General features: G+C 60.7%; 97 protein-coding genes, 1 other RNA gene and 1 riboswitch (2 of these 99 cut by a window edge). Of the genes, 48 read left to right on the top strand and 50 right to left on the bottom strand.

What is annotated here, in order from left to right; translation table 11 throughout:
- Positions 1-142: the start of an amino acid ABC transporter substrate-binding protein gene (locus tag PspCFBP13528_RS05085; RefSeq protein ID WP_016978213.1), read on the bottom strand. The gene continues 890 nt to the left of window position 1, outside the view; only the first 142 of its 1,032 coding nucleotides appear in the window; its start codon is at positions 140-142; the stop codon falls past the left edge of the window.
- 345 nt (positions 143-487) lie between these two features.
- Between PspCFBP13528_RS05085 and PspCFBP13528_RS05080 the strand changes: the two genes are divergently transcribed.
- Entirely contained in the window at positions 488-1,144 is a 657-nt protein-coding gene (locus PspCFBP13528_RS05080; protein WP_065951700.1) for an alpha/beta hydrolase, read from the top strand.
- A 95-nt stretch (positions 1,145-1,239) separates the two neighbouring features.
- Positions 1,240-2,700: an ATP-dependent RNA helicase RhlB gene (gene rhlB / locus PspCFBP13528_RS05075; protein ID WP_065951699.1), complete on the top strand. Its 1,461-nt coding sequence runs from the start codon at positions 1,240-1,242 to the stop codon at positions 2,698-2,700.
- A 157-nt stretch (positions 2,701-2,857) separates the two neighbouring features.
- Here rhlB and PspCFBP13528_RS05070 read toward each other — a convergent pair whose 3' ends face one another.
- The 8 genes from PspCFBP13528_RS05070 to PspCFBP13528_RS05035 form a co-directional block, all read right to left on the bottom strand.
- Entirely contained in the window at positions 2,858-7,606 is a 4,749-nt protein-coding gene (locus tag PspCFBP13528_RS05070) for an RHS repeat-associated core domain-containing protein (protein WP_137199739.1), read from the bottom strand.
- An 83-nt stretch (positions 7,607-7,689) separates the two neighbouring features.
- Positions 7,690-9,672, bottom strand: a complete 1,983-nt coding sequence (locus PspCFBP13528_RS05065; protein ID WP_137199738.1) for a hypothetical protein — start codon at positions 9,670-9,672, stop codon at positions 7,690-7,692.
- Positions 9,673-9,914: 242 nt separating this feature from the next.
- On the bottom strand, positions 9,915-10,364 hold the full coding sequence (gene moaE / locus PspCFBP13528_RS05060; protein WP_137199737.1) for a molybdopterin synthase catalytic subunit MoaE: 450 nt from the start codon (positions 10,362-10,364) through the stop codon (positions 9,915-9,917).
- Positions 10,365-10,366: 2 nt separating this feature from the next.
- Positions 10,367-10,609, bottom strand: coding sequence for a molybdopterin converting factor subunit 1 (moaD, locus tag PspCFBP13528_RS05055; RefSeq protein WP_038448994.1), 243 nt, complete (start codon positions 10,607-10,609; stop codon positions 10,367-10,369).
- Positions 10,606-11,079 carry a cyclic pyranopterin monophosphate synthase MoaC gene (gene moaC / locus PspCFBP13528_RS05050; protein ID WP_065951695.1) on the bottom strand — a complete coding sequence of 158 codons (474 nt, stop codon included), beginning with the start codon at positions 11,077-11,079 and terminating at the stop codon, positions 10,606-10,608. Before moaC ends, moaD begins: the two co-directional genes overlap by 4 nt.
- Before the next feature lie 115 nt (positions 11,080-11,194).
- Complete coding sequence (locus tag PspCFBP13528_RS05045; protein WP_137199736.1) at positions 11,195-14,923, bottom strand: autotransporter serine protease; 3,729 nt, start codon at positions 14,921-14,923, stop codon at positions 11,195-11,197.
- 310 nt (positions 14,924-15,233) lie between these two features.
- On the bottom strand, positions 15,234-16,628 hold the full coding sequence (locus tag PspCFBP13528_RS05040) for a PhoH family protein (protein ID WP_065885865.1): 1,395 nt from the start codon (positions 16,626-16,628) through the stop codon (positions 15,234-15,236).
- A 340-nt stretch (positions 16,629-16,968) separates the two neighbouring features.
- Positions 16,969-18,093 (bottom strand): polysaccharide deacetylase family protein, encoded by a 1,125-nt coding sequence (locus PspCFBP13528_RS05035; protein ID WP_137199735.1) that lies wholly within the window; start codon positions 18,091-18,093, stop codon positions 16,969-16,971.
- 121 nt (positions 18,094-18,214) lie between these two features.
- Here PspCFBP13528_RS05035 and yaaA point away from each other — a divergent pair, with 121 nt between their 5' ends.
- The 17 genes from yaaA (at position 18,215) to PspCFBP13528_RS04945 (ending at position 39,846) form a co-directional block, all read left to right on the top strand.
- Positions 18,215-18,994, top strand: a complete 780-nt coding sequence (yaaA, locus tag PspCFBP13528_RS05030; protein WP_065951692.1) for a peroxide stress protein YaaA — start codon at positions 18,215-18,217, stop codon at positions 18,992-18,994.
- Between the two features lie 888 nt (positions 18,995-19,882).
- Positions 19,883-21,199, top strand: coding sequence for a nucleotide sugar dehydrogenase (locus PspCFBP13528_RS05025; RefSeq protein WP_101218290.1), 1,317 nt, complete (start codon positions 19,883-19,885; stop codon positions 21,197-21,199).
- 103 nt (positions 21,200-21,302) lie between these two features.
- Positions 21,303-22,772, top strand: a complete 1,470-nt coding sequence (gene alg8, locus PspCFBP13528_RS05020) for a mannuronan synthase (RefSeq protein WP_065951690.1) — start codon at positions 21,303-21,305, stop codon at positions 22,770-22,772.
- A 36-nt stretch (positions 22,773-22,808) separates the two neighbouring features.
- Positions 22,809-23,975, top strand: coding sequence for an alginate biosynthesis protein Alg44 (locus PspCFBP13528_RS05010; protein ID WP_137199734.1), 1,167 nt, complete (start codon positions 22,809-22,811; stop codon positions 23,973-23,975).
- Between the two features lie 8 nt (positions 23,976-23,983).
- Complete coding sequence (algK, locus tag PspCFBP13528_RS05005; RefSeq protein WP_175413289.1) at positions 23,984-25,435, top strand: alginate biosynthesis TPR repeat lipoprotein AlgK; 1,452 nt, start codon at positions 23,984-23,986, stop codon at positions 25,433-25,435.
- Positions 25,432-26,919: an alginate export family protein gene (locus tag PspCFBP13528_RS05000; protein WP_137199733.1), complete on the top strand. Its 1,488-nt coding sequence runs from the start codon at positions 25,432-25,434 to the stop codon at positions 26,917-26,919. Before algK ends, PspCFBP13528_RS05000 begins: the two co-directional genes overlap by 4 nt.
- Positions 26,919-28,487 carry a mannuronan 5-epimerase AlgG gene (gene algG / locus PspCFBP13528_RS04995; RefSeq protein ID WP_137199732.1) on the top strand — a complete coding sequence of 523 codons (1,569 nt, stop codon included), beginning with the start codon at positions 26,919-26,921 and terminating at the stop codon, positions 28,485-28,487. Before PspCFBP13528_RS05000 ends, algG begins: the two co-directional genes overlap by 1 nt.
- Before the next feature lie 11 nt (positions 28,488-28,498).
- Positions 28,499-29,947 carry an alginate O-acetyltransferase gene (locus tag PspCFBP13528_RS04990; RefSeq protein WP_065951986.1) on the top strand — a complete coding sequence of 483 codons (1,449 nt, stop codon included), beginning with the start codon at positions 28,499-28,501 and terminating at the stop codon, positions 29,945-29,947.
- Between the two features lie 8 nt (positions 29,948-29,955).
- The gene (locus tag PspCFBP13528_RS04985; protein WP_101218284.1) at positions 29,956-31,065 is read left to right on the top strand and encodes a mannuronate-specific alginate lyase; all 1,110 of its coding nucleotides are present in this window, start codon (positions 29,956-29,958) and stop codon (positions 31,063-31,065) included.
- Between the two features lie 222 nt (positions 31,066-31,287).
- Positions 31,288-32,820 carry an MBOAT family protein gene (locus PspCFBP13528_RS04980; RefSeq protein WP_065951685.1) on the top strand — a complete coding sequence of 511 codons (1,533 nt, stop codon included), beginning with the start codon at positions 31,288-31,290 and terminating at the stop codon, positions 32,818-32,820.
- A gap of 11 nt (positions 32,821-32,831) precedes the next feature.
- Complete coding sequence (locus PspCFBP13528_RS04975) at positions 32,832-34,004, top strand: alginate O-acetyltransferase (protein ID WP_065951684.1); 1,173 nt, start codon at positions 32,832-32,834, stop codon at positions 34,002-34,004.
- A gap of 16 nt (positions 34,005-34,020) precedes the next feature.
- Complete coding sequence (locus PspCFBP13528_RS04970; RefSeq protein ID WP_065951683.1) at positions 34,021-34,677, top strand: alginate O-acetyltransferase AlgF; 657 nt, start codon at positions 34,021-34,023, stop codon at positions 34,675-34,677.
- Between the two features lie 99 nt (positions 34,678-34,776).
- Positions 34,777-36,228, top strand: a complete 1,452-nt coding sequence (locus tag PspCFBP13528_RS04965; RefSeq protein ID WP_065951682.1) for a mannose-1-phosphate guanylyltransferase/mannose-6-phosphate isomerase — start codon at positions 34,777-34,779, stop codon at positions 36,226-36,228.
- Positions 36,229-36,491: 263 nt separating this feature from the next.
- Entirely contained in the window at positions 36,492-36,956 is a 465-nt protein-coding gene (locus PspCFBP13528_RS04960; protein ID WP_137199731.1) for a multidrug transporter, read from the top strand.
- A gap of 14 nt (positions 36,957-36,970) precedes the next feature.
- Positions 36,971-37,783 carry an SDR family oxidoreductase gene (locus tag PspCFBP13528_RS04955; protein WP_065951680.1) on the top strand — a complete coding sequence of 271 codons (813 nt, stop codon included), beginning with the start codon at positions 36,971-36,973 and terminating at the stop codon, positions 37,781-37,783.
- A gap of 91 nt (positions 37,784-37,874) precedes the next feature.
- Positions 37,875-39,233: an AAA family ATPase gene (locus PspCFBP13528_RS04950; protein ID WP_065951679.1), complete on the top strand. Its 1,359-nt coding sequence runs from the start codon at positions 37,875-37,877 to the stop codon at positions 39,231-39,233.
- Positions 39,226-39,846: a retron system putative HNH endonuclease gene (locus PspCFBP13528_RS04945; protein WP_065951678.1), complete on the top strand. Its 621-nt coding sequence runs from the start codon at positions 39,226-39,228 to the stop codon at positions 39,844-39,846. The genes PspCFBP13528_RS04950 and PspCFBP13528_RS04945 overlap by 8 nt, the downstream gene beginning before the upstream one ends.
- 2 nt (positions 39,847-39,848) lie before the next feature.
- Here the strand turns inward: PspCFBP13528_RS04945 and PspCFBP13528_RS04940 are convergent, their stop codons facing one another.
- On the bottom strand, positions 39,849-40,706 hold the full coding sequence (locus PspCFBP13528_RS04940; protein WP_065951677.1) for a LysR family transcriptional regulator: 858 nt from the start codon (positions 40,704-40,706) through the stop codon (positions 39,849-39,851).
- Between the two features lie 111 nt (positions 40,707-40,817).
- On the opposite strand from PspCFBP13528_RS04940, the gene PspCFBP13528_RS04935 reads away from it, so the two are divergent.
- Together PspCFBP13528_RS04935 and PspCFBP13528_RS04930 are read left to right on the top strand one after the other, a co-directional pair.
- On the top strand, positions 40,818-42,002 hold the full coding sequence (locus PspCFBP13528_RS04935; RefSeq protein WP_137199730.1) for an MFS transporter: 1,185 nt from the start codon (positions 40,818-40,820) through the stop codon (positions 42,000-42,002).
- Positions 41,999-42,400, top strand: a complete 402-nt coding sequence (locus PspCFBP13528_RS04930) for a DUF4440 domain-containing protein (protein WP_065951675.1) — start codon at positions 41,999-42,001, stop codon at positions 42,398-42,400. The genes PspCFBP13528_RS04935 and PspCFBP13528_RS04930 overlap by 4 nt, the downstream gene beginning before the upstream one ends.
- Positions 42,401-42,550: 150 nt before the next feature.
- Here the strand turns inward: PspCFBP13528_RS04930 and PspCFBP13528_RS04925 are convergent, their stop codons facing one another.
- Genes PspCFBP13528_RS04925 through PspCFBP13528_RS04910 form a run of 4 tightly spaced genes read right to left on the bottom strand, consistent with a single transcriptional unit; the run spans position 42,551 to position 47,311 of the window.
- Positions 42,551-43,411: an HlyD family secretion protein gene (locus PspCFBP13528_RS04925; protein WP_137199729.1), complete on the bottom strand. Its 861-nt coding sequence runs from the start codon at positions 43,409-43,411 to the stop codon at positions 42,551-42,553.
- Positions 43,412-43,421: 10 nt separating this feature from the next.
- Complete coding sequence (locus PspCFBP13528_RS04920; RefSeq protein WP_003171907.1) at positions 43,422-43,622, bottom strand: DUF1656 domain-containing protein; 201 nt, start codon at positions 43,620-43,622, stop codon at positions 43,422-43,424.
- On the bottom strand, positions 43,612-45,789 hold the full coding sequence (locus PspCFBP13528_RS04915) for an FUSC family protein (RefSeq protein ID WP_137199728.1): 2,178 nt from the start codon (positions 45,787-45,789) through the stop codon (positions 43,612-43,614). Before PspCFBP13528_RS04915 ends, PspCFBP13528_RS04920 begins: the two co-directional genes overlap by 11 nt.
- 10 nt (positions 45,790-45,799) lie before the next feature.
- Entirely contained in the window at positions 45,800-47,311 is a 1,512-nt protein-coding gene (locus PspCFBP13528_RS04910) for an efflux transporter outer membrane subunit (RefSeq protein ID WP_137199727.1), read from the bottom strand.
- 230 nt (positions 47,312-47,541) lie between these two features.
- Between PspCFBP13528_RS04910 and PspCFBP13528_RS04905 the strand changes: the two genes are divergently transcribed.
- From PspCFBP13528_RS04905 to PspCFBP13528_RS04880, 6 genes are all read left to right on the top strand, one after another.
- Complete coding sequence (locus PspCFBP13528_RS04905; protein ID WP_137199726.1) at positions 47,542-49,737, top strand: hypothetical protein; 2,196 nt, start codon at positions 47,542-47,544, stop codon at positions 49,735-49,737.
- A gap of 74 nt (positions 49,738-49,811) precedes the next feature.
- Positions 49,812-50,780 (top strand): LysR family transcriptional regulator, encoded by a 969-nt coding sequence (locus PspCFBP13528_RS04900; RefSeq protein ID WP_065885842.1) that lies wholly within the window; start codon positions 49,812-49,814, stop codon positions 50,778-50,780.
- A gap of 213 nt (positions 50,781-50,993) precedes the next feature.
- Positions 50,994-51,968 (top strand): D-glycerate dehydrogenase, encoded by a 975-nt coding sequence (locus tag PspCFBP13528_RS04895; RefSeq protein WP_065951670.1) that lies wholly within the window; start codon positions 50,994-50,996, stop codon positions 51,966-51,968.
- Positions 51,969-52,162: 194 nt separating this feature from the next.
- Positions 52,163-53,065, top strand: coding sequence for a chemotaxis protein (locus PspCFBP13528_RS04890; protein ID WP_065951669.1), 903 nt, complete (start codon positions 52,163-52,165; stop codon positions 53,063-53,065).
- 3 nt (positions 53,066-53,068) lie between these two features.
- The gene (locus PspCFBP13528_RS04885) at positions 53,069-53,551 is read left to right on the top strand and encodes a GNAT family N-acetyltransferase (RefSeq protein WP_137199725.1); all 483 of its coding nucleotides are present in this window, start codon (positions 53,069-53,071) and stop codon (positions 53,549-53,551) included.
- Between the two features lie 108 nt (positions 53,552-53,659).
- On the top strand, positions 53,660-54,403 hold the full coding sequence (locus PspCFBP13528_RS04880; RefSeq protein ID WP_101218269.1) for a YkgJ family cysteine cluster protein: 744 nt from the start codon (positions 53,660-53,662) through the stop codon (positions 54,401-54,403).
- On the opposite strand, the gene PspCFBP13528_RS04875 is transcribed toward PspCFBP13528_RS04880, so the two are convergent.
- Together PspCFBP13528_RS04875 and PspCFBP13528_RS04870 are read right to left on the bottom strand one after the other, a co-directional pair.
- Positions 54,381-55,190, bottom strand: coding sequence for a transporter substrate-binding domain-containing protein (locus PspCFBP13528_RS04875; protein WP_137199724.1), 810 nt, complete (start codon positions 55,188-55,190; stop codon positions 54,381-54,383). The two genes, PspCFBP13528_RS04880 and PspCFBP13528_RS04875, sit on opposite strands and share 23 nt — an antisense overlap.
- A gap of 163 nt (positions 55,191-55,353) precedes the next feature.
- Positions 55,354-55,569, bottom strand: coding sequence for a hypothetical protein (locus PspCFBP13528_RS04870; RefSeq protein WP_065951665.1), 216 nt, complete (start codon positions 55,567-55,569; stop codon positions 55,354-55,356).
- A gap of 204 nt (positions 55,570-55,773) precedes the next feature.
- Here PspCFBP13528_RS04870 and PspCFBP13528_RS04865 point away from each other — a divergent pair, with 204 nt between their 5' ends.
- The 6 genes from PspCFBP13528_RS04865 to PspCFBP13528_RS04840 all read left to right on the top strand — a co-directional run bounded on the left by PspCFBP13528_RS04865 (position 55,774) and on the right by PspCFBP13528_RS04840 (position 65,404).
- Positions 55,774-56,940, top strand: coding sequence for an efflux RND transporter periplasmic adaptor subunit (locus PspCFBP13528_RS04865; protein WP_137199723.1), 1,167 nt, complete (start codon positions 55,774-55,776; stop codon positions 56,938-56,940).
- Complete coding sequence (locus PspCFBP13528_RS04860) at positions 56,937-60,032, top strand: multidrug efflux RND transporter permease subunit (RefSeq protein ID WP_137199722.1); 3,096 nt, start codon at positions 56,937-56,939, stop codon at positions 60,030-60,032. The genes PspCFBP13528_RS04865 and PspCFBP13528_RS04860 overlap by 4 nt, the downstream gene beginning before the upstream one ends.
- 31 nt (positions 60,033-60,063) lie before the next feature.
- The gene (locus PspCFBP13528_RS04855) at positions 60,064-60,741 is read left to right on the top strand and encodes a heavy metal response regulator transcription factor (RefSeq protein WP_065885833.1); all 678 of its coding nucleotides are present in this window, start codon (positions 60,064-60,066) and stop codon (positions 60,739-60,741) included.
- On the top strand, positions 60,731-62,095 hold the full coding sequence (locus PspCFBP13528_RS04850; protein WP_137199721.1) for a heavy metal sensor histidine kinase: 1,365 nt from the start codon (positions 60,731-60,733) through the stop codon (positions 62,093-62,095). The genes PspCFBP13528_RS04855 and PspCFBP13528_RS04850 overlap by 11 nt, the downstream gene beginning before the upstream one ends.
- Before the next feature lie 310 nt (positions 62,096-62,405).
- The gene (locus PspCFBP13528_RS04845; RefSeq protein ID WP_137199720.1) at positions 62,406-63,728 is read left to right on the top strand and encodes an OprD family porin; all 1,323 of its coding nucleotides are present in this window, start codon (positions 62,406-62,408) and stop codon (positions 63,726-63,728) included.
- Positions 63,729-63,913: 185 nt separating this feature from the next.
- Complete coding sequence (locus PspCFBP13528_RS04840) at positions 63,914-65,404, top strand: sensor domain-containing diguanylate cyclase (RefSeq protein ID WP_065951660.1); 1,491 nt, start codon at positions 63,914-63,916, stop codon at positions 65,402-65,404.
- A gap of 79 nt (positions 65,405-65,483) precedes the next feature.
- On the opposite strand, the gene PspCFBP13528_RS04835 is transcribed toward PspCFBP13528_RS04840, so the two are convergent.
- The 20 genes from PspCFBP13528_RS04835 to rsmI form a co-directional block, all read right to left on the bottom strand.
- Positions 65,484-66,488, bottom strand: coding sequence for a hypothetical protein (locus PspCFBP13528_RS04835; protein ID WP_137199719.1), 1,005 nt, complete (start codon positions 66,486-66,488; stop codon positions 65,484-65,486).
- Entirely contained in the window at positions 66,481-66,954 is a 474-nt protein-coding gene (locus PspCFBP13528_RS04830) for a CesT family type III secretion system chaperone (protein WP_137199718.1), read from the bottom strand. The genes PspCFBP13528_RS04835 and PspCFBP13528_RS04830 overlap by 8 nt, the downstream gene beginning before the upstream one ends.
- Before the next feature lie 349 nt (positions 66,955-67,303).
- On the bottom strand, positions 67,304-68,215 hold the full coding sequence (lpxC, locus tag PspCFBP13528_RS04825) for a UDP-3-O-acyl-N-acetylglucosamine deacetylase (protein ID WP_003171886.1): 912 nt from the start codon (positions 68,213-68,215) through the stop codon (positions 67,304-67,306).
- A 112-nt stretch (positions 68,216-68,327) separates the two neighbouring features.
- Positions 68,328-69,533 carry a cell division protein FtsZ gene (gene ftsZ, locus PspCFBP13528_RS04820; protein ID WP_065951657.1) on the bottom strand — a complete coding sequence of 402 codons (1,206 nt, stop codon included), beginning with the start codon at positions 69,531-69,533 and terminating at the stop codon, positions 68,328-68,330.
- 166 nt (positions 69,534-69,699) lie between these two features.
- Complete coding sequence (gene ftsA, locus PspCFBP13528_RS04815; protein ID WP_137199717.1) at positions 69,700-70,962, bottom strand: cell division protein FtsA; 1,263 nt, start codon at positions 70,960-70,962, stop codon at positions 69,700-69,702.
- A gap of 15 nt (positions 70,963-70,977) precedes the next feature.
- Positions 70,978-71,847: a cell division protein FtsQ/DivIB gene (locus PspCFBP13528_RS04810; protein ID WP_065951656.1), complete on the bottom strand. Its 870-nt coding sequence runs from the start codon at positions 71,845-71,847 to the stop codon at positions 70,978-70,980.
- 3 nt (positions 71,848-71,850) lie between these two features.
- Positions 71,851-72,807 carry a D-alanine--D-alanine ligase gene (locus PspCFBP13528_RS04805; RefSeq protein ID WP_137199716.1) on the bottom strand — a complete coding sequence of 319 codons (957 nt, stop codon included), beginning with the start codon at positions 72,805-72,807 and terminating at the stop codon, positions 71,851-71,853.
- On the bottom strand, positions 72,804-74,249 hold the full coding sequence (murC, locus tag PspCFBP13528_RS04800) for a UDP-N-acetylmuramate--L-alanine ligase (RefSeq protein ID WP_137199715.1): 1,446 nt from the start codon (positions 74,247-74,249) through the stop codon (positions 72,804-72,806). The genes PspCFBP13528_RS04805 and murC overlap by 4 nt, the downstream gene beginning before the upstream one ends.
- Positions 74,242-75,315: an undecaprenyldiphospho-muramoylpentapeptide beta-N-acetylglucosaminyltransferase gene (gene murG / locus PspCFBP13528_RS04795; protein ID WP_137199714.1), complete on the bottom strand. Its 1,074-nt coding sequence runs from the start codon at positions 75,313-75,315 to the stop codon at positions 74,242-74,244. The genes murC and murG overlap by 8 nt, the downstream gene beginning before the upstream one ends.
- Positions 75,305-76,516 carry a putative lipid II flippase FtsW gene (ftsW, locus tag PspCFBP13528_RS04790; protein WP_163001702.1) on the bottom strand — a complete coding sequence of 404 codons (1,212 nt, stop codon included), beginning with the start codon at positions 76,514-76,516 and terminating at the stop codon, positions 75,305-75,307. Before ftsW ends, murG begins: the two co-directional genes overlap by 11 nt.
- An 8-nt stretch (positions 76,517-76,524) precedes the next feature.
- Positions 76,525-77,871, bottom strand: coding sequence for a UDP-N-acetylmuramoyl-L-alanine--D-glutamate ligase (gene murD, locus PspCFBP13528_RS04785; RefSeq protein ID WP_065951652.1), 1,347 nt, complete (start codon positions 77,869-77,871; stop codon positions 76,525-76,527).
- A gap of 6 nt (positions 77,872-77,877) precedes the next feature.
- On the bottom strand, positions 77,878-78,960 hold the full coding sequence (gene mraY / locus PspCFBP13528_RS04780) for a phospho-N-acetylmuramoyl-pentapeptide-transferase (RefSeq protein WP_101218252.1): 1,083 nt from the start codon (positions 78,958-78,960) through the stop codon (positions 77,878-77,880).
- Positions 78,960-80,330: a UDP-N-acetylmuramoyl-tripeptide--D-alanyl-D-alanine ligase gene (murF, locus tag PspCFBP13528_RS04775; RefSeq protein ID WP_065951651.1), complete on the bottom strand. Its 1,371-nt coding sequence runs from the start codon at positions 80,328-80,330 to the stop codon at positions 78,960-78,962. The genes mraY and murF overlap by 1 nt, the downstream gene beginning before the upstream one ends.
- A complete protein-coding gene (locus PspCFBP13528_RS04770) occupies positions 80,323-81,786 on the bottom strand; it encodes a UDP-N-acetylmuramoyl-L-alanyl-D-glutamate--2,6-diaminopimelate ligase (protein ID WP_137199713.1) in 1,464 nt (487 codons plus the stop codon). Before PspCFBP13528_RS04770 ends, murF begins: the two co-directional genes overlap by 8 nt.
- Positions 81,786-83,528, bottom strand: coding sequence for a penicillin-binding protein 2 (locus PspCFBP13528_RS04765; protein ID WP_163001703.1), 1,743 nt, complete (start codon positions 83,526-83,528; stop codon positions 81,786-81,788). Before PspCFBP13528_RS04765 ends, PspCFBP13528_RS04770 begins: the two co-directional genes overlap by 1 nt.
- Complete coding sequence (gene ftsL / locus PspCFBP13528_RS04760) at positions 83,528-83,821, bottom strand: cell division protein FtsL (RefSeq protein WP_057724615.1); 294 nt, start codon at positions 83,819-83,821, stop codon at positions 83,528-83,530. Before ftsL ends, PspCFBP13528_RS04765 begins: the two co-directional genes overlap by 1 nt.
- The gene (rsmH, locus tag PspCFBP13528_RS04755) at positions 83,818-84,759 is read right to left on the bottom strand and encodes a 16S rRNA (cytosine(1402)-N(4))-methyltransferase RsmH (RefSeq protein ID WP_101218393.1); all 942 of its coding nucleotides are present in this window, start codon (positions 84,757-84,759) and stop codon (positions 83,818-83,820) included. Before rsmH ends, ftsL begins: the two co-directional genes overlap by 4 nt.
- A 2-nt stretch (positions 84,760-84,761) precedes the next feature.
- Positions 84,762-85,217: a division/cell wall cluster transcriptional repressor MraZ gene (gene mraZ / locus PspCFBP13528_RS04750; protein ID WP_004371993.1), complete on the bottom strand. Its 456-nt coding sequence runs from the start codon at positions 85,215-85,217 to the stop codon at positions 84,762-84,764.
- 354 nt (positions 85,218-85,571) lie between these two features.
- An RNA gene (rnpB, locus tag PspCFBP13528_RS04745) (RNase P RNA component class A) lies at positions 85,572-85,925 on the bottom strand.
- Positions 85,926-86,021: 96 nt separating this feature from the next.
- A complete protein-coding gene (rsmI, locus tag PspCFBP13528_RS04740; RefSeq protein WP_162515417.1) occupies positions 86,022-86,927 on the bottom strand; it encodes a 16S rRNA (cytidine(1402)-2'-O)-methyltransferase in 906 nt (301 codons plus the stop codon).
- A gap of 176 nt (positions 86,928-87,103) precedes the next feature.
- Between rsmI and PspCFBP13528_RS04735 the strand changes: the two genes are divergently transcribed.
- The 4 genes from PspCFBP13528_RS04735 to PspCFBP13528_RS04720 all read left to right on the top strand — a co-directional run bounded on the left by PspCFBP13528_RS04735 (position 87,104) and on the right by PspCFBP13528_RS04720 (position 90,550).
- Complete coding sequence (locus tag PspCFBP13528_RS04735; RefSeq protein WP_101218249.1) at positions 87,104-88,915, top strand: penicillin-binding protein activator; 1,812 nt, start codon at positions 87,104-87,106, stop codon at positions 88,913-88,915.
- Positions 88,915-89,286 carry a YraN family protein gene (locus PspCFBP13528_RS04730; RefSeq protein ID WP_065951648.1) on the top strand — a complete coding sequence of 124 codons (372 nt, stop codon included), beginning with the start codon at positions 88,915-88,917 and terminating at the stop codon, positions 89,284-89,286. Before PspCFBP13528_RS04735 ends, PspCFBP13528_RS04730 begins: the two co-directional genes overlap by 1 nt.
- A 92-nt stretch (positions 89,287-89,378) precedes the next feature.
- The gene (locus PspCFBP13528_RS04725) at positions 89,379-89,972 is read left to right on the top strand and encodes a phosphoheptose isomerase (protein WP_003216190.1); all 594 of its coding nucleotides are present in this window, start codon (positions 89,379-89,381) and stop codon (positions 89,970-89,972) included.
- Positions 89,969-90,550, top strand: a complete 582-nt coding sequence (locus PspCFBP13528_RS04720) for a BON domain-containing protein (protein ID WP_057724611.1) — start codon at positions 89,969-89,971, stop codon at positions 90,548-90,550. Before PspCFBP13528_RS04725 ends, PspCFBP13528_RS04720 begins: the two co-directional genes overlap by 4 nt.
- 68 nt (positions 90,551-90,618) lie before the next feature.
- Here the strand turns inward: PspCFBP13528_RS04720 and PspCFBP13528_RS04715 are convergent, their stop codons facing one another.
- The gene (locus PspCFBP13528_RS04715) at positions 90,619-91,392 is read right to left on the bottom strand and encodes an OmpA family protein (protein ID WP_065951647.1); all 774 of its coding nucleotides are present in this window, start codon (positions 91,390-91,392) and stop codon (positions 90,619-90,621) included.
- A gap of 354 nt (positions 91,393-91,746) precedes the next feature.
- Between PspCFBP13528_RS04715 and PspCFBP13528_RS04710 the strand changes: the two genes are divergently transcribed.
- The 4 genes from PspCFBP13528_RS04710 to PspCFBP13528_RS04695 are packed head-to-tail and all read left to right on the top strand — an operon-like array spanning position 91,747 to position 95,183.
- The gene (locus PspCFBP13528_RS04710) at positions 91,747-92,337 is read left to right on the top strand and encodes a paraquat-inducible protein A (protein ID WP_065951646.1); all 591 of its coding nucleotides are present in this window, start codon (positions 91,747-91,749) and stop codon (positions 92,335-92,337) included.
- The gene (locus PspCFBP13528_RS04705; RefSeq protein WP_101218248.1) at positions 92,334-92,978 is read left to right on the top strand and encodes a paraquat-inducible protein A; all 645 of its coding nucleotides are present in this window, start codon (positions 92,334-92,336) and stop codon (positions 92,976-92,978) included. Before PspCFBP13528_RS04710 ends, PspCFBP13528_RS04705 begins: the two co-directional genes overlap by 4 nt.
- Positions 92,959-94,608: an MlaD family protein gene (locus PspCFBP13528_RS04700; protein WP_065951644.1), complete on the top strand. Its 1,650-nt coding sequence runs from the start codon at positions 92,959-92,961 to the stop codon at positions 94,606-94,608. Before PspCFBP13528_RS04705 ends, PspCFBP13528_RS04700 begins: the two co-directional genes overlap by 20 nt.
- A complete protein-coding gene (locus PspCFBP13528_RS04695; protein WP_232790512.1) occupies positions 94,605-95,183 on the top strand; it encodes a PqiC family protein in 579 nt (192 codons plus the stop codon). The genes PspCFBP13528_RS04700 and PspCFBP13528_RS04695 overlap by 4 nt, the downstream gene beginning before the upstream one ends.
- 9 nt (positions 95,184-95,192) lie before the next feature.
- Here PspCFBP13528_RS04695 and PspCFBP13528_RS04690 read toward each other — a convergent pair whose 3' ends face one another.
- The 5 genes from PspCFBP13528_RS04690 to PspCFBP13528_RS04670 all read right to left on the bottom strand — a co-directional run bounded on the left by PspCFBP13528_RS04690 (position 95,193) and on the right by PspCFBP13528_RS04670 (position 104,356).
- A complete protein-coding gene (locus PspCFBP13528_RS04690; protein ID WP_137199712.1) occupies positions 95,193-97,922 on the bottom strand; it encodes a LuxR C-terminal-related transcriptional regulator in 2,730 nt (909 codons plus the stop codon).
- 251 nt (positions 97,923-98,173) lie between these two features.
- Entirely contained in the window at positions 98,174-99,538 is a 1,365-nt protein-coding gene (locus tag PspCFBP13528_RS04685) for a DUF1329 domain-containing protein (RefSeq protein ID WP_065951641.1), read from the bottom strand.
- 42 nt (positions 99,539-99,580) lie between these two features.
- Positions 99,581-101,440 carry a DUF1302 domain-containing protein gene (locus tag PspCFBP13528_RS04680; RefSeq protein ID WP_065951640.1) on the bottom strand — a complete coding sequence of 620 codons (1,860 nt, stop codon included), beginning with the start codon at positions 101,438-101,440 and terminating at the stop codon, positions 99,581-99,583.
- 334 nt (positions 101,441-101,774) lie between these two features.
- Complete coding sequence (locus tag PspCFBP13528_RS04675; RefSeq protein WP_137199711.1) at positions 101,775-103,457, bottom strand: fatty acid--CoA ligase; 1,683 nt, start codon at positions 103,455-103,457, stop codon at positions 101,775-101,777.
- A gap of 266 nt (positions 103,458-103,723) precedes the next feature.
- Positions 103,724-104,356: a LysE family transporter gene (locus tag PspCFBP13528_RS04670; RefSeq protein WP_065951636.1), complete on the bottom strand. Its 633-nt coding sequence runs from the start codon at positions 104,354-104,356 to the stop codon at positions 103,724-103,726.
- An 84-nt stretch (positions 104,357-104,440) separates the two neighbouring features.
- Between PspCFBP13528_RS04670 and PspCFBP13528_RS04665 the strand changes: the two genes are divergently transcribed.
- From PspCFBP13528_RS04665 to PspCFBP13528_RS04655, 3 genes are all read left to right on the top strand, one after another.
- The gene (locus tag PspCFBP13528_RS04665; protein ID WP_065951635.1) at positions 104,441-105,409 is read left to right on the top strand and encodes a 2-hydroxyacid dehydrogenase; all 969 of its coding nucleotides are present in this window, start codon (positions 104,441-104,443) and stop codon (positions 105,407-105,409) included.
- 27 nt (positions 105,410-105,436) lie between these two features.
- Positions 105,437-106,435: a class I SAM-dependent methyltransferase gene (locus PspCFBP13528_RS04660; protein WP_137199710.1), complete on the top strand. Its 999-nt coding sequence runs from the start codon at positions 105,437-105,439 to the stop codon at positions 106,433-106,435.
- A 51-nt stretch (positions 106,436-106,486) separates the two neighbouring features.
- Positions 106,487-106,606, top strand: a riboswitch (yybP-ykoY riboswitch).
- Positions 106,607-106,695: 89 nt separating this feature from the next.
- On the top strand, positions 106,696-107,280 hold the full coding sequence (locus PspCFBP13528_RS04655) for a TMEM165/GDT1 family protein (protein ID WP_016974259.1): 585 nt from the start codon (positions 106,696-106,698) through the stop codon (positions 107,278-107,280).
- 88 nt (positions 107,281-107,368) lie between these two features.
- Here PspCFBP13528_RS04655 and PspCFBP13528_RS04650 read toward each other — a convergent pair whose 3' ends face one another.
- The 4 genes from PspCFBP13528_RS04650 to PspCFBP13528_RS04635 all read right to left on the bottom strand — a co-directional run bounded on the left by PspCFBP13528_RS04650 (position 107,369) and on the right by PspCFBP13528_RS04635 (position 109,422).
- Complete coding sequence (locus tag PspCFBP13528_RS04650) at positions 107,369-108,187, bottom strand: M48 family metallopeptidase (RefSeq protein WP_057724598.1); 819 nt, start codon at positions 108,185-108,187, stop codon at positions 107,369-107,371.
- Positions 108,188-108,309: 122 nt separating this feature from the next.
- Complete coding sequence (locus tag PspCFBP13528_RS04645; RefSeq protein ID WP_065951633.1) at positions 108,310-108,930, bottom strand: SOS response-associated peptidase; 621 nt, start codon at positions 108,928-108,930, stop codon at positions 108,310-108,312.
- A 37-nt stretch (positions 108,931-108,967) separates the two neighbouring features.
- The gene (locus tag PspCFBP13528_RS04640; RefSeq protein ID WP_065951632.1) at positions 108,968-109,228 is read right to left on the bottom strand and encodes a DUF2007 domain-containing protein; all 261 of its coding nucleotides are present in this window, start codon (positions 109,226-109,228) and stop codon (positions 108,968-108,970) included.
- A gap of 11 nt (positions 109,229-109,239) precedes the next feature.
- Positions 109,240-109,422 (bottom strand): CPXCG motif-containing cysteine-rich protein, encoded by a 183-nt coding sequence (locus PspCFBP13528_RS04635; RefSeq protein WP_065951631.1) that lies wholly within the window; start codon positions 109,420-109,422, stop codon positions 109,240-109,242.
- A gap of 132 nt (positions 109,423-109,554) precedes the next feature.
- On the opposite strand from PspCFBP13528_RS04635, the gene PspCFBP13528_RS04630 reads away from it, so the two are divergent.
- Positions 109,555-110,718, top strand: coding sequence for a 1-acyl-sn-glycerol-3-phosphate acyltransferase (locus tag PspCFBP13528_RS04630; RefSeq protein WP_175413287.1), 1,164 nt, complete (start codon positions 109,555-109,557; stop codon positions 110,716-110,718).
- A 120-nt stretch (positions 110,719-110,838) separates the two neighbouring features.
- Here PspCFBP13528_RS04630 and PspCFBP13528_RS04625 read toward each other — a convergent pair whose 3' ends face one another.
- Positions 110,839-111,087 (bottom strand): hypothetical protein, encoded by a 249-nt coding sequence (locus tag PspCFBP13528_RS04625; protein WP_137199709.1) that lies wholly within the window; start codon positions 111,085-111,087, stop codon positions 110,839-110,841.
- Positions 111,088-111,270: 183 nt separating this feature from the next.
- Here PspCFBP13528_RS04625 and PspCFBP13528_RS04620 point away from each other — a divergent pair, with 183 nt between their 5' ends.
- The gene (locus tag PspCFBP13528_RS04620; RefSeq protein WP_065951628.1) at positions 111,271-111,480 is read left to right on the top strand and encodes a hypothetical protein; all 210 of its coding nucleotides are present in this window, start codon (positions 111,271-111,273) and stop codon (positions 111,478-111,480) included.
- Positions 111,481-111,537: 57 nt separating this feature from the next.
- On the opposite strand, the gene PspCFBP13528_RS04615 is transcribed toward PspCFBP13528_RS04620, so the two are convergent.
- Positions 111,538-112,122 carry a YajG family lipoprotein gene (locus tag PspCFBP13528_RS04615; RefSeq protein ID WP_057724591.1) on the bottom strand — a complete coding sequence of 195 codons (585 nt, stop codon included), beginning with the start codon at positions 112,120-112,122 and terminating at the stop codon, positions 111,538-111,540.
- A gap of 182 nt (positions 112,123-112,304) precedes the next feature.
- Here PspCFBP13528_RS04615 and PspCFBP13528_RS04610 point away from each other — a divergent pair, with 182 nt between their 5' ends.
- Positions 112,305-112,538, top strand: coding sequence for a hypothetical protein (locus PspCFBP13528_RS04610; RefSeq protein ID WP_065951627.1), 234 nt, complete (start codon positions 112,305-112,307; stop codon positions 112,536-112,538).
- Between the two features lie 701 nt (positions 112,539-113,239).
- Positions 113,240-114,778 carry a malate dehydrogenase (quinone) gene (mqo, locus tag PspCFBP13528_RS04605; RefSeq protein WP_065951626.1) on the top strand — a complete coding sequence of 513 codons (1,539 nt, stop codon included), beginning with the start codon at positions 113,240-113,242 and terminating at the stop codon, positions 114,776-114,778.
- Between the two features lie 103 nt (positions 114,779-114,881).
- Here the strand turns inward: mqo and PspCFBP13528_RS04600 are convergent, their stop codons facing one another.
- Together PspCFBP13528_RS04600 and PspCFBP13528_RS04595 are read right to left on the bottom strand one after the other, a co-directional pair.
- Entirely contained in the window at positions 114,882-115,169 is a 288-nt protein-coding gene (locus PspCFBP13528_RS04600) for a PA4642 family protein (RefSeq protein WP_065951625.1), read from the bottom strand.
- A 107-nt stretch (positions 115,170-115,276) separates the two neighbouring features.
- On the bottom strand, positions 115,277-115,343 hold the 3' end of the coding sequence (locus PspCFBP13528_RS04595) for a WbuC family cupin fold metalloprotein (RefSeq protein WP_065951624.1). It continues 401 nt past the right edge of the window; 67 of the gene's 468 nt are visible here — the last part of the coding sequence; the start codon falls outside the window, past its right edge; its stop codon occupies positions 115,277-115,279.

Genomic DNA, 115,343 nt, shown 5'->3' with positions numbered 1-115,343 from the left:
CCGGCAGGCCGTCACTCACGCCACACTGTACAAAGCCTTTCTTCTGCACGGCGTCCAGGGTGGCGCCAGCCTGGGCAAAACCACTGACACCCAATACAGCGGCCGCGGTCACGATGGCCAGGGTGGATTTCAATACCTTCATTCAAACCTCCAGTTGCTCTTGTTGTGTCGGAGCTCCAACCTCAGCGCACCCTTATGAGGCGATATCGACCCGTGTTGGCTTTTTTTGGGGTCGAGCAGCATGAGATCTTTGCGGTAATTCCAGGTGCTTTCCTACAAGCGGCAGTCACTGATAGTGTTACCGCCCTAGGAGAGTTCTGACATCGACCTACACATAGCAAGGCTCGTACCAGAGTACTGGCTGAGTCGTTGAGTGCCCTGTTCAATGGCAAAAGATTCAGCCTTGCGACATTCTCTTAACAGATCAACCTGTCGCGCACCGTTGCGACGCACCCAATCGGAGCGCCTGCACATCTATGGAGCAAACATGACCGAACCCTTGATTCTAGAGCCCGCCAAGCCTGCAGATGCCTGCGTTATCTGGCTGCATGGCCTGGGCGCCGATCGCTACGATTTCCTGCCGGTGGCCGAAATGCTGCAGCAAACGTTGCTGACCACCCGCTTCGTTTTGCCCCAGGCGCCCAGCCGCCCGGTGACGATCAACGGTGGCTACGAGATGCCGAGCTGGTACGACATCAAGGCCATGAGCCCGGCCCGTTCGATCAGCCTGGAGGAACTGGAAGCGTCGACCGACAGGGTCACGGATTTGATCGAGGCGCAGAAGAGAACCGGGATAGACGCTTCGCGTGTTTTCCTGGCAGGTTTTTCCCAGGGTGGCGCAGTGGTTTTCCACACAGCGTTTAAAAAGTGGCAAGGCCCGCTGGGTGGCGTGATCGCCCTCTCCACTTACGCGCCGACCTTCGACGATGACCTGGAATTATCCGCCAGCCAGCAACGCATCCCTGCCCTGTGCCTGCACGGCCAGTACGACGAAGTGGTACAGAACGCCATGGGCCGCAGCGCCTATGAGCATTTGCAGACCCGTAGTGTCACCGTGACATGGCAGGAATACCCAATGGGACACGAAGTGTTACCCGAAGAGATACGCGATATCGGCACTTGGCTGGCCGAGCGCCTGCGCTGACCTGCGCGTTTATGTAGTTGTATGACAGACGCACTACGCCGCGCCCGATTCTTGCATTACACTGGCCGGCGTACATTCCTTAACCAATTAATGAGATGACCGTGCTCAAAGCACTCAAGAAGATGTTCGGCAAAAGCGAGGCTGAGCCGCTCGCGCCTGTTCCCAGTGCTCCCGTCCCGCCAACCGGCAGCCGCAACGACGGTAAGCAGCCCGCCCGGACGGCACCTGCTGCCCAGCCGAAAGTGACCGCGCCTGAACAGACAAAACCGGTCGAAGTCGCTGCCGCGCCAGCCGCGCCAAAGCCTCGCCGCGAGCACGCCCCGAAGCCGGTCGTCATCCCGTGGAAACTCGAAGACTTCGTCGTCGAGCCCCAGGAAGGCAAGACCCGCTTCCACGACTTCAACCTGGCCCCGGAACTGATGCACGCCATCCAGGACCTGGGCTTCCCGTACTGCACACCGATCCAGGCGCAAGTGCTGGGCTTCACCCTGGCCGGCAAAGACGCCATTGGCCGCGCCCAGACCGGCACCGGCAAGACCGCCGCGTTCCTGATCTCGATCATCACCCAACTGCTGCAAACGCCGCCGCCCAAAGAACGCTACATGGGCGAACCGCGCGCGCTGATCATCGCCCCCACCCGCGAACTGGTGGTGCAGATCGCCAAGGACGCCGCCGACCTGACCAAGTACACCGGCCTCAACGTGATGACGTTCGTCGGCGGCATGGACTTCGACAAACAGCTCAAGCACCTCGAAGCCCGCCACTGCGACATCCTCGTCGCCACGCCGGGCCGCCTGCTGGACTTCAACCAGCGCGGCGACGTGCACCTGGACATGGTCGAAGTGATGGTGCTGGACGAAGCCGACCGCATGCTCGACATGGGCTTTATCCCGCAGGTGCGCCAGATCATCCGCCAGACCCCACCGAAAAACGAACGCCAGACGCTGCTGTTCTCCGCGACCTTCACCGAAGACGTGATGAACCTCGCCAAGCAATGGACCACCGAGCCGTCCATCGTCGAGATCGAGGCACTGAACGTCGCCAGCGAAAACGTCGAGCAGCACATCTATGCCGTGGCCGGTGCCGACAAGTACAAGCTGCTCTACAACCTGATCAACGACAACGGTTGGGAACGCGTGATGGTCTTCGCCAACCGCAAGGACGAAGTGCGCCGCATCGAAGAACGCCTGGTGCGCGATGGCGTCAACGCCGCGCAACTGTCGGGCGATGTGCCGCAGCACAAGCGCATCAAGACCCTGGAAGGTTTCCGCGAAGGCAAGATCCGCGTGCTGGTGGCCACCGACGTGGCCGGGCGCGGCATTCACATCGACGGCATCAGCCACGTGATCAACTTCACCCTGCCGGAAGTGCCGGACGACTACGTACACCGCATTGGCCGTACCGGGCGTGCCGGGGCTGCGGGCGTGTCGATCAGCTTTGCCGGGGAAGATGACTCGTATCAGTTGCCGTCGATCGAGACGCTGCTGGGGCGCAAGATCAGTTGCGAGACGCCGCCCACGCATCTGCTGCGCGCTGTAGAACGCAAACGCCCTTAAAAGCTGAAACGCGGTCAAACATGTGGGAGGGGGCTTGCTCCCGATAGCGGAGCATCAGTCGATATCTTCATAGACTGACACACTGCAATCGGGAGCAAGCCCCCTCCCACATTGCTAATGTTGTTGGCTGAGCATCAGCCTCTTGCAGCGCCCCCTCCTACCCTCGGTACACCTCACTCAAGATTGACTGACGGACTCGCCTACCTTCCTCCCTGGACGACTGGTAATAATTGCTGGCGCTGGCCGGCATGTCGATGAGTGTCGCCAGCACCGGTTGTGGTTGCGGCTGTTCCTGATGCCGTTTTGGCGACGCGCCGTCATCAGACTCATTCAAGAGTGCGTCCACGGCGTCATAACGTCCCTTTGATGAGCGCACTAAATTAGTCAGCCTGAGAAGACTTCGAGTAGTACCAAATGCCTTGCTGAAAGAGGTTGGAGCTTTAGCGGTACCAAATTTAAAGGTTCTGCCCAAGGCGAGTCTGGTTCCACTTCTAAGGGCCGCACTCATGGCGGGAGTACCATAGTTCATCGGACGCATCGCAAGTTTTCCAGCGGCCGATGCTATTTTTGCCGCTTTATACGCATCGGTCGCCGCCTTCAAAGCGCTGACACCGGTCGTCGCCCAGGAAGCTATCAAGAAGCCGAAAGACGCCCACTGCAGTTTTTTAACAAGGCTGGAGCGGTCCCATCCGTTCGCGTGATCCACCGCCGCCACAGCCAACCCGGCGGTACCAAATGCACCACCAACGATACCCAATGCGGCGGTGGCCGCCGCCGATATTTGCAGTGCGGTGGCCGCAGCCAAACCAACCGCCGCAATGCCCACCACGCTACTCCCTAGCGACACAACCGCCAGGGCTAATGCTGCCCCCGTCAGAACCCATTGCAACCAGTTCGGGAGCAGCCCGCTGGGGTCCATCATATTGACCGGGTTACCCGCACAGTAGGCATAACCGTTGATCCCCCCCTCATCAAAGGGACTCAACGGATCGGCCTGCAGAAAAATCATCAGGTCAGGATCGTAGGCCCGCTGGCCATTGCCCAGGAAATAGAGGTTAACCGCCGCATCCAGCCGCTGACCATTGAACGCCAGTAGTTGCAGGTCGGCCATGGTTCGGGCCTTGCCGTCATTCAGGTTTATATGAGCATCGCCGTAAGGTGTGTAGTGCCGCCGAACATGCACCTGCCCGGGTGCCGACACGCCGCGCACACTGCCGCTGGCATCGGTGACATGCAGTTGCGGCCCATCCACGCCCCCACTGCGCGCAACGACCTGATCTTCAGCGACGTGATAACGGACCTTTCTGTCGCCTTCAACCAGGGTCTCCAGACGCTCGCCGGAATATGCCAGCATCACTGGCCGCTCTTCGGCGCGGCGCGCGAGCACTTGCCGAGCATCCGCATCGTATTGATAGCTGTAGGTAAAAGGACCGGCCTGCACCTCGACCAGTTGCTCCAACGCATTGAACCTGTAGACCTGCCCCGAAGGCCCTGTCAACAGGTTACCCGCCGCATCATAGGCCAGGGTGAAGTCCTGCACCGGATGGGTGTGGGTGACACGGGTAAGCTGGGTCGGATCCGTACCGGTGAAAAAACGCTCGCAGGTATCTTGCGTGCCATCGGCAAAGGACGTCACCACTTGCGTGATGTTGTTCAGGCTGTCAAAGCTGAAATCCTGCCCGACAATGCCGCGCCCCCGGTGATCCTTAGGATGTTCAAGGCCCTCGCAGCGATAGGCGGTCAGCCGCAAGTAGGCGTCGTAGGTAAACGTCTCACCGATCACCAGCTGTGCATTGGCATCACGAAGAAATCGCGTGGCCAGCATGCTGTTGGGGTGATACGTGCTGGTCATTACTTGCAACGATGCGCCGTTTTGCTCGAAACGGCGCTCGGTTTCTCGACCCTGAGAATCATAGGAAACTCGAGTGATCACCTGCATATTTTCATGGGTGGTGGTCAGTGTACGGGGCCGGCCAAACGCATCGTAGTCCTGCTCGATCACCAGGTTACCGGTGGTCATCCGCTGAAAGCGTCCCTGCGCGTCGTAACAGAGCTGGCTGCGCTGGCCATCGGCGCTGGTTTGATGCAGCAAGCGTCCGCCAGGGGAATGGCCGTACACTGAGGTGGCGACCGAACCATTGGCCGTTTGGACTTCCTTCTCCGGATAGCCGTACGCGTCGTGAAACACCTCATGAATCAGGCCACCGGTCTCGGAGCGGGTCAACGCGCCGGAGGTCAAGTCATATTGGTAATTGCGCACGGCAAGCGCTGCCACTTCACTACGGCAGAGCACGTCCAGGTGTTTATCGTAAGTCAGCTCTTGACGCGCGCCCTGCGCAGAAACCATGGCGACCGGTTCCATCCAGTCCGCTTCATACTCCCAAGTGACAGCCTGCCCTGTGCCACGTGCCTGGCTGGTCATCCGGCCCAAGCTGTCGAACGTACGAGCCCCTAACCGCTTGCCATCGACAAGGAGTGCGCTGACCTCCTCGCTGCTTGTGCCAGGCGCATACTCGTTCGTACGCAACCGCTGCGGCGTGCCGTCTGCCGGAGTCTGCAGGGTAGTGAGCAGCCGGTTGTGCGGGTCATAGGTAAATTGGGTGAGGTTTTTATCGATATCCAGTACAGACAGGCAGCGACCCAGGCCATCGTAGGTGCGCGACTCCACTTCAACGCGATTGTCATCAGCGTCGAGGCGCTCCGTCTCTATCGGCTGATTGTGTTCGTTAAAACAGATTTTCAGCCGCTCCCCGCCTTCAACGCCCTCTATTTTCAGATTCAGATACGGATCGTACTCATCGACCTCCACGCTGCCATCGGCACGGACCACACGACTGGCATTGCCCCAACGATTGTAGGTGTGGGTGGTCTTCAAAAACCGCGGCCCGTCGGGCAGATAGTCGATACTCACCACCTCCACCGTCCGCCCCTGCGCGTCATAACGCCAGTTTCGGGTGGGACGCTCCTGGTCATCGCTCATCATCTGGGCTTCGGCAACCTGGCGTCCCAGGCCATCGTAATAAGTGATTACCCGGTTACCCTGCGCATCGGTAGTGATCAGGTGAGCACGCTGACCTTGCGTCGCGAAATGGTAGGCGTAGCGCCGTACCGCTTGTTGCGGCTCGCCGGGCGACGCCGTTTCCGCAATCAATCTGCCACTGACGTCGTATGCCAGCGCCAAGGTGATGCCTGCGTCTCGCGTCATCGACAACAGGCGACGGTTGACCAGAGAGAGGGTGCGCACCGACTCCAGCCATTGCCCCTCCCGTGCCTGTAAACGTCGGGTTTCACTTAACGTATCGCCGTTGATGGTGTAACTGAAATGGCTGGCCAACGACAGCCCGTCAATGATGCTGGGGGTACTCCTCAAACGGCCGGCCAGCTCGACAGGTGCTTCGTAATACGTTTGCTGCAAGCTGACGATGCCGGCCTGGCTAATCGATTGCTGAAGCACAAAATAACGGCCGTCAGTGGACGGCACAGCTGTGTGGGTGTACTCGGTAAGTCGAGCTGTCGGCGTGCCCCCGGCCGGGATGAGGCGCTCTTGTTTCAGGTAGCGCTGGAACAATTCATGTGGGTCGGCGGGGCACTTTCCGGGCTCGCCTTTAATCGGGTAGTAGCTGTATTCGGTGCGTACCCCGGAATTTTCGGTGCGGCTCAGCTCGTTACCGTAGCAGTCTGTCTCGATCTCGACCTTTACCATCCGTTTCGCGCCACCCGCCACCAACGCGTAGCACGTGGTGATAACTTTGGGTAACTGGAGATTGGGAGGCTGCGCCGGAAAGAGCCCTGGGCACACGTTATATTCAATGGTCCTGGTAGTCCGGGTGCCCTCGCGCAGGACCTGTTCCTCGGTCAGCAGGTGGAATTTGTTGTAGGTAGTGCGAGTAACGCTCAGCGGCTTACTGGTTGTGTTATCGAGGTGGGTTTCTTCCGTCCAATAGTCATAGGCACTGCCTATCAGATATAGATTGTCCTCGCCCTCACGAAAACCGCCTGAAAAGGGGTAGCCGGTGAAATTCCTGCCTGGGCTGTAATTATAGGTACGTGACATGCAGGGCTGGCTGGCCGCAGGCGTCTGGACCCAACTGGTGACGCGAGGGATGTGTTGCCCATTGGCATACTGATGGCCGTTTTCAGCATAGTTGATCAACTCATCGCCGCCCATCGGTGGGCGCACTCGTTCGATAGCGATCATGCCGTTGCGAAAAGCAGATGTGTACTCCAGCACATAGCCTGCACTCGCGGGCGGTTTAGTGCTGTCATAAGGCGCCGTGACACCCGTCAGTCGAGCATTGGAGTAGGTGAAGCGCATACGTGCATAGCGACCTCCGTCGACCCGTGTGTCAACCATCGAGAGGCGCCCGTTGGCGTACGTCAGCGATAACAGTACTTGCTGGTTGTGGTCGAGAATTCGCGCAAGCGATCCGCCATCGGGATATTCCCATTTCAGACGCTCACCGTTCTCGAACTGGATGGCTACGATACGATAGGGCACGGTACTGCTGGTACGCTGCAAAACCTCAACCGTGCCGTCCTTGTAAATCACATGAAGCGTCGTGGCATCCGGCCGCTTGACGACCAGGTCTTGAAGCTTGCAGTCCTTGATCACCAGCGTGCCGCCCACAGCAGGCAGGCTCTGGGTGCTGAACTGCTCACCGCTGAGCAATGTTAGCCGCGAACGGGCGATATCAAACTCGGTATTGCTGATGCGCCAACCGGTGCCATAGACGCCCGATTCGAGACTCATCATGGAGAATGACAGCGCGATCTTTCTGCTCACCTCCAGCGGGCCTTGAGGGTAGACGGTTGCCAAGTGAATCTGGAAACCGTATTGGCCCGTACGCGGGTCAACCGAGCCACCGAGATACGAGCTGAAATTGAATGCATTAGAGTAAACATTCATGACATACCTCCGCGCAAAAGACAGTGGCTACGACTTCTCCGGCCTCCACCCTATATTGAGCCAACAAGATTCATACCACCTATTCAATTGTGGTCTTGCAAGAGAAGCCTATGCGTATCTCTTTTTATCAAAAATGCATGTTCGCAGCCAAAATTATCCCATAGTCGCCAAGGCGAGGTCCTATGACCTTGATCGATAGCGTTAGCCGAAGAGACCCTAACTGCACGCATGATTGTATTGACCAAACCAAACCTTACGAAGGGATTATAACCATCCACCACTTCAGGTAACCCTCGATGAATGTCTTTGTGGCGTAGTTGCAAGGCCGGATTATCCTTCGATACGACCACTCCCCCCTTTAAATAATCTTTGCCAGCTAAGTTGCTGAACGAGGTATGAAAATAATCACCTTCCAGGCTGACATTCATAGGGCTGTCAACCCCCCTATTCACCAAAAACCTCAACCCAGCGGGAGGTGTCCAATAATAAACATCAATATCAGTCTTGGTACCAAGATTCGAGTAAGCGTGTTCATCAACAGTCAGATTAAGATCATCTACCTTCAGCACATAGGGTCTTACAGGAGTAATACTCACCCAGGAATCAAACTGATCTTCACCAGACCTATAATTGGTTGTATAAACCTTTCCATTTATAACTATCCGGGCCATAAAACGTTGATATTCTATAGGCGTACTCGAGTCGAAACGCATAAAGCGATCAAAGGTTTCTATATGGGCAGGCAACGCAATAGCCTGGTGCTGCTCCTGAAGCGGTTGCTCCTGAGCTAGTGAAGGCGATCTCGCCCTCAGACCGGTGTCGTATATGTTTTTAATAGCGTCACAGCTCCAACCTCGAGGAAGAGGCTCATTCAGGTTCGCAGAATATCGCGTCACCGTAATGCTAGCTTCCTCCTCAGGTTTCAATGGCACGGGCCTCCATATACCATCAGCCCCTTCCTCATCGGCTATCACTTCAATTATAACTTTACACTGATGACGATTATTAGCATAAAGTTCGCTGGTCGAGTCCTGACCATTAGGCAGCCTGATTCTAAAATGCGCGACCCTTTTACTTGGCTCCGACACCGGCTCCAGCGAAAGGCGATTGCCACCCTCTGTTGGATATAGTTTGAAACAACGCAACGTTCCGAAATTATCTCGCAGCGTCCAAAAAGCAGGTTCAGTAGATTCAGGAAGGACAGACATGAAAGCACGAAGGCGGGCAGCCATCATATCCACGACGAATTGCCAGCGAACGTTGGGATCCGGTGGCGGGGTTGCAGGAAGAAGGTGGTGAATCATTGTGATCAGTAGTGGCTGTACCGAATCAGGAAGGCCCTTGAAAATACCGCCTTTAAAATTTGATTGAACTCCATAAGCTGTTTGGAAGTACTGCCCTTCGCCGCTCACAGGCAGAGGCTTTAAAAGCCCATAGTTCTGGACAAATCTCAACCCATCCTTCCCCTGCCAGCCGTATATATCAACTGAAACATTGTTGTCGCTATAGGCATTATAGTCCACATAGCTGTCCAAGTCGGTTATGCGTAATTGACAAGGCGCAACCGGGGCAATAACAATCGACGAGTCAGCTCCCGCGCTTTTCTCGGAAAAACTCTCAAAAAGAAGCTCTCCCTCCAACACAATCGTGGCCATAAACTCCCGTGGCTCAAGAGATGCGCTTTGCGCAACTCGCATATAACGACTGAAAACCTCTATGCGTGAATCCAGTACATTCGGTATCGACACATTATCACTGTCTTCTTTAGACTGCCGACTCCACAGTCCTAGACTGAATTCATTTTTCTCCGTATCGCATACCCAACCCTCTGAGTTACTTCTATAACCTGGCTTTTGAGCAGGCACAATTCTTATACTCGCCCGTTCCTCATCACTCAAGACCACATGATGCCACGAACCCACTTTACCCATGGCTTCTTTCAGCACCTCAACAACAATCTCACATTGATGATGACCATTAGCATACAGTGCACCGGAGTAGTCAGTTCCGTCGGCAAATCTGACTTTAAAATGTGAAAGCCGTGCCTTTCTTGACGATGCTATCATTTCGTTCTCCAGCGTTACCAAACTACAACAAATAGCGAGCACACAAATTCCATCCAGGACCTTTGCAGCCAGATAAATGCCTGACCTGGAACTATTAGACACAGAAAGAACCTGAGGTTTTAACTGTCAGATTTGACAGTTAGATAGATCTATTCGAAATAAGATGAGGGGGTTGGTGGGGGGTTATTTCAGCAGGAGCATTTAATATAGATTGGCGTGCGAGCGGTACCGATAGCAGACACTTAACCCCAACGGTCAGCCGCCGCATAATCACTACCTCGCCCTTCCACCCAACGCGGCCCCTCTGGTGTATTTTCCTTCTTCCAAAACGGCGCCCGCGTCTTCAAGTAATCCATCACAAACGCACACGCCTCAAACGCCGCTTGGCGATGAGCACTGGCCGCCGCGACAAACACAATCGGCTCACCCGGTTCCAGTGCACCGATGCGATGCAGCACCTCCAGCTTGAGCAACGGCCAGCGCTGTTCAGCCTCCACGGCAATCTTGGCCAGGGCCTTTTCGGTCATGCCGGGATAGTGTTCAAGGAACATTCCAGACACATCACGCCCGTCATTGAAGTCGCGCACATAACCGACAAAACTCACCACCGCGCCCACGCCGACATTGGCCGCGTGCATCGCGTTGACTTCAGCACCGGGATCAAAGGCTTCGACCTGCACACGAATGGCCATGCTCAGCCTCCGGTCACGGGCGGGAAAAATGCGACTTCGTCACCGGCTTGGACCGGCTCGTCGAGATTGCACAGCTCTTCGTTGCGCGCGCACATCAGACTCGCCTCGTTGAGTACTGCGAACTCCGGGTCAGCGGCCAGGGCCAGGCGCACGGCATCAACGGTGGCAAACTCACCTTCCATCTCCAACGAATCAAAGCCCACCGCTTCGGCGTAACGCGCAAAAAACAGTACGTTGATGCTCATTGCTGATCCGCCTTGAAATGCCCGCTTTTACCGCCCAGCTTCTCCAGCAGGCGAATGTTTTCGATGGTCATGCCACGGTCCACCGCCTTGCACATGTCGTAGATCGTCAGTGCCGCGACGCTGGCGGCGGTCAGGGCCTCCATTTCCACGCCGGTCTGGCCGGAGAGTTTGCAGCGCGCCAGGATATGCACGGCATCCACACCGTCGGCACGCAGCTCGACCTTGACGCCGGTGAGCATCAGCGGGTGACACAGGGGGATCAGATCACTGGTTTTTTTCGCCGCCTGGATCCCGGCAATGCGGGCCACGGCAAACACGTCGCCCTTGGGATGGGCGCCGTCGACAATCATTGTCAAGGTGTCGGGCAACATGCGCACCCGCGCTTCGGCCACCGCCTCACGGAACGTCACGGCTTTGTCGGTGACGTCGACCATATGGGCGCGACCTTGGGAATCGAGATGAGTCAGCACAGGGATACTCCTGATCAGGAGCGGCAATTGTAAACCCGTGGGTCAAATTTGCGCAGGGCTGTTTGTCCCATAAATAAAGGGGTGCAATGCACCCCTTTACCCACAACTTCCAGGGTTAGAAACGGAAGGTAAACCCGGCGTTGATGCCGTTGTTGTTACCGCGGTTGGACAGCAAGCCGCTGTAGTTCAACGACACCAGGGTGTCTTTGGTCAAGGCCATTTGCGCACTGGCCTTGATCACCGCCCCGTCCCTCGCCACCGGCACGCTGTTGACGGCGAAGGCCGTGTCGCTGCCGGCAAACTTCAGCGAGGCTTCGCGATCGGTATCACCGAACTGATGCTCCCAACCCAATTCACCGCGCAAGGTCACCGCCGAGGTGGAGCTGATCGGCAATTGCGTATGTGCACGCAGGCCCAACGTAGAAAGCGTCGCGTCCTGGCTTTGCTTGCTGGCGTGCAAGGCCGCAGCGCCGCCTTTCTCCTTGAGCGAGTCGCTTTGATAGTTCAGGTACGTGAGGTTGGCGAAAGGTTCGAACAGGTTCCACTGGGTGTAACCGATCTCGGCGAACACTTGGTCGGTGCGCGCGCTGTAGTCGGCCTTGGCATAGTCCGACTGATTGGCGTAAGCCACCCGTCGCGAAGTGTCCAGGCGGTGCCAGGTGGTAGCGCCCCCCAGGCGCAGGGCAATGGCTTCGAAACGTTTGCCGCCATAGATCGACAGGTGATAGTTGTCGCTGTCCGCCGAAGCCGACCGGCCGTTGAGGTGGCTCTGGGTATAACCGGTCGCCGCCCCCACCCGCCAGCCATCACTCACCTCGGTATCCAGGCCCAGCAGCACGCCGCTGGTGGACGAGGAATAACCACTGGCGTTGTTGTCACCGCTGACGTTATTACGCCCACCCAGCAGTTGCACCCAGCCGCCGTTGTCGCCGGCCTGGATCTGCGCGCTGGAATCCAGCGCCTGGGCCTGTTGCAGGCGACCGTTGACCGCTTCACGCAGGTAGCGGCTGTCGGCCATTTGCGCCGCCGCCACATCCGAGTGCAATTGCCCCGACAGTTGTTTGAACGCGTCCCGTGCCTGGGCGGCGGAATCCGAAGCCAACAGGCTTTCGTAGACCGGGCTGCCGGCGCCCAGTGTCTCGGCCGCCGTCGCCACCGCCCGCTCGTTACGGGTTTGCGCGACGCTGGCGAACGTGGTCTGGTTACGCGCGATCGCCAGCGTCAGTTGGTTCGGTTGGTAGTTGAGTTGCGTGCCGATAAACAGGTAGTTGGGCGCGAACGCCGCAAACTGGCCATTGATGCCCTGGCTGGCGCTGAGGATGCTGAACTGCTGGCCCAGCAAGCTGCGCGCCTCGCTGGCGGACAGCAGGTTGGGGCTGTTCTCCAGGGACACGTTCACCACACCGCCATTAAGGGTCGCCACGCCGCTGCTCTGAATCTGGTCGCTGCGCCCATTGGCGCCGACTTCAACGGCATACACCGAGCCCGGGTTGAAGGTGACATCGCCGGTGTGCAGCGTGCCAATCGAATGCCCCGGCGCTACACGTCCGCCATTGTTGACGGTCAAGGCGCCTACCGTGCCGTTGCCGGCCAGGGTACCGCCCAACGTGGTGACCACGCCGTTGTCCGCATTGCGCGTGCCCGCGGCGCTGCCATCCACCATCACGGCAGAGGTCAACACGCCGTCCACCGACAACTTGCCACCGCGCACCCAGGTGCTGCCTGAATAGCTGTTCTGGCCTTCCAGCACCAGTTCGCCGTCCCCCGACTTGACCAGGCTGCCGACGTAGGTGGCGCCTGTGAGCAAGTCCTGGCCACGGGTAAGCGTCGCCTGCTCCCGGGCATGGCCGATCTCGTATTCAAACTGGTCGTCGGCCGAGGCATTGGCGGGCAGGCCATTGAGCCAGCCCTTTTGCTGCTTGGTGGCAGTCCAGGTCGCCTGCTCGGCAGTATCTTCCACGCGGCGAGCGCGAATGGCCTCATCGGAAATCGGGTTGGCCCAGATATCACGGGTGCCGCTAGGCAAGGCCACCGCCACCGCACCGAGGAACTGCCCCGGCCCTTGCATGGCTTTTTGCAGGTTGGGCAAGCCCCAGCCACTGACCACGCCGGGCACTTGCGGCGTACCCGGCGCGGCATCGTGCACCGGTTGCAGGTTGTCGTAGGTGCGGCCACCCGTCAGCTCGCCGACGGGTGTGTCCGGGCCATCCGGCGCCTGCAAGCTGGAGGTGGTCAGCAACACGTCCCGCGCCTGGCTGGCGGTCATGTAGGGAAAGCGCTGGATTACCAGCGCCAAGGCGCCGGAGACGCTCGGCGCAGCGGCGGAGGTGCCGTTGGCGTTCGGGATGATTTCACCCTCAGGCCCGGTGGACGGGATACCCGACACGCCCATCACGCACCACCACTTCGAGGTACCACAGCGGTTGTAGACCTGGGCGCTGGTCTCGTCGTAGCCGGTGATCGCGAGGAATTTGCCTTCGATGTCCGGCTTGAAAAACGGCAGGTTGGCGTTGGTGTCCGGGTTGGCACCGTGGCTGTCGTTGCCCGCCGAGATGATCTGGATAAAAGTGTTTTGCCGTGCGGCGTCGGCCATGGCGTCCATCCAGGTTTTGCGCCCGGCGTGGGCCTTGTCCCAGAACGGGCGATAGGCCGCGGTCATGTCGCGCAGGTTTTGCGCTGCGCTGTCGCCGACATTGCCGAAGTGGTTCTCCACATCATCGCGTGAACTTTGCCCCCAGCTCTGGTTGACGATCGACACGTTCTTCGCCGCCAGGGCGTTATAGCTGGCCATGAACGCGTTGTAGTCGAGGTCGTTGGAGCCCTGGTACCGATCGTTGTCGCTGCCGCCTGTGTTGGCGACAAAAATATTCGTATCGAAGGCGATTCCGTGCATACCGGTGCCGTTGCGGCTTGCCCCGAGCACACCGGACATTTCCGTACCGTGGCCATCGTTGAACGCCGGGTCATATTCACCGGAGATACTGAAATGTTCACCCTGCTTGAACTCGCCGCTGGGCACTTCAAGACGGTAGCGTGGATGGGTGGCGTAATACTCGCCGGTGGAGGTCACCGCCTGCACACGGTCCTGGCCCTGGGCATTCTTGCCCTGGAACTCGAAGTGTCTGGTGAGAATGCCCGAGTCCAGTACACCGACATTCACGCCTTTGCCGGTGATGCCCAGAGCATAGGCGTAGTACGCGTTGGTGCGGTCCAGGCCGGAGTTGACCTGGGCTTCCGGGGTCTTCCAGGTTTGCGCGTTGGCGCTCCAGTCACGGGTCGCGCCCGCCCACGACTGGCCGGCGTTCAGTTGCCCATTGAGATTGCTGCTCACGCCCGGTTCTACGTAGGTGTAAGGCTTGGCAGCCGGCAGGTTGGCGATGATGGCCTTGGAGAAATCAAGAATATTGGTGGTGTAGCGACCGTTGTTGCTGAACAGCCGGCTGCGGTAGTAATCCAGGCGCGAGGCGTAGTCCAACGGCCGTGTGGTATCGCCGAGCATGGCGCCGATGGTGAGGTTCTCCGGTTGCAGCTCGTAGTTTTGCTTGAGGGCCGAATCGAACTTGCCGGACTGGGCGGCGAAATCCTTGGCCGCCAGGTCGACGATATCCGCGTAGGCAAACCGCAGGTTCTTGTAAACGTCGGTGTTGGGCCCGAATGACGCCACGGCTTTCCTGAACGCCGATTCCAATACGTGTGACGTGTAAGGGTTGTCATCGGCCCAGGCCATGGAGCCCTGCCCCAGCCATAGGGCCAGGCCGAGTGCGATAGGTGTCAGGGGGATCTGCTTGAAACGAGTGGCGCGGGTGCGTTGTGACAAAGTGAAGCCATTACCTGCTACGTCCATTTTCCTTTCCCTTTGGATATGTGCGTCGTCAATGAGCGATGTTTCGGGCTTTTGTAATAGGCAGGGTCACGGAGAAAACCTTAAGGCAGGTGTTCTGAATATTCGTCGAATCAAGGAGGTGGTGTTCCGACGGGGTCACGCAGTGTTCTTATGATGTTGACCGCGGAAAAATGTAACAAAATAATTACAAATACCACAAGCACCCAGGGCGCGTTATCGCAGGCAAATGTCGCACACAACAAAAACCCCGGATTTCGTGAAAAATCCGGGGGGTTTCGTGGCATTTAGCCACTTGTTGGATTACCAGTAGTTAGAGGTGCGACTCGGCGTATTCAGCCAGGATCGAACGAGGCACCCCTTGCAGCGCAATATGTACACCGTTGGGGAAGTCCTTGAAGCGCTCCGTCAGGTAGGTCAGCCCGGAGCTGGTCGCGGACAGGTAAGGGGTGTCGATCTGTGCCAGGTTGCCCAGGCACACCACTTTGGAACCGGCGCCGGCACGGGTGATGATGGTTTTCATCTGGTGCGGGGTGAGGTTCTGGCATTCGTCGATCAGGATCAGGCTCTGCTGGAAGCTGCGGCCTCGGATGTAGTTGAGGGATTTGAACTGCAACGGCACTTTGCTGAGGATGTAGTCGACGCTGCCATGGGTGTTTTCGTCATCCATGTGCAAGGCTTCGAGGTTGTCGGTGATTGCCCCCAGCCACGGCTCCATTTTTTCCGCCTCGGTACCCGGCAGAAAACCGATTTCCTGGTCCAGGCCCTGCACACTGCGGGTGGCGATGATGCGGCGATAGCGCTTGGTCACCATGGTCTGTTCGATGGCGGCGGCCAGGGCGAGGATGGTTTTCCCCGAGCCTGCGGCGCCGGTCAGGTTGACCAGGTGAATGTCCGGATCGAGCAGCGCATACAATGCCAGGCTCTGGTAGATGTCACGCGGTTTCAGGCCCCAGGCTTCCTGGTGCAACAGAGGCTCCTGATGCAGGTCGAGGATCAGCAGCTTGTCGACCTGAATCTCTTTGATCCAGCCTACAAAGCCCTGCTCGTCGACAATGAATTCATTGATATGCACCGCCGGCAGGTTGTCGGTCAGTTGCACCTGATGCCAGGTGCGGCCGTGGTCCTGGCGGGTTTCGACCTTGCTGACACGGTCCCAGAACGAGCCGGTCATCATGTGATAACCACGCGACAACATCGACACGTCGTCGACCAATTGGTCGGTACTGTAGTCCTCGGCAGCGATCCCACACGCTCGTGCCTTGAGGCGCATATTGATGTCTTTGGTCACCAGCACCAGGCGCAGGTCCTTGTCGCGCGCGTGCAGGTCGATCAATTGGTTGATGATTTTGTTGTCGTTGAGGTTTTCCGGCAGCAGGCTGCTGGGCTCGCTGCGTTTGTTCATCAGGATCGACAGCAAGCCCTTGGGCCCGCTCTTGCCACGCTGGATCGGCACACCGACTTCAACGTCCTCGGGCGAAGCTTCGCCCAGGGTCTTGTCGATCAGGCGGATGGCCTGGCGGCATTCGGCAGCGACGCTGTGGTGGCCGCTTTTGAGTTTGTCCAGCTCCTCCAGCACGATCATGGGGATGGCGACGTGGTGCTCTTCAAAGTTAAGCAGTGCGTTTGGATCGTGAATCAATACGTTGGTATCAAGCACATAAAGGATTGGCTGGTCGGAAGAAGGGGTGCGTCCATGATCATCCATACTCGGTCACCTTTGTGGGAGCCAGTCGACGCAATACCTGGGCGGTGCTGCGCCTCGATTCGACCACCGACTGCACCTTGTGTGACGTCAAGTGCAGTGCCCACATGAGGAGTCTTGGAAGACGCCACCTGTGCTGCAGGTTTCGGCGGTCTGACTTCGTAATACCGCAAAACCCATGACAGGAAAAAGCACTTTGACGCTTTTTTGAAGTTTATTTTTCAGGATGACGAATAGCACTAGCCGAGTGCCATGCACCCCGTTAAAGTCGGAAGTCCGCCTGCATCGAAATGTCGCGGCAAATCACCCCAAAAAGCCCCCTCAACCAACAGGGCCGGGCATTTCATCGAAATGCTTCACGACAGTCCTGCCAGCCCAAGCCACTCTGCGCCGTCGACTGCAACACCATTGGCAGTGCCACCCGCGCCTTGTCCTGGGTGTCGTGAAACACAATCACCCCTTTGCGCCACAGCAGCATCAGCGTCAGCACCCGTTGCGCCGACTCTTCGGCCTTGAGCTTGCCCGGCTCGTCCTGGGAATCGATGTCCCATAACGCCACTTGCAGGCCCTGGGCCCGGAAGAATCCCTGGCTGTCCGCGCGCCGTTGCCCGTAAGGCGGCCGGAATAGCGGCACATAGTTTTCCGGCAGCAGGTTTTGCACCAGTGATGCACTGCGGGTGATGGAATCCTGCCAGTCGACCCAATGGCTGTGAGAGCGATACTGCCACCCCTGGATACCCACGCACTGCCCCTGGTACAGCGCCTGCACATCCGCTGCGGAACTGCGCTCCACGCGGGTTTGCAGGCTGCTGCCGAGGGCAAAGAACGTAGCGTCGATCTTTTGCTTGCGCAGGTAATCGGCGAGCCAGTCGGTATTGCCGCCGACCGTTGCCGGGCCGCCGTCGAACGTCAGCAGGAACATGCGATCGTTGAGTTCGTCGCCATTGCGTTCGTGGTCGCCAAAGCGCGCCACTTCGCTGCTGATCTGCGGCAGCAGCGCGGCCTTGCGCAGCAGTTCATCGAGATAGCGTGCATGGAAGTGCCGGCTGGGGGCGGCCCAGCCTATATAGAACGAGTCGTCACTGACGTCGAACTTGCCGGCCTGCTCGCGCAGGTCGTCCATGTTTTCCACCAGATAACAGAACGAAGCGTCTTCTGCGCAGCTTTGCTGGGCGAACGTGTAGTTCTCCAACAGCCGTTGCCAGAGTTGACGGCGCAGGTCGTCGATGGCGGCCAGGTTGATGATCTTCAATCCCAGGCGCTGCTTGAGCGCGGTTTCGTCCAGGGCTTCGCTGGTGATCAAACCATGGGCAAACATCAGGATTTCCGCCCGCGAGGCCACGTCGAACAGCGCCGGGCTGGCGAGTTTTTCCGGCCAGGTGGCGCGGTCGAGGCTGGCGACGTCAACCGGCGCGGCCTGGACATTCAGGCACAGCAGGCAAGCCGACAATAAAAGCGCTAATCGCACACGGGGTCTCCCTCTCCAGAGTTACCGCCCATCATAGCGGATCGCATCTATCGCCATCATAGGTGGAGTCAAAACGCCCCAACCCCTAGAATCTCGCCCACGATTACAGGAGCCAACTCAAATGCTGATGGTGATTTCCCCCGCCAAAACCCTCGACTTCGAGTCAAAGCCGGTGACTGCGCGCTTCACCCAGCCGCAATACCTGGACCATTCCCAGGAACTGATCGAGCAACTGCGCGAACTGAGCCCGGCGCAGATCAGCGAGCTGATGCACGTATCCGACAAGATCGGCGGCCTCAATGCCGCCCGCTTCGGCAGTTGGACGCCGGCCTTCACCCCGGCCAACGCCAAGCAGGCGTTGCTGGCGTTCAAGGGCGACGTGTATACCGGCTTGAATGCCGAGACTTTCAACGATGCCGATTTCAGCTACGCCCAGGACCACTTGCGCATGCTCTCGGGACTCTACGGCCTGTTGCGCCCGCTGGATTTGATGATGCCGTACCGCCTGGAGATGGGCACCAAGCTGGCCAACACCCGTGGCAAGGACCTTTACGCGTTCTGGGGCACGCGCATCAGCGAGTGGTTGAACGAAGCATTGGCTGCACAAGGCGACGATGTGCTGCTCAATCTGGCTTCCAACGAGTACTTCTCGGCAGTCAAGCGCACGGCGCTGAAGGCGCGGATCATCAACACCGAGTTCAAGGACCTGAAGAACGGCCAGTACAAGATCATCAGCTTCTATGCGAAAAAAGCCCGGGGCATGATGAGCCGCTTTGTGATTGAAGAACGCATCGACGATCCGGCGAAGCTCAAGCAGTTCGATGTGCAGGGCTATCGCTTCAATGCGGAGCAGTCCACGCCGGACAACCTGGTGTTTTTGCGCGATCACGCACCGGAATAAGGCCTTGCCCGACTCATCCAGGCAATGAGTTCCAAATGTGGGAGGGGGCTTGCCCCCGATGACGGAGTGTCAGTCAGTGAAGTATTGACTGATCCACCGCTATCGGGGGCAAGCCCCCTCCCACATTTGTTTTGTATTTCAAATCATAGAATCGTCATTTATTTGGCGCCATAAAAAAATCCAGACACAACCCTAACGATTTATTCACTCGACATTCATCGTTTTTTTTCGTAGTGGCACCAGTTTTTTTATTCAGTAGTGGCACAAAACTATCCCCGCGTACCAACTCCCCATAACTACGGGTCTAAATAGCAAGTGCTATCAATATAATACCAGTGCCATCTTCGCTAATATTTCAAGAAATTTCCGGAAACAGGATGAGCGGCCAGGAACTTCGTCCTGAAGCACCGCTCATACCACCGGTAACGAAATTCTCTGCTTCTGTAAGAGATGACTTACATAACGACCAATGGAAGTAGTCGAGTTGTCATAAAACACTTTGACTCTATGGTCACAACATCAACTGATCGAGTTAAGGGTGGCGATAAGTACGCATTGCTATCCCCTACAGGCCAAGGCAGCGCTGACCTAAATGAGCCCGTGCAATGACCCAAGGCATTGATAAAAAAGGCATTTTGCCTGCATCAAGACCTTGCAGCACCGGCGTCGGAGCCTTCCTCCAAGGAAGCCCGGCTGCATTTCAGGGCAAGCCCCAATAATAAGGCCTGATTGCGCACAACTTGAGTGCAATAGTTAGTCACTCGTTATTCAACATGCCTGTACGCGGTAAGTCGGCGTCTATTCGCCTAACTTTCGCGGCATCAGTGACGCTTGCAAACATGAACTCCGGCCATCTAATGGCATGATTTAAATACAGAGGTAATTGCGATGCGCATCAGCATATTCGGTTTGGGTTACGTTGGCGCAGTATGTGCCGGTTGCCTGTCTGCCCGTGGCCACGAAGTGGTCGGCGTAGACATCTCCAAGGAAAAGATCGACCTGATCAATGCGGGTAAATCGCCGATCGTTGAACCGGGTCTGGGCGAGCTGTTGAGCCAGGGTATCCAGACCGGCCGACTGCGTGGCACCACCAACTTCGCCGAAGCCATCCGCGATACCGACCTGTCGATGATTTGCGTGGGCACGCCGAGCAAGAAGAACGGCGACCTGGAACTCAACTACATCGAATCGGTATGCCGCGAGATCGGTTTTGTCCTGCGTGACAAGACCACCCGCCACACCATCGTGGTGCGCAGCACCGTACTGCCGGGCACCGTCGCCAACGTGGTGATCCCGATCCTCGAAGACTGCTCCGGCAAGAAAGCCGGCGTCGACTTCGGCGTTGCGGTCAACCCGGAATTCCTGCGCGAATCCACCGCCATCGCCGACTACGACCTGCCACCGATGACCGTTATCGGCGAGTTCGACACCGCCTCCGGCGATGTCCTGCAGTCGCTCTACGAAGAACTCGACGCGCCGATTATCCGCAAGGACATCGCCGTCGCCGAGATGATCAAGTACACCTGCAACGTATGGCACGCCACCAAAGTCACCTTCGCCAACGAGATCGGCAACATCGCCAAGGCCGTCGGCGTCGATGGTCGGGAAGTGATGGAAGTGGTCTGCCAGGACAAGACGCTCAACCTGTCCCAGTACTACATGCGCCCGGGTTTCGCCTTCGGCGGCTCGTGCCTGCCCAAAGACGTGCGCGCCCTGACCTACCGCGCAGGCTCCCTGGACGTGGAAGCGCCGCTGCTCAACTCGCTGATGCGCAGCAACGAGTCCCAGGTGCAGAACGCCTTCGACATCGTCTCCAGCCACGACAAACGCAAAGTCGCCCTGCTGGGCCTGAGCTTCAAGGCCGGTACCGATGACCTGCGCGAAAGCCCGTTGGTGGAACTGGCGGAAATGCTGATCGGCAAGGGCTACGACCTGAGCATCTACGACAGCAACGTCGAGTACGCCCGCGTGCACGGTGCGAACAAGGACTACATCGAAGGCAAGATCCCGCACGTGTCGTCCCTGCTCAACTCGGACTTCGACGAAGTGATCAACAACTCCGACGTCATCATCCTGGGTAACCGCGACGAGAAATTCCGTGCCCTGGCGCACAACGCGCCGCACGGCAAGCAAGTGGTCGACCTGGTGGGCTTCATGTCCAAGGCCACCAGCGTAAGCGGCCGTACTGAAGGTATTTGCTGGTAAGGAGCAGCGGCTAGTTTCAAGCGGCAAGCTGCAAGTTAGAAGCGCTGGTTTTCGGCTTGTAGCTTGTAGCTTGCCGCCCGACTTCTCTGTGACGGACGCGAATATGCAACGGTTAAACCAAGCGACTGGCTGGCTACTATTTCTGGGGCTTTTAGCGCTTCTAGCGCTGGCTCTGCCAGCCAGCACCTTCGATTCGCAATCGAAGAATTTTATTTTCCTGATTGGCGCCGTCGGTATCTGGCGCTACTCGATGGGTGCAACGCATTTCTTTCGCGGCATGCTGTTCCTCTACGTGGTCTACCCGCACCTGCGCCGCAAAGTGCGCAAGCTGGGCAAGGCCGCCGACCCATCCCATGTGTTCCTGATGGTCACAAGCTTCAGGATCGATGCGCTGACCACCGCGCAGGTCTACAGCTCGGTGATTCGTGAAGCCATCGAATGCGGCTTCCCCACCACCGTGGTCTGCTCGCTGGTGGAAATGTCCGATGAGCTGCTGGTCAAGAGCCTCTGGGAAAAAATGAACCCGCCGGCTCACGTCAAGCTCGACTTCGTGCGCATCGCCGGTACCGGCAAGCGCGACGGCCTGGCCTTCGGTTTCCGTGCCATCTCGCGCCACCTGCCGGATGACCGCGCCGTGGTGGCCGTGATCGATGGCGACACCGTGCTGGCCGAAGGCGTGGTGCGCAAGACCGTGCCGTGGTTCCAGCTGTTCGGCAATGTCGGTGGCCTGACCACCAACGAATTCTGCGAAGTGCGCGGCGGCTACATCATGAGCGAATGGCACAAGCTGCGTTTCGCCCAGCGCCACATCAACATGTGCTCCATGGCCCTGTCCAAGCGCGTGCTGACCATGACCGGGCGTATGTCGGTGTTCCGCGCCAGCGTGGTGACTGACCCGGGCTTTATCGCCGACGTGGAAAGCGACTCGCTGCAACACTGGCGCCTGGGCCGCTTCAAGTTCCTCACCGGTGATGACAAGTCCAGCTGGTTCAGCCTGATGCGCCTGGGCTACGACACTTTCTACGTGCCCGATGCCGCGATCAACACCGTGGAACACCCGCCGGAAAAGAGCTTTATCAAGGCCAGCCGCAAACTGATGTTCCGCTGGTACGGCAACAACCTGCGCCAGAACTCCCGCGCCCTGGGCCTGGGTATGCGCCGCCTCGGTCTGTTCACCAGCGTGGTGCTGTTCGACCAGCGCGTATCGATGTGGACCTCCCTGCTCGGCCTGACCGTGGCAATCATCGCCACCTTCAAATACGGCGGCGCGTTCATCCTCGCGTACCTGCTGTGGATCGGCATCACCCGTCTGATCCTCACGCTGCTGCTGTCGTGCTCCGGCCACAAGATCGGCCCGGCCTATCCGCTGATTCTCTATTACAACCAGATCATGGGCGCGCTGGTGAAGATCTACGTGTTCTTCCGCCTTGATCAACAGTCCTGGACCCGCCAGGACACCAAACTGACCCGCGATTTGGCCAGCTTTCAACGTTGGTTCAACACCTGGTCGTCTCGGACCATGACCTTCTCCGCCGGCAGCATCTTCGTTGCCGTGTTGCTGATGATGGTCTGACCCTGCCAAGCCTGAATTAACTCAAGGAATGCCCTGATGAACAGCCAAGTAAACGCCAACGTAGTCCACGAATCCGAAGCCCAGCGCCAGCACGCCCGGGTCAAAATCCCGGCCAAGCTGCGCTTTTTCAACACCGACCGCACGCAGACCGAAGCACGGGTGATCGACCTGTCCGCCGGCGGCCTGGCGTTCACCGCGACCCAGCCGCTCACCGTCGGCGAAGTGCACAAGGGTCGCCTGCAATTTGTGATCGACAACCTTGGCCTGGCGATGGACGTAGAGCTGCAGATCCGCTCCTACGACCGCCAGACCGGCCGCACCGGTTGCCAGTTCCAGAACCTCGATGCCCAGGATATTTCCACCCTGCGCCACTTGATCACTTCGCACTTGTCCGGCGACATCGTGACCATGGGCGACGTGTTGGCCACCCTGCAACGCGACAACTTCACCAAGGCGCGCAAGGTCAAGGACGGCGGCAGCGGCATGACCGCATTCGGTCGCCTGCGCGCCGTGGTGTTCAGCGCAGGCATTTTCATCGTCGGCCTCGCCGCGTTCGGTTTTGTCTTCAAGTCGGTGTACGGCATGTACTTCGTCAGCCACGCCCAGGCGGGCCTGGTGAGCGTGCCGGGGATGAACGTGACCATGCCGCGCGACGGCACCGTGCAAAGCCTGCTCAAGGGTGACGCGGTAGCGGCCAAAGGCGCGCCACTGGCGACCTTCAGCACCAGCATGCTCGATGTGCTCAAGGGCCACCTGGACGAAGACCAGTTGCAACCGGCCAAGGTCGAAGAGCTGTTCGGCAAGCAAATGACCGGCACCCTGACCTCGCCGTGCGATTGCGTGGTCGCCCAGCAACTGGTCGCTGACGGCCAATACGCCAGCAAGGGCGATGTGATCTTCCAACTGGTGCCACGCGGCAGCCAGGCCAATGTGGAAGCCCGCTTCACCTATCGCCAGTTCGGCGACGTGCGTCCAGGTACGCCGGTGAGCTTCCAGGTCGCCGATGAAGAACAGGTGCGCACCGGCACCATCGTCAGCAGCACCAGCCTCAACAGCGCCGACCTGTCCTCCGACATCCGCGTGCAGATCAAGCCGGACGCCCCGCTGGACAGCACCTACGCCGGACGCCCGGTGGACGTCATCAGCGACCGCGGCCCTTCGCTGAACTGGCTGATCGATAAAGCCATGGCTCACGGTCTGTAAGCGAGGACATGCCTGTGAACCCTATTTCAAGAACAACACAATCCCTGTGGGAGCGGGCTTGCCACAAAAACCTCTCCCACAGGGGTTCGGTGGCGTTGCTGGCGGTTGCGGTGAGCCTGGCCGGTTGTGCCGGCTTGCCCGACCAGCGTCTGGCCAACGAAGCGCTCAAGCGCGGCGACACCGTCACCGCCCAGCAGAATTACCAGCAACTGGCGGACCTGGGCTACAGCGAGGCCCAGGTGGGCCTGGCCGATATCCAGGTCGGCACCCGCGATCCGGCGCAAATCAAACAGGCCGAAGCCACCTACCGCGCAGCGGCAGACACTTCGCCCCGCGCCCAGGCGCGTCTGGGTCGCCTGCTGGTGGCCAAGCCCGGCGCCACCGAAGCCGAACACCATGAAGCCCAAAGCCTGCTGAAAAAAGCCTTTGCCAATGGCGAAGGCAATACCCTGATCCCGTTGGCAATGCTGTACCTGCAATACCCGCACAGCTTCCCAGAGGTGAACGCCCAGCAGCAGATCAGCCAATGGCAGGCCGCCGGTTACCCGGAAGCCGGCCTGGCCCAGGTGCTGCTGTATCGCACCCAGAACACCTACGACCAGCATCTGGATGATGTGGAGCGCATCTGCAAAGCGGCGCTGAACACCACCGATATCTGCTACGTCGAACTGGCTACGGTCTATCAGAAAAAAGCCCAGCCGGAACAACAGGCCGAGCTGCTCAAGCAGATGGAAGCAGGCTACAGCCGTGGCACCGTTACCGCCCAGCGCGTCGACAGCGTCGCCCGCGTACTCGGCGATGCCACCCTGGGCACGCCGGACGAGAAAACCGCCCAGGCTTTGCTTGAAAAAATCGCCCCGGGTTACCCGGCGTCCTGGGTCAGCCTGGCGCAACTGCTCTACGACTTTCCCGAGCTGGGCGATGTCGAGCAGATGATGAAGTACCTCGAAAACGGCCGCGCCGCCGACCAGCCGCGCGCCGAGCTATTGCTGGGCAAGCTCTACTACGAAGGCAAGTGGGTGCCGGCCGACGCCAAGGCTGCCGAGGCGCATTTCGAGAAAGCGGTGGGCCGTGAAGTGGCCGCCGATTACTACCTCGGCCAGATCTACCGCCGTGGCTACCTGGGCAAGGTCTATCCGCAAAAAGCCCTGGACCACCTGCTGACCGCAGCGCGCAACGGCCAGAACAGCGCCGACTTTGCCATCGCCCAACTGTTTTCCCAAGGCAAGGGCACCAAGCCCGACCCGCTCAACGCCTATGTCTTCAGCCAACTGGCCAAGGCCCAGGACACACCGGAAGCCGTTGAGCTGGCCACCCAGCTCGAAGCCCCGCTGACGCCTGAGCAACGCGCCGACGGCCAACGCCTGGTGCAACAGGAGCTGGCCGCCCGCGGCACCCTGGCCCAGAGCACGCTGCAACTGCACGCCCTGCAAGAAGAAGACGGCGAGGAATCCCTATGAAGCTCAACCCATTCGTCAAGGCCGGCATCGGCCTGTCCTTCGCCCTGCTGTGGTCGTGCCCGACCCTGGCCGCGCTGACCGAAGCCAAGAACTTCGGCCTGGAAGTCAAAGCCACCGCGCAGTCCGAAGATGACCGCGACCTGGGCACCCAGAAAGGCGGCGACGTCAACGGTATCGGCCTCGACCTGCGCCCGTGGATCTACGGCGAAAGCGGCGCGTGGAGCGCCTACGCCATGGGCCAGGCGGTGGTGTCCAGCGACATCATCGAGACCGACACCCTGCAACCGTCGGCCGATGACACGACCGAACAATCGAGCAACGACGACCGCAAGGCCAAGAAAAACTACCTGGCCCTGCGCGAGTTCTGGGTCGGCTACAGCGGCTTCACGCCCTACCCCGGCGAGATCCTCAAGTTCGGTCGCCAGCGTCTGCGCAATGACGACGGCCAATGGCGCGACACCAACATCGAAGCACTGAACTGGACCTTCGACACCACCCTGCTCAAGGCCAACGTCGGCGCCGCCGAACGCTTCAGCGAATACCGCACCGACCTCAAGGAACTGTCGCCGGTCGACAAGGACCGCCAGCACTTCTACGCCGACGCCGCCTACCAGTGGACGCCGGGCCAGTGGATCGGCCTGCGCGGTCACCATACCCATGACGACGGCAAGCTCGACTACGCCGAACCGGGCGTGGCCAGCGACCCGTTGGACAAGCGCGAGAACGGCGACCTGACCTGGCTCGGCATCGAAGCCAACAGCGACGCCTACAACTGGCGCAACACCAACACGGTCAACTACTGGGCCAGCATCACCGGCATGAAGGGCGACCGCGACACGGTCAACGCCTTGAACGCCGATGGAACCCGCCCGACCAACGCCAAGCGCAATGATGACGTCAGCGGCTGGGCCACCGATATCGGCGTGCGCCTGCGCCTGGACCCGCAGTGGCAAGTGGGCGCGGCCTACTCCCGCGCGAGCGCCGAGTACGAGCAGAACGGCCTGCAAAGCAACCGCTCGAACTGGACCGGCACCCAGTCCCGCGTGCACCGCTTCGGTGAAGCGTTTCGCGGTGAGATGAACAACATGCAGTCCATGAGCCTGTTCGGTTCCTGGCAGTTGCGCGAGGACTACGACGCCAGCCTGGTGTACCACAAGTTCTGGCGCGTCGACGGCAACAAGCCGGTGGGCAGCAACGGCATCGACGCGGTGCAGAACAACACCGACGACGTCACCGGCGCGATCCTCTCCAGCACCTCGCTGCCCCTTGAAGACGGCAAGAAGGACCTCGGCCAGGAGATGGACCTGGTCGTCACCAAGTACTTCAAGAAAGGCCTGCTGCCCGCCGCGCTGAGCCAGTCGATCGACGAGCCATCGGCCCTGGTGCGTTTGCGCGCCGGCGTGTTCAAGCCGGGTGACGCCTATGGCAGCCAGGTCGACTCCTACATGCACCGCGCCTTTGTCGACGTGGTCTGGAAATTCTGATGGGAGCCTGCGCAATGAATGCTCAAAGCCTACTCGTCGCGGCGATGCTGGTGGCCAGTGCCCCAGCGTTTGCCGACACGGCGGCCAAGGCGCCGACCATCGCCAAGGAACTGCAACAGGCCAAGACCTACACCATTTCCAGCCCGCCCACCGCGCCGCTGGAAATGGCCAAGCCGGCGCTGCCCGACCTGTCGGGCTACACCGCCGCGGCCATGGAAAAGAAAATCGTCACAAGCAAGCCGGGCAAAATCAGCATCCGCCGCATGATGCAGGAAGACGCGCTCAAGGACTTTATCGGCGGCGATAACAAGATGGCCGAATGGGTGGTGCGCCAGCACGGCATTCCCCAGGCGATCTTTGTCGACGACGGCTACATGAACCTCAAGGACCTGCAGGGCAAGGTGCCCAAGCAGTACTTCAGCGAGACATCACCCGGCGTGTTCCTGGCCAAACTGCCGATCGTGGTCGGCCGTAAAGGCATCCTCGATATCGACAAGCAGACCCAGGAATTGCGCCTGTCCCAGCAAGCCGGTTCGTTTTTGATCAACGACGGCCAACTGTTCGTGCGTGACACCAAGGTCACCGGCTGGGATGAAAAAACCAACGGCCCGGCGCTGTTCAAGTCGCCCAAGGAATTCCGCCCGTTCCTGCTGGCCTGGGGCGGCACCGAGACCTATATCTCCAAGACCAAAATGGCCAGCTTCGGCTATGCCAACAGTAAGTCCTACGGGGTGAGTATTTCCCAGTACACGCCGAACATGGCCAAGGTGCTCAAACGGCCCGAGCCGACCGGCTGGATCATCGATTCCGAGTTCTCGGACATGTGGTACGGCTTCTACTGCTACGAGACCACGGGCTTTGTGATCAAGGGCAATACCTACAAAGACAACATCGTCTACGGCATTGACCCCCACGACCGTTCCCATGGCCTGATCATCGCCGACAACACCGTGTACGGCACCAAGAAGAAGCACGGCATCATCATTTCCCGGGAAGTGAACGACAGCTTCATCTTCAACAACCGCAGCTACGACAACAAGCTGTCGGGCCTGGTGATCGACCGTAACAGCGTGAACAACCTGATCGCCGACAACGAGATCTACCGCAACCACACCGACGGCATCACCCTCTATGAGAGCGGTGACAACCTGCTGTGGGGCAACAAGGTGATCAGCAACCGTCGCCACGGTATCCGCGTGCGTAACAGCGTGAACATCAAGCTCTACGAAAACACCGCCATGGCCAACGGCCTGACCGGCGTGTACGGCCACATCAAGGACTTGACCGACACCGACCGTGACATCGCCCTCGACCCGTTCGACGCCAAGGTCTCGCTGATCGTGGTGGGCGGTGAACTGGCGGGTAACGGTAGCGGGCCACTGTCCATCGATTCGCCGTTGAGTATCGAGCTGTACCGCGTGTCGATGCTGGCGCCGACCAAATCCAGCGGCATCAGCTTCTCCGGCATTCTGGGCGAGCGCCAGGAAGAGATTCTCGACCTGCTGGTGCGCCAGCAGAAAGCCGTGCTGATCGACCCCGTCGAACGCCAGACCGAACTGCAGGACTGAGGATGACCCTTATGCACCCACACATGATCAAACTGCTGAGCCTCTCGGGTCTGACCCTCGGCCTGCTCGCGGCCAGCCAGGGCGTGCGCGCCGACGAGGTGAAGGCGCCGACTTTCACTGCCGAACCGTGCTGCAGCCTGTGCCCCGCCGCCCATGACGCGAAAAACTACACCACGCGCTACCAGCAGAACTTCACCACCCTGGTGCAAGCCCAGGGCGACTGGCTGTTCCGTACCCAGGAAGACCTGCGCACCGAATTCGACACCACGCCGGCAGGCTACAAGCGCATGCAGCAGTTGCACGATGCGTTCAAGGCCAAGGGCGTGGAACTGGTGGTGGTCTACCAGCCGACCCGTGGCCTGGTGAACCGCAACAAGCTCAATCCCGCAGAGAAGGCTTCGTTCGATTTCGACAAAGCCCTGGGCAACTACAAGACCATGCTTGGCCGCTTCGCCAAGATGGGCTATGTGGTGCCGGACCTGTCGCCGCTGACCAACGAGCAACTGCCCGATGAACTGCCGGCTCACGATTTCTACTTCCGTGGCGACCAGCACTGGACCCCGTACGGCGCCCAGCGCACCGCAAAAATCGTCGCCGCCAAGGTCAAGCAGATGCCTGAGTACGCCGAAATTCCCAAGCGCGAATTCGAGACCAAGCGCTCGGGTCGCATGGGCAAGACCGGCACCCTGCACAACATGGCCGGGCAACTGTGCGGCACCAGCTACGCGATCCAGTACATGGACCAGTTCACCACCGAGCCCAAGGGCGAAGCCGGTGACGGTGACCTGTTCAGCGATTCGGGCAACCCGCAGATCACCCTGGTGGGCACCAGCCACAGCGGCAAGAACTACAACTTCGCCGGTTTCCTTGAAGAAGAGATCGGTGCCGACATTCTCAACGTCGCCTTCCCCGGCGGCGGCCTGGAAGGCTCGATGATCCAGTACCTGGGCAGTGACGAATTCCAGAAGACCCCGCCAAAGATCCTGATCTGGGAATTCTCGCCGCTGTACCGTCTCGACCAGGAAACCATCTACCGCCAGATGATGGCGCTGCTCGACAACGGCTGCGAAGGCAAGACCGCGCAGATGTCGGCCAGCACCACGCTCAAACCGGGCAAAAACGAGCTGATGGTCAACAGTGCGAACAAAGACCTGCGCAACGCCAACCATCAGGTCGATATCCGCTTCGCCGATCCGTCGGTGAAAACCTTGCAAGCCACCCTCTGGTACATGAACGGGCGCCACGAGGACATCAAGATCGAGAAACCCGAGACATCCGATACAGACGGGCGTTTCGCCTTTGAACTGCGCACCGATGAAGACTGGGCCTCGCAGAACTTGCTGGCCGTGGAAGTGCAGGGCCCGGAAAAGGGTGCTGCCGCGCAGAAAGTCGAAGCGAAAATTTGCACACGCAACGTATTCCCAAGCGGTGGTCAGCAGACCGCCCAACTCGGGAAGTGAGGTTACTTATGCAAAAGCTATTGCTCCCTACCCTGCTGGGCCTGGCCATGTTTGCCGGCTCCGTGAATGCGGCCGCGCCACTGCGTCCGCCTCAAGGCTATTTCGCACCGATCGAAGCGTTCAAGACCGGCGACTTCAAGGAAAACTGCGACACCATGCCGACGCCCTACACCGGGCCTCTGCAATTTCGCAGCAAGTACGAAGGCTCGGACAAGGCTCGCTCGACACTGAATGTGCAGTCGGAACAAGCCTTTCGCGACAGCACCGCCGACATCACCAAGTTGGAAAAAGACACCAGCAAACGCGTGATGCAGTTCATGCGCGACGGCCGCCCACAGCAGCTCGAATGCACGCTGAACTGGCTGGTGTCGTGGGCCAAGGCCGATGCCTTGATGTCCAAGGACTTCAACCACACCGGCAAGTCCATGCGCAAATGGGCACTGGGCAGCATGGCCTCGGCTTATGTGCGCCTGAAGTTCTCCGAGTCGCACCCGCTGGCCAATCACCAGCAGGAATCGCAACTGATCGAAGCCTGGTTCAACAAACTGGCCGATCAGGTAGTGAGCGACTGGGACAACCTGCCGCTGGAAAAAACCAACAACCACTCCTACTGGGCCGCCTGGTCGGTGATGGCGACCTCCATCGCCACCAACCGCCGCGACCTGTTTGATTGGGCCGTCAAGGAATACAAGGTCGGCGTGAACCAGGTCGACGACCAGGGCTTCCTGCCGAACGAATTGAAGCGCCAGCAACGCGCCCTGTCGTACCACAACTACGCCCTGCCGCCGCTGTCGATGATCGCCAGTTTCGCGCTGGTCAACGGCGTGGACCTGCGCCAGGAAAACAACAGCGCGCTCAAGCGCCTGGGCGACAAGGTGCTGGCCGGGGTCAAGGACCCGGACATCTTCGAACAGAAGAATGGCAAGGAGCAGGACATGAAGGACTTGAAGCAGGACATGAAATTCGCCTGGCTCGAACCTTTCTGCACCCTCTACACCTGTGCCCCGGATGTGATCGAGCGCAAGCATGGCATGCAACCGTTCAAGACCTTCCGCCTGGGCGGCGACCTGACCAAGGTCTACGACCCGACGCATGAAAAAGGCAAAAAAGGTTCCTGACCAAACGCGGTAAAAAAAATGTGGGAGGGGGCTTGCCCCCGATGGCGGAGTAACAGTCGCCATCTGTGTTGAATGACACACCGCTATCGGGGGCAAGCCCCCTCCCACATTTAAACCGCGTTTTGCCAGATGGAATTGTTGTACCGCCCTCCCCGAATTTCGTGGGGGGTTTGGGGGGGGGCTCCGGCCCTTGACTGTTGGTTTAAACATGGAGAGATCGGGATGGTTTTCTCGTCCAATGTGTTCCTGTTTCTGTTCTTGCCGATCTTTCTCGGCTTGTACTATTTGAGCGGGCAACGCTATCGCAATCTGCTGTTGCTGATTGCCAGCTACGTGTTCTACGCCTGGTGGCGAGTGGACTTCCTGGCGCTGTTCGCGGCCGTGACGCTGTGGAACTACTGGATCGGCCTCAAGGTCGGTGCCGCCGGCGTGCGCACCCAGCCGGCGCAGCGCTGGCTGCTGCTCGGCGTGGCCGTCGACCTGTGCATCCTGGGCTACTTCAAGTACGCCAACTTCGGCGTCGACAGCATCAACCTGATGATGAAGTCGGCGGGCCTGGAGCCGTTTATCCTCACCCACGTACTGTTGCCGATCGGGATCTCGTTCTACATCTTCGAGTCCATCAGCTACATCATCGACGTGTATCGGGGTGATACCCCGGCGACCCGCAATCTCATCGACTTTGCGGCGTTCGTGGCGATCTTCCCGCACCTGATCGCCGGCCCCGTATTGCGCTTTCGCGACCTGGCCGACCAGTTCAACAACCGCACCCACACCCTGGACAAATTCTCCGAGGGCTGCACGCGGTTCATGCAGGGTTTCATCAAGAAAGTCTTCATCGCCGATACCCTGGCTGTAGTGGCGGACCACTGCTTCGCCCTGCAAAACCCCACCACGGGTGACGCCTGGCTCGGCGCGCTGGCCTACACCGCGCAACTGTACTTCGACTTCTCCGGCTACAGCGACATGGCCATCGGCCTGGGCTTGATGATGGGTTTCCGCTTCATGGAAAACTTCAAGCAGCCGTACATCAGCCAGTCGATCACCGAGTTCTGGCGGCGCTGGCACATCAGCCTGTCGACCTGGCTGCGTGACTACCTGTACATCACCCTGGGCGGCAACCGCAAAGGCACGCTGACCACCTACCGCAACCTGTTCCTGACCATGCTGCTCGGTGGCCTGTGGCACGGTGCCAACATCACCTACATCGTGTGGGGCGCCTGGCACGGCATGTGGCTGGCGATTGAAAAAGCCATCGGCCTGAACACCGCGCCGCGCAGCTTCAACGTGCTGCGCTGGGCCTTCACCTTCCTGCTGGTGGTGATGGGTTGGGTGATCTTCCGCGCCGAGAACCTGCACGTCGCCGGGCGTATGTACGGTGCGATGTTCAGCTTTGGCGAGTGGTCGCTGTCGGAACTCAACCGCGCCAGCCTCACCGGCCTGCAAGTGGCGACCCTGGTGGTGGCCTACGCAACGCTGGCGTTCTTCGGCCTGCGCGATTTCTATCGCAACCGCCCTGCCGAGAAATCCAAGCCGAGTGATCCGAGCCTGATCAAGGCCGTACCAGGCGACAACCCCGGCAGCATCCACGAGCCCGGTTTCAGCGTGGGCCGTGACGCCGCCGTGCAACCGGCCTACTGGACCGCTGACTGGCCACGCTACGCCATGCGCGCGGCCGTGCTGCTGCTGTTCGTGGCGTCGATCCTGAAACTGTCGGCGCAGAGTTTCTCGCCGTTCCTTTACTTCCAATTCTGAGGGAGCCGACCATGACCCGTTCATTACGCGTCCTCTACATAAGCCTGTTCCTGGTGCTGTTGCTGGCACTGGGCGCCTGGTCACTGCGCAGCTTCCTGGGCTTTAGCACCAATGCCGATGCAACCGTGCTCAACGGGCGCTGGACCAAAGCCGTCGAGACTCACTACGACGACGAGTTCCCGATCAAACGCCTGGGCACCAACCTGTGGGCGGCGCTGGACTACAAGCTGTTCAACGAAGGCCGCCCTGGCGTGGTGCTGGGCCGCGATCACTGGCTGTACAGCGACGAGGAATTCAACCCCGCCGTCAACGAAGACCAGAACCTGCAAGGCAACTACGCGCTGGTCGAAGGCGTGCGCCAGAAGCTCAAGGCCCAGGGTATCCAGCTGGTGATGGCAATCGTGCCGGCCAAGGTGCGCCTGTACCCGGAACACCTGGGTGAAGTGAAACCGGCAAGCATCCACGCCAACCTGTACCAGGACTTCCACGCCCGTGTCGCGGCAGACAACATCCCTGCCCCGGACCTGCTTGGCCCGCTGCAACAGGCCAAGCTCGCCGGCAAGCAAGTGTTCCTGCGCACCGATACTCACTGGACCCCGGACGGTGCGGAAATCGCCGCCAAGCAGTTGGCCAAGGCGATTGCCGACAAGACCCCGCTGAGCGGCGAGCCGCAGCGATTCGTCACCGAAGCAGAAAAGACCGAACCGCATAAAGGCGACCTGCGCCTGTTCCTGCCCCTGGACCCGCTGTTCGAAAACCTGATGCCACCCAAAGAGCCGCTGCAAAAACGCGTCACCCACCTGGCCGAAGAGAAAGGTGACGACGCGCTGTTCAGCGACAGCGAAACCCCGGTGGCCCTGGTGGGCACCAGCTACAGCGCCAACCCCAACTGGAACTTCGTCGGCGCCCTCAAGCAAGCCCTGGGCAGCGACGTGGTCAGCTACGCCGAAGATGGCCATGGCCCGATCCTGCCGATGCTCAGCTACCTGAAAAGTGACGATTTCAAGAACAGCCCGCCCCAGGTGCTGATCTGGGAGTTTCCCGAACGCTATCTGCCCGTCAACAACGAAATCGGTGATGCCGACCCCGCGTGGGTTGCGCAGCTTAAACAAGCCGGTTCGCGCCAACAGAACATGGCAATCAATACATCCAAATCCGAGACGCCCGACCGGGCGCAAAACTGAAAGAGAGGTAACTCACATGACTTTCACTACAACTCCTCGTCGTCTCGCCAAGACCCTGGCTATCGCCGCCGGCCTGAGCGTCGCATCCATGTCCGCCTTCGCCGGTGGTGACGCCGCGCTCTACGGCCCAACGGCGCCGAAAGGTTCGAGCTTCGTGCGCATCTACAACGCCAGCAACCAGGAAGTCAGCGCCACAGTCGGCGCCACCAACCTCAGCGACGTTGCGCCACTGGCCAGCAGCGACTTCAGCTTCATGCCGGGCGGCGACTACAGCGCCAAGGTCGGCAGCCAGACCGTACCGGTCAAGCTCGCCGCCGATCACTACTACACCCTGGTCAACAGCGGCAGCGGCCAGCCTCAGTTGATCGAAGAACCGCCGTTCAAGAACAAGCAGAAATCCCTGGTACGCGTGCAGAACCTCAGCGACAAGGCCCTGACCCTGAAGACCGCCGACGGCAAGACCGACGTGGTCAAGTCGGTCGCCGCCAAGGGCCGCGGCGAGCGTGAGATCAACCCGGTGAAGGTGAGCCTGGCGTTGTATGACGGTGACAAGAAAGTCGGCGATGTGAAGCCGGTTGCGTTGGAACGTGGTGAAGCGGCGGTGCTGTATGTCACCGGTTCCGGTTCAAGCCTGTCGCCGGTCTGGGTGAAACGCCCAGTGTCGACCCGCTGATCGCGTGAGTAATGAGCGACAAGCTTCAAGCTGCAAGTGAAAAGCTGTTACTTGCAGCTTGTGGCTTGCAGCTCCCAACTATCTTTAGGAGAAACACCCATGATCCCAGTAATCCTTTCCGGTGGTAGCGGCTCACGTCTTTGGCCGCTTTCGCGTAAACAGTTCCCCAAGCAATTCCTGGCCCTGACCGGCGAGCACACGCTGTTCCAGCAAACCCTGGAGCGCCTGGTGTTCGAAGGCATGGACTCCCCTATCGTGGTCTGCAACAAGGACCACCGTTTTATCGTCAACGAGCAACTGAGCGCGCGCAAGCTTGAGTGCCAGCGCATCCTGATGGAACCGTTTGGCCGCAACACCGCGCCGGCCGTCGCCCTGACCGCGATGATGCTGGTCAATGAAGGCCGTGACGAACTGATGCTGGTGCTGCCCGCCGACCACGTCATCGACGACCAGAAAGCCCTGCAACGCGCCCTGGCCCTGGCCACAGTGGCGGCCGAGCGTGGCGAAATGGTGCTGTTCGGCGTGCCGGCAACCCGTCCGGAAACCGGTTACGGCTACATCAAGTCCACCAACGATTCGCTGCTGCCCGAAGGCGTGAGCCGCGTACAGCAGTTCGTGGAAAAACCCGATGAAAAACGCGCCATCGAGTTCGTCAAAAGCGGCGGCTACTTCTGGAACAGCGGCATGTTCCTGTTCCGCGCCAGCCGTTTCCTGGAAGAGCTGAAAAAGCACGATCCGGACATCTACGACACCTGCGTGCTGACCCTGGAACGCAGCGAGCAGACCGCCGACACCGTGACCTTCGACGAAGCCACCTTCGCCTGCTGCCCGGACAACTCCATCGACTACGCCGTGATGGAAAAAACCCAGCGCGCCTGTGTGGTGCCGTTGAGCGCCGGCTGGAGCGACGTGGGTTGCTGGGCCTCGTTGTGGGCGGTCAATGACAAAGACGCCAACGGCAACGTGAGCAAAGGCGACGTGGTGATCCAGGACAGCCGCAATTGCATGGTGCACGGCAACGGCAAGCTGGTGTCGGTGATCGGTCTGGACAACATTGTGGTGGTAGAAACCAAAGACGCGATGATGATTGCCCACAAGGACAAGGTCCAGGGCGTCAAGCAGATGGTCAACACCCTCAATGAACAGGGGCGCAGCGAGACCCAGAACCACTGCGAAGTCTATCGTCCGTGGGGCTCCTACGACTCGGTGGACATGGGCGGGCGGTTCCAGGTCAAGCACATCTCGGTCAAGCCGGGCGCGTGCCTGTCGCTGCAGATGCACCATCACCGCGCCGAGCACTGGATCGTGGTCAGCGGCACCGCTGAAGTCACCTGTGACGACAACGTGTTCCTGCTCTGCGAGAACCAGTCCACCTACATCCCGATCGCCTCGGTGCACCGCCTGCGCAACCCGGGCAAGATCCCGTTGGAGATCATCGAAGTGCAATCGGGCAGCTACCTGGGCGAAGACGATATCGAGCGCTTCGAAGATATCTACGGGCGCTCCACGCCGATTGAACGTGGCGTGTCGGTGAAAACTATCGCGCAGTAAAACAGTCGTACAAAAAGCCCTCACCCAGCCCATTGCGTCCCCTATCCGCAGTGGGCTGGGTGGGGGCTTTTTGTTTGGGCCTTGCGCTGACTGTAAGGGCCTCATCGGGGGCAAGCCCCCTCCCACACTAGCGTTGTGAATACATTCAAAGGTGGGAGGGGGCTTGCCCCCGATGGCGTCCGCCCAACCAACACACCTCTGAAGGTAAGCAATCCCACCTGCGCTTAAGTTAGGATGCTCATTCCCTATTCGAGGTGGCCTCCATGTTCTTCGGCGTTCTCCTGATCATCACCTGGCTGATCCTGCTGCTGCGCTACCCGGCCAAAGCCCTGCCGATATCGCTGGCCGCCGCCGTCGGCCTGGGTCTGGTCGCCGTGTGGGTAGTCTGGCTGGACAACCGTGAAGCCGCGCAACTGGCCCGCCTGGAACTGCGCATCACCTACGCCCCGCAGGAATGCCCGGCCGACCGGCCGCTGAAGCTGACCCTCAATAACGGCAACAACGTCCCCCTTGCCGAACTGCGCTGGCGCGTCGCTGCTTATGCACCGGGCGACACGGTCAACCTGGCCGACAACGTCTACGCCGCCCCACGCTATCGTGGCCCTGGTGAACTACAAGCCGGCGCCACCTGGGACGACTGCCTGCCCACGCCACCGCTGCGCTCCGGCTACCGCCCGCAAACCCTGGAATTTCGTGCCGAGCACCTGCAAGGCAGTTTCTCGGACTGACAAAGGATTGATCCATGCCCAACGTACTGATCACCGGTTGCTCCAGCGGCATTGGCCGCGCCCTGGCCGATGCCTTTAACGCCGCAGGTTTCCAGGTGTGGGCCAGCGCCCGCCAACCCGATGACGTCGCCGCCCTTACCGCCGCCGGTTTCAATGCCGTGCAACTGGACGTCAACGACAGCGCAGCCTTGCAGCAACTGGCCGCGCAGTTGGGCGAGCTGGATGTGCTGGTCAACAACGCCGGCTACGGCGCCATGGGCCCGCTGCTCGATGGCGGCACCGACGCCATGCAACGTCAGTTCCAAACCAATGTGTTTTCCATCGTCGGCGTGACCCAGGCGCTGTTCCCCGCACTGCGTAAGCGCAAGGGCCTGGTGGTGAATATCGGCAGCGTTTCCGGTGTACTGGTCACGCCGTTTGCGGGCGCCTACTGCGCCTCCAAAGCCGCCGTGCATGCCTTGAGCGATGCGTTGCGCATGGAACTGGCGCCGTTTGGTGTACGGGTCATGGAAGTACAGCCCGGGGCAATCAATACAAGCTTTGCAAAAAACGCCGGCGCCCAGGCCGAATTGCTGATCAACGAACACTCGCCGTGGTGGCCGTTGCGCGAAGGCATTCGCGCCCGCAGCCAGGCCTCTCAAGACAAACCAACCCCGGCCAGTGAGTTTGCGGCGGATGTGCTGAAGGCCGTGCAACAAGCGCAACCACCGCGCCTGCTGCGCTCGGGCAATGGCAGCCGGGCGTTGCCGTTGATGGCGGCGCTGTTGCCCAAGGGGCTGTTGGAGAAGGTGTTGAAGAAACGCTTTGGGTTGGGTGGTGTGTTGTAAGCAGGCGTGAAGCCTACCTGCCAAAACCCCGGATGAGTGCCATAATCGCCGCCTGCCTCTTGAAACTGACTGACCCCACAAGGGTAATGCGATGGAAATCAGAAAAATTCGACTGAATAACGTCGGTCGTTTTACCGACTTGGAAGTCGCCTTTGCGCCGACCGAAAAACATGCGTCGAAGGTGACGGTGTTTGTGGGGAATAACGGGGCGGGGAAGACAACGATTTTGAAATCCATCACAACGTCGTTAAGTTGGCTGGTCGCGAGAATTAGAACTGAAGGAGGAAGTGGCACCTCAATTCCAGAGGACCTGATAACCAATTCGACCCCAACAGCGTCTATTGAAGTAGACGTCGTCGACACAACTCACCCTGGAAGCTCGAAGCCTGCTTCTTACTCCTGGACTCTGGCGCGTACGCGTAAAGGTCGTATCTCCAGAGCGAGTAGCGAGCTTGGCGGCTCCACGAAACTCGCTGATCACTATCGCATCCACTTCAATATCGTGGATGAAACCGCATCTCTACCTCTGATCGTCTCTTATGCTGTGGAACGGTCGGTGATTGATGTACCGCTGGCTACAAGAAGGTCAAAATTGCCTCTTGATCAGATTGATGGGTACGACAACGCGCTCAGTGGCAGTGTGGATTTCGGTCGTTTTTTTGAATGGTTTCGTGAAAAAGAAGACACCGAAAACGAAACCACAATTCCATCAGCTGTTTTAGAACACCTGCAAAAAATAGTTTCCGCGCCCAACGACTCTTTGCTTTCCGAACTGAAAAATATGCACGTCGCGTCCCGTGACACGCAACTGACCGCTGTAAGATCGGCGATCACTGCATTTATGCCAGGCTTCAGTAATCTTCGTGTACAACGCCAGCCTCGACTGCACATGGCCATTGATAAAGGTGAACGCACGCTAAACGTCTCGCAGCTTTCCCAGGGCGAAAAATCAATGATGGCGCTGGTTGGCGATATCGCTCGCCGGCTGTCAATGATGAACCCGGCACTTGCAAATCCGCTCGAAGGCACGGGTGTCGTGCTGATTGATGAAGTGGACCTGCACCTTCATCCAAAATGGCAGCGCCGTCTCATACACCAACTCACCGATACCTTCCCCAACTGCCAATTCATACTCACAACGCATTCTCCGTTGGTGATCAGCGATACAAAGGACATTCTGTGCTACGTCCTCGACGACGGTGAACTGGAAGAGCGAAACGGCCTCTATGGCCTGGATGCCAATCAAGTACTGCTCAGTGTTATGGACACCGACGTTCGCAATAGCAAGGTTCAAGCCCGTCTTGATCGCATGCTGGAATTACTGCAAGACAAAAAGCTGAAAGAAGCCAAGGCCCTGTTCGAAGAGCTCTCAATCGATCTGCCTCCCGGCCATATCGAGCTCATCAAAGCCGCCCTTCTGATTCGCAAGCTGGAGTTGCGCAGTGCGTAAGATCACGAAAGGAGATGAGCCGGCAGCACTGACGCAATGGAAACGCGCCAACCCAAAGGGTCGCTACCCGGACTTGACACAAGAACCCAGTCAATCCATTCGTCAGGCATGTATCGAAGAACAACATGGCCTGTGCGCTTACTGTTGCCATCAAATCACCGCAGATAGCGCTCGCAACGAGCACGTCCAAGCTCAAAAGCTCGCGCCGAACCGTACAGTGGACTTTTCCAACATCGTTGCCAGCTGCGACAGGTCCAAACAATGCGACAAAGCCCACGGGCATCAGGTATTGCCACTTACACCGCTGATGGATGAATGCGAAACTGAACTTAAGTTTTATATGTCCGGACGGGTGGAGGGACTGACAGCCAGGGCAACAGCCGCTATTAGAGTGCTCAACCTGGGCGACAGCCATGAAAACAACCGAGCACTGGTTAATGCCAGGAAAACGCTGGTGGAAGCCCTCCTGTATGAGGGCGGCGTAGAACTTGAAGTAGAAAATGTCGAGTTGCTTAATCTCTTGATGGAAGAGTTGAGCATTCCAGACGTCAACAACCGACTGAAACCTTTCGCGCCTGTCCTCGTAAATGTGATCCGCCAACTAACCACCTGACATTACCCCTTCATAAAATCCATAAACGCCCGCACCTTCAGCGGCAAATGCCGGGTATCCGGATACACCGCGTAGACCCCTTGCGGGGCGAAGCGATGGTCCGCCAGCAAGCGCACCAAACGTCCGGCCTCCAGATCGTCCTGCACCAGCCATTGCGGCAACACCGCCACGCCGTGGCCGCGCAGGGCAAATGCCTGAAGGACTGCCGCGCTGTCTGCCATGAGCGCAGCGGGGCCGGCGCGGTAGGAATGCTCGCCGCCCGACGGATCGGTTACGGTCAGTTCCGTAAGGCGGCCATGCCCCAACCTGGGCACCTGTTCCAGATCTTCCAGATGACGCACCCCGACAAACTGTGGCGCCGCCACCGCGAACACCTCGAATGTGGATAACTGTAACGCCCGATGATTGGAGTCCAGCAGGCGCCCCAAGCGGATCGCCACGTCAAAACGCTCGGAAATCAGGTCGGCATGGGTGGAGGATGTGGACAAGTGCACATTGAGGTCCGGGTGCAGGCGACGGAACGCTTCAACCGCCGGGGCGACCACGGCCAGGGCGTATTCCAAGGTGGTGGTAATACGCAATGTGCCTTTGAGCTGGGCGTGTTCGCAGCGGGCTTCTTCCACCGCCAACCGCGCTTCTTCAAGCATGCGTGTACAACGCAGGTAGAAGCGCTCGCCGGCATCGGTCAGCGCTAGTTGCCGGGTGCTGCGGGTCAGCAGGGTGACGCCCAGCTCTGCCTCCAGACGTTTGAGGTTAAAGCTGACCACGGCGCGGGTCTGGCCCAGCCGGTCGGCGGCGGCGGTGAGCGAACCTGCCTCGACCACGGCCTTGAAGGTGTCGAAACGATCCAGGCTGACCATGGGCCGCGCCCTCCTTTGTCAAAATATTTTTGACAAACTAGCAGGCAAACCGACGTAGCCCAAGCCACTTATCCCGCCTACCCTGCCCGCTTCATTCGCAGGATCGCCTTCATGACCTACCGCTCGAAAGTCGCCTGGATCTTTTTGCTGGGCTTTGCCCTGGACCTGGTGAACATGTTTGTCGCCACCGTCGCCTACCCGGATATCGCCCGCGAACTGCACGCCTCGGTCACGCAGTTGGCGTGGATCAGCAACGCCTACATGCTCGGGCTGACCCTGATCATCCCCTTGAGTGTGTGGCTGGCGGCGATCATGGGGGAGCGAGCGTTGATTGTTATCAGCCTGCTGGTGTTCGCCGGGGCATCGATGATGGTCGGCCAGGCCGATTCGATCGATGCGCTGATCGGCTGGCGTGCCCTGCAAGGGCTGGGTGGCGGCTTGCTGATTCCCGTTGGGCAAGCCATGGCTTACCGGCACTTTCCTGCCGCCGAGCGTAGCCAGTTGACGGCGCGGGTGATGTCGGTGGCCTTGCTGGTGCCGGCGTTATCCCCAGCGTTGGGCGGGCTGATTGTCGACAGCCTGTCCTGGCGTTGGATTTTCTACGCCAACCTGCCCCTGGCCTTGATCACCCTGGCGCTGGCATTGCTGTGGATAAAACCTGACGTGCCCGTGACCGCGCGTCCGACCCTGGACCTGGGCAGCATCGTCAAACAACTCGCCAGCCCGTTGCTGCGCGTAGCGATGCTGGTCTACCTGTGCATCCCCGGCGTCTTTATCGGCACCAGCCTGATCGGCATCCTTTACCTGCGCGGACTCGGTTATGACGCAACCCGGACCGGCGCATTCATGTTGCCGTGGGCACTGGCCTCGGCAGTGGCCATTTACCTGAGCAAAAAGCTCTTCAACCGCTGTGGGCCCAAGCCTCTGCTGCTCATGGGCATGGCTTTGCAATGCGTCGGCATCTTGCTACTCAACCAGCCGATGCTGATCATTCCCGCCTATGCGTTGATGGGCCTGGGCGGCAGCCTGTGCAGCAGCACCGCGCAGACCCTGGCCTTTCTCGACATCCCCGCCGAGCACATGGGGCACGCCAGTGCGTTGTGGAATATCAATCGGCAATTGAGCTTCTGCATAGGCGCCGCCGTGCTCGGCGCAGTGCTGTCGGCCTTGGATTCTTTCGCCATAACCTTCACGATGGCCGCAGCCCTGACCCTGTTGCCCGTTTTCGCAGTGCTGCGCCTCGATGCGTCCCGGGTTCACGCACTGCTTCACCCCTCCAGCGAGCCTGACCGATGATTGACTACAGCGATTTTTTTGAAGAAGTAATCCAGACCCACGTCGAGATCGAGCAATGGTTTTCCGGCGTCGCCCCTGAGGGCACCTTGCAGAATTTACTGGCGCGTTTCTCGCCTGAGTTCAGCATGGTTGCACCCGCCACCGGCACGCGGGTCAATGCGGCAGGGGTCAATGCACTGTTCACGCGCCTGGGCGGAATGCGGCCGGGCTTGAAAATCACCTTGAGTGAAATGGCCGGGATTGATCGCCATGCGCGGGGCGCCACGGTGACTTATCGCGAGCATCAGGTGGACGACAGCGGCACCCGGACAGATCGCCGCGCCACGGTAGTGTTCGAGAAGCAGGCCAGTGGCGCGCTGCTTTGGCGGCACCTACATGAGACCTTTATCAAGGCCTGACGCGGTCAAAAAATGTGGGAGGGCGCTTGCTCCCGATAGCGGTGTGTCATTCACCAGATTGATTAACTGAACCACCGCTATCGGGGGCAAGCCCCCTCCCACGGGGGATCTGCGCTAACTGACCGGCATTAGGGCAAGCCTCGCACATTTTTAGTTTTGCGTTGGGTTGACGATCACCGTGCAGGTAATACCCGCCGCCAACAGCACGCCTTGCGGCACTTCATCAATGTGAATCCGCACCGGCACGCGCTGGGCCAGGCGCACCCAGTTGAAGGTCGGGTTCACATCGGCAATCAGTTCGCGGCTCTCGGGGTTGTCGCGGTCGTAGATGCCACGGGAGATGCTTTCCACGTGGCCCTTGAGCGTCTCGCCGCTCATCAATTGCATATCGGCTTTGTCGCCGACCTTCACGTGGGGCAGCTTGGTCTCTTCAAAGAAGCCATAGACCCAGAACGAGTTCATGTCCACCACGGCCATTTTCGCCTCGCCGATGCGCGCATAGTCGCCGCGATGCACATTGAGGTTGGTGACATAACCGTCGACAGCTGCCACGACGTGGGTGCGTTTCAAGTTCAGTTCAGCCGCTTCCAGTTGCGCCAGCGCATGCTGGTAATCGGCCAGGGCCGAATCGGCTATGTTGCTGGCGTCGTCGCGGTTTTCCCTGGAGATCACCAGGGCATCCAGGTCGGCGCGGCGATGGGCATTGAGCTTGCGCATTTCCCAGGTGGCTTTGCGTGAAGCCACCAGCGACTGCGCCTGCTTGACCGCGATGCGGTAATGCTCGGGGTCGATCTGCATCAGCAGGTCGCCTTTTTTCACCAACTGGTTGTCGCGCACCGGCACGTCCACCACTTCGCCCGTAACATCGGCCGCCACGTTGATGATATCGGCACGCACGCGGCCGTCGCGGGTCCAGGGCGTCTGCATGTAGTGCACCCACAAGGTGCGGCCAATCCAGATCGCCAACGCCAGCACCAGCAGGGTCGCGAGCAGGCTGAAAAACTTTTTCATCAGGGCATTCTCAACGGTAGACGCTCAGCGCCAGGGCGCCGAACAGGCAAACGAACAGGCTCAGGCGCAGCAGCGCCGGGTGCCAGAAAAACCGGTACAGGTCGAACCCGGCCAGGAAGCGATCCAGGGCCCAGGCCAGGACGGCCGCGATCAGGAACATCAGGGTCATGGTCGGCATGTAAAGGCCGTGGAAGGCGATTTCACGAGGCATTTGCAGATCCTTTGAGCGCCGCCAGCGGCGATTGCGGGTCAAGCAACGAGGTGCGGATAAAGTGCAGGTAGCTTTTCACCCGGCGCAGGGCCGAGGTGTCGAAGTGCGGGGCGAAGGGTTCGTCGGTGGCCTGCACGCGGCTGAGCGCATGGTCGACGGCGATCAGTCCGCGCTCCAGGTTGCTGGCGCTGGGTTGCAGGAACAGCCGCACCAGCGAGCGCCCCATGACGCGGATGGCCTGGCGCCACGGCTGGGATTCGGCATACGCCGGATGCACCGGCAGGATCGCCTGTTCCTTGCGCAATTCGATGATCGAGTGACCGACCTCCAGCACCACGAACATCCAGCGCAGCAGGTCGCGCTGCACCTGCGGCTGCCCGGCGGCGAGGCCATAGGCCTGGTGCAGCAGGTCACGGGTGCGGCTTTCAAAGCTCGACGCCAGGCCCTTGAGCTTGCCGCTGATCGCGTACACCACTTGCTCGCGCAGGTCCTGCTCCAGACGCCGCCACAGCCAACGGCTGTTGGGCGGCAGGATGATCGCTCCGGCTGCCGCGCACACCAGCATGCCGATGACCATGGCGATGTAGTCGTTGATAAAGGTGTAGGGGTTATAGACCGTCAGGTTATCCGGCACCGAGCCCGTGCTGAAGAAGATCAACAAGCCCACGCCGACCCCGGCGTATTGCGGACGTGAGGCGAGGAAAGCGCCGAAAATGATCACCGGCGCGAGCATCGTGCAGAGCAATGGGAAGCCGTCGATCCAGGGAAACACGAAGAACATTTCGACAAAGCCCACCAGCGCACCGATCAAAGTGCCGCAGGCCATCTGGAAGGCCATGCGCTTGGGGTTGGGCGTGGCGGCGGACAGGCCGACGGTGGCGGCTGCGATCAAGGTCATGGTTGCACCACTGGGCCAGGCAGTGGCTACCCAGTAACTGCCGAGCACGATCAGGATGAACGAGGCGCGCAGGCCGGCGGCAGCGCAGGCCAGCCAGTTGGTTTTCGGCGTATAGACCTCGTTCCAGTCTTCCCGGGCGTGGCGGTGATCGGCCAGGGACGCGTGGGTTTGCGCGTAGTTGTGCAGGTCGTCGACGAAGCGGTACAGCAGCTCGTAGGCGGTATGAAAGTCCAATTGCTCGGCTTCGGTGGGGTCGCCTTCCTGGAAGGTCGCGCGCAGGTGGCGCACCTTGGCGGGCAAGCTGTCCCGGTAGGCGCTGAGCACGTTGACCAGCCGCGCCGCGTCGGGGCTGGTCAGGGCACGTCCGGAGAAACCGTCGAGCACCTCGGCCAGGTCCTGCAGGCCGGGCTTGATCGCCGCCGCCACATGATCGGCTGCGTCGGCGCGCAGTCGCGCCAGCAACTGATGCAAGGCGTTGAAGCGTGTGGTGATGCCCATGAACTCGCTGTTGAGGCGACTGAGCCGACCGTTGCGCCGGCGCATATGCGGGTCTTCGAACACGGTGACGCTGCGCAGGCCCTCCAGGCCGACAGCCTCGGCGATAAAGCGCACGTTAGCGCTTTCAAAGCCTTCACGCTGACTGCGACCTCGCAGGCCGTCGGTGACGAACAGCGCGAACACCCCGAAACGTTGATAGAGCGCATTGCGCATCGCGGCGCTGGAGGTCTGCGGCAGGATCGCGGCGCTGACCAGCGTCGAGCAGAGAATCCCCAGGGAGATTTCCAAGACCCGCCACACCGCTGCCATGAAGGCGCCGTCCGGGTGCGCCAACGCCGGCAAACCGACCATCGCCGCCGTGTAGCCGGCGAGCACAAACCCGTAGGCGCGAAAGTTGCGATTACGCGTGGCGCCAGCGGTGCAGATGCCCACCCAGATAGCCAGGGCGCCGAGGAACAGTTCGGTGTTCTGCGCAAACAATGCGATCAGCAACACCATCACCGCCGATCCGGCCAGCGTGCCGAGAAAGCGGTAAAAGCTCTTGGCAAACACTTGGCCGCTCTGCGGTTGCATCACGATAAACACCGTGATCATGGCGGTGCGCGGCTGCGGCAGTTCCAGGCGCATCGCCAGCCACAAGGTGAGGAATGCGGCAAGCAGCACCTTGAAGATATACACCCAGGTCACACCATCGCTGCGTGCCCAGTCGAAAAAACCACGGCGCCACTCAAGTGAGTGCAGCCAGCGCAGGGGTGCAGGCAAGGGAGTCATCGCCATTTACTCAGTGATCGAACACGGCCAGCGCCGCCGGAGTCTTGCTGGGGAGGGATTGGTTGTCGCGCGGTACATCGTCGCCGGCACCAAGGCCGCCGCCCAGGGCGGTCACCAGTTCGGCGTGGGCGCTCAGGCGCGCGGCCTGTACCTGTTGCGCTGTCTGCTGCTGGCGAAACAGCAGGGTCTGGGCGTTCAGCACATTGAGGTAGTCGGTCAGGCCGCGTTGGTAGGCGATGGTGGCGATGTCGTAGGTTTTCTGCGCCGACGCCACCGATTGCGCGGCAAATGCCGCCTGCTTGTCCATGGACTCGCGGCGGATCAACTGGTCACTGATGCCCTTGAGCGCATTCACCAGGGTCTGGTTGTAGTGCGCCACGGCAACGTCATAACCGGCGCTGGCTTCACCCAGCGCGGCACGCAGACGCCCGCCGTCGAAGATCGGCAGGGTGATTGCCGGGCCGACGTTGTAGTTGAATTTCTGGCCCGCGAGAAACGCCAGCATGCCGCCACCGGTGGCCATGTAACCGAGGCTGCCGACCAGGTCGACGTTGGGATAGAAGCCCGCGTGGGCGACATCGATACCCCGCGCCTGGGCTGCCACCTGCCAGCGACTGGCGACGACATCCGGGCGCTGGCCGAGCAACTGCGCGGGCAAGGTCGAGGGCAACCTCAACGCAGCGCCAAGCGACAGGCTCGGGCGCTGCAACTGCGCGCCTGCCCCCGGACCTTTGCCGGCCAACGCCGCCAGTTGGTTGCGGCTCAGGGCGATTTGCTCATCCAGCGCGTCCAGTTGCCGGTGGGTTTCCGGCAACGGGGTTTGGGCCTGGCTGACGTCCAGCTGTGTGCCGATCCCGGCGCTCAGGCGCTTGTTGGCCAGGTCCAGGATCTGCTCTTGCTGGGCCAGGGTGGCCGCGGCGATATCGCGCTCGGCGTAATGCAAGGACAGCTGGATATAAGCGCGCACCACGTTGTTCTGCAGCTCGAGCTGGGCCTGGCGCGCCTGGGCGACGCTCATGTGGGCCAGGTCGACGGCACGCTCGGTGGCATTGCGCTCGCGCCCCCACAGGTCGAGGGCGTAACTCAAACCCAGGGACGCATTGTTGTCCCACGTGTTCGCACCGCTCAACTCGCCGGGGCCATAGAACTGATCCTTTGGCCAGTTGTGGCGCTTGAGGGTGGTGTCGCTGTTGATCTGCAGGGACTCTGCCGACTCGACCTCCCCGGCCATCGCCCGCGCTTCACGCACCCGTGCGGCGGCCATGGCCAGACTGGGGCTGCCTTGGGTGGCGAGGTCGACCCAACGGTCCAGTTGATGATCGCCGTAGGCCTGCCACCATTGGACGCTGGGCCAATGGGCATCGCTGGCGGCGCTCTGGATCGCTTCGTCGGTGGCCAGTTGGTTGACGTTCAACGACTGGCCCTGGGGGCCGATTCTACCGGTGCCGATGCAGCCGCTGATGGCGAGCGTAAGGGCCCAAACACTGAGAGTCTTCAGCTCTCTGCTGATGCGACGCGGCACGGCTTGCGAATTCCTGAGGTGGTTGACGCGGGGAAAGTGGCGCAATTCTAGGGGGCACGACCGGGAACGATAAGCGGGCATTCCTGTGAATCTTTATTACCGTTCCGACGATAATCCAGGCGGGGCGCGCACGCTTCAGACAGTTTTCCAGAGTCCCCGGAACTCTTCCTACATCGCCCTGCCTCACCAGCCTTCACAATCGTGAGCCCTCCCCGTCTCAGGAACACCCGATGCTTCGCGTCTCCAGCCCAGAGTCGACCCATCCGCCCCTGTATGACACCACCGCAGTGCTGCAACGGCAGCTGCACATGAAGCCTTGGCCTTTGAGCCCCGGCACGCTCCCTCTGCAAAGAGATGTGCGCTGGATCGCCGACTACATACTGGAAAAGCTGGAGCCGCTTGGCGGCGATCAACGCCAACGGCTCGCCATCGAGGCGCTGCACCACCGCCTGTGCAACAGCCAACAGCGGTTGGAACTGTCGGCCGATGAGCTACCGGACTTCTACGCCTTCTTCAAAAAGGCCGAACACCTGCTCAAGCAACATCGCACCCGCCGACACCCGGATGTCGAGGCGGACTACACACTGTGCCGCGCCCTGAAATGGCAGTTTCGCGCAGTGATCAGCGACGGCCGGCATCAACGCCTGACGCAACGGTTACTGACTTCACTGGCCTACGTTCGCGAGGGTGGGGAGCGCAGCAACCATCGTCATCTCGGCATTGACTACCCGTTGGGGTCAACGCGCCAGCTCAGTGCAGGGCCGCATCTGGCCATCGACTCGCACCTGCACACCGGCCCGGACCAACGGGTGCAAAGCACTCGTGTGATCGCCCTGCAAGGCAAGCTCAAGTCCACGCTGACGGATCTGAGTGAAGGTCAGTCTCAGCAGCAACTCAGCCTGGGACATGTGATGTCCCGCACGTACGCCAGCCTGGAGCATTACGCCGACAGCCGCAGCGGCTCGATACGCACGTCGCTGAGCGAAAGCATCGCAGGCACGATCGGGCAACTGCGCGAGCTGGTGAGCGACCGTCGCCACCTGCATCGACACCGGGCCTATTCGGCGCTGAGTCAGCCCTACGTTCGGCAGGCACTGGACCGTGCAGGCCTGGCCGGAGTGGAATTACCCGTGTTGCACCACGCCTGCGCGCCGGTCATCAGCGAAAAAGGCGTCGCGCTGAATGTACACAGCCAGGTCGCGATGGATTTTTTCAGCCTATTGAACGTGAATTCCACCCTGACGCTGACTCTGCAATGCACCCGCCTGAGCAAAGAGCTGGATATCCTCGGTCTTCACGACATGGCGCCGGCACTGGCGCGGCAACAAATGGCCGATTCCAAACGCCGGGACGACGATGCAGTGACACTGCTCACTGCGATGAAAACCCACGTGGCCGACAGCAGCCGGCGGTTCACCCTGCGGGCCAGCGCGTGCCTGCCGGCTTGCGAACTGAACCGCTGCCTGAGCACAGACCACCGACACGCCTGCTCGCTGCTGGAACGCTATGTACGGCTCAAGGCCAACTCGCGTATCGATCCCGAGCAGGACAGCGCCATACGCGCCCTGATCGATCAACATCGCGCATTGCTTCGACCCGATTCGTTGAAGGTGTACACGCTCACAGCCCCATCCCGGACGCTGAGCGGCTCGTCCGGCATCACGGCGTCGTCACAGGCAGGGAGCGGCAAAGGGGTGACGATTGAGATCAGCCATCGCAAACGGGATGACCCGCATCTGAGCGGTGATTACCTGACGATCGACATTGCCCCGATCAAATCTGCCGATGCGCTGAAGAAAAGCCTGCGCCAGGCGCTGTCGGCGATTGGCGAGCAGACCTTCGAGTGGGACCACCTGATCCGCTCGATCAGCGAGTCGCTGCTCGACCCCGCCAAACCGTCGCACACTCAGGTGCTGGTTAAAATCAAGCACGGGGAGCCGGTGGTGCTGCTCACCCGTCATACGGTGAGCAAAGCGCGTGACCTGACGCTGCCGCCTCCGGTCAAGCTGCACAGCGGCCTTGACCTGCAGTCCTTGCGCACCCGGCAGACCTTGCGCACGGAGCACGTGGGCAACCAGTCCCTGGACCATCTGTTGCCAATCGCCCGAAACTGCCTGCAATCGTGCGAACAATCACACGCCTGGGACGCGTACCTGCACCAGCATGCCGATGATGTTCAAGCACTGCTCGACAGGATCGGCGAACAACACCCTGGCACGGTGCTGACTAGCGAACTCGACGCGCTCAAGCGCATCACTGCGGCGCTCGCTTCGGCGGTTGAAACACTGACCCGGCAGGCGCACACCGCTACTGCGGCCCCCACTGCTGAAAACCGCAGCCAGGCGCTGGCGGCATTCAATCATGTGCTGGTGGCCTACCTGCCGCACTATGAGGCGAAAGTCAGTGAAGCCTGGACCCTGTCCTGACGCGCCAGGCCGAGCGGATACACACCTGTGCGCAACTTCATGTCACAATTTGCCATCTCCCTTGAGAACACCCCATGGACACCTTGCAAAACATGCGCGCGTTCAGTTGCGTTGCAGAGGCCGGCAGCTTTACCGCCGCCGCCGCGCAACTGGACACCACCACCGCCAACGTTTCGCGCGCGGTCTCAAACCTTGAGGCCCACCTGCAAACCCGCTTGCTCAACCGCACCACCCGCCGCATTGCGCTGACCGAGGCAGGCAAGCGCTATCTGCTGCGCTGTGAGCAGATCCTCGCCTACGTCGAGGAAGCCGAAGCAGAGGCCAGCGACGCCCACGCGCGGCCCGCCGGGCAACTGAAAGTGCACACCATGACCGGTATCGGCCAGCACTTCGTGATCGACGCCATCGCTCGCTACCGCCGCACCCACCCCGATGTGACCTTCGACCTGACCCTGGCCAACCGCGTGCCGGACTTGCTCGATGAGGGCTACGACGTGTCCATCGTACTGGCCAGCGAACTGCCGGATTCGGGTTTCGTCTCGCAACGCCTGGGCATCACCTACAGCATCGCCTGCGCCTCGCCGGAGTACGTCAAAGCCAAGGGCTGCGCACAGCGGCCCCAGGACTTGCTCAACCATGCCTGCCTGCGCCTGGTCAGTCCGGTGATCCAGTTGGACAAATGGACCTTCAACGGCCCTGAAGGCCAGGAAAGCGTGGCGATCAACAGCTCGCCGTTCCTGGTGAATTCGGCCGATGCGATGAAAACCGCCATCACCAGCGGCATGGGCGTCGGCCTGCTGCCGGTGTACGCCGCCATCGAAGGGCTGCGCAACGGCACACTGGTGCGCGTGATGCCGACCTACCGCTCCCAGGAGTTGAACCTGTACGCCATCTACCCGTCGCGCCAATACCTGGATGCGAAGATCAAGACCTGGGTGGAATACCTGCGCGGTTCGTTGCCGGAAATCCTCGCCGCGCACCAGGCGGAGCTGGTGGCGTATGAATTGAGCGGTGGTTTGGGTGGCGTGCGGATGGCGAACTGAGTCTTACCCAACAATAGAGATCAAATGTGGGAGGGGGCTTGCCCCCGATAGCGGTGGGTCAGTTTGAGCATCTTTGACTGACACACCGCAATCGGGGGCAAGCCCCCTCCCACATTAAGAACCTGCCCACTTTAGAACTGCGGTGTCCTGACAATCAACGGCGGGAATGTTAGCGTGCCTGGCATTCTTTCGTCGTCGATGAGCCCGCCTGCCATGAAAAAGACTGTCCTCGCCTTCAGCCGTGTCACGCCGCACATGATCGAGCGCCTGCAACAGGATTTCGAGGTGATCGCGCCCAATCCCAAGCTGGGGGACATCAACGCGCAATTCAACGAAGCCCTGCCCCATGCCCACGGGTTGATCGGTGTGGGCCGCAAGCTGGGCCGCGAACAGCTTGAAGGCGCGCGCCACCTGGAGGTGGTGTCCAGTGTGTCGGTGGGCTACGACAACTACGATGTCGGGTACTTCAATGAGCGCGGGATCATGCTCACCAATACCCCTGACGTGCTCACCGAAAGCACCGCCGACCTGGCCTTCGCCCTGTTGATGAGCAGCGCGCGCCGCGTGGCCGAACTGGATGCCTGGACCAAGGCCGGCCAGTGGAAAGCCAGCGTTGGTGCACCATTGTTCGGCTGCGATGTGCACGGCAAGACCCTGGGCATCGTCGGCATGGGCAATATCGGCGCGGCCGTGGCCCGGCGTGGGCGCCTGGGCTTCAATATGCCGATCCTGTACAGCGGCAACAGCCGCAAGAGCGCGCTGGAACAGGAACTGGGCGCACAGTTTCGCAGCCTCGATCAGTTGCTGGCCGAGGCGGATTTCGTCTGCCTGGTGGTGCCCTTGAGCGACAAGACCCGTCACCTGATCAGCCGCCGGGAGCTGGCGCTGATGAAGCCCGGTGCCATCCTGATCAACATTTCCCGTGGCCCGGTGGTGGACGAGCCGGCACTGATCGAAGCCCTGCAAACCCAGCGTATTCGTGGCGCCGGGCTGGATGTGTATGAGAAGGAACCGCTGGCCGAGTCGCCACTGTTCCAACTGAGCAATGCGGTGACCCTGCCGCACATCGGTTCGGCGACCGGTGAAACCCGCGAAGCCATGGCCAACCGCGCGCTGGACAACCTGCGCAGCGCCCTGCTCGGCCAGCGCCCGCAGGACCTGGTGAACCCGCAAGTATGGAAAGGCTGACAGCGATCCAAGGTGGGAGGGGGCTTGCCGCCGATGAGGGAGTGTCAGTCAGCCCATCTTTGACTGACCCACCGCCATCGGGGGCAAGCCCCCTCCTACATTGGGACTCGACACAAAATCAGGTTAAAGCCCAGGCCCCCCAAGTCGATAACCTGCCATAGAAGATCGTCTTCCCTGATCCACAGAAGGTTTTTATGTCCACCACCAAAGCCCGCGCAGACTCACTCTCGCTTCTGCTCTTTACCTTGCGCAGCGGCAAGCTGATGGCGATCAACCTGCTGAAAGTCAGCGAAATCATCCCCTGCCCTCCGCTGACCAAACTGCCGGAGTCGCACCCCCACGTCAAAGGCATTGCCACGTTGCGCGGTAACTCGTTGGCCGTGATCGACCTGAGCCGCGCCTTGGGCGAGATGCCGTTGCTGGACCCGAACGGCGGCTGCCTGATCGTCACCGATGTCAGCCGTTCCAAGCAGGGTTTGCATGTGCAGGCGGTGAGCAAGATCGTGCATTGCCTGACCACCGATATCCGCCCGCCGCCCTATGGCTCCGGCGGCAACCGCGCGTTCATTACCGGGGTGACCCAGGTGGAAGGTGGCCTGGTGCAAGTGCTGGATATCGAAAAAGTCATCCATGGCATCGCCCCGGCGCCGATCGAAGCCGCGCCGACCGACCTGACCATGGAGGAAGCCGAAGTCCTCGGCAACGCGCGCATTCTGGTGGTCGACGACAGCCAAGTGGCGCTGCAGCAATCGGTGCACACCTTGCGCAACCTCGGCCTGACCTGTCACACCGCACGCAGCGCCAAGGAAGCCATCGATGTATTGCTGGAGCTGCAAGGCACCGGCGAGCAGATCAATGTGGTGGTCTCGGACATCGAAATGTCCGAGATGGACGGGTATGCCCTCACCCGCACCTTGCGCGAAACCCCGGACTTCCAGCAGCTCTACATATTGCTGCACACCTCCCTGGACAGTGCGATGAACAGTGAGAAAGCGCGCCTGGCCGGTGCCGATGCGGTGCTGACCAAGTTTTCCTCCCCTGAGCTGACCAAGTGCCTGGTAGTCGCTGCGCAAACCGTGGCGCAAAAAGGATTGTAAGCCTTGGCTGAATATTTCCAGCTGCTGCGGCGCGACCTGAGCGCAAGCCTGCCTGCCCCGCAGTGGCCGGCCGGTACGCAACTGGATCACTACCGCGATGAATTGGCCCCGGCCATTCACGCGGTAGTGCGCATGACTCAGGATCAGGGCGGTGGCCGTGTGGTAAGCCTTGAGCAGTGGCGCCGGCAATTCGTTACCGATGCCGAATTCGACCCGCGCCTGTGCCTGGTGGCCAGCAATGCTGATGGCATTCTCGGCGTGGCGGTCTGTTGGACCAGTGCCTTTATCAGGAACCTCTCGGTACACCCCTGCGCGCAAGGCCAGGGGCTGGGCCGGGCGTTGTTGCTGCATGCCTTCCACGTGTTCAAGCAACGTGGCGAACCTTATGTGGATCTCAAGGTGCTGGAGCGTAATCTGCGCGCGCGGCAATTGTATGAAAGCGCAGGCATGGGCTTCGTGCTGCGCGACGTGGTGGCCGAGGACTGACGCTCACTGGCGCATAACTTGCTTCCAGATAGGCCAAGCGGTGGACAGAGGTCAAAACCCGTCACCGCTCTCGCTTGCCTTCTGACCTTGCCTGGTGACAGATCCGCCATGAACACTCACTTTTCCTGCGTAGGTTGCGGCAAATGCTGCTCCGATCACCACGTGCCCCTGACCCTCGAAGAAGCCCGTCACTGGGCGGCGGACGGCGGCAACGTGATCGTGCTGGTCGAAGGTTTTCTCGCCAGCGGCCTGGGGTTGCCCCAGCAGCAGCGTGAACATGCCGAGCGCCGTTCAGTGGTGGTCCCCAGCGGCAATACCGAGGCCTTTGTGGCAATCACCTTCGCCGCGTACAACGCCGGGCGCTGTCGGAATCTTGACGAAGACAATCGCTGCGGCATTTACGAACGACGCCCGCTGGTGTGCCGGATCTATCCGATGGAGATCAATCCGCATATCCCGTTGAACCCGAGCGCCAAGGATTGCCCACCGGAGTCCTGGGAACAGGGGCCGGCGTTGATCGTTGGCGGTGAGTTGATGGACGCTGAACTGGCGGAACTGATCCGCCGTTCACGCCAGGCCGACCGTGATGATGTGCAAACCAAGGAGTCCGTGTGCGCCCTACTGGGGATTCGTACCACGGCGCTCAAGGGCGACGGGTTCACGGCGTATCTCCCGGATATGCAGGCGTTCGCCCAGGCCATTGACACGGCGACTGCCCAGCCGATGACGGCCAATCAGTGGGTGTTTCATGTGTCCGCCATGGACATTGCCGAACAACTGCTGGACGCCGGGGCGCAGATTGCCACCGAGGTGCCGGCCAATTACGCGTTTATCCCGTTGCGGGCGGCCTGAGTGTTGATGGATCAATGGGCGTTGTGTCGAGGCGGTAGGGCTGGAGAATCCGCTGGTATTCGCCGTTTTGCTTGAGTTGCTCCAGGGCGCGGTTGAGTTCGGTACGCAAGACGGTATCGGTCTTGCGCAACGCAATCGCGACACTGCTGCCCAACAGCTCGGACGACACTGGGGGGCCCATGAAAGCGAAATCCATACCTTCGGGCTTGTCGAGCAACGCTTCGCGGATTTCCACGGTGCCTTGCAGCGTTGCATCGATCTCGCCCGCGAGGAGGCTGCCCACCAGTTGGTCATTGAGCCAGAAACTCTTGATGTACACGCCCGAAGGCGCCCAGCGGGACAGGGCAAAGGCTTCACGGTTGCTTCTTAACCGAACCCCGACGCGCTTGCCCTTGAGTGACTGCCTGTCCGGTCTCAAGCCTGAATCCTTGCGTGCCACCAGGCGGGTGGTGATCGGGTAAAGGTCATCGCTGAAATTGACCCATTGCTGTCGGATCAAGGTCGGCGCCATCCCCATGATCGCGTCAAATTGCCTGGCGTCGAGGGCGGGAAAATTTTCCATGACGACCTGGTCGACCCAGGTGCAATGCACGTTGAGCTGCACGCACAAGGCGTTACCCAATTCGATATTGAGCCCCACCAATTGCCCTTGCGGGTTTCGGCTTTGAAAGGGAGGGAAATGCGCAGCGACAGCGAAGCGGATTTCGCGTCGCGGCGGCTCGACGGCGACCACGGCCTCCACCGACAGCAGGAGAGCGAGCGCCACACAAAGGTGTATCAGGGCCACGGGAAACGTCCTTTTCCAGAGAGGGCGGCATCGCCATATCCCGACAGCTGATCAGGGCATGGCGATGCTGGGCAAGCTTTCAAGAAACGGTCGCGGACCTACAAGCAGAAATATCGACGCGAGTTGTAGGCAAATGCCTATACGGCGTGCACCGGTATTACTCTCAACGTTTACCCATCGAACGGCGTGTGCCCGGCGGCGCCATACCTGGGGTCTTGGTATGGCCGTTCCTGGCGCCACCTTTGTACCAAGGCTGGCCGGCCGGCCTGGCCCCGGCCAGTTCTCCCGGCTTGAAGGGAAACTTGAACGCCGGGATTTCGGCTTTTTCAACGCCGTCGGCGTCGACCGCTTCAACGGGGGGTTGGATCGGGGAAGTCATAAGGGCTCCGGCGCAGCAATGTGTGTAAAGGCGTGAGTATACGGGGCTGGAGCTGTCAGCGGTAAGCTTCAAGCCGCAAGTCAAATAGCTCAGCTGTCACGGCTGTCAGTTTGCAGTCACCGTGCTGACCGGTTTACCGAGTTATAAGCCATTGACACAAACTTGCAGCTTGAATCTTGCAACTGCACCTGCGGCGTTCATCCTATGCACCTAAAACGAAACACGGCCCTGCTGGTGGGCGCCCTTCTGGTTCTGGCAGTGACAGCCTGGGCGATGACTCGGCCCGCCAAGGCCAGGCTGGCGGCACCCAGTGCGATTCCGGTACGCGTGGTGAGCGTGGCGCAACAGGATGTACCCCGGTTCGTCAGCGGCATCGGCTCGGTATTGTCGTTGCACAGCGTGGTGATCCGCCCGCAGATCGACGGCATTCTCACTCGGTTGCTGGTCAAGGAAGGCCAGCCGGTGAAGGCCGGCGACTTGCTGGCAACCCTCGATGACCGCTCGATCCGCGCCAGCCTCGACCAGGCCAAGGCACAACTGGGGGAGAGCCAGGCGCAGCTGCAAGTGGCGCTGGTCAACCTCAAGCGCTACAAGGCCCTGAGTATCGACGACGGCGTGTCGAAGCAGACCTACGACCAGCAACAAGCACTGGTCAATCAGCTCAAGGCCAGCGCGCAGGGGAACCAGGCAGCGATTGATGCGGCTCAAGTACAACTTTCCTACACGCAGATTCGCTCCCCCATCAGTGGCCGCGTGGGCATTCGCACGGTGGATGAAGGAAACTTCCTGCGCATGAGCGATACCCAGGGGTTGTTCTCGGTCACCCAGATCGCCCCGATTGCTGTCGAGTTTTCCCTGCCACAGCAGATGCTGCCGAGCCTGCAAGGCCTGATCGCCGCGCCCCAGAGAGCCAGCGTGAATGCCTACCTGGGCGCCGACACCGATGGCCAGACCGGCGACTTGCTCGGCGAAGGCCACTTGAGCGTGATCGACAACCAGATCAGTTCCAGCACCGGCACCCTGCGCGCCAAGGCCGAGTTCGCCAACAGCGCGCACAAGCTGTGGCCGGGACAACTGGTGACCATCAAGATCCAGACCGCGCTCGACAGAAACGCCCTGGTGGTGCCGCCGACCGTGGTGCAGCGTGGCCTGGATTCGCATTTCGTGTACCGGCTCAACGCTGACCACGTCGAAGTGGTGCCGGTGCAGGTCCGCTACCAGAACAGCGAGGTGAATATCATCGAGGGCGTGCGGGCCGGGGATGTGCTGGTCAGCGACGGCCAGTCGCGGCTCAAGGCCGGCGCCCGGGTGGAGGTGCTCAAGGAGCCGCCGCCAATCATCCAGACCGCCGATGCCAAGGTGCAGCCATGAGTGGCAGTCGCTCGCCCTCGGCCTGGTGCGTTGATCATCCGGTCGCCACCCTGCTGCTGACGTTTGCCCTGGTGCTGCTGGGCATCATTGCCTTCCCGCGCCTGGCCGTTGCGCCACTGCCGGAAGCGGAGTTTCCGACGATCCAGGTCACCGCCCAGCTACCCGGCGCCAGCCCGGACACCATGGCCTCATCGGTGGCGACGCCGCTTGAAGTGCAATTCAGCGCCATCCCCGGCATGACCCAGATGACGTCCAGCAGCGCCTTGGGCTCAAGCCTGTTGACCCTGCAATTCACCCTGGACAAAAGCATCGACACCGCCGCCCAGGAAGTCCAGGCCGCGATCAATACCGCTTCCGGCAAGCTGCCCGGCGATATGCCGAGCCTGCCGACCTGGAAGAAGGTCAACCCGGCCGACAGCCCGGTGCTGATCCTCAGCGTCAGCTCCGCCAGCATGCCCGGCACCGAACTGAGCGACTACGTGGAAACCCTGCTGGCGCGCCAGATCAGCCAGATCGACGGTGTCGGCCAGATCAACATCACCGGCCAGCAACGCCCGGCGATTCGCGTGCAGGCCTCCCCCGACAAACTCGCGGCGGTCGGCCTGACACTCGCGGACATTCGCCTGGCCATCCAGCAGTCGAGCCTGAACCTGGCCAAGGGCGCGATCTACGGCGCCGACAGTGTCTCGACCCTGTCGACCAACGATCAACTGTTTCACCCTGACGAATACGCCCAGTTGATTGTGTCCTACAAGAATGGCGCGCCGGTGCAGTTGCGTGATATCGCCAGGGTCATCAACGGTTCGGAAAACGCCTACGTGCAAGCCTGGTCCGGCGATACACCGGGGGTCAACCTGGTGATTTCGCGCCAGCCGGGCGCGAATATCGTCGACACGGTCGACCGCATCCAGCAAGCACTGCCACGCCTGGAAGCCATGCTGCCGGCCTCGGTGCAGGTCAGCGTATTGACCGACCGCACCAAGACCATCCGCGCCTCCCTGCATGAAGTGGAAATGACCCTGCTGATCGCCATCCTGCTGGTGGTGGCGGTGATGGCGCTGTTCCTGCGCCAACTGTCGGCGACGTTGATTGTGTCGGCCGTGCTCGGTGTTTCGCTGGTGGCCAGTTTCGCGCTGATGTATGTGATGGGCTTCAGCTTGAACAACCTGACCCTGGTCGCCATCGTGATTGCCGTGGGCTTTGTGGTGGACGATGCGATTGTGGTGGTAGAAAACATCCATCGGCATCTGGAGGCCGGGATGGACAAGCGCGAGGCCGCGATCAAAGGCTCGGGCGAAATCGGCTTTACCGTGGTGTCCATCAGCTTCTCGCTGGTGGCGGCATTCATTCCGCTGCTGTTCATGGGCGGCGTGGTCGGGCGGCTGTTCAAGGAGTTTGCGCTGACAGCCACCTCGACCATCCTGATTTCGGTGGTGGTCTCGCTGACCCTGGCGCCCACCCTCGCGGCACTGTTCATGCGTGCGCCGACCCATCCTGCCCATGCCAAACCCACGTTCAGCGAGCGTCTGCTGGCCGGCTATGCGCGCAACCTGCGCCGCGCCCTGGCCCACCAACGCAGCATGGCGATGATCTTCGTGGTAACCCTGGCCCTCGCCGTGGTCGGCTACGTGTTTATCCCCAAGGGATTCTTCCCGGTGCAGGACACCGGTTTTGTGCTCGGCACCAGCGAGGCGGCGGCCGATGTGTCGTACCCGGACATGGTCGCCAAGCACAAGGCCCTGGCCGAGATCGTCAAGGCCGACCCGGCGGTGCAGGCCTTCTCCCATTCGGTGGGCGTGACCGGCAGCAACCAGACCATCGCCAACGGCCGCTTCTGGATTGCCTTGAAAGACCGCGCCGACCGCGACGTGTCCGCCAGTCAGTTCATCGACCGCATCCGCCCGCAGCTGGCGAAGGTGCCGGGCATCGTCCTGTACCTGCGCGCCGGCCAGGACATCAACTTGAGCTCCGGTCCCAGCCGCGCCCAGTACCAGTACGTGCTCAAGAGCAACGACGGTCCGACACTGAACACCTGGACCCAGCGTCTTACCGAAAAACTGCGCACCAACCCGGCGTTTCGTGACCTGTCCAACGACCTGCAACTGGGCGGCAGCATCACCCACATCACGATCGACCGCCAGGCCGCCGCGCGTTTCGGCCTGAGCGCCACCGATGTCGATCAGGCGCTGTACGATGCCTTCGGCCAGCGCCAGATCAACGAGTACCAGACCGAAATCAACCAGTACCAGGTGGTGCTGGAGCTGGACCGCCAGCAGCGCGGCAAGGCCGAGAGCCTGAACTATTTTTACCTGCGCTCGCCGCTGACCAACGAGATGGTACCGCTGTCGGCGCTGGCCAGGGTCGACCCGCCTACGGTGGGGCCGCTGTCCATCAGCCATGACGGCATGTTCCCCGCTGCCAACCTGTCGTTCAACCTGGCGCCCGGTGTGGCCCTGGGCGATGCGGTGATCATGCTCAACCAGGCCAAGAACGATATCGGCATGCCCGCTGCGATCATCGGTAATTTCCAGGGCGCGGCCCAGGCGTTCCAGAGTTCATTGACCAGCCAGCCGTGGTTGATCCTCGCGGCACTGGTGGCGGTCTACATTATCCTGGGCGTACTGTACGAGAGTTTCGTGCACCCGCTGACGATCATTTCCACCCTGCCCTCGGCGGGCCTGGGCGCGTTGATCATGCTGTGGCTGCTGGGCCAGGACTTCTCGATCATGGCCTTGATCGGCCTGGTGCTGCTGATCGGCATCGTCAAGAAAAACGGCATCCTGATGATCGACTTCGCCCTGGAGGCCCAGCGCGTGCGCGGCCTGCCGCCTGAGGAGGCGATCTACGAAGCCTGTGTCACGCGGTTCCGGCCGATCATCATGACCACCCTCGCCGCCTTGCTTGGCGCGGTGCCGTTGATGCTCGGTTCCGGCCCCGGCGCGGAGCTGCGCCAACCGCTGGGCATCGCGGTGGTCGGTGGCTTGCTGGTGAGCCAGGCGCTGACGCTGTTCACCACGCCAGTCATATACTTGTACCTTGAACGTTTTTTCCACAGGCCCAAACCGGCGCTCGCGCTGGCGACCACACACTGAGGCCAAGGCCCCGCCCTGGAACAAAAGGCTGATGCGCGTCCTGATTATCGAAGATGAAGAAAAAACCGCGGACTACCTGCACCGCGGCCTGACGGAGCAAGGCTACACCGTCGACGTGGCGCGCGAAGGCGTCGAGGGTTTGCACCTGGCACTGGAGAACGATTACGCGGTGATCGTGCTGGACGTGATGCTGCCGGCGCTCGACGGCTTTGGCGTGTTGCGCGCCTTGCGTGCGCGCAAACAGACCCCGGTGATCATGCTCACTGCCCGCGAACGCGTGGAAGACCGCATCCGTGGCCTGCGCGAAGGCGCCGACGACTACCTGGGCAAGCCGTTTTCCTTCCTGGAACTGGTGGCGCGCCTGCAAGCACTGACCCGACGCAGCGGCGGCCATGAGCCGGTGCAGGTGACGGTGGCCGACCTGTGGATCGACCTGATCAGCCGCAAGGCCAGCCGCAACGGCGTGCGCCTGGACCTGACGGCGAAGGAGTTCTCGCTGCTCAGCGTATTGGCGCGGCGCCAGGGCGAAATCCTGTCCAAGACGGCCATCGCCGAGATGGTCTGGGACATCAATTTCGACAGCGACGCCAATGTCGTCGAAGTGGCGATCAAGCGCCTGCGCGCCAAACTCGACGGGCCCTTCGAGCACAAGCTGCTGCACACCATCCGGGGCATGGGCTACGTGCTGGAGAACCGCAGTGCCGGCTAACTCCATCGCCCTGCGCCTGAGCGGCATGTTCAGCCTGGTGGCGCTGCTGATCTTCGTGCTGATCGGCGGCGCGCTCTACCAGCAAGTGGACCGCGGCCTGGGCCTGTTGCCGGGGGCCGAGCTGGATGCGCGCTACAGCGTGCTGGAATCCTCGGTGAACCGCTTCGGTACGCCGGAGCATTGGGTCAAGATAAAGGCCAAGCTCAAGCTGCTGGGCGAAGAAGACAAGCGCATCCGCTTCTGGGTGGTCAGCAGCGACCCGGGTTACGAATACGGCGAGCCCGATGCGCAGATTCGTGCGTTTGCCCAGGGCCCGACCGGGAAACGCGACCTGCGCCTGCCCGGCCACGATTACCCGTTCAAGGTGCTGGTCAGCCAGTTTGCCGCCAAGGAGCAACGCCCGCCGCTGCGTTTCATGATCGCCATCGACACCGAGAATTTCCGCGCCACCCAGCACCATCTGCTGGTGGCGCTGGTCAGCCTGGCGCTGGTCGGCGTGGTCATGGCCTCGTTGCTGGGTTTCTGGGTGTCGCGCATCGGCCTCAAACCCCTGCAAAAGCTCTCGGCCGAAGCCCGCAAACTCGCACCGCCCAAGCTCTCCGGGCGCCTGCAACTGTCACCGCTGCCGCCGGAACTGAGCCAGTTCGTCAACTCGTTCAACGCCACCCTCGACCGCGTCGAACTCGCCTACTCACGCCTGGAATCCTTCAACGCCGACGTCGCCCATGAACTGCGCTCGCCGCTGACCAACCTGATCGGCCAGACCCAGGTCGCACTGACCCGCGGGCGCTCGGCCGAGCATTATTTCGAGGTGCTGCAATCGAACCTGGAAGAACTGGAACGGCTGCGCTCGATCATCAACGACATGCTGTTCCTCGCCAGTGCCGACCAGGGCAGCAAGGCCACCAAGCTGATCGAAAGCGCCCTGGCCGATGAAGTCGCCACCACCCTCGACTACCTGGACTTCATCCTTGAAGACGCCCAGGTCGAAGTACGTGTGCACGGCGATGCTCGGGTGCAGATCGAAAAGGCCCACCTGCGACGCGCACTGATCAACCTGCTGAGCAATGCCGTGCAACACACCGCACCGGGGCAGGTCATCGACGTGCATATAGAAGTGCAGGGCCAACAGGTAATGATCGGCGTGACCAATCCCGGTGAGGCAATTGCCGACGAACACCTGCCGCGCCTGTTCGAACGGTTTTACCGAGTGGACGCGTCACGCAGCAACAGCGGCGCGAATCACGGGCTGGGGCTGGCCATCGTCAAGGCGATTGCGTTGATGCATGGCGGGGATGTGTTCGTGCGCAGCGAAGGTGGCGGCAATACCTTCGGCATGACCCTGCCTGTCTGAGTCTGGAGAACACCTCCCACAGTTAGGTTATGTGCATATCTCCTGGCAACTGTTGCGATTTGGGCAACAGTCATTATCTTGTTACACTCTGTATCGCAGCGCTCGCCTGCGTTACTTTGACGCATCGATGAGCGCGCCGGCAAAGGCAGCTGACCACTCACCCGAATTTCCCTCGACTTATTTCCAGGGCTCTACACTGGGAATCTGTCTTAAAGCCGCTGACTTCAGCGGCTTTTTTTTTGCCGTAAAAAAAGGCCAGGCACACCCCCACGACACTGGCCGTTCATGCTTGACCAAAGGAGCTCCACCGGTGAAGAACTCGCTGACGTTCACCCCGTTATTCCTCGCAATCGCAACAACGATCACCCCTCTTGCCCACGCGGCAGACACTGCACCCGCCGACGGTTTCGTCGAGGGTTCGCACCTCACGATCAACACCCGCAACTACTACATGAACCGCGACCGCCGCGACATTCACACCGATGACAGCAAAGAGTGGGGCCAGGGCTTTATCGGCACCTTCGAGTCCGGCTACACCCAGGGCGCAGTCGGTTTCGGCCTGGACCTCAACGCCATGCTCGGCCTCAAGCTCGACGGCGGTGGCGGCACGGACGGCTCCAGCATCCTTCCGTACGGCAGCGGCAACGGCAAGGCGCCCGGTGCGTTCTCCACCGCTGGCGGCACCCTGAAAATGCGTGCGTTCGACACCGAGTTGAAGGCCGGCGACCTGTTCCTCAACAACCCGGTGATCGCCGGCGGCATGACGCGCATGCTGCCCCAGACGTTTCGCGGTGTGAGCCTGAGCAACCACAGCCTCGACGGCTGGATGTTCGAAGGCGGCCAGGCCAGCTTTACCAAGCTCTACAACCAGAGCGGCCACCGGCGCATCGGCACCAGCTACGGCGCGTTGCCGGCCAACGCCGACAGCCAGCACCTGAACTGGGCCGGTGTATCGTTCAGCGCGATCCCGGGGCTGACCAGCAACCTGTACGCCGCCGAACTCAAGGACGTATGGCACCAGTACTACTACGACCTTGAATACACCTACGCACTGAACGACCTGGTCAGCCTGACCCCCGGCCTGCACTACTACCACACCCAGGACACCGGCCAGGCGCTGCTCGGCGATATCGACAACAACACCTACAGCCTGCATGTCACCGTAGGCGTGGGCAACCACAGCGTCACCGCCGCGTATCAGCGGGTCAACGGCAACACGCCGTTCGACTACATCACCCAGGGCGACAGCGTGTACCTGGACAACTCCCAGCAATATTCGGACTTCAACGGCCCCAACGAGCGTTCGTGGAAGCTCAAGTACGCCTACGATTTTGCCGGTGTCGGCCTGCCGGGCCTGACGTCCGCCGTGTCCTATATCAGCGGCAAGACCGACCTGACGCGCGTTGACCCGAACAGCTGCGGCTACGGCAGCTGGTACAGCGCCGATGGCAAGAACGCCAGGCACTGGGAGCGGGACATCGACTTGAAGTACGTGGTGCAAGGCGGCAAGGCCAAAGACCTGGCGGTGCGCCTGCAATGGGCGACCAACCGAGGTGGCAATGGCTATTCGGCGGTGGATCGGGATGTGGATGAGTATCGGGTGATCGTGGACTATCCGATCAACGTGTTCTGATCACGATCGTGCTGACGATTAAGATCCAATGTGGGAGGGGGCTTGCCCCCGATAGCGGTGGGCCAGTCAACATATCATTTGCTGACACTCTGCTATCGGGGGCAAGCCCCCTCCCACATTTGGTTCTGCGCCATATTCCAGAGTTGCTACTACGCTAAGGGCATCTCAACGCAGAAGTACGCCCGATGAGCCCAAGCCCTGCCCGCCCTACCCGCCGCCCGGAGCGCTTGTTGATCCTGGGCAGCACCCTCACGGTATTGCTGATCGTGGGTATCGTCACCGCTCTGTTGATTCGTGAACACGCCAACACCTTGCAGACCGCCAAGCGCACCGCCAATACCATCACCCAATTGATCGACGCCGATGTGCTACGCAACGTCGAGCTGTATGACATGGCCCTCGAAGGCCTGATCGCCGCGACCGCGCGCAACGACCTGCAGGGCCTACCGGCAAGCATCCGGCACCTGGTGCTGTTCGACCGCTCCAACGCAGCGCCGTACAAGGGCGACATCCTGCTGCTGGATCCAAGCGGCGAAGTGATTGCCGACTCTTCCCTGCTCACACCCAAGACTGGCAACTTCGCCGACCGCGACTATTTCCAGGTCCACCGTGGCAACTCCGATATCGGGTTGTATATCAGTCGACCGTTCATGGCCCGCTGTGAATGCGAAGACCCATGGCGCATTGCGTTCAGCCGCCGGGTTTCTTCAGCGCACGGAGGCTTTCAAGGGGTAGCGGTCGCCTCCATGCGCCTTTCATACTTCCACCAACTGTTCAGCAGCCTGAATATCGGCGCCGGCAGCACCATCAATCTGCTCAACCATCACGGTATCCTGCTGGCCCAGGAGCCCTTGCTGGAAGTGAATATGATCAACAAGGACCTGAGTTCGCGGCCCAATGTGGCACGCATGCTACGCGAGCGGGACGGTAATTTTCGCAGCGTCTCCAGTGTCGATCATCAGGGGCGGCTCTACAGTTTCTCCAGCGTGGGCAATTTGCCGTTGATCGTCGCGGTGGCCCTGGCCAGCGATGAAGTATTCGCGCCCTGGCGACGCGCAGCGTGGTTGGTCAGCCTCGCAACGGGGGTGTTATGCATTGGCCTGTTATGGCTGACCTGGGCGCTGTGCAAGGAGCTGCGACGGCGCCACGGGGTCGAGCAGGTGCTGTCAGAACTGGCAGGGACCGATGCCCTTACCGGTCTGGCCAACCGCCGCACCCTGGACGAGCGCCTGCGCCTGGAATGGGACCGAGCACAACGCTCGACCGAACCGCTGACGGTGCTGATGATCGACGTCGACCACTTCAAGGCGTTTAACGACCGCCATGGGCATCATGGTGGCGATGAGGCTCTGCGAAACGTGGCCCAGGTGATCGGTAGCAATATTCGCCGGCCGGCCGACTTGGCGGCGCGTTACGGCGGGGAGGAGTTTGCGGTAGTACTGCCGCACACCGACGCCAAGGGCGCCTGGGTGATTGCCGAGCATATCCGCAGTGGCGTCGAGTATTTGCCAAGGAGGGCGGGAGACGAACAATCGGTCACCGTGAGCATCGGCATGAGCACCTGGACCAAGCGCAGCCGTGTGTCGTTAGAAGCACTGCTGTTGAGCGCGGACCAGGCGTTGTACGAAGCCAAGCATACGGGGCGTAATCGGATTGTGGACAGCGCTTTGCTGTAACACCGCAACCCGCACGTATCAATCGAGCCAGGGTGCATGCATCCCGACACGGCGCCCCGCATGGCGCTAAGGATAGGCGTTATGCCTTGTCATCCTTCCTGACGGCGGCCTCCATATAGTTATTCGAGAAAAAGTGCCTGGCGACTTTTATTTCTGGACGATAGAGGCCGTTAATCAGCTTATTGATTTCCACCTCACCCGTGCAGCTCAGTAGACGATGATTGGTCGTCGGTGAAAGCTTACGCAAATCCCGGATAAGCGATAATCCAATACCGGCCTTCATATCGCCCCCGGAAAAAACCGTTTCAAACGGTTGAAGTGTGCGCTTTGAAAGATTCGCGTATTCAGTACTGTTCAGGCCGTCAATATGCCGATCCAAATTAGGCGTCTTCGCAAAACGCATTTCAACCAGGCTTAACCACGCGGACTCCTTGAAGGCAGTCGCGTCAAAATCAAATCGGTACGTCGTGCCGCCAAACCGACTACTAGGTTTCTTCGGCTCACTGCCTGCCTCCAAGGCAAAGAACACAAAATCATCATTGCCCAACAGTTTTATATCTTCCTGAGGTGAGTTTTCAGTATTAAAAATAATATGACGATCAATAAGTTTCTGCCGCGAAAACAATGCAACGCTGTCATCGTCGCGCTTAACCGGCGCAGCTGTACTATGTGTCGCATACAGCGGCACTTTGAAGAAATTCTGCAGAAAACTACTCTCTTGTGCGGACAACCCACCGAGCTCTTTACGCAACGTATGAAGGTTGCTTCTGGAGAGGTCATCAATGTGACTCTTCTCCGTACCCGCCGCCGTGGCCTTCCAGATCGCTCCGTTGTGAATCATTCGCTCACGGCATTTGCCACTGATAAACCCCCGAAACGCCTTCACAATTTGTCGCGCCGCGACATCCTCGTGAATTCCGGAGCCTTTACCCGATGAACCGGGCAATGATGCGCTTAACGAGCCATTGACATCACCTTCGGTGACACGGCGTTTTATACCGCTGCTTTCCCCACTGCGTGATGCCTGCCCTTCGGCGAAAACTGGCAGGTTATTGGGGACATTGGTCGGGCTGATACTAGGCATAGTGACCTCTGCTCAGGCAGTTGAAAGACGTCTGCGCGACGGATGGCAAGCTGACAGGCACCTGCTGCGATCTCGATGAAAACTGGTGAAAACATTCCAGCACCCATTCAATCAATGCATTCAGGTTACTACCGAGCAGTGACAGCGACAGTTCATCGTTAGCGATGTGCTTCATCGCAACCAGGGCTTCTGACGCAGCGCTGAACCCGATAACAGCTGTGTTTTCATGCAAGTACTTAAACTGGTATTCGAGAAGAAACTTGTGCCAGTCTTCGATTTGCGCACGGTTATTCGACGGGTCCGAGAGTTCACATAGAAGCGTCATACTCTTTCTGGCGCGATTATCATAAAGCGCCAATCTGAGACCCTCCACGCGCAACTGACAAACACGTGAAGTATCAAACATGAGTCCGGGTAATCCGAGCATCATCCCAAACGCCTGTAAAATCCCGTCTTCCTTATTCATATTCGGACACTCCGGGCATAGCCGTTGAAGTCAAACTGAACACTCTTTCCAGCAGAAAAATCATCAACATAACTATTACTCCGAAACTCGAAAAAATTTCAATCCAGAGCATCCATGCGGCCAACCACGTACGTTGTTACATTACTCAGGTCTCAGACGTGAAGAAAACCGACTAACTATTGCAAGAAGATTCTGTGCATTCCTTTTGGAACTGATCTGCTCGCCGGGCCACCCATATTGCCAGTCCCGATATTCATGCAGGCCGAACAATCACGAGGTCGTTAGATTCAAGCCAAAAAAAAGGCCACCCGAAGGCAGCCTTTAAAAACTAAAGAAAGAGAGTTGTTACTTACACCGCCGCAACGGGACGCATGTAAGAGATCGGTGCGGTGCTGGCATCTTCGAAGGTCACGACTTCCCAAGCGTCTGTCTGCTCAATCAACTTGCGCAGCAGCTGGTTGTTAAGGGCGTGGCCCGACTTGAAGCCTTTGAACTCGCCTATCAGGCTATTGCCCAGCAGGTAGAGGTCACCGATTGCATCGAGGATCTTGTGCTTGACGAATTCGTCTTCGTAGCGAAGGCCGTCTTCGTTCAGTACACCATCCGCGTCGACCACAATGGCGTTTTCAACGCTGCCGCCGAGTGCGAGGTTGTGCTTGCGCAGGTACTCGATGTCACTCATGAAACCAAAGGTACGGGCGCGGCTGACTTCTTTTACGAACGAAGTGCTGGAAAAATCCACGCTTGCACTTTGGGTGCGGTCACGGAATACCGGGTGATCGAAATCGATCTCAAAGCTCACTTTAAAGCCTTCGAACGGGACGAAGGTGGCGCGCTTGTCGCCGTCTTCCACTGTCACTTCCCGCAGAATGCGAATGAACTTCTTGGCTGCGTCCTGTTCTTCCAGGCCGGCAGATTGAATCAGGAATACGAAGGGACCAGCGCTGCCATCCATGATCGGGACTTCGGACGCGGAGAGCTCGACGTAGGCGTTATCGATGCCCAGGCCAGCCATGGCCGAGAGCAAGTGCTCCACCGTATCCACTTTGACGTCACCGTTGACCAGTGTGGTCGACATCGTGGTTTCGCCAACGTTTTCCGCGCGAGCAGGAATCTGCACCACAGGGTCCAGGTCGGCACGCACAAACACGATGCCGGTGTCGACAGGTGCAGGCTTGAGGGTCAGGTATACCTTCTCCCCGGAGTGCAGACCTACACCTGTGGCACGAATAATATTCTTCAGGGTGCGTTGTTTAATCATGGCTTGGACCGCTTCAGCGCAAATTGCGAACTGGTATCAACAAAGGCTGGCGATAATAGCAGACCAGACCTTTGCTGAACACCAATCACCTTCATAGCCCTGATACATTCCATTAATCGGCCTGACGACGCAGGAATGCCGGGATATCCAGGTAGTCCAGATCGTCTTGCGGATTCGGGCTACGGGACGCCGCAGCACCGGCCTGAGCCTGGTTGCGCATCACGGTCGGACGGTCCAGGTCACGGTAGTTCACCGACGGCAATTCCTGGCGCGAAGGCGCTGGAGCAGCAGTCGACTGGCTGGCGTGGCTGGCCTGGCTGTTGTGCAGGGTGTTGTCGATGACCTTTACAGGCTTCTCGATTTTCGCACCCAGGCCGGTCGCAACCACGGTTACGTGCAGCTCGTCGCGCATGTCCGGATCGATAACGGTACCGACCTTGACCATGGCATGCTCGGATGCGAAGGCTTCGATGATGCTACCCACGTCGGAGTACTCACCCAGGGACAGGTCAGGGCCAGCGGTGATATTCACCAGGATGCCGCGTGCACCTTGCAGGTTCACGTCTTCGAGCAGCGGGTTGCGGATGGCCGCTTCGGTGGCTTCGCGTGCACGGTTCGGACCGCTGGCGCAGCCAGTGCCCATCATCGCCATGCCCATTTCGCTCATGACGGTACGTACGTCGGCAAAGTCGACGTTGATCATGCCTGGGCGCTTGATGATGTCGGAGATACCGCGAACGGCACCGGCCAGTACATCGTCAGCCTTGGCGAACGCGGACAGCAGGCTTGCGTCCTTGCCCAGGATGGTCAGCAGTTTCTCGTTGGGGATGGTGATCAACGAGTCGACGCTTTCAGACAGCAGACGGATACCTTCGTCGGCGATCTGCATACGCTTGCGGCCTTCGAACGGGAACGGACGGGTCACGACAGCGACGGTCAGGATCCCCATTTCCTTGGCCACTTCGGCAATGATCGGCGCTGCACCGGTACCGGTACCGCCGCCCATGCCGGTGGTGATGAACACCATGTTGGTGCCTTGCAGCACTTCGGCAATACGCTCGCGGTCTTCCAGGGCAGCTTGACGGCCGACTTCCGGATTGGCGCCAGCGCCGAGGCCCTTGGTCACGGCTGTGCCCAATTGCAGGATGGTCCGCGCGCCGATGCTTTTCAGCGCCTGGGCATCAGTGTTGGCGCAGATGAATTCAACGCCTTCAATGTTGCTCTTGACCATATGGTTGACAGCGTTGCCGCCGCCACCGCCGACACCGATTACTTTGATAACCGGGCTAGCGGGGATGTTGTCTACGAGTTCAAACATGTTCCCTCTCCTTTCGTTTTCTCTAGTTTTTTCGCCTACTGCTTTACTGCAGCTCCAAGTTGCAAGCTATTAGCTGCAAGCCTGAAGCGTGTTACTTGAAACCTAAAATTCGCCGCTTGAAGCTTGAAGCTTGAAGCTTGAAGCTTGCCGCCTGAAGCTAACTTCGTCAGAAGTTCCCCTTGACCCACGCCTGCAGCCGCTCGAACAACGGCGCTTTGGCTTCGTCATCACTGCGGTAGCTGTCGCGGATACTCGGGCCCGACAGGGAAATGCCGTCGGTCTGCTTTTGCAGCCCGTACAACAGCAAGCCCACACCGGTGGAATAAATCGGGTTGCGCACAACGTCGCCCAGGCCCTTGACGCCATGGGGCACGCCCAGGCGCACCGGCATGTGGAAGATTTCCTCGGCCAGTTCGACCGCGCCTTCCATCTTCGAGGTACCACCGGTCAGCACAATGCCGGCCGGGATCAAATCTTCGTAGCCGCTGCGGCGCAGCTCGGCCTGGATCAGGGTGAACAGCTCGTCGTAACGCGGTTCGACCACTTCGGCCAGGGCCTGGCGCGACAGTTCGCGCGGCGGACGGTCGCCGACGCTCGGCACCTTGATGGTTTCACCGGCACCAGCCAGCTTGGCCAGGGCGCAGGCGTAGCGGATCTTGATTTCTTCGGCGTACTGGGTCGGTGTACGCAACGCCATGGCGATGTCGTTGGTGACCTGGTCGCCGGCAATCGGGATCACGGCGGTGTGACGGATCGCACCCTCGGTGAAGATCGCGATGTCGGTGGTGCCGCCGCCGATGTCCACCAGGCACACGCCGAGTTCTTTTTCGTCGTCGGTCAGTACCGAATACGCGGACGCCAACTGCTCAAGAATGATGTCGTCGATTTCCAGGCCACAGCGGCGCACGCATTTTTCAATGTTCTGTGCCGCGTTGACGGCGCAGGTCACCACGTGGACCTTGGCTTCCAGGCGCACGCCGGACATGCCCAGCGGCTCGCGAACGCCTTCCTGGTTATCGATCACGTAGTCCTGCGGCAAGGTATGCAGCACACGCTGGTCAGCCGGGATCGCCACGGCCTGGGCGGCGTCGAGGACGCGCTCGAGGTCGGCCGAGCTGACCTCACGGTCGCGGATCGCCACGATGCCGTGGGAGTTCAGGCTGCGGATATGGTTGCCGGCCACGCCGACGAACGCCGAGTGAATCCGGCAACCGGCCATCAGCTGCGCTTCTTCGATGGCGCGCTGGATCGATTGCACGGTGGACTCGATGTTCACCACCACGCCCTTCTTCAGGCCCCGGGACGGATGCGTGCCAATACCGACGATTTCGATCGTGCCGTCTTCACCGACCTCGCCGACCAGCGCCACCACCTTGGAGGTGCCGATATCGAGACCGACGATCATTTTGCCGCTTTGCACGTTTGCCATGGGTCCTGCCTCTTCTTAATTCTTCGCGACAGCGGGTTGTGCTGCCGTGGGCGCCGCCGGTACACGCCAACCGACGGCCAGGCCGTTGGCGTAACGCAGGTCGACGCTCGCAATGTTCGTGATCTGTTCTTTCAAGGTTTTTTCATAGATGGCAATAAAGCGGCGCATCTTTTCCACCAAGCGGTCGCGTCCCAGCAACAACTCGATGCCCGGGCCGGAACTGCCTGCCCCGGTCGTCAGAAACCAGCTGCCCCGCTCACGCAATTCCAGGCGTGCAATGGAGAAGCCCAGTGGCCGCAGCATCTGGCTCAAGGCCTGGTACTGCTGCATCACCTGCTGTTGCGCCCGCTGCGGCCCGAACAGCTGCGGCAGGTGCTCATAGTTCGCCACTTCACGCGGCGCAAACGCCTGCCCCTGGTTGTTCAACAGTGCCCCGTCGCCCCAACGGGCCACGGGCAGTTGCTCTTCCAAGCGGATCGTCACCTGGTCCGGCCATACGCGGCGGACTTCGGCGTGGGCGATCCACGGCATCTGTTCCAGCTCGGCGCGCATGCCGGCCAGGTCGATGGTGAAGAAGCTCGCCGCCAGGAACGGGCTGATGCGCTGCTGCACCGCTTGCTGGCTGATGTAGCTCAAGTCGCCCTGCACGCTGATCTTGGTGATCGGCCGGTCGGCATACGGCAACAGGCGCTGCGCGCCCTCGTAGGTGCCGAAGCCCAGCACCACCAGCAACACCGGCCAGAACAGCGCTTTGACGAAACCAAAGTTGGCTTTGGGCAGGCGCGCCGACATCGGCTCTTTGGCCACCATGCGGCTGGCACCCCGTGGCACCGGCTTGCGGCTCGGTGCTTGTGGGGGCTGATGACGAAGCGATGCGCCTTTCATGTCTTAGCCTCTTGGCTCGATGCTGGCGGCCAGGATCGCCAGCACCAACTGCTGGAAATCCAGGCCGGCGGCACGGGCGGCCATAGGGACCAGGCTGTGGTCGGTCATGCCCGGTGCGGTGTTGACTTCCAGGAACCAGAAATTGCCCTGGTCATCCTGCATCACGTCTGCCCGCGCCCAACCGGCGATACCCAGCGCCTCACAGGCTTTCGCCGTGAGGTCCATCAACTGTTGTTCCTTGGTTGCGTCAAGACCACAGGGAATCCGGTACTGGGTATCGGAAGCCACGTACTTGGCGTCGTAATCGTAAAAAGTGTGGGGCGTGCCCAATGCGATGGGCGGCAATACCTGGCCACGCAGGGTGGCGATGGTGTACTCGGGACCCTGGATCCACTGTTCCACCATCACTTGCGAATCGTAGGTGCTTGCCGCTTTCCATGCGTCGATCAATTCGGCGGCCGAGTTCACTTTGGCCATGCCGATACTGGAGCCTTCATGGGCTGGTTTGACGATCAAAGGCAGGCCCAGTTCCTTGGCCGCAGAAATACAATCGTATTCGCTGCACAGCACGGCGTGACGCGGGGTCGGAATCCCCAGGCTGTGCCACACCTGCTTGGTGCGCAATTTGTCCATGGCCAGCGCCGAGGCCAGCACGCCGCTGCCGGTGTAAGGGATGCCGGCGCATTCGAGCAGGCCCTGCATGCTGCCGTCTTCACCGCCACGGCCATGCAGAATGATGAAGGCGCGGTCGATCTTTTCGGCCAGCAGACGCGCGAGGAAGTCATCGCCCACGTCGATGCCGAAGGCGTTCACACCCGCGCCTTGCAGGGCTTCAAGCACGGCATTGCCAGACTTGAGCGACACTTCGCGCTCGGCGCTCTTGCCGCCGAACAGCACCGCGACGCGACCGAAGTCGGCCGGCGCGACCGTGGAGAACAGGGAGGCGTAATCAGTGATCATTTCGACTTCCCCTTCTCGGCGGCAAACAGCGGGCTGGCCAGCAATTTAGGCGCAAGACCACCGATATCACCGGCACCCTGGCACAGCAGGATGTCGCCGGCGCGCAGCAGCGGCTTGACGATCGGCGCCAGGTCCACGCCACGCTCGATGTAGATCGGGTCCAATTGCCCGCGCTGACGGATGCTGTTGCACAGCTTGCGGCTGTCGGCGCCCGGGATCGGTTCTTCACCGGCCGGGTAGACCTCCATCAGCAGCAGCACGTTGGCATCGGCCAATACATTGACGAAGTCGTCGTACAGGTCGCGGGTACGGCTGTAGCGGTGCGGCTGGTAGACCATCACCAGGCGGCGCTCCGGCCAGCCACCGCGCACGGCCTTGATCACGGCGGCGACTTCGGTCGGGTGGTGACCGTAGTCGTCCACCAGCATCACGTCACCGCCTTCGACCGGCAGGTGGCCGTAGACCTGGAAGCGCCGGCCGACACCGGCAAAGCGCGACAGGCCTTCGACAATGGCTTCATCGCTGACGCCCTCGTCGGTGGCAATGCAGATGGTCGCCAGGGAGTTCAGTACGTTGTGGTTGCCCGGCATATTCACCGAGACATCCAGCGGCTCGCGGTCGGGGCGCAGCACGGTGAAGAAGGTCTGCATGCCTTGCTGGCGTACATTGATCGCGCGTACGTCGGCGTCTTCGCTGAAGCCGTAGGTCACGGTCGGGCGCTTGACCTGCGGCAGGATTTCGCGCACCACCGGGTCGTCCAGGCACACCACCGCCAACCCGTAGAACGGCAGGTTGTGCAGGAAGTCGACGAAGGTTTTCTTCAACTTGTTGAAGTCACCGTCGTAGGTCGCCATGTGGTCTTCGTCGATGTTGGTGACGACGGCGACCAGCGGTTGCAGGTGCAGGAAGCTCGCGTCACTTTCATCGGCTTCGGCGATCAGGTAGCGGCTGGTGCCGAGCTGGGCATTGGTGCCGGCTGCATTCAGGCGGCCACCGATGACGAAGGTCGGGTCCAGGCCGCCGGCGGCGAACACCGAGGCGATCAGGCTGGTGGTGGTGGTCTTGCCGTGAGTACCGGCGACGGCGATGCCGTGGCGGTAGCGCATCAGCTCGGCGAGCATCTCGGCGCGCGGCACCACGGGGATACGGCGCTCGAGGGCGGTGGCCACTTCCGGGTTGGAGGTGTTCACAGCACTGGACACCACCAGGACATCAGCCTCGGCGGCGTTCTCGGCACGGTGGCCGATAAAGATCTGCGCGCCAAAGGACTTCAGGCGCTCGGTGACCGGCGACTCTTTCAAATCAGAGCCGGACACCTGATAGCCCAGGTTCAGCAATACTTCGGCAATGCCGCACATGCCCACGCCGCCGATACCGACGAAGTGGATGCGACGGATGCGGCGCATTTCCGGTTGCGGCATGGCTTTCTGATTCTCAACCATGGGCCACCTCCAGGCAGATATCGACCACTTTTCGGGTTGCGTCTGGTTTGGCCAGGCGGCTTGCGGTGCTCGCCATGCTATTGAGTCGTTCCGGTTGCATCAAAACCTCGGTCAGGCGTGCGGCCAAATCGGCGGCGCCAGTCGTTCTTTGCGGCAGCAGGAAGGCAGCGCCCTCCCCGGCCAAATATTCGGCGTTGCGGGTCTGGTGATCGTCGATTGCATGGGGCAGAGGCACCAGCAACGACGGCAGACCGGCGGCGGCCAGTTCACTGACGGTCAGCGCACCAGCGCGACAGACCACCAGGTCGGCCCAGCCATAGGCTTGGGCCATGTCTTTGATGAAGGGCTGTACATTCGCCTCGACACCGGCTTCGCGATAGCGCGTGGCGGTGACTTCATCGTGGTGCTTGCCGGCCTGATGGAAGATTTCCGGGCGCAGCGCTTCAGGGAGTTGCGCAACGGCTTCGGGCAGCAATTTGTTCAGTGGCTCGGCGCCCAGGCTTCCACCGAGGATCAGCAGATGTGCCTTGCGCCCGGCCAGCGCCTCACGGGCAAAAATGTCCATGAACAGCTCGGCACGCACCGGGTTGCCGGTGGTGCGACGTTTGTCCGAAGCCGCGAAGGTGTTCGGGAATGCTTCACATACCCGCGCGGCCAGGGGCACCAGCAAGCGGTTGGCAGTACCGGCGACGGCGTTCTGTTCGTGCACGATCACCGGCACACCGGCGAGTTTTGCCGCCACCCCACCAGGGCCGGTCACATAACCGCCAAAGCCGAGCACACACACAGGCTTCAACTGACGAATGATTTTTCGCGCCTGCATGACCGCCTTTAGCAACACGAACGGCGCCTTGAGCAGGGACAATTTGCTCTTGCCACGCAAGCCGGTGACGTTGATCAGGTGCAGCGGCAAACCGGCATTCGACACCAGCTCGTTCTCGATACCGCGCGGCGTGCCCAACCAGTGCACGCTGTAGCCACGGCTCTGGAATTCGCGCGCGCAGGCCAGGGCCGGGAACACATGGCCCCCGGTGCCGCCAGCCATGATCAGCACGTTAGCGCCCATGAGTCGGCTCCTCGGCGAAGTCGCTTTCGCTGAACTCCATCTCTTCGCTGCCCAGGTGCGTGCGACTCTCCCACTCGATGCGCAGCAACAAGCCCAGGCAAGCGCAGCAAATCACCAGCGAACTGCCGCCGTAACTGAGGAACGGCAGGGTCAGGCCCTTGGTCGGCAACAAGCCGACATTCACGCCGATATTGATCAGGAACTGGCCGATCCACAGGAACGACAAGCCGTACGCCACATAAGCGGCGAAATACTGTTTGGCTTTCTCGGCCCACAAGCCGATGTACATGCCGCGCACGCACACGAACACGAACAGCGCGACGGTGCACAGCGAACCGACCACGCCCAGTTCCTCGGCGAGTACCGAGAACACGAAGTCGGTGTGCGCTTCCGGCAGGTAGAACTGCTTCTGCACGCTGTTGCCCAGGCCCACGCCCAGCCACTCGCCGCGCCCGAAAGCGATCAACGCCTGGGTCAACTGGTAGCCGGAACCGAACTGGTCGGACCACGGGTCGGTAAAGGTAATCAGGCGCGCCATCCGGTAGGGTTGCGCCTGCACCAGGATCGTCACGGCCGCGACAGCCAGCACCACCATCAAGGTAAAGCGGAACAGACCGACACCGCCGAGGAACAGCATCGCCGCTGCGGCGCCCATCATCACCACGGTGGCACCGAAGTCGGGCTCCATCAGCAGCAGGCCGGCCATGGGCAGCAGCACGATGAACGGCTTGAAGAAGCCCATCCAGCTTTCGCGCACTTCTTTCTGACGGCGTACCAGGTAGCCGGCCAGGTAAATCACCACGAACACCTTGGCGATTTCCGACGGCTGTACGTTGAACGCACCGAAGCCGATCCAGCGCATCGAACCGTTCACCTCGCGACCGATGCCGGGCAGGATCACCATGACCAGCAAACCGAACGCACCGATCAGCATCAGCCAACCCAGGCGCTGCCAGGTGGCGATCGGAATCATCATGGTGACGATGCAGGCGCCGAGGCCGATCACCAGGTACACCAGGTGACGGATCATCATGTACAGGGTATTGCCCGACTGCACGGCGGCCACTTCGGAAGACGCCGAGGTGATCATCACCAGGCCCAGGCCGAGCAGCGCCAGGCAACCGGCGAGCATTGGGAAGTCAAGGTCGATGCCGCGCCCGGTGATGATCGGCGACGGGTACGGCTTGATGATGTTCTTCAGGTTGAGGCTCATGCCAAAGCCTCCACGGCGCGGGCGAACAGCTGGCCGCGCTCTTCATAGTTCTTGAACATGTCGAAACTGGCGCAGGCCGGCGACAGCAGCACCGCATCACCCGGCTGGGCCAGGGCCTTGCACCGGGCAATCGCGTCATCCAGGGAAGTGGCGCGCACGTGCGGCACGGCGTCACCCAGGGCGGCGGCGATCAGGTCCGAATCGCGGCCCATCAGCACCACGGCGCGGCAATGCGCAGCCACCGGGCCTTTCAGGTCCTTGAAGTCGGCACCCTTGCCGTCGCCACCGGCAATCAGCACCAGCTTGCCGTCGATATCGGCACCCAGGCCTTCGATGGCCGCCAGGGCAGCGCCGACGTTGGTGGCCTTGGAATCGTTGTAATAGCTGACGCCATCGAGGTCGCGCACCCACTGGCAGCGATGCTCAAGGCCGGCGAACGTGCGCAGGCTGGCGAGCATGGCGTCGAATGGCAGGCCAACCGCGTGGCCGAGGGCCAGGGCTGCCAACGCATTGGATTGGTTATGGGCGCCACGGATTTTCAGTTCGCGCACCGGCATCAGGTTCTGGAATTCGAAGGCCAGGTACTTCTCGCCGTTCTCTTCGCGAATGCCAAACCCCTTGAAGTCGGGTTTGCCCAGGCCGAAGGTCCAGCACGGCATGCCCTCGCCTATCAGTGGACGGCTCAGGGCATCCTGGCGGTTGACCACAAATTGCCTGGCACCCCGGAAGATCCGGTGCTTGGCCAGGTGATAAGCCGGCAGACCACTGTAGCGGTCCATATGGTCTTCGCTGACGTTCAGCACGGTCGCCACTTCGGCGCCCAGATCGTGAGTGGTTTCCAGCTGGAAGCTCGACAACTCCATCACGTACAGCTCGACGTCATCGCTGAGCAGGTCCAGCGCAGGCATCCCCAGATTGCCGCCCACCGCCACGCGCTTGCCGGCAGCCGCCGCCATCTCGCCGACCAGGGTGGTCACGGTGCTTTTCGCGTTGGAACCGCTGATGGCCACGATCGGCGCCTTGGCGTTACGCGCAAACAGGTCGATATCGCCCGACAGCTTCACGCCGCGCGCCGCAGCGGCTTGCAGGGCCGGTGTGGCCAATGCCAGGCCGGGGCTCACGTAGAGCTCATCGGCGCGGCACAGAAACTCGACATCCAACTCGCCACAACGCACTTCCACGTGCGGGTAGTCACGGCGCAGCGTGACCAGCTCCGGTGGATTTTCCCGCGTATCGGCCACGGCGAACGACGTGCCCCGGTTCGCCAGGAAGCGAACCAGGGACATGCCGCTCTTGCCGAGGCCGACAACGATGCGGAAGTGGTCTGAAGCGATCAGGGACACTCGTTTCTACCTCAGTTTCAGGGTGGCAAGGCCGACCAGTACCAGAATCACGGTGATGATCCAGAAGCGGACGATCACGCGTGGCTCGGGCCAGCCCTTGAGTTCAAAGTGGTGGTGAATCGGCGCCATGCGAAATACGCGGCGCCCGGTCAACTTGAAGGAAGCCACCTGGATGACCACCGACAGGGTTTCCATCACGAACACACCGCCCATGATGAACAGCACGATTTCCTGGCGCACGATCACCGCGATGGTGCCCAGTGCCGCGCCCAGCGCCAGAGCGCCGACGTCGCCCATGAACACCTGCGCCGGGTAGGTGTTGAACCACAGGAACCCCAGGCCGGCGCCAATCAGCGCGCCGCAGAATACGATCAGCTCACCCGCGCCCGGCACATAGGGAATCAGCAGGTATTCAGCGAATTTCACGTTACCCGACAGGTAGCAGAAGATGCCGAGGGCACCGCCCACCATCACCGTCGGCATGATCGCCAGGCCGTCGAGGCCGTCGGTCAGGTTCACCGCGTTGCTGGAGCCGACAATCACGAAATAGGTCAGCACCACGAAGCCGATGCCCAGTGGAATGCTGGCGTCCTTGAGCATCGGGATGATCAAGGTGGTCTCCACGGCGCTTGGCGCGGTGGTGTACAGGAAGATCGCCGCCCCCAGGCCGAATACCGATTGCCAGAAGTACTTCCAGCGGCTTGGCAGGCCCTTGGAGTTTTTCTCGATCACTTTACGGTAGTCATCCACCCAGCCGATGGCGCCGAACAGCAGGGTCACCAGCAGCACCACCCACACATAGCGGTTATGCAGGTCAGCCCAGAGCAAGGTGCTCACGCCGATGGACGACAGGATCAACGCACCGCCCATGGTCGGGGTGCCGGACTTGGACAGGTGCGACTGCGGGCCGTCATTGCGAACCGATTGACCAATTTGCAGGTTCTGCAGGGTGCGGATCATCCACGGCCCCAGGAACAGCGACAAACACAGCGCGGTCAGCACACCCAGGATCCCGCGCAGGGTCAGGTACTGGAAGACCGCGAAGCCTTTGTGGAACTGTTGCAGATACTCAGCCAGCAGCAGCAGCATTAATGTTTCTCCGTACTTGAGCCACACAAGGCTGCGACGACGTTTTCCATCACCGCGCTGCGCGATCCCTTGATCAAAATGGTTGTGTGTGTGTCGTGCTCGGCCGCAGCCAACGCCTGGATCAATTCGGCCTGGGTCGCGAAATGTCGCGCGCCGGAGCCGAAGGCGTTTACCGCGTGAGCCATGTTCGGGCCGACCGCGTAGAGCGCGTCGACTTTACCGGCGGCATAGGCGCCGACTTCGCGGTGGCCTTGCTCGGCCCAATCGCCCAGTTCGCCGATATCGCCAAGCACCAGCACTGTGCGTCCATCGAAGCCGTTGAGCAGATCCACGGCGGCATTGATGGAAGACGGGTTGGCGTTGTAGGTGTCATCGATCACGCGCATGCCATTACTGGCCAATTGCGCCACGGTGCGCCCCTTGACCGGCTGCACCGCACCCAGGCCTGTGGCGATGCCGAACAGCGACACACCCAGGGCGTGAGCGGCAGCGGCGGCGGCCAGCGCGTTGGCGACGTTATGGTTGCCCAGCAGGTTCAGTTGCACATGCTCATTGCCTTGCGGGGTATGCAAGGTGAAGGACGGGCAACCCCGCGCATCGACAGTAATAGTGGAGGCGTGGAAATCGGCCGCGGCGTTCAGCACGGCAAACGTCAGCACCTTGCGACCGGCGGCACGTGCACGCCAGGTCTCGAAAGCCTTGTCATCCAGATTCAGTACAGCGGTGCCCGAAGCGTCGAGGCCTTGAAGAATTTCACCCTTGGCTTCGACGATTTTTTCCGGGCCGCCGAACTCACCGACGTGGGCGGTACCGGCGTTGTTGATAATCGCGACGTGGGGCTTGGTCAGCGCCACGGTGTAGGCAATCTCGCCGATGCGTGAAGCGCCCAGCTCGATCACCGCCGCCGTGTGTTCCGGGGCCAGTTCGAGCAGGGTCAGCGGTGCGCCGAAATCATTGTTCAGGTTGCCACGGGTAGCGAGCACCGGCCCGCGCGTGCGCAGTACACCGGCCAACAGCTCTTTGACGGTGGTCTTGCCACTGGAACCGGTGACGGCGGCAACCGGCTTGTCGAAAGCGGCGCGATTCAGCGCGCCCAGTTGGCCCAGGGCCAGGCGCGTATCGGCGACCAGCAACTGCGGCAAGGTGGCGTGCGCCACTTCGCGTTGCACCAGGGCACCCACGGCGCCTTTGGCGGCGACTTCGTTGAGGTAGTCGTGGCCATCGAAGCGCGGGCCTGCGAGGGCGACGAACAACTGGCCCGGCTTGATGTTGCGGCTGTCGATACTGACGCCGTTGAACGTGCAATCGCTGGACAGCACGCGGGCGGACAACGCCTGGGCCAGTTCGCTGAATGTCATCGCCTTAAGCATGGGCGACCTCCCAGGCAGTCAAGGCGCGATCCGCCTCGACCAGATCGGAAAAGGCATGGCGCTCGCCGTTGATTTCCTGGTAATCCTCATGCCCCTTGCCGGCCAGCACGACCACATCATCCGCGCTGGCGCTGGCGATCAATTGAGCGATGGCTGCACCGCGACCGGCCACGAAGGTGACGTTGGCGGTGTTTTTGAAGCCCTCGCGGATATCGTCGAAGATTCGCCCCGGGTCTTCGCTGCGCGGGTTGTCGTCGGTCACCAGCACGCCATCAGCCAGGCGCTCGACAATCTCGGCCATCAACGGGCGCTTGCCGCGATCGCGGTCGCCGCCGCAGCCGAACAGGCACAACAGCTTGCCCTTGGCATGCGGGCGCAGCGCCAGCAGGACTTTTTCCAGTGCATCAGGGGTGTGAGCGTAGTCGACCACCACCAGCGGTTGCGTACCGCCACCCAGGCGCTGCATGCGACCGGCCGGGCCTTCCAGCTTCGGCAGGACCTTGAGGATTTCGTCGAGGGCGTAATCCAGGCCGAGCAGCGCGCCGATAGCGGCGAGCACGTTGCTCAGGTTGAAGCGACCGAGCAAGGTACTGCGCAAATGGTGTTCGCCCTGAGGCGTGACCAACGTTGCGCGCACGCCTTCGTCATTGAATCGAGCCTCACGGCAATACAGGTAAGCGCTGGAATCTTCCAGGCTGTAGCTGATCAGGCGCGCTTCGCTGTCTTCGGCAGCCAACTGGCGGCCGAACGCGTCGTCGAGGTTGACCACCCGACACTTCAGATCATTCCAGGCGAACAGCTTGGCCTTGGCGGCAGCGTACGCCTCCATGGTGCCGTGGTAGTCCAGATGATCCCGGGACAGGTTGGTCATCACGGCCACGTCAAACGCCAACGCCGTGACGCGACCCTGGTCCAGACCATGGGAGGAGACTTCCATGGCAACCGCCCTGGCACCGGCCTTTTTCAGGTCGGCCAGGGTCGCTTGCACGGCAATCGGGTTCGGCGTGGTGTGCAGGCCGCTTTGCAATGCCCCATAAAAGCCGGTGCCCAGGGTACCGACGATGCCGCAATGCTGACCCAGCAGGTCCAGCGCCTGGGCGACCAGCTGAGTCACGCTGGTCTTGCCGTTGGTACCGGTCACGCCCACCAGGTTGAGGTGGCGGCTCGGCTCGCCATAGAAGCGCCCGGCAATGTCGGACAGTTGGGCAGCCAGGTTCTTCACCGGAATCAACGGCACATCGGTGATTGGCAGCACGGTGGCGCCGTCCACTTCATAAGCCACGGCGGCGGCGCCACGCTGCAGGGCATCGGCGATATGCGCACGGCCATCGAATTTGCCACCGGGCACCGCCAGGAACAAGTCACCGGCGCGTACAGTACGGCTGTCCAGGCTCAACTCGCGGATCAACAGATCGCGGCCGGCATGGGCAAAAATCTTGTTCAGGCTAAGAGACATCAGCCGCGCCCTCCATTGGCTTTTACGGCGGCTACCGGCGGTGCGGCGTTCGCCTGCTGGGTCGGCGGCAGATTGTCCGGCGTGATATTCATCAGACGCAGGGTGCCGGACATCACTTTGCTGAACACCGGCGCCGAGACCAGGCCACCGAAGTAACCGGCTTTGCTCGGTTCATCGATCACCACGACGATGGCGTAGCGTGGGTCGCTCATCGGGCCGAAACCGGCGAACAGCGAGCGATAGGAATTTTCCGCATAACCCTTGGTGCCGACCGAGGTTTTACGCGCAGTACCGGATTTGCCGGCCACGTGATAGGCCGGCACCTGGGCGCGGAATACGCCACGCGGCGCCTCGATCACTTGTTGCAGCATGCCTTGCATGGTCTTGGCGACTTTTTCCGGAATTACCTGGGTGGCTTTCGGCGCTTCGTCGACATGGATCAGGCTCAGCGGAACCATGCGGCCGTTATTGGCCAATACAGAGAAAGCATGGGCCAGCTGGATCGCGGTCACCGACAAGCCGTAGCCGTAAGACAGCGTGGCGGTCTCGGCTTTTTTCCAGTCGCGGTAGTTCGGCAGGTTGCCTACGCGCTCACCGGGGAAGTCGAGCCCGGTGGGTTGACCCAGGCCGATTTTTTGCGCCAGGTGGTAGATGGTTTCGCCGCCGATATCGAAGGCGACCTTACTCATGCCTACGTTACTGGAGTTGATCAGGATGCCTGTCAGATCCAGCACCGGGCCCTCGGTGCGAGACACGTCACGAATGGTGTACTTGCCCAACTGCAGCGTACCTGGATACACCTCGACCTTGTCGCTGGGCTTCCAGCGTCCGGTTTCCAGGGCGGCACTCATGGAGATGGCTTTCATGGTCGAACCGGGCTCGAACACGTCGATCATGGCGCGGTTGCGCATCATCGCCGGTTGCAGGTTGCGACGGTTGTTCGGGTTGTACGTCGGCTGGTTGACCATGGCGAGGATCTCGCCGGTCTTCACGTCCATGATCACCAGGCTGCCGGCTTTGGCGCCGTTCTCGATGATCGCGTTACGCAGTTCGCGGTTGGCCAGGTATTGCAGGCGCAAGTCAATCGACAACGCCAAGGGCTTACCGGCCTTGGCGTTTTTGGTGACCTGTACATCCTTGATCAGTCTGCCGCGCCGATCCTTGATGACCTGGCGCTTGCCGGGCACCCCGGCCAGCCATTCGTCATAGGCCAATTCGACACCTTCGCGGCCATGGTCATCGATATCGGTAAAACCGACCATGTGCGCAGTGGTTTCCCCGGCCGGGTAGAAACGACGAAATTCCTCGATGCCATAGACGCCGGGAATTTTGAGGTCGAGCACTTGCTGACCCTGCTCAGGGGTGAGCCCGCGAACCAGGTAGATGAATTCTTTATTGGCCTGGGCTTCCAGGCGCTCGGTCAGCGCTTTGCGGTCCTGCCCCAGGGCCGCGGCGAGTTCGGGCCACTTGTCCTTGGCAACCTGCAATTCCTTGGCGTTGGCCCACAGGGTGGTCACCGGCGTGCTCACGGCCAGGGGCTCGCCGTTACGGTCAGTGATCAGGCCACGGTGCGCGGGAATCGGAATATGTCGCAAGCTACGGGCATCGCCCTGGCCGATCAGGAAGTCACGGTCGACGACCTGCAGGTCGAAGATCCGCCAGACGATCGCGCCCACCATCAATGCCAGCAAGCCGAGCATCAGGCGGAAGCGCCATGGATAGAGTGCGCCCTCGAGCTTCATCATGGCGCCACCATGCGAACGTCGGCAGCGCCCGGAATGTGCATCTTCAGCTGTTCGGTGGCCAGCACTTCGATACGGCTATGGGCCGTCCAGGTGCTCTGCTCCAGGATCAACCGACCCCATTCCGCCTGCGCCTTGTCGCGCACGCTCAACTCCCCATAGAGGGTATTGAGCAACTGACGATTCCAATGCGCGCTGTAGGACACCGCAATCGCGGACACCAGCACGCCGACAAACAGCAGCAACATAAAGAAGCTGCCGCCCGGCAGGGGTTTGGCGAAAAGCTTGCTCACCGCAACTTCTCCGCGACGCGCATGACGGCGCTACGGGAACGTGGGTTGGCCTTGAGTTCGGCTTCGGAGGCGAACTGCGCTTTGCCATGGATTTTGATTTTCGGCACAAAGGCTTCGAAACGCACCGGCAGATTGCGCGGCAGGTTGTCCGATTCGCCCTTGACCAGGCGACGCATGAACAGTTTGACGATGCGGTCTTCCAGGGAATGGAAGCTGATCACCACCAGGCGACCGCCCACTTCCAGCGCCTCGAGGGCAGCCTCGAGGCCGGCCTCCAGATCGCCCAATTCGTTGTTGACGTGAATGCGCAAGCCCTGGAACGCACGGGTCGCCGGGTTCTTGCCCTTCTCCCATGCCGGGTTGGCGACCTTCAGCACTTCGGCCAGGTCAGCGGTGCGTTCGAATGGCTGGATCTCGCGGCGCTCGACCACGGCGCGGGCCATGCGGCCGGCGAAACGCTCTTCACCGTATTCCTTGAACACCCGGGCGATTTCTTCCACTGGCGCGGTGGCGATGAACTGCGCGGCGCTGACGCCACGCGTCGGATCCATGCGCATGTCGAGGGGACCGTCGTTCATGAAGCTGAAGCCGCGCTCCGGGTCATCGAGCTGCGGCGAAGACACGCCCAGGTCGAGCAGAACCCCGGCCACCTTGCCCGCCATGCCGCGCTCGGCGACTTCGGCGCCAAGCTCCGCAAAGCTGCGCTGCACAACGACAAAGCGGCCGTCTTCGGCCGCTAGCGCTTGCCCGGTGGCAATCGCTTGAGGGTCTTTGTCGAACCCGAGGAGTTTACCGTTGGGCCCGAGCTGGCTGAGTATCAACCGACTGTGCCCGCCCCTGCCGAAGGTGCCATCCAGATAGCAGCCATCTGCGCGTACGGCGAGAGCCTCAACGGCTTCGTCAAGCAGTACGGTGATGTGGTTAAAGCCGCTATCAATAGTCACAGGATCAAATCACGCAGTTCATCAGGCATGGCGCCCGGTTGTTGAATAGCAGCCAGGTCAGCTGCAGAAACAGCATCCCAGGCATCTTCGTCCCACAATTGGAACTTGTTCAGTTGGCCTACCAGCATGGCGCGCTTGTCGAGCCTGGCGTATTCGCGCAAACGCGGAGGTACCAGGAAGCGACCGCTGCCATCGAGTTCAAGGTCGACGGCATTACCGATCAGCAAACGCTGGAGGCGGCGGTTTTCTTCACGCAATGAAGGCAGCGCACGCAACTTGGTTTCGATCAACTCCCACTCGTCGAGGGGGTAAACACATAAACAAGGGTCAACAGCGTCAATCGTGATGATTAACTGCCCTGAACTTCGCGAAATGAGCTCGTCACGATACCGGCTCGGCATGGCGAGACGGCCTTTTGCATCGAGACTGATAGCGTTAGCTCCGCGAAACACAGATGCGTTTCTCCAAATTTTAGCGTTTTACGTTCAAAAAACCCACTTTGTGCCACTTTCCGCCACTTGCGCACACTATAGGAATGCGCCCACCACACCGTCAAGGCGCGGATAGCAGGAAAAGCCTTACAGAACGGAGATTTACGAGCGTAAAGAGAGGAGAAACCCGACTTCAGCGTTGTTTTTGACTCAACAAGCGCAGATAACTCAAAGAGCTGAGGCTCAAAGTTAAAGTGATTTATTAAGAGTAAGATTTTTTTGGTATTACGAAGACGCATCTGCCAATGATTTGGCAGGGAGGGATTCTTGCGTTACTACCGGTTTCTGCCCGAGGTTCGGACGGAAGGAAAAAAGGTGGAGAGTCGATCTGTAAGCCGGGTTCTGTCTTGAACAGTCATTCGTCTACGATGGCCATCACTGGACATCTTTAGCAACCTACCCGGTCCCAGCGCGGGCCACGCCTTGGGACCCTATTTGGTCTTGCTCCAAGTGGGGTTTACCTAGCCACGAACTGTTGCCAGTCGTGCGGTGCGCTCTTACCGCACCTTTTCACCCTTACCGGCACCGAAGTGCTTAGGCGGTTATTTTCTGTGGCACTTTCCGTAGGCTCACGCCTCCCAGGCATTACCTGGCACTTCGCCCTATGGAGCCCGGACTTTCCTCCCCCCCCTAATTTTCATAGAGGGCAGCGACTGTCCAATCGACTCTCCGCCGCGCAGGTTAACGGCACCACGGCCTCAGGACAAGTATTAAAAGCGCAGCATTGCCATCACGTTCGGACGAAACACCGGCCCGGCCCCGGAACTATTCGGCTTTCTGTTTATCGAGCGCGGCTTGATACAACACATTCTTGCGCACCCCGGTAATTTCCGCCGCGAGGGCGGCAGCGCGTTTGAGCGGCATTTCCTTGAGCAGCAAATCGAGGATGCGCATGGCTTCGCTGCCGACCGCGTCCTCACTCTCCGGAGCCGTCCAACCGGCCACCAGCACTACGCACTCCCCACGCTGCTGATTGCTGTCGCCTTCGACAAACCCCCGCAGTTCTTCCAGGGGCAGGCCCTTGAGGGTTTCAAAGGTCTTGGTCAACTCACGCGCCAGCAGCGCCAGGCGTGCGCCGCCGAACACCAGCTCCATATCCTGCAGGCATTCCAGGATGCGGTGCGGAGCTTCGTAGAAAATCAGCGTGCGCGGCTCTTCCTTCAACGCCTGGAGACGGGCGCGACGCCCTACCGTCTTGGCGGGCAGGAAGCCTTCGAAGATAAAACGGTCCGACGGCAAGCCGGCTGCAGATAATGCGGCGATCAGCGCGCACGCGCCCGGAACAGGCACTACATTGATACCAGCGGCGCGCGCCTGGCGGACCAGATGGTACCCAGGGTCGGAAATCAGCGGCGTGCCCGCGTCGGAGATCAGCGCAATATCATCACCTGCCAGTAAACGGGTGATAAACCGGCTGCCCTCCTCGCGCTCGTTGTGTTCATGGCAGGCCGCCAGTGGCGTGCTGATTCCAAAATGCTGCATCAACCGTTGGGAGTGCCGCGTGTCTTCCGCCGCGATCAATTTAACCTCGCGCAACACCTTCAATGCCCGGGCACTGATGTCGTCCAGGTTGCCAATGGGCGTCGCCACGACAAAAAGCGAGCCTGCAGTGGAATTCAAAGGACCTGGAGCAGTCAAAACGCACACCTCGATGATTGGCAAAAGCCACATTGTAGCGCGTCGACGCGCTGAAAATATGCCGTCACGGCGGATGTCGTTTCAGCCATTGTTAGCAACTGGCAACAATTGCACGATCTAAATCCACGGTTTCACGCCACGAACATCGCGCCTGAGCCAGTGCTTGGGTACACTTCCACGCTAATTTGATCGGTATCAGGAACACTTACATGATCGCTTGCCTGCGGCTGCTCTCCGCCCTCTGCCTCGCTGCCTTGCTGGCCGCTTGCGCCAGCTCGCCCTCGTCCAGCCTTGGCGACCTGCCACGCACGCCGGACGCCAGTATCGAGCAACTGCTCGAACAGGCCACCTCCGCCAGCACGCCGGAAAAGGCCGCATTGCTGCGCCTGAGTGCGGCTGACCTGGCCTACCGGCAGAACAATCCTGGCCGTTCCTCGCAGATCCTGGCCCAGGTCCCCCTGAATGTTCTGAAGCCGGCCGCGCAAATATTTGCCAGCACCCTGGCGGCGGAACTGGCGATGACCCGCAACCAGCCCAAGGCTGCCTTGACGGCGCTGGACCACCCCAGCCTGCAAAGCCTGAGGGAGCTGCCGGCCGATCAGCAGGTCCGCACCGGCACCGTGCATGCCCGCGCCTATGAAGCCGACGGCCAGACCCTGGCTGCGGCGCGCGAGCGTGTCGCCATGGCGCCTCTGCTCAGCGGTGACGCTGCCAACAGCAACCACGAAGCGATCTGGGCGCTGATTGCCGCACTGCCGGCCGAGCAGCTGCAAGCGACCGGCAACCCGACGCTGGACGGCTGGATCACCCTGGCCCAGGCGGTCAAGGGCGCCGGCACACTGGAACAGCAGCAAACCGCCATCGACACCTGGCGTGCGCGCAACCCGGGCCATCCGGCGGCTGTGCAATTGCCGACGCCGCTGACCAAACTCAAGGAACTGGCCAGCCAGCCGCTTAACAAGATCGCCCTGCTGCTGCCGCAGGAAGGCGCCCTGGCGTCAGTCGGCAAAGCGTTGCGTGAAGGCTTCATGGCCGCTCACTACCAGGCCGAACAGGCCGGGCAGAAGCCGCCGGTGATTGAGTTTTACGACAGCTCGCGCCTGACGTCCATCGACGACTTCTATGCCAAGGCCCAGGCCGCCGGCGTGCAACTGGTCGTCGGTCCGCTGGAAAAGCCGCTGGTCAAACAGCTCAGTGCTCGCCCGCAGCTACCGATCACCACCCTGGCGCTGAACTACAGCGAAACCGATCAAGGCCCGGCGCAACTGTTCCAGTTCGGCCTGGCAGCTGAAGACGAAGCCCGTGAAGTGTCGCGCCGCGCCCGTGCCGACGGCCTGCACCGCGCCGCCGCCATGGTGCCCCGTGGCGAATGGGGCGAGCGCGTGTACAAAGCGTTCCGTCAGGATTGGGAAGCCAACGGCGGCACCGTCATGGGCGTCGAGTATGTCGATCAGCCGGTAGCGCTGGCCCAGCAGATCGCTGACCTGTTCCAGCTGCGCAAAAGCGAAGGCCGCGCCAAGAGCCTGCAAAGCACCGTCGGCACCGACGTTGCCGCCCAGCCGTCGCGTCGCCAGGACATCGAGTTCATCTTCCTGGCCGTTACCCCGCAACTGGCCCAGCAGATCAAGCCGACCCTGAACTTTCAATACGCCGGTGATGTGCCTGTCTACGCAACGTCCCACGTATTCAGCGCCAGCGGCGACCGCAACCAGTACCTGGACATGACTAACGTGATGTTCTGCGAAACCCCTTGGTTGCTCAACACCACCGACCCGCTGCGCAACCAGGTTGCCGCACAGTGGCCGCAAGCCAATGGCAGCCTGGGCCGCCTCTACGCGATGGGCGTCGATGCCTATCGCCTGGCGCCACGCCTGGGCCAGCTCAAGGCGTTGCCGGACACCCGGGTCGACGGCCTCTCCGGCAACCTGGGCATCGGCGCCAACCAGCGCGTTGACCGCCAGATGCCTTGGGCGAAGTTTGTCGGTGGCGAAATCCAGCGACTGCCGGACACCCCACGCTGATGCCCGAGCGGTCCAGCGCACAAAGCGGCAAGGATGCCGAACACCAAGCGTTGAGCTACCTGCAACAACAGGGTCTGCGCCTTCTGGCGCAGAACTGGTTATGTAAACGCGGTGAGCTTGATCTGGTCATGCTTGACGGCGATACAGTAGTATTCGTCGAAGTCCGCTACAGAAAACACGCACAATGGGGTGGCGCGCTCGCCAGTATCGATGGGCGCAAGCGTCAGAAGCTGATACTCGCCGCGCAGTTTTTCCTGCAAAAAGAGCATCGCTGGGCCAATTCCCCCTGCCGTTTCGATGTGGTTGCCATGGAAAGCACACCGTCGGGCCCTGCTGATCTGAACTGGCTCAAAGATGCCTTCGACAGCTGACTCACCCGGCACCTTCACCACACACTTTTGCTCTTTGCTTTGCGGGCTGCACATTTCCGTGCCAAACAGCCGCGCTAATTAAGGTCACACAGATGGACATGCAATCCCGAATTCGCCAGCTTTTCCAGGCCAGCATCGACACCAAGCAACAGGCGATGGACGTACTTGCACCGCACATCGAGCAAGCCAGTCAGGTCATGGTCAATGCTTTGCTCAACGAAGGCAAAATGCTTTCGTGCGGTAACGGCGGCTCGGCCGGTGACGCCCAGCATTTTTCCTCCGAGTTGCTCAACCGCTTCGAGCGCGAGCGCCCGAGCCTGCCGGCGATCGCCCTGACCACCGACACGTCGACGATCACGTCGATCGCCAACGACTACAGCTACAACGAAATCTTCTCCAAACAGATCCGCGCCCTCGGCCAGCCGGGCGATGTGCTGCTGGCGATTTCCACCAGTGGCAACTCGGCGAACATCATTCAAGCGATCCAGGCCGCACATGATCGCGAAATGATTGTCGTAGCCTTGACCGGGCGCGACGGCGGCGGCATGGCCTCATTGCTGCTGCCTGAGGACGTGGAGATTCGCGTCCCGGCCAATGTCACTGCACGCATTCAAGAAGTCCACCTGCTGGCGATCCACTGCCTGTGCGATCTGATCGACAGCCAACTGTTCGGGAGTGAAGAATGACCGTTAACCGCCTCAGCCTTTTGGCCATCACGCTGTGCCTCGCCATCAGCGGTTGCAGCACGGCAATCACCGCAACACGGGACACGCCCATCCAGGACGACCGGGGCACACGCACCTTCGGCAGCACCATCGATGACTCGCTGATCGAAACCAAGGTCAAGGTCAACGTCGCCAAAGCGGCTACGGACCTGGGCAACGGCGCATCGCGCATCGTCGTGACCAGCTTCAACGGCGTCGTGTTGCTGGCCGGTCAGACTCCGCGCGAAGACCTCAAGGCCCAGGCTGAACAGGCTGCCTCGGCGGTGCAGCGGGTCAAGAAGGTGCACAACGAACTGCAGGTCATGGACCCTATCACCCTGCTGGCAATCAGCAACGATGCGTTGCTGACCACCAAGATCAAGGCGCAGATGCTTACCGACAGTGCCGTGCCGGGCTCGCGCATCAAGATCGTCACCGACAACGGCATCGTCTACATGATGGGCCTGTTGACCCAGGCTGAAGCCACTCGCGCGGCCAACCTGGTACAGGGCGTATCCGGTGTGCAGAAAATCGTGAAGGTGTTCGAATACATCGACTGATGTAACCGCCAGCCACAAAAAAGGGCGCCGAGCAGTCAATGCACGGCGCCCTTTTTTGTAGCAGTAGTTTACTGGTATTGCGAGTACGGGTTGCCCTGGAACTGGTTGTTCTGTTGTGGCGCCTGTTGCTGGGCGCCCGGCTGACCGTACTGCTGGCCAGGGATCGGGCCAAGGTTCACTTCTACGCGACGGTTCTGGGCACGGCCATTGACGTCAGCGTTACTGGCAATCGGATTATCCGGGCCGGCACCGCGTGCGCTCAGGTTGGCGGCGCTGACACCCTGGGAGGTCAGGTAATTGGCCACGCTCTGCGCACGGCGCTGGGACAGGTCCATGTTCAACTGGCGGCTGCCGGTGCTGTCGGTGTAGCCAACGATCTGGATGGTGTTCTGGTTGAACTGCTTGAGGGAGTTGGCCAGGTTGTTCAGCGGCTGATAGAAGCTGCTGGAGATGGCGTCGGAGTTGGTGGCAAAGGTGATATTGCCGGGCATGATCAACTTGATCTGGTCACCCTGGCGCTGTACTTCAACCCCGGTGTTGGCCATGCTTTCGCGCAGTTTTTTCTCTTGCTGGTCGGCGTAGTAGCCATAGCCGGCAGCGCCGGCACCCGCAACCACTGCGCCAATCAGCGCACCCTTGCCACGGTGGTTATGGTCGATGGCCGCACCGGCCAGTGCTCCGGCCAGCGCGCCGAGGCCGCCGTACTTGGCGGTCTTGCTCATGCCGCTCTCGGAACCATTGCCGGCCTGTCCCTGGCTGCCATCATAAGGATTAGGTGAAGCGCAGCCGGACAACAAGGCTACAGCGGTAGCAACAACAAGCAGACGACGCGGAGTGAACATGAAGGAAGCTCCTACTTATGCATTCTGTGATGCAGAGGACGTGGGCAACGGACCTGTGCCGGGTTTGGAACACGACAGGCGGTAAAAATTCCGTGAGCGAGGCGCAAACCGGAGTCAGCCGGGCTATGGACCATTCACGTGTGGGAGCGGCGTGCTCCCGACCGCGGTGGATCAATCGATTCAACTATAGCTGACACACCGTTATCGGGAGCAAGCCCCCTCCCACAGAGGCAGCGTCCGCCCGCTGCATCAGGCACGCACAAAGGATGATCGAGCCGGCGGACTGCTAAGCTACCCGAACTGAATCCCACGGCAATGACCACTCCGCAGTCAGTCGTATCTGGAGCAATATGTATGGCGAATCAACAGGTCATCTGTGAACACTGCGACTGCGTGTACCAGAAAGTCACGCTCGCCAGGCATCAGAAAGCCCTGTGCATACGCTGCGACGGGGTACTGCAGCGCTATAACGGCTTGTCGGTGCAGCAGCGCCTCGCGTTGACGGTCACCGCTGCGGTGCTGTGGGCGTTCGCCAATTTCTATCCGGTGATGAGCATCAGCCTGCAGGGCTTGAAGAACAGCGCGACGCTATGGGATTCAGTGGTTGCGCTGAGTCTGGGGCCGATCACGTTTATCGCACTGGTGGCGGCGATTTCCATCATTATCGCGCCGGTGTTCCAGTTGCTGCTGCTGATCTGGGTATTGAGTTTCGCCCTCACCGGCAGGCGCTCGCCGGCCTTCAAGCTGTGCATGCGCTGGCTGGAAGCACTCAGGCCCTGGAGCATGCTGGAAGTCTGCCTGCTGGGCGCGATGGTGGCTGTGTTCAAGCTGGCCGGCATGCTCGATGTGATACCCGGCATCGGCCTGTTCGCGCTGGCCGTCCTCAGCCTTTTGCTGATCCGCATCGCCGGGCGCGATGTGCGCGACCTGTGGGACACCCTATGAATTCCCCCCCCACCGCCCGCCAGCTCAACCTGTGCCTGTGCCATACCTGCGGCCAACCTTGCGACATGCGCTTGGAGCCCACCGAGTGTGACCGCTGCGGCGCCCCCTTGCACCGACGCAAGGTCCAGTCCCTGACCCGCACCTGGGCCTACCTGCTCACCGCGCTCGCCTTTTATGTGCCGGCGAACGTATTGCCGGTGATGAAAACCACCATGCTCGGCTCCGGGGCGGACAGCACCATCATGAGCGGCGTGCTGGAATTCTGGCAGCATGGCGCCTGGGACATTGCCCTGATCATTTTCATCGCCAGCATTGCCGTGCCGGGCATCAAGTTCGTGTCGCTGGGGTTGCTGCTGATCACCGTGCAGCGTAAAAGCCGGTGGGCGCGCAAGGAGCGCTCGAAGCTGTTTCGGTTCATCGAGCTGATCGGCTACTGGTCGATGCTGGATGTGATCGTGGTCGCGCTGGTAGCCGCGCTGGTGAAGTTTCAGGCCCTGGGCAACATCGAGCCGCGCCTGGGCATTCTGTTTTTTGGTCTGGTGGTCGTGTTTACGATGTTGGCCGCCATGAGTTTCGATCCCCGGCTGATCTGGGAACATCCACACAACGAGGAGACCTCGGATGAGCTCATCCAAGGCTGACAACACGGCGGGGCAACCCGCGATCAAGACACGTCGCTTCAGCGTTTCGCTGGTATGGATAGTGCCGATTGTCGCCGTACTGGTGGGTCTCTCGCTGGTGGTCCACAGCATGCTTCAGGAAGGGCCGGCCATCACCCTCAACTTCAAGACCGGCAGTGGGCTGATCGCCAACAAGACCGAGGTGAAATACCGCAACGTGGTCATCGGCCAAGTGACCGGTGTCGCCTTGAGCGATGACCAGAAAAGCGTCAACGCCACTGTCGAATTGACCAAGCAGGCCGAAAGCTTCACCCGTGAAGACTCCAAGTTCTGGGTGGTGCGGCCGCGCATCGGCGCCGGCGGCGTGTCCGGCATTGATACCTTGCTGTCCGGCGACTATATCGGTGCCGATATTGGCCAGTCCGATACCCGTGCCAAACAGTTCAAGGGCCTGGAAAACCCGCCGCCCATCACCTACGGCGAGCCTGGCAAACGCTTCACCCTGCATACCCAGGGCCTGGGGTCGCTGGATATCGGCTCGCCGGTGTATTACCGCAAGATTCCGGTCGGCCAGGTCGTTGCCTACGCATTGGACAGCGAGGGCAAGGGCGTGAATATCGAAGTGTTCGTGCATGCACCCAATGACGCGTACGTCACCGAAAACACACGCTTCTGGAATGCCAGCGGTGTCGACCTCAGCGTCGGTGCCAATGGCTTCGAGATGAAGACCGAATCGGTGTCGTCGATGTTGATGGGCGGGATCTCCTTTTTGGCGCCGCCCTACAGCCCCAACGACAAACCGGCCGAAGAGAACCGCAACTTCGAACTGTTCGAAGACCAGCAAAGCGCCCTCGCCCCACCCAATGGCCGGGGGCAATACATGGTGCTGCGCTTTGATCAGGCCCTGCGTGGACTGAAGGTCGGCGCGCCGGTGGAGTTCCTCGGGGTCGAGTTCGGCAAGGTGGTCTCGATCAATCTGGATTTCGACGCCCGCAAACGCAGTTTCCCGGTCAATGTCGGCATCGTGATCTACCCGCAACTGCTCGGCCAGGCGCACACCAAGTTGCTCAAGGCGATGAACAACAACCCTGACGATGAGGCCGCCGGCGTGCGCCTGATCGGCAGTTTCATCGAAAACGGCCTGCGCGCCCAGGCCCGCAGCGGCAACCTGCTGACCGGCCAGCTGTACATTGCCCTGGACTTCTACCCCAAGGCCGAGAAAGTCGCGTTTGACCCGAACCAGCGCCCGGTCGGCATCCCCACCATTCCCGGCAACCTGGAACAGTTGCAGGAGAAATTCGAAGGCATCGTCAACAAGCTCAGCCAACTGCCTGTCGAGCGCATTGCCGGCAACCTCGACGCCAGCCTGGTCGAGCTGCGCAAGGGCCTGGCCCAATTCAACGCCAAGACCCTGCCCGGCGTGCAGACCACCCTGGGCGACGTGAGCAAGACCCTGCAATCGGCCAGTTCCACCCTGGCCGAAGACTCGCCGCAGCGCGAGCAACTGACCCAGACCCTGGATGAACTGGCGCGCATGTCGCGCTCCTTGCGCGAGCTTTCGGATTACCTGGGCCGACATCCGGAATCGCTGATTCGCGGTCGCGCCGATAACGCCGCGCCCCTCGACCTGCAAGGGCCACCCCGCAAATGACTATTGGAGCCGCCATGACGTTGCCGTTGAAAATCACCTGGGTGACCGCCCTCTTGCTGCTCGCGGCGTGCCGCAGCGAGCCGATTGCATTCCACACCCTGACCCCGGCGCACGGGAGTAACGCCACGCGCGCGGATGCCGGTGGAATACGCATTGAAAGCATCAGTGTGCCGCCTCAGGTCGACCGTGCGCAGATCGTGATCCGCGAGGGCGACAGCGGCCTGGCGATTCTGGAAACCCAGTGGTGGGCGGCGAGCCTCGCCGATGAGCTGAGGAGTGCGCTGGTGGACCAGTTGGCCAGCAGCGATGCCCGACAAGCCGTGTCGTTGCGTGTCGAGGTGCAGCGCTTTGACTCGGTGCCTGGGCACTACGCGCTGCTCGACGTGCGTTGGCGCCTCAGGCCGGTCGGCGGTGGTGATCGCCCTGGGCTGACCTGCCGCTCGACCTTACAGTCACCCGCCGGTCCGAGCATCGATGACGTGGTAGTGGCGCACCAGAACAACCTCAAGCGCTTCGCCGCGCTGATCAACAGCGCCGCAGGCTCGTCCCTGACGCAGTGCCCGCGCGCGCAATGAGCGGTTCAATCAGCCCAGCAGCCCCATCGACTTGGCCCGCGCCACCGCCTGAGTACGGCGCTCCACGCCGAGCTTGCTGTTGATATGGCTGGCGTGGGTTTTCACGGTGTGCAGGGAAATGAACAACTGGTTGCTGATCTCCTGGTTTGAACAGCCCTGGGCGATCAGTTGCAGTACCGCCAGTTCCCGTGTGCTCAGGGTCTCATGATGAGGCGCGCTCTCGACACTGGTGACGGCCGGTAGCAGCGCCAGCAAGGCCTGATTCAGCGGAACGTGCGGATGCTTGCCCAACTGCTCGCGCATCCACTGCGGGTATTGCTCCAGCAACCGCTGGAACGGTTGCAGTGCGCCCCCCGCGCCGGCTTCAAGGGCGCGGGCCAGCACCGGCCCGGCCTTGGCTTCCTGACCACACGCCAGCAGCACCTGCGCCTGCTGGGCCAGGGCGATCAGGGCAATCATCTGGCGCCCGCTATCGAGCGCCTGTTGCGCCAGGTCCTCAAGCCGTTGCAGCGCCTTGTCGGGCTGATGGCGAATGACATCCAGCGCGGCCTGTTGCAGCTCCACATGTTGCGGCAAGTGCGGGTGAAACTCCGGTGCGGCGGCAGCCTGCTCACCGGTGTAGGTCTGTCCCAGCCGGGCCAGCCAGGCCTCGGCCAGGTCGGTACGGCCCTGGGCCAGCCACAGCTCGCATTTGATCAGGGTGATCATCGCCAGGTAGTAGATCGGCGGCACGTCCCAGATATGCATCAAGCGTTCAGCCTCGGCCAGCTCGGCAAAGGCAGTGGAAAAATCGCCACGCCGGCCTTCGAAGCTGGCGATCACACAATGCCCGATCAGCACGCTGATATCCCGGCAGGCGCGCGCCTCAGTCAGGCCGGCCCGCAACCGCGCAAGGCCGGCTTCGGACTGGTAACGCAACAGCAACAGGTAGCCTTCATAGAGCGACAATCGCGCACGCACGGCATACAGCCGCTGAGCCGCCAGCCCGTGCAGGCGCTGCAGGCCCTGGCGCACTTCGTCCAGGGCACGCAGGACCTCACCCCGCGCCTGCAGCACCCGGGCCCGGTCGTAATGGGCCAGGGCTTCGAACAGCGGATTACCGACACGCTGCGCCAACTCCAGGGACTCGCGATTCAGGCCACGGGCGCGCCACAGATCGGCATCGACAATCGCCAGGTTAGACAAGGTCGACAGGCACATCAGGCGCTGGCCATAACGCTTATGCGGCAGGCTTTCCAGGGCCTCGCTGCAATAGCGCTGGGTCAATTCGCGGTCCCCACGCCCGCGGGCGATGATCCCGCTCAGTGCCAGCCATTGGGCCAGCATGGATTTCTGCGCGGTGGCCGACGGCGCCGGCAGGAAGCGACTGAGGTAGCTGGATAATTCCTGCGCCGCGTCCAACTGGCACGCCAGCCCCAGCGCCCAGCTGTAGAGCACGATCAAGCGCGGTGTGCTGATCAACAGGCTGTCGGGCAAGTCCATTTTCCAGCGCAGCAACATGCCGACATTCTGTTCCGCCAGCAGCTGCTCCTCTGACAGGTTCTGCACCAGGTTCGCTGCCACATCCAGGTGACCGGCCCGCAGCGCCTGCTCCACCGCCTCATCTATCAAGCCCTGGGCGTTGAACCAGCGACAGGCGCGCAGGTGCAGACTGGCCAGGGGTAACGTCGCGCTCTTCTCGCGGCGCGCGCGCAGCAGGTCGGAAAACAAATGGTGATAACGGTACCAGCGACCGTGTTCATCCAACGGCACCAGAAATACCTGATGGGCCTGCAGGTAGCGCAGGATTTCCGGGCTGTCGTGGGCCTCACGGACTGCGTCGCACAGCTCGCTGCAAAAGCGCTCCTGGGGCGCGGTGTCGTACAGAAACGCCTGGACGTGTGCAGGCAGGCAGTCGATCACTTCTTCCAGCAAATAATCGCGAATCAGTCCTTCGCCGCCGTTCAGGCCTTGGGGCAAGGCACCGTCGCTGCCGGCTTCGGAGGCTGCCAGCAACCAGAAGCGCAGGCCGGCGACCCACCCCTCACTGCGACGTATCAGGTTCTCCAGGGCCTCACCGCGCAGCGAACTGCTGTGCCGGTGCAGCACGGCCAGGGATTCGTCATGGGTCAGGCGCAGATCGTGCTCATGCAATTCCAGCAGGTGCCGCGACAGGCGCAGGCGTGCCAGATGCCAGTCCGGACGCTGGCGGCTGGTGACCAGCATCACCAGGCCATCGGGCAAATGATTGAGGAAAAACTGCAGGCAACGGTCCAGCACCGGGCCCTGGGCCAAATGGTAGTCATCGAGTACGAGCAACAGCGGTGCCTGGACGGATAAGTGCACCGTCAGCTCATCGAGCAGGCCATCGAGCCATTCTTCAAAGGCGAAGGGTTGGTGACGCTGACGCATTTTCAGCAGGCCCAGGGACTGGGCGCCGAGGTGCGGGAAATACTCGCGCAAGCCTTCGAGCAGGCGTTCGAGAAAACGGCCAGGATCGTTGTCCCGTGGGCTCAGGCCCAGCCACAGGTTTTGCCAGTGGGCCGGCAGGCTCTGACAGAACTCGACCGCCAGGGAACTCTTGCCGAATCCCGCCGGCGCGCTGACCAGCAACAGTCGCCCTTCCAGGCCGGCGCCCAGGCGCTCGCACAGGCGTGGGCGCAGCACGTAGCCGTCAGGCAGCGGCGGCCTGTAGAAACGGCCTTCCAGGCTCGGAATCACCGCGCCGGCAGGCCCCTGGATTCGGGACAGATCATTCATCGCCGGGCTCTTGTAGAAGGCTGTTGTCGGCACTGCAGATGTGCGCAGACTAGCGGTAAAAGCGGCGCGATTGTAGATCTTTGCAACAATTGTCTGAAAAAGAACTGCGACAAAAAATATCCCTACAGACACCCCAAACTAAATGTGGGAGGGGGCTTGCTCCCGATGGCGGTGGATCAGTCAATACATGCATCGACTGTCGCGCCGCCATCGGGGGCAAGCCGCCTCCCACATGGGGGTATCAGCGCAGGTTAGCGAACGCCGTCCTGGCGCAGCGCTGCCGGGGTGAAGTCGCTGGTGGTGGCGGTGAAGCCGAAGTCATACGCCTGCTTCTCTTCGTTCTTCATGCCCAGGGCCAGGTAGCGGCCGGATTGCAGATCGTAGAGGGTTTCCAGGGCGTACCACGGTACTTGCTTGTCGTAGTAGTTCTCGGCATGGGCTTCGGCAACGCGCCACAGTTGGCCACGGCCGTCGTAATGGTCGATCACCGCTGCTTGCCAGGTGTCCTCGTCAATGTAGAAGTCACGTTTGGCATAGATGTGGCGCTGACCTTCCTTCAAGGTGGCGACCACATGCCAGACGCGGCGCAGCTCGTAGCGCGTCAGGTCCTGGTTGACGTGGCCGGCCTTGATGATGTCGGCGTATTTCAACTTCGGATCGTCGATCTTGTAGCTGTTGGAGGCGATGTAGATTTCCTTCTTGCCTTCCAGTTTCCAGTCGTAGCGGTCCGGCGCGCCGTTGTACATGTCGAGGTTGTCGGAGGTGCGCAGGCCATCGGCGGCCGTACCCGGCCCGTCATAGGAAACCTGCGGCGCCCGACGCACGCGGCGCTGCCCGGCGTTGTAGACCCACGCCGAACGCGGTTCCTTGACCTGGTCCAGGGTCTCGTGAACCAGCAGCACACCACCGGCCAGACGCGCCGGAGCGGTGACTTGCTGCTTGAAGTAGAACAGCACGTTGCCAGGGTTTTTCGGGTCGAAGTCCTTCATTTTGTCGCGGAACACGAACTGATCGCGAAAGTACACCAGGCTGTAGGAACCGTTGGTTTGCGGGGTGGCCTGGGTCACCAGACGGGTGACGCTGCCGCCGCGATAACGGGTGATGTGGTTCCAGATCACCTCGACGCCGCTTTTCGGAATCGGGAACGGCACCGCCGTCTCGAAGTTTTCCAGGCCGTTGCCGCCGGACACCAGGTTGGTCGTGGTGGCGTTCTTCTTGATGGACGCGAACACGTCAGCCGGCACCGTGGCGCCGCGATGGGTAGCGTACACCGGCATCTTGAAGCTGTCCGGGTAACGCTTGAACATCGCGTACTGCCCGGGGGCCAGTTTGTCTTTGTATTGCTCGACGTTCTGCGCGGTGATAGTGAACTGCGGTTGTTCGCTGGCATAAGGGTTGGCCAGGAAACCCTTGGCATCCACCGCCCCTGCGTTAACCGGCATCGGTGACCATTTGGGAATGGTGCCGGCCGCGTTCCCGGCCATTTCGGCGCCCATCGGGGTCAGGGTGGTGCCCAGCTTGGCGGCTTCATCCGCCGACACTGCCGCCATGACGTTGCTCGCCAGGATCGACAGCCCAAGCACACCCACGTGCAACAGACTTTTAGTTATTTTCATGTTCTGGACTTCCTGAATACATACCACTTGAAAAGAGCGTGCTTAGAAGTTGGCGCCAAAGCTCAACGCGACAAAGTCGCGGTCATCCACGGTGCTGAACTTGCCACCAAAGAAGTTGGTGTAGGCCAGGCTCGCGGTGTAGGTGTTCTGGTATTCGGCATCCAGGCCCAGGCTGACCGCCTTGCGCCCTTCTTCGAAGTTGCCGCCAGGGCCTGGCGAGTAACCTTTGACGTCATGGGACCAGGCTACGTTGGGCTTGAGATTGACGCCGGCGAACACGTCCGGGTATTCCCAGATGGCACGGGCGCGGTAGCCCCAGGACGTTGCAGTGGTGTAGCCGTCGTTATTGCAGTTGGTGTTCAGGCCGGCTGCGTTGGGCAGGCCGGCACCGGTTGCGGTCGAGTTGTTGAGGGCGTTGCAGAACCCGCCTGGCAAGGTGCCGGGACCAAATACCGGGTCGCGGCCATAGCGGGCCTGGGATTTGCTTTCGAGGCCGCCCACATGGGTCACGCCGATTTCACCGACGGTGGTCAGGCGGCTGGCGCCCATCACCTGGTCGAAGAAGTGCGTGAAAGTGGTCTGGAACTGGGTCACTTCCTTGCGGTTGTAACCATGCAGGTCCTGGCCCGGCGAGCCCTTGAGCACGGACGCATTGCCAAAGCCCGGGATCGGCGTCACCCCGGCGAACAGAATGTCGGTGGTGCTCAACTGCACCGGCGCATTCGGCCGGTAGCTCAACTCACCGCTCCAGGCGGTGCCGGTGGGCAAGGTGGTGGAGAAGCTCAGGCCGTAGAGGCGGATATCTTCCGGGTACTCGACGAAGTAGTTCGAACTGCCCGCCACGATCAGCGGACGCAATGCCCCCAGCGGCCCCAACGGACGGGTGTAGGCCGCCGATGGCGCGCCCTGTGCGCTGAAGATCGGCGCACGGCTGTGGTAGTTCATGAAGTAAGCGCCGAATTCGGTGTCCAGCGGCTCGAAGTTATAGTGCATGGCCACGCCGAACTGGCCGCTGTCGCGGGCATCACGGTCCGGGCCACGGCGCACGAGTACGCCTTCACTGTTGACGTCCACACCCAGCGCGCCCAGGGTCGGCAGCGCCGCGGCAGGGATGGTCGAGCGCTTGTTCAGTACTCGCAGGTTGTTGCTGCAGCCGTCGGAAATCACGTCCGGCTGCGAGAAGAAGGTGCCGCAGTTGTCGGTGACGGTCTGGTCCCATTCCAACTGGTAAAACGCCTCGGCCGACAGGTTGTCGGTGAGGGTCTGGGACACGTAGAACATGTTGACCGGAATCAGGCCTTCCTTGATCTCGGCGCCCGGACGACGAAACGCCGAGACGTCGATCGGGTTGATGGAGTTGATACCGCCGCCAATGAAGGTACTTTCGCCCCAGCTCACCACCTGCTTGCCGAAACGCACGGAACCCGGCGCATCGGCGATCGAGTAGTTGTGGTAGACGAACGCATCGAGGATCTGCCCGCCGGAGGACTTGGCGCCTTCCTTGCGGTTGTTGTCGCTGATGTCCTTGAACGGACGGCTTTCGTCCTTGAGTTCAAAGTCATACCAGTACTTGCCACGCACAAACACACCGGTGTCGCCGTACTTCAGTTCCAGGTCGTGGATGCCCTTGAAGATCTTCGAAAAGGTTTCTCCGCGCTTGAAGTTCAGGTGCCCGTCGTCGGAGGTCTGGGACAGGCCCCTGCCGCCGTTGTTGGCACCGATCAGGTCACGATTGGCCTTGGACGTGCTCCAACTGGCGCCTACCGACAGGGACGAGTCGAAACTCCCTTCGATTTCACCAATGTTGAAACTGACGCCGAATGCGGGCCCGGCGAGCGTAGAAGCGAGACTGACGGCCAGAGGCAGACGTGCCCGGCGCCAGAACTGGTTTACTGAGGTCATCGACGCTACTCCATGTGCATTTTATTGTTATGGCAGTGAGCTCTTTCGGAGGATGCATGTAACGGCCGGGATACAACGATTCCAATGCCGAGCGACAACCGGGCCACCCTCACCCGAAGCGCAACATCCACGAAAAACTCTGGAAGGGACTATAGCCAGCAGGGGGTAGTGCTTGATCCCTCTAAAGTGTGATTTGCATCACCAACCCGTCTGCCCCAACCCTTTCGCCACGCCGACGAAGGTCGACGCGGCAAGGATGGCTGAAATTTGGCAAATCACAAGTAAAGGCCTGAGATAGAGCATTGCCGCCCGCGAACGGGCACGGCACGCGGCGTCAGAGGGTCGACAGGAAGGTGCTGTTGTTGGCCTGCCACTCGATGATGTCGATACGGATACGTTTTTTGTCGAGCTTGCCGACGCTGGTCTTGGGAATTTCCGTAACAACCGCAATCTGGCTCGGAATCGCCCACTTGCTCAAATGGCCCAGCTCAACGAAGGGCTTGAGGTGTTCCTTGAGCTCACGAGCCCCTATCACATGGCCATCACGCAACACCAAGAGGGCAAACGGGCGCTCACCCCACTGCGGGTCGGCAATCCCCACCACCGCTACTTCGCGTACCGCCGGGTGGCGGCTGACCAGGTCTTCCAAGGCCAGGGAGGAGATCCACTCGCCTCCGGTCTTGATCACATCCTTGATGCGGTCACGGATATCGATCACGCCGAACGCGTCCAGGGTGGCGACATCACCGGTGTGCATCCAGCCACCGGCCCACAGCTCGGCGCCCTTTTGCGGCTCGTTGTAATAACCCTCGGTAAGCCAGGGCGCGCGCAGTACCAGCTCACCCTGGGATTCGCCGTCGGCAGGCAAGAAGTTGCCGTCGATGTCCATGATCGCCGCTTCCACCAGCGGCCCGGGCACCCCGGCCTTGATGCGATAGGTGGTGCGTTCGTCTTCGCTGCCGGCCATCAGCTCGGCGTTGAGGTGGGCACAGGACACCAGCGGCCCGGTCTCGGACATACCGTACGCGGCCGTCAACTGGATGCCACGGGCCTTGGCGGCTTCGTACAGCGAACGGTTGAGCGCGCTGCCGCCGATGACGATTTTCCAACCGCCGAAATCCACGTCCTGGGCGGCCTTGGCATTGAGCACCATTTGCAGGATGGTCGGCACACAGTGCGAAAAGGTGACCTTTTCCTTGCGCCATAGCTCCACCAGGTATTCGGGGTCGTAGCGGCCGGGGTAGACCTGCTTCAAACCGAGCATGGTCGCCACATAGGGCAGGCCCCAGGCGTGCACGTGGAACATCGGTGTGATGGGCATGTACACGTCGTTGGTGCCCAGCAAACGCACGCTGTCAACGCTGCCCATGATGGTCGCCACACCGATGGTGTGCAGCACCAACTGGCGGTGGGTGAAATACACGCCCTTGGGATTGCCGGTGGTGCCGGTGGTGTAGAAGGTGGTGGCGACGGAATTTTCGTCGAAATCCTCGAAGTGGTACGTCGGGCTTGCCGCCGCCAGCAGGGTTTCGTACTCGCCCACCAGGTTGGGCAGGTCGGCCGTCTTGCTGTCGCCGTCGGTGATCAGCAAGGTCTTGGCGACGCTGGTGAGCTGCCCGGCGATCGCCTGGTAAAGCCCCACGAACTCGCTGTTGACCAGCACAAAGCGGTCGTCGGCGTGGTTCATGGTGTAGAGGATCTGTTCCGGCGACAGGCGCACGTTGATGGTATGGATCACCGCGCCGATCATCGGGATGGCGAACATGCATTCAAGGTAACGATGGCTGTCCCAGTCCATCACCGCCACCGTGTCACCGGCCTTGACCCCGGCTTCGGTCAATACATTGGCCAGGCGCGCGACGCGCTCGATCAAGGTCGGGTAGGTGTAGCGCAGCTTGTCGCGGTAGATGATTTCGCGGGTCTTCTCGTAGCGCGTCCCGGACATCAACAGGCGTTTGATCAACAGCGGGTATTGGTAAGCGCCTTCGGCGGGTGGGATAACACGGGTCTGCAACATACGAATCCCTTTTATGACTGCGCGGTCTTGGCGTGAAGACCTGCACTGTAGAGACGTTATGTTTCAACCAAATCAGCCAAAGGAATGATTTGCAGCATCCAGCAAATGCTAGCTTTTAGCCATGATCCTGGGCTCATGAAGATCCAATGTGGGAGGGGGCTTGCTCCCGATGGCGGTGTTTCAGCCAAGTATTTATTAGCTGATCCACCGCTATCGCGGGCAAGCCCCCTCCCACATTTTTTACCGTGCCCGCTCAAGGGCAGCGATTACTTCATGCTCGTGAACGCCAACTTCACGCCAATCGCAATCAGCACCGCCCCCATGGTGCGATCAAACCAATGCCCCATCTTCGCAAACCCGGCGCGCACGCGCTGCTGGCTGAACAGCATGGCCACCAGGCAAAACCACAGCGCCGTCGCTACCGCCAGGTACACGCCATAACCGGCCTGCACCGCCAGCGGTGTGTGCGGGTTGATCACCACCGTGAACAACGACAGGAAAAACAGCGTGGCCTTGGGATTCAAGCCGTTGGTTACGAAACCTGCGGTAAACGCGCCACGTGGGGTGCGCTCGCCCGCCTCGCGCTGCAGCTCGCCTTCCACTGGCGGCTTGGCCGGCTGCGCGCGCAGCGCCTTGAAGCCGATATACAGCAGGTACGCCGCTGCCGCCCATTTCAGTGCATTGAACAGCACGATGGATTGGGACACGATCAAACCAATGCCCAGTAACGAGTAACCGACGTGGAGGAAAATCGCCGAACCGACGCCCAGCGCAGTCCACGTGCCGGCGCGACGGCCATGGGTCACGCTTTCACGCACCACTACGGCGAAGTCCGGCCCTGGGCTGGCCACCGCCAACAAGTGAATCAAGGCCACGGTCAAAAACTCGGCGACGTACATGCTCACTCCACTAAGTAACGGATTATTTCATCTGATAGGCTCAACAGATTACGCCTTCGAACCCCGCCGCAAAAGGTACAGTTGATGATGAACAAGCGCCGCGCCGTCTTCCTCGATCACCCCTCCCTGGACCTCGGCGACCTCGACCTCAGCGGGTTGCGTGACTGCTTCAGCGAGCTGCAGCTGTTCGAGCAGACCACGCCGCAGAATCTGCTCGAACGCTTGCAGGGTGCCCAAGTCGCCATCAGTAACAAAGTCCCGCTCAGCGCCGAGATCCTGGCGGCCTGCCCCGAGCTCAAGCTGATCCTGGTGTCGGCCACCGGCACCAACAACATTGATCTGCAGGCCGCCCGCGCCCGGGGCATCACCGTGAGCAACTGCCAGGGCTACGGCACACCCTCGGTGGCGCAGCACACGATCATGCTGCTGCTGAATCTGGCCACGCGCTTGAAGGACTATCAGCGCGATGTGGCCGCGGGCAAGTGGCAGCAAGCCCGGCAGTTCTGCCTGCTGGACTATCCGATTGTCGAGCTTGAGGGTAAGACTTTAGGCCTGCTCGGCCATGGCGAACTGGGCAGCGCCGTGGCCCGTCTGGCCGAAGCCTTCGGCATGCGCGTGGTGCTGGGCGCGATTCCCGGGCGCCCTGCCCGCGCCGACCGCGTGCCGTTGGATGAACTGCTCGGGCAGGTCGATGCGCTGACGTTGCACTGCCCGCTCAACGAGCACACCCGTGACTTTATTGGCGCACGCGAACTGGCTCTGCTCAAGCCCGGCGCTTTTGTGGTCAACACCGCACGCGGCGGCTTGATCAACGAACAGGCCCTGGCGGATGCATTGCGCAACGGCCACCTGGGCGGCGCGGCCACCGATGTATTGAGCGTGGAGCCACCGGTCGATGGCAACCCACTGCTGGCCGGTGATATTCCTCGGCTGATCGTCACTCCACACAACGCCTGGGGCAGTCGCGAAGCGCGCCAGCGCATCGTCGGCCAGTTGACGGAAAACGCCCGAGGCTTTTTCAGCGGCGCCCCGCTGCGCGTCGTGAGTTGTTAAACTGCGCCCCTTTTCAAGGAGCAGACCATGGATCCGCGCAGTGAAGTACTGCTTCGTCAGGCCGAACTTTTTCAAGGCAACCTGCTGCTGGTTGGTTTGCCTGCCGACGATTTGCTCGGCCGCCTGCCCAACGCCCACGGCTGGAGCTGGCATGCCGGCGATCAGGCGGCGCTGGAGGCGCGTTTTCCCGAGCGCAGCCAGTTCGGCGTGACTGTGCCCGAGCGCGCATTCGATGCAGCGGTGATTTTCCTGCCCAAGTCCAAAGACCTCACTGACTACCTGCTCAACGCCGTGGCCGCGCGCCTGCCCGGCGCCGAGCTGTTCCTGGTGGGCGAGAAAAAGGCCGGCATCGAAAGCGCCGCCAAGCAGATGATCCCCTTCGGCAAACCGCGCAAGCTGGATAACGCGCGGCACTGCCAGCTCTGGCAGGTCACCGTGGGCAACGCGCCGCAGGCGCCCGACCTGGATAGCCTGGCGCAGACTTTCGAGGTACCGCTGGTCGACGGGCCGCTCAAGGTGGTGAGCCTGCCGGGCGTGTTCAGCCATGGTCGCCTGGACCGTGGCACCGAACTGTTGCTGGAACACCTGGACAAGCTGCCCAGCGGTCATTTGCTCGACTTTGGTTGCGGCGCCGGCGTATTGGGAGCTGCGGTAAAACGTCGCTACCCGCACAACAGCGTGACCCTGCTTGATGTGGACGCCTTCGCCGCCGCCAGCAGTCGCCTGACCCTGGCAGCCAATGGCCTGCAAGCGGACGTGTTGACCGGTGACGGCATCGACGCCGCGCCGATGGGCTTGAACGCGATTTTAAGCAACCCGCCGTTCCATGTCGGGGTGCACACGGATTACTTCGCCACGGAAAATCTGCTGCGAAAAGCAGGCAAACATCTGGCAAAAGGCGGCGAACTGCGTCTGGTTGCCAATAGCTTCCTGAAATACCAGCCGCTGATCGAAGAGCACCTGGGCATCTGCGTGATCAAGGCCGAGGGCAATGGTTTTCGCATCTACCGGGCCAAGCGTCCCTGACGGGCTTTTGAAAAAGAAGGCTTGCCGAATGGATTTTGCCTAGGCAAAATCCGCTCCGTCCTAGGGGAGTAGTCTCCCATGAGCGCCACGCTCATCCGGCATACGTCAACATACTTGGTCAGCAGACCATGGCGTATGCGACCCAGGAGTCCGCACAGACGGACCGGGGTTTGACAAGACCTATGACACGCACACCTTACCCGGGGCGGGAAGGCTGTACGTGTCATAGCCGTGTCGACCCGCCCCTGGAAACCTACCTGATGCTGGATTCACTGCTCGTACCTACCGCAATCGTTGCCTTGGCCGAAATCGGCGACAAGACGCAACTGCTCGCGCTTATTCTCGCTGCTCGTTTTCGCAAGCCCTGGCCCATCATCGCCGGCATCGTCGCCGCGACCCTGGCCAACCATGCGGCTGCCGGTGCGGTGGGGGCCTGGTTCGGGAGTTTCTTCTCCGACGCGGTGCTGCACTGGATTCTCGCGGCGAGCTTCTGCGCCACGGCGCTGTGGACACTGGTGCCGGACAAACTCGACGATGACGAAGCCAGCACCACGCGCAAGTTCGGGCCGTTCCTGACCACGCTGATTGCGTTCTTCCTCGCGGAAATCGGTGACAAGACCCAGATCGCCACAGTGATGCTGGCGGCCCAGTATCCGGAGTTGTGGCTGGTGATTATCGGTACCACCTTAGGCATGTTGATTGCCAACGTGCCGGTGGTGCTGGCGGGGAATTTCGCGGCAGAGAAGCTGCCACTGACCCTGATTCGGCGACTGGCGGCTACGGCGTTTTTTGTACTGGCGGTGGTGGCGGTGTACAAGGCCATGCAGAGCAGCGGCTGGATTTAGCTAAAAGCTGCAAGCTGCAAGTTAAAAGCTGCAAGAAGAAGCATTGCTTTTTCTTACAGCTTGAAGCTTGCCACTTGCAGCTCAAGCCCTAGGACTTCTTGGCCTGTTGGTACAGCGGCATGACCTTCGGAATCGCCGCCTGCAACGAGGCGATACGGCTGTCCGAAGCCGGGTGAGTACTCATGAACTCCGGCGGTGCGCCTTCGGAAGCCTTGGCCATCTTGTTCCACAGCGTGATGGCCGCGTTCGGGTTGTAACCGGCGCGGGCGGCCAGCTCAAGGCCGATCAGGTCGGCTTCGTTCTCATTGCTGCGGCTGTTGGGCAAGGTCATGCCATAGTTGGCCACGGTATCGGCCAGCGCAAGGCTGTCCTGGCCGAGTCCGAATATTGCCCCGGCGCCCTGCTTCGCCATCTCGATACCGTAGGCCTTGGACATGGCTTCGCGGCCGTGCTCACGCAAGGCGTGGGCGATTTCATGGCCCATCACGGCGGCGAGTTCATCATCGGTGAGCTTGAGGTTATCGATCAATGCGCTGTACACCAGGATCTTGCCACCCGGCCCGCAGTTGGCGTTCATCTCATCGCTCTTGATCAGGTTCACTTCCCACTTCCATTGCGCCGCATCCGGGCGGAAGGTCGGTGCCTGGGCGATCAGGCGATTGGCGATGGCCTGCACGCGCTTGGCGTTGGCGCTGGTCTTGTCCAGAACCCCTTTGCCACTGGCCTCGCCCAGGGTCTGCTGGTAAGACTGGGCGTACATCTGGTCGACTTCCTGGCTCGACAGCATGCTGAACATGTACTGCTTGCGCTCAACCCCAACCGCACCGCCGCTGGTGGTGTTGACCGACTGACACCCGGCCAGCAACATCGCTGCAACCAACCCGCTTACCGCCAATGACTTCTTCATGAACACACTCCCTGGAAACATGGCGCGTATCGTAGGCGCACATTTGTATCGGCGCCAGATACATCAGACGTTTAACGGGTGTATTTCGGATCCCTCTCACGTTCCGGCCGATACGCTCAGGCTCAAGCCGGGGTCAGGCACTCCGGCCCATTGAGCTTGGGATCGTTGACCATATTGGCCAGTACCCGCTCGCGCAAAGCAGCGGGTTCGGCGGCCAGCAGACTTTGCAGCACATGCAGCGGCGTTTCGGGATCCAGCCAGGCGGCCTGCCCCGCCTCGTCCAGAATCAACGGTCGGCGCTGGGCCTGCGCAGCTTGAGTGATGACCGCCGTGCTCAACCACACCTGCTCCTGCACCGGATACGCTTCCCAGATCGCCGCGAAAAACAGCGTGGAGCCTTCCCCCGGCGTCAGCCAGTACGGGCGTTTGCGCTGGGTGCCGCGCCATTCGTAAAACCCGTTGGCCGGCAGCAGGCAGCGGCGCTGGCGGAACGCTTCGCGAAACATCGGCTGCTCGGCCACGGTTTCGGCGCGGGCATGGGCCGGCGTGCGGGACAGGTCGGTGAGCCAAGGTGGCGTAAGGCCCCAACGCGCGCGCGCCAGGGTGAGCTGGCCGTCGATGGCGCGCTGGATCAGCACCGAATCATTGGGGGAAATATTCCACTGGGCCTGCTGGTCGGCCGGGAAACCCGGCAAGGCAGCAAAGGCGGGATTCCAGCGAAACAGGGCATAACGTCCACACATGGGGCAACACGACTCTTGGGGTAAACCGACCGACAGCCTAACAGACCAATACGTCGGGCAAGCTGTCGGCGTCATCAAAGGGCAACGGCTGCGCGTCGTTATAGGCGGTGATGAGCTCGCGGGCGCAGGCGGCTTGATCATTGTCGACTTCCAGTCCCAGCAAGCCGAAGATCGGCAGCTCACCCGTGCCACCAAGCAAATGGCGGCCCACCAGGTGCGCCTTGATACCTTCGCTGGCGAGCATCTGTTGCAGCAGCTCGCCTTCCATGAGGTTTTCCGGTTCGTAGATTCGCTGCATGGATATTCCTGTCAGTCATTCTCGCTGCGGGTTTCGAGCATCCACTCTTCACCATGGACCTGCAGGTTGAAAATGATCGGTCGGCAACACACCTGGCAGTCCTCGATATAAGTCTGATCACCGCCGGACAAATCCACCGTCGTTTCGACCGTTTCCCCACAATAAGGACAATCGTACAGCGCAGTTTCCAGCATCGCGGTCTCCTAGGTGACTTGTGCGTATAATCGCCGGTCTATTCACAGGGCTATTTCCGGCTGAGCCCGTTTACTCACGCCGCCCCTGGTATTTCCTTTACTTACCCTAGCCGTTTCTAACAAGAGAGCATGATGGGCGAATTCGATACCATCCGACCTTACAACGACAGCGAAGTCCCGGCAGTGCTGGATCGGCTGTTCAGTGACAAGGCCTTTCTGGACATCCTGACCCACTTCCGCTTCCCGCGCTTTGCCGGCGCGCTGGGCTGGCTGCTCAAGCCGATGATCGCGCGCAAACTGCGCCGTGAGTTCGCCGGCGTCACCACCGTGGCGACGCTGCAGGATAAAGTCGAGTATTACGTCGACCATACCATCGACCGCGCGACTGACGGCGTGACCTACACCGGCGTCGAGCAACTGAAATCCGGCACCGCCTACCTGTTTCTGGCCAACCACCGCGACATCGTGATGGACCCGGCCTTCGTCAACTACGCCGTGTACCACGCCGGCCTGCCGACGCCGCGTATCGCCATCGGCGACAACCTGCTGCAAAAACCGTTTGTCAGCGACCTGATGCGCTTGAACAAGAGCTTCATCGTGCACCGCTCGATCACCGGGCGAAAGGAAAAGATGGCGGCCTACCAGTTGCTGTCGGCCTACATCAACCATTCGATCCGCAACGACTGCCAGTCGATCTGGATCGCCCAGGCCGAAGGCCGGGCCAAGGATGGGGATGATCGCACCGAATCGGCAATCCTCAAGATGTTCCACGTCAGCCGCAAGGACGAGCCGTTCGCCGAAGTCATCCAGTCGTTGAACCTGACGCCGGTGTCGATCAGCTATGAGTATGATCCGTGCGACGCCGCCAAGGCCCGCGAGCTGTATATCCGCGCCACCACCGGCACCTACAGCAAAGCGCCGGGCGAGGATGACGTGAGCATTGCGCTGGGCATCACCGGCTACAAAGGCCGGGTGCACGTGAATTTCGCGCCACCGATTACCGAGCGCTTCGAAGACACCAAGTTGCTGGCGGCCGAAATGGACCGGCAGATTCTGGGCGGTTATCGGCTGTTCCCGGTGCACTACCTGGCGTATGCCCAATGGAATGATGCCGACCCGCAACTGGATGTACCCAAGGCCCAAGACGTATTCCCGGCCGATGAGCTGGCCAAGGCGAAGGCCGAGTGGCAGCGGCGCTTGAACGAATGCCCGTCCGAACACCGCCCATACCTGGTGGTGCAGTATGCGACGCCGGTGCGCAATCAATACCGGGTCAAGGCCGGGATCCCTCTGTAAACATCGAACAAAATGTGGGAGGGGGCTTGCCCCCGATTGCGGTGTTTCAGCTCAGTATTTATCGGCTGACCCACCGCTACCGGGGGCAAGCCCCCTCCCACATTTGAATCCCAAGTGTTTTTAGACGTGAGTGCTGAGCCAGGACATGGCCAGCGCCACTCCCAGGCAGACGAACCCGACACGGTAAGCCTGGCGATGCGCCCGTTCGGTGCGCGTGTCCAGAAACAGCATCGGCTGGTCAATCGCGCGTTCCTCACTTTGCGCGGTGAGTTCGGCCATCGCCCGTTGCGCCAGCAGGCGAGTGATAAACAACAGTATGGCGCCGCAGCAGGCAACCATCAGGGCAATAGCATTAATCAGCAGCGCCATCGCAAAACCTCGGCGAGACAGTATTCGGGTATCGGTCCAGGTACGAACCTGAACGATAGTGGCTCCCTGCGCCTTAAATGTTCCCTCCCCGTTGACGGCTAATGTATCCAGTAATTTACAGCGTCACCTGAACGTCACCTTAACAGGCCACTCTGTTGCCCTTCGACGCTTGAGGAGCTCGTCATGCTGCATGCACAAAACCAGGACCGGCTGTATCTGATCGCCCAGAGCGATGAACAGGAAGCACTGATCGGCGGCCTCGCGTTCAATGTTCAGGACCGCCATTGGCTGGTGTATTGCGCCCTCGCCGGGCACCCGCATGCCGACTTGCCGGAGCTGGACTTACTCACCGGCGTGAGCATGCTGGATTTTTACGTCGATACCGCCGCCTGAAAGCGACAGGCAAAAAAAAACCGGGCTCTGCGATGAGCCCGGTTTTTTTTGGACAGCTTATTGCGAACTGAGCAACTGGCCGATGCTTGGGTCTTTGAACAGCCGGGTCAAGGCATCGCTGAGCACGTCGCTGACCAGCTTGGTGTTGGTTTCCTGATTCGGCGACATGCCAAAGCGCTGGTTGAGGGACGCGGCATAGCGGCCACTGTAACGACGGGTACCGGCGCTGACGTCGGACTTGAAGGTTGCGCCGATGGACGCTTCGGTCACATACAGGCCTTCCTTGGGCGACTGGTATTTCAGTTCGGCCAGGGTAACGGTCAGTTGCGGCGCACCTGGCGAATTGGTCGGGGTGAAGCCCAGCAGGCGCACAGCGGCTTCAGCCTGGGCCTGCAGCTTGGGCAGCACGTCCTGGCCAGTCACCGAAATCAGTGCGGTCTCCGGGTACAGGCCGCCACGCGAACCAAGGGTCGGTGACGGGCGACCATCCACCACACGTACCGACACGGGCTGGCCATGCCCGACCGGCGCCAGCTGCGCCGTGACTTTGGGTTGCGGGCTGAGTTGTTGCGGGCTGTTGGCGCAGCCAACCAAAGCCAAACTGGTCACAGTGATCAAACCGAACAACAGGCGTTGCAACATACTCATTTCTCCAGGACTGGGCGCAGACAGGTCGCCAGTATAACGGTGCACGCGCATCACTCACCAGCGATCCTGAACCGCAGCTGAAGGCATCGGCAAATTACAATTTCCCATAAAAGCGTCATTCCAATGTCATGCCAGACTGACAACCTTCAAGCATGTAACGCAACCGGTACACCGCCATGCGCCTTCTCAAGTCACTGTTCCTGTCACACAGCCGCCACCGCCACTTTGCCCTGCTCGATGCCCACGGTCATTGCCTGGCGTTCAAGCAATGCAGCTTGCCGCCCGTCGGCGAAGGCTGGGTCGAAGTCGCGGAGACCCATCTAGGCTGGATGCACCGTCCGCTGCCGGCCAGCGCCAGGGTCAGCCCTCAGTTTGTACGCGCACAATCGCGGCAAGCGTTGGCCTCCTGACCGGCGCACTAATAAAAGTCATAAAACACGCCCATTTCCCTGGCGTTCTTCGCTACAATCTCCCCCCGATTATAAGGACGTCTCCTGATCGGGCCCCGCAGCATCGTTATTGCCTTGGCATTAACCTCCAAATCGCCCACAGAGAGCCGCCCACACAGATCGAGTGAAGCTGGCGTGCTTGCTGTTTCCTGTGCAAACCACCCGTCTCTATCGAATCTGCCAGAGCTGCCATTGCGCTCGGCCACTTGAGTTGTTTGCCCGTTTCGCGGGCCAGGTGCCAGGCTGGGGCAGCCCTTTTTTGAGGTTCACGTCTTCAAAAGAGCGTGAAAAAAACGGGTTTTCACAACTTCACAAGAGTGTGGCGAGCAAATGAATAGTTTGGCGTTTGTACAAGCACCATCAGCGTCTGAAACAGCCCAACACAGGACCGAGCGTTCCTCAATAACCGGAGCTTGAGCCTGTCCGCTACGGATTGGTTGCACGAATCGCACGCTTTGACCATAAGTCGAATTGCCACAGGCGCCCATGAATGCGTTCATAGGCGCATTAGCCGGGCAGGAAGCGTGCGCTGAAGTTGCAAAGAATTGCGAAACGGACATGGCGATCCTGGCCATGGGTAACCTGGGGCACACGTGAACCGCCCTGTCACTCCTGGCAGCCATGCCGTCAATTTGGTGCTGCAGATTTTGGAGACGCGTTAAATGGCGCATAACGAAGCAGTCGACGTAGTTCTGGTAGGGGCCGGCATCATGAGTGCCACCCTGGCCGTTCTGCTCAAAGAGCTCGACCCCGGCCTCAAGCTGGAAGTCGTTGAGCTGATGGACTCGGGTGCCGCGGAGAGTTCCAACCCGTGGAACAACGCCGGTACCGGCCACGCCGGGCTCTGTGAGCTGAACTACACGCCGCAGGCCGCCGATGGTTCCATCGACATCAAGAAAGCCGTGCACATCAACACCCAGTTCGAGGTGTCGAAGCAGTTCTGGGCGTACCTGGCCAAAAAAGGCACCTTTGGCTCGTGCAAGTCCTTTATCAGCCCGGTCCCGCACTTGAGTTTCGTGCAGGGCGACAACGGCGTTGCCTTCCTCAAGAAGCGTTTTGAAACCCTCAGCCAGCACCATGCGTTTTCGGACATGCATTACACCGAAGACCGCAGCGAGATGGCCGAGTGGATGCCGCTGATGATGCCGGGTCGCCCGCTCGATGAAAAAATCGCCGCAACCCGCGTGATGAATGGCACTGACGTCAACTTTGGCGCCCTGACCAACCAGCTGCTCAATCACCTGACCAGTTCGCCCGATGCCCAGGTCAAGTACTGCAAGCGCGTCACCGGCCTCAAGCGCAATGGCGCCGGCTGGACCGTCAGTATCAAGGACGTCAACAGCGGCAACAGCCGCGAAGTGGATGCCAAGTTCGTATTCCTCGGCGCCGGCGGTGCGGCCCTCCCGCTGCTGCAGGCGTCGGGCATCGAAGAGAGCAAAGGCTTCGGCGGTTTTCCGGTCAGCGGCCAGTGGCTGCGTTGCGACAACCCGGAAGTGGTCAAGCAGCACCAGGCCAAGGTCTATAGCCAGGCGGCCGTGGGTTCGCCACCGATGTCCGTGCCGCACCTGGACACCCGCGTGGTGGATGGCAAGAAGTCGCTGTTGTTCGGACCGTACGCCGGGTTCACCACCAAGTTCCTCAAGCACGGCTCGTTCCTGGACCTGCCGATGTCGATTCGTGCCGGCAACATCGGCCCGATGCTGGCAGTGGCTCGCGACAACATGGACCTGACCAAGTACCTGGTCAGCGAAGTGCGCCAGTCCATGGAGCAGCGCCTGGAATCCCTGCGCCGCTTCTACCCTGAAGCGAAAGCCGAAGACTGGCGCCTGGAAGTGGCCGGCCAACGCGTGCAGATCATCAAGAAGGACCCTAAGAAAGGCGGCGTGCTGCAATTCGGCACCGAGCTGGTTGCCGCCGCAGATGGTTCGCTGGCGGCGCTGCTGGGCGCTTCGCCGGGCGCTTCGGTGACGGTGTCGATCATGCTGGAGTTGATCGAGCGCTGCTTCCCGCAGAAGGCTGCCGGTGAATGGACGACCAAGCTGCACGAGATCTTCCCGGCGCGCGAAAAAGTGCTGGAGACGGATGCCGAGTTGTATCGCAGGATCAACACGCAGAACAACATCAGCCTGGAGCTGGTGGAACCTGTAGGAGCGAGCTCGCTCGCGAAAAACGTCAACGATAACGCAGCGCAAGTGGATTAACGCGGCGCTCTCAGGTTCTTCGCGAGCAAGCTCGCTACTACCGTTAAAAGCGAAACGCCCCGGACTCCTATGAGGCCGGGGCGTTTTTTATTGCTTCGGATAATCAACCGCGGGCGTTGTCGATCAGCGCGATGTACTCGGCGGCGTTGCGCTGGTCCTTGATCAGATCGACAAAGGTCTGGCCATGCTCGTCCTGACCGTCCAGGTCCAGGCCAGCTTCCTTGAAGAACCCCAGGAAGCGCTCGAAGTCATCGATGCGCAGGCCGCGATAGGCCTTGATCAGTTTATGCAGGGACGGAGAAGTCGCATCGACCGGTTCGAAGTTCAGGAACAACTTGATCTGGTCGTCGCCGATCTCGTCACCGATCACCTGTTTTTTATCTTTACGCATTACCGACTCCAGCCTGCAGACATTGACACGGGGCTTGAAGTCTACCTGTGGTGCACGGGCTTCGAAAGCGTTGAAGAGCCCCCTCCCACGTTTGGATTTCAGCCGACTCAATCGAACTGGGCGAGCATCCAGCGTTGGTAGTCGGCCACGCCGGCATCGCCTTCGCGCGGCGCC

Origin of the sequence: Pseudomonas sp. CFBP13528, from assembly GCF_005233615.1 — a bacterium.
In the GTDB taxonomy this organism is placed as follows: Bacteria; Pseudomonadota; Gammaproteobacteria; order Pseudomonadales; family Pseudomonadaceae; genus Aquipseudomonas; species Aquipseudomonas fluorescens_AM.
Note: the sequence above shows the minus strand (reverse complement) of the source record. Positions and strands in the feature narration are given on the sequence as shown.

Coding starts and splice junctions, on each gene's coding strand:
- PspCFBP13528_RS05080 (WP_065951700.1), top strand. CDS start 488: ATGACCGAACCCTTGATTCTAGAGCCCGCCAAGCCTGCAGATGCCTGC.
- rhlB (WP_065951699.1), top strand. CDS start 1,240: ATGACCGTGCTCAAAGCACTCAAGAAGATGTTCGGCAAAAGCGAGGCT.
- PspCFBP13528_RS05070 (WP_137199739.1), bottom strand. CDS start 7,606: ATGAATGTTTACTCTAATGCATTCAATTTCAGCTCGTATCTCGGTGGC.
- PspCFBP13528_RS05065 (WP_137199738.1), bottom strand. CDS start 9,672: ATGATAGCATCGTCAAGAAAGGCACGGCTTTCACATTTTAAAGTCAGA.
- moaE (WP_137199737.1), bottom strand. CDS start 10,364: ATGGCCATTCGTGTGCAGGTCGAAGCCTTTGATCCCGGTGCTGAAGTC.
- moaD (WP_038448994.1), bottom strand. CDS start 10,609: ATGAGCATCAACGTACTGTTTTTTGCGCGTTACGCCGAAGCGGTGGGC.
- PspCFBP13528_RS05045 (WP_137199736.1), bottom strand. CDS start 14,923: ATGGACGTAGCAGGTAATGGCTTCACTTTGTCACAACGCACCCGCGCC.
- PspCFBP13528_RS05040 (WP_065885865.1), bottom strand. CDS start 16,628: ATGGATGATCATGGACGCACCCCTTCTTCCGACCAGCCAATCCTTTAT.
- yaaA (WP_065951692.1), top strand. CDS start 18,215: ATGCTGATGGTGATTTCCCCCGCCAAAACCCTCGACTTCGAGTCAAAG.
- PspCFBP13528_RS05025 (WP_101218290.1), top strand. CDS start 19,883: ATGCGCATCAGCATATTCGGTTTGGGTTACGTTGGCGCAGTATGTGCC.
- alg8 (WP_065951690.1), top strand. CDS start 21,303: ATGCAACGGTTAAACCAAGCGACTGGCTGGCTACTATTTCTGGGGCTT.
- PspCFBP13528_RS05010 (WP_137199734.1), top strand. CDS start 22,809: ATGAACAGCCAAGTAAACGCCAACGTAGTCCACGAATCCGAAGCCCAG.
- algK (WP_175413289.1), top strand. CDS start 23,984: ATGCCTGTGAACCCTATTTCAAGAACAACACAATCCCTGTGGGAGCGG.
- PspCFBP13528_RS05000 (WP_137199733.1), top strand. CDS start 25,432: ATGAAGCTCAACCCATTCGTCAAGGCCGGCATCGGCCTGTCCTTCGCC.
- algG (WP_137199732.1), top strand. CDS start 26,919: ATGGGAGCCTGCGCAATGAATGCTCAAAGCCTACTCGTCGCGGCGATG.
- PspCFBP13528_RS04990 (WP_065951986.1), top strand. CDS start 28,499: ATGCACCCACACATGATCAAACTGCTGAGCCTCTCGGGTCTGACCCTC.
- PspCFBP13528_RS04985 (WP_101218284.1), top strand. CDS start 29,956: ATGCAAAAGCTATTGCTCCCTACCCTGCTGGGCCTGGCCATGTTTGCC.
- PspCFBP13528_RS04980 (WP_065951685.1), top strand. CDS start 31,288: ATGGTTTTCTCGTCCAATGTGTTCCTGTTTCTGTTCTTGCCGATCTTT.
- PspCFBP13528_RS04975 (WP_065951684.1), top strand. CDS start 32,832: ATGACCCGTTCATTACGCGTCCTCTACATAAGCCTGTTCCTGGTGCTG.
- PspCFBP13528_RS04970 (WP_065951683.1), top strand. CDS start 34,021: ATGACTTTCACTACAACTCCTCGTCGTCTCGCCAAGACCCTGGCTATC.
- PspCFBP13528_RS04965 (WP_065951682.1), top strand. CDS start 34,777: ATGATCCCAGTAATCCTTTCCGGTGGTAGCGGCTCACGTCTTTGGCCG.
- PspCFBP13528_RS04960 (WP_137199731.1), top strand. CDS start 36,492: ATGTTCTTCGGCGTTCTCCTGATCATCACCTGGCTGATCCTGCTGCTG.
- PspCFBP13528_RS04955 (WP_065951680.1), top strand. CDS start 36,971: ATGCCCAACGTACTGATCACCGGTTGCTCCAGCGGCATTGGCCGCGCC.
- PspCFBP13528_RS04950 (WP_065951679.1), top strand. CDS start 37,875: ATGGAAATCAGAAAAATTCGACTGAATAACGTCGGTCGTTTTACCGAC.
- PspCFBP13528_RS04940 (WP_065951677.1), bottom strand. CDS start 40,706: ATGGTCAGCCTGGATCGTTTCGACACCTTCAAGGCCGTGGTCGAGGCA.
- PspCFBP13528_RS04935 (WP_137199730.1), top strand. CDS start 40,818: ATGACCTACCGCTCGAAAGTCGCCTGGATCTTTTTGCTGGGCTTTGCC.
- PspCFBP13528_RS04930 (WP_065951675.1), top strand. CDS start 41,999: ATGATTGACTACAGCGATTTTTTTGAAGAAGTAATCCAGACCCACGTC.
- PspCFBP13528_RS04925 (WP_137199729.1), bottom strand. CDS start 43,411: ATGAAAAAGTTTTTCAGCCTGCTCGCGACCCTGCTGGTGCTGGCGTTG.
- PspCFBP13528_RS04920 (WP_003171907.1), bottom strand. CDS start 43,622: ATGCCTCGTGAAATCGCCTTCCACGGCCTTTACATGCCGACCATGACC.
- PspCFBP13528_RS04915 (WP_137199728.1), bottom strand. CDS start 45,789: ATGACTCCCTTGCCTGCACCCCTGCGCTGGCTGCACTCACTTGAGTGG.
- PspCFBP13528_RS04905 (WP_137199726.1), top strand. CDS start 47,542: ATGCTTCGCGTCTCCAGCCCAGAGTCGACCCATCCGCCCCTGTATGAC.
- PspCFBP13528_RS04900 (WP_065885842.1), top strand. CDS start 49,812: ATGGACACCTTGCAAAACATGCGCGCGTTCAGTTGCGTTGCAGAGGCC.
- PspCFBP13528_RS04895 (WP_065951670.1), top strand. CDS start 50,994: ATGAAAAAGACTGTCCTCGCCTTCAGCCGTGTCACGCCGCACATGATC.
- PspCFBP13528_RS04890 (WP_065951669.1), top strand. CDS start 52,163: ATGTCCACCACCAAAGCCCGCGCAGACTCACTCTCGCTTCTGCTCTTT.
- PspCFBP13528_RS04880 (WP_101218269.1), top strand. CDS start 53,660: ATGAACACTCACTTTTCCTGCGTAGGTTGCGGCAAATGCTGCTCCGAT.
- PspCFBP13528_RS04870 (WP_065951665.1), bottom strand. CDS start 55,569: ATGACTTCCCCGATCCAACCCCCCGTTGAAGCGGTCGACGCCGACGGC.
- PspCFBP13528_RS04865 (WP_137199723.1), top strand. CDS start 55,774: ATGCACCTAAAACGAAACACGGCCCTGCTGGTGGGCGCCCTTCTGGTT.
- PspCFBP13528_RS04860 (WP_137199722.1), top strand. CDS start 56,937: ATGAGTGGCAGTCGCTCGCCCTCGGCCTGGTGCGTTGATCATCCGGTC.
- PspCFBP13528_RS04855 (WP_065885833.1), top strand. CDS start 60,064: ATGCGCGTCCTGATTATCGAAGATGAAGAAAAAACCGCGGACTACCTG.
- PspCFBP13528_RS04840 (WP_065951660.1), top strand. CDS start 63,914: ATGAGCCCAAGCCCTGCCCGCCCTACCCGCCGCCCGGAGCGCTTGTTG.
- PspCFBP13528_RS04835 (WP_137199719.1), bottom strand. CDS start 66,488: ATGCCTAGTATCAGCCCGACCAATGTCCCCAATAACCTGCCAGTTTTC.
- PspCFBP13528_RS04830 (WP_137199718.1), bottom strand. CDS start 66,954: ATGAATAAGGAAGACGGGATTTTACAGGCGTTTGGGATGATGCTCGGA.
- lpxC (WP_003171886.1), bottom strand. CDS start 68,215: ATGATTAAACAACGCACCCTGAAGAATATTATTCGTGCCACAGGTGTA.
- ftsZ (WP_065951657.1), bottom strand. CDS start 69,533: ATGTTTGAACTCGTAGACAACATCCCCGCTAGCCCGGTTATCAAAGTA.
- ftsA (WP_137199717.1), bottom strand. CDS start 70,962: ATGGCAAACGTGCAAAGCGGCAAAATGATCGTCGGTCTCGATATCGGC.
- PspCFBP13528_RS04810 (WP_065951656.1), bottom strand. CDS start 71,847: ATGAAAGGCGCATCGCTTCGTCATCAGCCCCCACAAGCACCGAGCCGC.
- PspCFBP13528_RS04805 (WP_137199716.1), bottom strand. CDS start 72,807: ATGATCACTGATTACGCCTCCCTGTTCTCCACGGTCGCGCCGGCCGAC.
- murC (WP_137199715.1), bottom strand. CDS start 74,249: ATGGTTGAGAATCAGAAAGCCATGCCGCAACCGGAAATGCGCCGCATC.
- murG (WP_137199714.1), bottom strand. CDS start 75,315: ATGGGCGCTAACGTGCTGATCATGGCTGGCGGCACCGGGGGCCATGTG.
- mraY (WP_101218252.1), bottom strand. CDS start 78,960: ATGCTGCTGCTGCTGGCTGAGTATCTGCAACAGTTCCACAAAGGCTTC.
- murF (WP_065951651.1), bottom strand. CDS start 80,330: ATGCTTAAGGCGATGACATTCAGCGAACTGGCCCAGGCGTTGTCCGCC.
- PspCFBP13528_RS04770 (WP_137199713.1), bottom strand. CDS start 81,786: ATGTCTCTTAGCCTGAACAAGATTTTTGCCCATGCCGGCCGCGATCTG.
- PspCFBP13528_RS04765 (WP_163001703.1), bottom strand. CDS start 83,528: ATGAAGCTCGAGGGCGCACTCTATCCATGGCGCTTCCGCCTGATGCTC.
- rsmI (WP_162515417.1), bottom strand. CDS start 86,927: ATGTGGCTTTTGCCAATCATCGAGGTGTGCGTTTTGACTGCTCCAGGT.
- PspCFBP13528_RS04735 (WP_101218249.1), top strand. CDS start 87,104: ATGATCGCTTGCCTGCGGCTGCTCTCCGCCCTCTGCCTCGCTGCCTTG.
- PspCFBP13528_RS04730 (WP_065951648.1), top strand. CDS start 88,915: ATGCCCGAGCGGTCCAGCGCACAAAGCGGCAAGGATGCCGAACACCAA.
- PspCFBP13528_RS04725 (WP_003216190.1), top strand. CDS start 89,379: ATGGACATGCAATCCCGAATTCGCCAGCTTTTCCAGGCCAGCATCGAC.
- PspCFBP13528_RS04720 (WP_057724611.1), top strand. CDS start 89,969: ATGACCGTTAACCGCCTCAGCCTTTTGGCCATCACGCTGTGCCTCGCC.
- PspCFBP13528_RS04715 (WP_065951647.1), bottom strand. CDS start 91,392: ATGTTCACTCCGCGTCGTCTGCTTGTTGTTGCTACCGCTGTAGCCTTG.
- PspCFBP13528_RS04710 (WP_065951646.1), top strand. CDS start 91,747: ATGGCGAATCAACAGGTCATCTGTGAACACTGCGACTGCGTGTACCAG.
- PspCFBP13528_RS04705 (WP_101218248.1), top strand. CDS start 92,334: ATGAATTCCCCCCCCACCGCCCGCCAGCTCAACCTGTGCCTGTGCCAT.
- PspCFBP13528_RS04700 (WP_065951644.1), top strand. CDS start 92,959: ATGAGCTCATCCAAGGCTGACAACACGGCGGGGCAACCCGCGATCAAG.
- PspCFBP13528_RS04695 (WP_232790512.1), top strand. CDS start 94,605: ATGACTATTGGAGCCGCCATGACGTTGCCGTTGAAAATCACCTGGGTG.
- PspCFBP13528_RS04690 (WP_137199712.1), bottom strand. CDS start 97,922: ATGAATGATCTGTCCCGAATCCAGGGGCCTGCCGGCGCGGTGATTCCG.
- PspCFBP13528_RS04685 (WP_065951641.1), bottom strand. CDS start 99,538: ATGAAAATAACTAAAAGTCTGTTGCACGTGGGTGTGCTTGGGCTGTCG.
- PspCFBP13528_RS04680 (WP_065951640.1), bottom strand. CDS start 101,440: ATGACCTCAGTAAACCAGTTCTGGCGCCGGGCACGTCTGCCTCTGGCC.
- PspCFBP13528_RS04675 (WP_137199711.1), bottom strand. CDS start 103,457: ATGTTGCAGACCCGTGTTATCCCACCCGCCGAAGGCGCTTACCAATAC.
- PspCFBP13528_RS04670 (WP_065951636.1), bottom strand. CDS start 104,356: ATGTACGTCGCCGAGTTTTTGACCGTGGCCTTGATTCACTTGTTGGCG.
- PspCFBP13528_RS04665 (WP_065951635.1), top strand. CDS start 104,441: ATGATGAACAAGCGCCGCGCCGTCTTCCTCGATCACCCCTCCCTGGAC.
- PspCFBP13528_RS04660 (WP_137199710.1), top strand. CDS start 105,437: ATGGATCCGCGCAGTGAAGTACTGCTTCGTCAGGCCGAACTTTTTCAA.
- PspCFBP13528_RS04655 (WP_016974259.1), top strand. CDS start 106,696: ATGCTGGATTCACTGCTCGTACCTACCGCAATCGTTGCCTTGGCCGAA.
- PspCFBP13528_RS04650 (WP_057724598.1), bottom strand. CDS start 108,187: ATGAAGAAGTCATTGGCGGTAAGCGGGTTGGTTGCAGCGATGTTGCTG.
- PspCFBP13528_RS04645 (WP_065951633.1), bottom strand. CDS start 108,930: ATGTGTGGACGTTATGCCCTGTTTCGCTGGAATCCCGCCTTTGCTGCC.
- PspCFBP13528_RS04640 (WP_065951632.1), bottom strand. CDS start 109,228: ATGCAGCGAATCTACGAACCGGAAAACCTCATGGAAGGCGAGCTGCTG.
- PspCFBP13528_RS04635 (WP_065951631.1), bottom strand. CDS start 109,422: ATGCTGGAAACTGCGCTGTACGATTGTCCTTATTGTGGGGAAACGGTC.
- PspCFBP13528_RS04630 (WP_175413287.1), top strand. CDS start 109,555: ATGGGCGAATTCGATACCATCCGACCTTACAACGACAGCGAAGTCCCG.
- PspCFBP13528_RS04625 (WP_137199709.1), bottom strand. CDS start 111,087: ATGGCGCTGCTGATTAATGCTATTGCCCTGATGGTTGCCTGCTGCGGC.
- PspCFBP13528_RS04620 (WP_065951628.1), top strand. CDS start 111,271: ATGCTGCATGCACAAAACCAGGACCGGCTGTATCTGATCGCCCAGAGC.
- PspCFBP13528_RS04615 (WP_057724591.1), bottom strand. CDS start 112,122: ATGTTGCAACGCCTGTTGTTCGGTTTGATCACTGTGACCAGTTTGGCT.
- PspCFBP13528_RS04610 (WP_065951627.1), top strand. CDS start 112,305: ATGCGCCTTCTCAAGTCACTGTTCCTGTCACACAGCCGCCACCGCCAC.
- mqo (WP_065951626.1), top strand. CDS start 113,240: ATGGCGCATAACGAAGCAGTCGACGTAGTTCTGGTAGGGGCCGGCATC.
- PspCFBP13528_RS04600 (WP_065951625.1), bottom strand. CDS start 115,169: ATGCGTAAAGATAAAAAACAGGTGATCGGTGACGAGATCGGCGACGAC.